The sequence below is a fragment of the Terrihabitans aquatilis genome (assembly GCF_052542005.1).
This window is the reverse complement of the sequence record NZ_JBOCUO010000003.1, coordinates 509,656-624,024: the sequence shown is the minus strand read 5'-3', so window position 1 is coordinate 624,024 and position 114,369 is coordinate 509,656. Positions and strand designations below refer to the sequence as shown.

Annotated in this window: 97 protein-coding genes, 1 tRNA gene, 1 pseudogene and 1 riboswitch (2 of these 100 cut by a window edge); of the genes and pseudogenes, 43 read left to right on the top strand and 56 right to left on the bottom strand. The window is 64.6% G+C overall.

From position 1 onward, the window contains the following. Positions 1-268, bottom strand: partial view of a DUF952 domain-containing protein gene (locus tag ACQ6S1_RS13900; RefSeq protein ID WP_445042030.1) — the 5' portion only. The gene continues 83 nt to the left of window position 1, outside the view; the window shows 268 of its 351 coding nt (coding positions 1-268); it begins with the start codon at positions 266-268; its stop codon lies off the left edge, out of view. A 119-nt stretch (positions 269-387) separates the two neighbouring features. Between ACQ6S1_RS13900 and ACQ6S1_RS13895 the strand changes: the two genes are divergently transcribed. Next, positions 388-1,014: a S24 family peptidase gene (locus ACQ6S1_RS13895; protein ID WP_445041802.1), complete on the top strand. Its 627-nt coding sequence runs from the start codon at positions 388-390 to the stop codon at positions 1,012-1,014. An 18-nt stretch (positions 1,015-1,032) separates the two neighbouring features. Here the strand turns inward: ACQ6S1_RS13895 and ACQ6S1_RS13890 are convergent, their stop codons facing one another. From ACQ6S1_RS13890 to ACQ6S1_RS13880, 3 genes are read right to left on the bottom strand one after another with little or no spacing between them, the layout of a single operon-like run. Next, positions 1,033-2,001 carry an alpha/beta hydrolase family protein gene (locus ACQ6S1_RS13890; RefSeq protein ID WP_445041801.1) on the bottom strand — a complete coding sequence of 323 codons (969 nt, stop codon included), beginning with the start codon at positions 1,999-2,001 and terminating at the stop codon, positions 1,033-1,035. Next, complete coding sequence (locus ACQ6S1_RS13885; RefSeq protein ID WP_445041800.1) at positions 1,998-3,674, bottom strand: lysine--tRNA ligase; 1,677 nt, start codon at positions 3,672-3,674, stop codon at positions 1,998-2,000. Before ACQ6S1_RS13885 ends, ACQ6S1_RS13890 begins: the two co-directional genes overlap by 4 nt. Positions 3,675-3,733: 59 nt before the next feature. After that, positions 3,734-4,570 (bottom strand): transporter substrate-binding domain-containing protein, encoded by an 837-nt coding sequence (locus ACQ6S1_RS13880; RefSeq protein ID WP_445041799.1) that lies wholly within the window; start codon positions 4,568-4,570, stop codon positions 3,734-3,736. Positions 4,571-4,667: 97 nt separating this feature from the next. Between ACQ6S1_RS13880 and ACQ6S1_RS13875 the strand changes: the two are divergent. Continuing rightward, positions 4,668-6,239 (top strand): annotated as a pseudogene (locus tag ACQ6S1_RS13875) (glycosyltransferase); the annotation flags it as partial. A 324-nt stretch (positions 6,240-6,563) separates the two neighbouring features. Here ACQ6S1_RS13875 and ACQ6S1_RS13870 read toward each other — a convergent pair. Together ACQ6S1_RS13870 and ACQ6S1_RS13865 are read right to left on the bottom strand one after the other, a co-directional pair. Beyond that, positions 6,564-7,160: an SCO family protein gene (locus tag ACQ6S1_RS13870; protein ID WP_445041798.1), complete on the bottom strand. Its 597-nt coding sequence runs from the start codon at positions 7,158-7,160 to the stop codon at positions 6,564-6,566. 85 nt (positions 7,161-7,245) lie between these two features. Then, complete coding sequence (locus tag ACQ6S1_RS13865) at positions 7,246-8,508, bottom strand: D-amino acid dehydrogenase (protein ID WP_445041797.1); 1,263 nt, start codon at positions 8,506-8,508, stop codon at positions 7,246-7,248. Between the two features lie 31 nt (positions 8,509-8,539). Further along, positions 8,540-8,651, bottom strand: a riboswitch (glycine riboswitch). Positions 8,652-8,916: 265 nt separating this feature from the next. On the opposite strand from ACQ6S1_RS13865, the gene ACQ6S1_RS13860 reads away from it, so the two are divergent. Continuing rightward, positions 8,917-10,503: an OpgD/OpgG family glucan biosynthesis protein gene (locus ACQ6S1_RS13860; protein WP_445041796.1), complete on the top strand. Its 1,587-nt coding sequence runs from the start codon at positions 8,917-8,919 to the stop codon at positions 10,501-10,503. A 58-nt stretch (positions 10,504-10,561) separates the two neighbouring features. Here the strand turns inward: ACQ6S1_RS13860 and ACQ6S1_RS13855 are convergent, their stop codons facing one another. Both ACQ6S1_RS13855 and ACQ6S1_RS13850 read right to left on the bottom strand, forming a co-directional pair. Then, a complete protein-coding gene (locus ACQ6S1_RS13855; RefSeq protein ID WP_445041795.1) occupies positions 10,562-10,771 on the bottom strand; it encodes a hypothetical protein in 210 nt (69 codons plus the stop codon). Between the two features lie 37 nt (positions 10,772-10,808). Beyond that, complete coding sequence (locus ACQ6S1_RS13850) at positions 10,809-11,717, bottom strand: aldose 1-epimerase family protein (protein WP_445041794.1); 909 nt, start codon at positions 11,715-11,717, stop codon at positions 10,809-10,811. 137 nt (positions 11,718-11,854) lie between these two features. Here ACQ6S1_RS13850 and ACQ6S1_RS13845 point away from each other — a divergent pair, with 137 nt between their 5' ends. Beyond that, positions 11,855-13,135: a phage head spike fiber domain-containing protein gene (locus ACQ6S1_RS13845; RefSeq protein ID WP_445041793.1), complete on the top strand. Its 1,281-nt coding sequence runs from the start codon at positions 11,855-11,857 to the stop codon at positions 13,133-13,135. A gap of 70 nt (positions 13,136-13,205) precedes the next feature. Further along, entirely contained in the window at positions 13,206-14,219 is a 1,014-nt protein-coding gene (locus ACQ6S1_RS13840; RefSeq protein ID WP_445041792.1) for an NAD-dependent epimerase/dehydratase family protein, read from the top strand. A 13-nt stretch (positions 14,220-14,232) separates the two neighbouring features. Here the strand turns inward: ACQ6S1_RS13840 and ACQ6S1_RS13835 are convergent, their stop codons facing one another. Continuing rightward, the gene (locus ACQ6S1_RS13835) at positions 14,233-15,642 is read right to left on the bottom strand and encodes an exopolysaccharide biosynthesis polyprenyl glycosylphosphotransferase (protein ID WP_445041791.1); all 1,410 of its coding nucleotides are present in this window, start codon (positions 15,640-15,642) and stop codon (positions 14,233-14,235) included. A 277-nt stretch (positions 15,643-15,919) separates the two neighbouring features. On the opposite strand from ACQ6S1_RS13835, the gene ACQ6S1_RS13830 reads away from it, so the two are divergent. Then, positions 15,920-17,239, top strand: coding sequence for a UDP-glucose dehydrogenase family protein (locus ACQ6S1_RS13830; protein ID WP_445041790.1), 1,320 nt, complete (start codon positions 15,920-15,922; stop codon positions 17,237-17,239). Positions 17,240-17,420: 181 nt separating this feature from the next. Next, positions 17,421-18,584 (top strand): polysaccharide pyruvyl transferase family protein, encoded by a 1,164-nt coding sequence (locus tag ACQ6S1_RS13825; RefSeq protein WP_445041789.1) that lies wholly within the window; start codon positions 17,421-17,423, stop codon positions 18,582-18,584. 68 nt (positions 18,585-18,652) lie between these two features. On the opposite strand, the gene ACQ6S1_RS13820 is transcribed toward ACQ6S1_RS13825, so the two are convergent. From ACQ6S1_RS13820 to ACQ6S1_RS13805, 4 genes are all read right to left on the bottom strand, one after another. After that, entirely contained in the window at positions 18,653-19,714 is a 1,062-nt protein-coding gene (locus tag ACQ6S1_RS13820) for a hypothetical protein (protein ID WP_445041788.1), read from the bottom strand. After that, positions 19,692-21,104 carry a glycosyltransferase gene (locus ACQ6S1_RS13815; protein ID WP_445041787.1) on the bottom strand — a complete coding sequence of 471 codons (1,413 nt, stop codon included), beginning with the start codon at positions 21,102-21,104 and terminating at the stop codon, positions 19,692-19,694. Before ACQ6S1_RS13815 ends, ACQ6S1_RS13820 begins: the two co-directional genes overlap by 23 nt. A gap of 56 nt (positions 21,105-21,160) precedes the next feature. Then, positions 21,161-23,806 (bottom strand): glycosyltransferase, encoded by a 2,646-nt coding sequence (locus ACQ6S1_RS13810; RefSeq protein WP_445041786.1) that lies wholly within the window; start codon positions 23,804-23,806, stop codon positions 21,161-21,163. Between the two features lie 191 nt (positions 23,807-23,997). After that, the gene (locus tag ACQ6S1_RS13805) at positions 23,998-25,926 is read right to left on the bottom strand and encodes a glycosyltransferase family 2 protein (protein WP_445041785.1); all 1,929 of its coding nucleotides are present in this window, start codon (positions 25,924-25,926) and stop codon (positions 23,998-24,000) included. Between the two features lie 298 nt (positions 25,927-26,224). On the opposite strand from ACQ6S1_RS13805, the gene ACQ6S1_RS13800 reads away from it, so the two are divergent. Beyond that, positions 26,225-27,859, top strand: coding sequence for a hypothetical protein (locus tag ACQ6S1_RS13800; RefSeq protein WP_445041784.1), 1,635 nt, complete (start codon positions 26,225-26,227; stop codon positions 27,857-27,859). 109 nt (positions 27,860-27,968) lie between these two features. Here ACQ6S1_RS13800 and ACQ6S1_RS13795 read toward each other — a convergent pair whose 3' ends face one another. Together ACQ6S1_RS13795 and ACQ6S1_RS13790 are read right to left on the bottom strand one after the other, a co-directional pair. Next, complete coding sequence (locus tag ACQ6S1_RS13795; RefSeq protein ID WP_445041783.1) at positions 27,969-29,129, bottom strand: hypothetical protein; 1,161 nt, start codon at positions 29,127-29,129, stop codon at positions 27,969-27,971. Between the two features lie 116 nt (positions 29,130-29,245). After that, positions 29,246-29,890 (bottom strand): class I SAM-dependent methyltransferase, encoded by a 645-nt coding sequence (locus ACQ6S1_RS13790; protein WP_445041782.1) that lies wholly within the window; start codon positions 29,888-29,890, stop codon positions 29,246-29,248. 161 nt (positions 29,891-30,051) lie between these two features. Between ACQ6S1_RS13790 and ACQ6S1_RS13785 the strand changes: the two genes are divergently transcribed. Further along, on the top strand, positions 30,052-31,137 hold the full coding sequence (locus ACQ6S1_RS13785; protein ID WP_445041781.1) for a DUF6212 domain-containing protein: 1,086 nt from the start codon (positions 30,052-30,054) through the stop codon (positions 31,135-31,137). Then, complete coding sequence (locus tag ACQ6S1_RS13780; protein ID WP_445041780.1) at positions 31,134-33,725, top strand: glycosyltransferase; 2,592 nt, start codon at positions 31,134-31,136, stop codon at positions 33,723-33,725. Before ACQ6S1_RS13785 ends, ACQ6S1_RS13780 begins: the two co-directional genes overlap by 4 nt. Here the strand turns inward: ACQ6S1_RS13780 and ACQ6S1_RS13775 are convergent, their stop codons facing one another. The 6 genes from ACQ6S1_RS13775 to ACQ6S1_RS13750 are packed head-to-tail and all read right to left on the bottom strand — an operon-like array spanning position 33,726 to position 42,381. After that, a complete protein-coding gene (locus ACQ6S1_RS13775; RefSeq protein ID WP_445041779.1) occupies positions 33,726-37,880 on the bottom strand; it encodes a glycoside hydrolase family 99-like domain-containing protein in 4,155 nt (1,384 codons plus the stop codon). Between the two features lie 21 nt (positions 37,881-37,901). Beyond that, the gene (rfbA, locus tag ACQ6S1_RS13770) at positions 37,902-38,771 is read right to left on the bottom strand and encodes a glucose-1-phosphate thymidylyltransferase RfbA (RefSeq protein ID WP_445041778.1); all 870 of its coding nucleotides are present in this window, start codon (positions 38,769-38,771) and stop codon (positions 37,902-37,904) included. Positions 38,772-38,804: 33 nt separating this feature from the next. Beyond that, positions 38,805-39,680: a dTDP-4-dehydrorhamnose reductase gene (gene rfbD, locus ACQ6S1_RS13765; RefSeq protein WP_445041777.1), complete on the bottom strand. Its 876-nt coding sequence runs from the start codon at positions 39,678-39,680 to the stop codon at positions 38,805-38,807. After that, complete coding sequence (gene rfbB / locus ACQ6S1_RS13760) at positions 39,680-40,738, bottom strand: dTDP-glucose 4,6-dehydratase (protein ID WP_445041776.1); 1,059 nt, start codon at positions 40,736-40,738, stop codon at positions 39,680-39,682. The genes rfbD and rfbB overlap by 1 nt, the downstream gene beginning before the upstream one ends. Positions 40,739-40,768: 30 nt before the next feature. Next, entirely contained in the window at positions 40,769-41,338 is a 570-nt protein-coding gene (gene rfbC, locus ACQ6S1_RS13755; RefSeq protein WP_445041775.1) for a dTDP-4-dehydrorhamnose 3,5-epimerase, read from the bottom strand. 47 nt (positions 41,339-41,385) lie between these two features. After that, positions 41,386-42,381, bottom strand: coding sequence for a hypothetical protein (locus tag ACQ6S1_RS13750; protein WP_445041774.1), 996 nt, complete (start codon positions 42,379-42,381; stop codon positions 41,386-41,388). Positions 42,382-42,545: 164 nt separating this feature from the next. Here ACQ6S1_RS13750 and ACQ6S1_RS13745 point away from each other — a divergent pair, with 164 nt between their 5' ends. The 5 genes from ACQ6S1_RS13745 to ACQ6S1_RS13725 all read left to right on the top strand — a co-directional run bounded on the left by ACQ6S1_RS13745 (position 42,546) and on the right by ACQ6S1_RS13725 (position 50,329). Next, positions 42,546-43,256, top strand: coding sequence for a class I SAM-dependent methyltransferase (locus ACQ6S1_RS13745; protein ID WP_445041773.1), 711 nt, complete (start codon positions 42,546-42,548; stop codon positions 43,254-43,256). A 7-nt stretch (positions 43,257-43,263) separates the two neighbouring features. Next, on the top strand, positions 43,264-45,453 hold the full coding sequence (locus ACQ6S1_RS13740; protein WP_445041772.1) for a glycosyltransferase family 2 protein: 2,190 nt from the start codon (positions 43,264-43,266) through the stop codon (positions 45,451-45,453). A 225-nt stretch (positions 45,454-45,678) separates the two neighbouring features. Continuing rightward, the gene (locus tag ACQ6S1_RS13735) at positions 45,679-46,506 is read left to right on the top strand and encodes a hypothetical protein (protein WP_445041771.1); all 828 of its coding nucleotides are present in this window, start codon (positions 45,679-45,681) and stop codon (positions 46,504-46,506) included. A gap of 9 nt (positions 46,507-46,515) precedes the next feature. Beyond that, positions 46,516-48,981 carry a glycosyltransferase family 2 protein gene (locus ACQ6S1_RS13730; RefSeq protein ID WP_445042029.1) on the top strand — a complete coding sequence of 822 codons (2,466 nt, stop codon included), beginning with the start codon at positions 46,516-46,518 and terminating at the stop codon, positions 48,979-48,981. Position 48,982: 1 nt separating this feature from the next. Beyond that, positions 48,983-50,329 (top strand): oligosaccharide repeat unit polymerase, encoded by a 1,347-nt coding sequence (locus ACQ6S1_RS13725; protein WP_445041770.1) that lies wholly within the window; start codon positions 48,983-48,985, stop codon positions 50,327-50,329. A 133-nt stretch (positions 50,330-50,462) separates the two neighbouring features. Here ACQ6S1_RS13725 and ACQ6S1_RS13720 read toward each other — a convergent pair whose 3' ends face one another. Next, the gene (locus ACQ6S1_RS13720; RefSeq protein WP_445041769.1) at positions 50,463-52,064 is read right to left on the bottom strand and encodes a calcium-binding protein; all 1,602 of its coding nucleotides are present in this window, start codon (positions 52,062-52,064) and stop codon (positions 50,463-50,465) included. 585 nt (positions 52,065-52,649) lie between these two features. Here ACQ6S1_RS13720 and ACQ6S1_RS13715 point away from each other — a divergent pair. The 4 genes from ACQ6S1_RS13715 to ACQ6S1_RS13700 are packed head-to-tail and all read left to right on the top strand — an operon-like array spanning position 52,650 to position 56,733. Next, the gene (locus tag ACQ6S1_RS13715; RefSeq protein ID WP_445041768.1) at positions 52,650-54,398 is read left to right on the top strand and encodes a type I secretion system permease/ATPase; all 1,749 of its coding nucleotides are present in this window, start codon (positions 52,650-52,652) and stop codon (positions 54,396-54,398) included. 4 nt (positions 54,399-54,402) lie between these two features. Continuing rightward, a complete protein-coding gene (locus tag ACQ6S1_RS13710; protein ID WP_445041767.1) occupies positions 54,403-55,728 on the top strand; it encodes an HlyD family type I secretion periplasmic adaptor subunit in 1,326 nt (441 codons plus the stop codon). 47 nt (positions 55,729-55,775) lie between these two features. Then, positions 55,776-56,552, top strand: coding sequence for an oxygen-dependent tRNA uridine(34) hydroxylase TrhO (gene trhO / locus ACQ6S1_RS13705; RefSeq protein WP_445041766.1), 777 nt, complete (start codon positions 55,776-55,778; stop codon positions 56,550-56,552). After that, positions 56,524-56,733: a SlyX family protein gene (locus ACQ6S1_RS13700; RefSeq protein ID WP_445041765.1), complete on the top strand. Its 210-nt coding sequence runs from the start codon at positions 56,524-56,526 to the stop codon at positions 56,731-56,733. The genes trhO and ACQ6S1_RS13700 overlap by 29 nt, the downstream gene beginning before the upstream one ends. Here ACQ6S1_RS13700 and ACQ6S1_RS13695 read toward each other — a convergent pair. The 6 genes from ACQ6S1_RS13695 to ACQ6S1_RS13670 all read right to left on the bottom strand — a co-directional run bounded on the left by ACQ6S1_RS13695 (position 56,727) and on the right by ACQ6S1_RS13670 (position 60,624). Next, positions 56,727-57,017, bottom strand: a complete 291-nt coding sequence (locus ACQ6S1_RS13695; RefSeq protein ID WP_445041764.1) for a SemiSWEET family sugar transporter — start codon at positions 57,015-57,017, stop codon at positions 56,727-56,729. The two genes, ACQ6S1_RS13700 and ACQ6S1_RS13695, sit on opposite strands and share 7 nt — an antisense overlap. A gap of 3 nt (positions 57,018-57,020) precedes the next feature. Next, complete coding sequence (locus tag ACQ6S1_RS13690) at positions 57,021-57,803, bottom strand: SDR family NAD(P)-dependent oxidoreductase (RefSeq protein WP_445041763.1); 783 nt, start codon at positions 57,801-57,803, stop codon at positions 57,021-57,023. Positions 57,804-57,864: 61 nt separating this feature from the next. Further along, complete coding sequence (locus ACQ6S1_RS13685) at positions 57,865-58,377, bottom strand: ferritin-like domain-containing protein (RefSeq protein WP_445041762.1); 513 nt, start codon at positions 58,375-58,377, stop codon at positions 57,865-57,867. Positions 58,378-58,501: 124 nt separating this feature from the next. Beyond that, positions 58,502-59,185, bottom strand: a complete 684-nt coding sequence (locus ACQ6S1_RS13680; RefSeq protein ID WP_445041761.1) for an exopolysaccharide biosynthesis protein — start codon at positions 59,183-59,185, stop codon at positions 58,502-58,504. 179 nt (positions 59,186-59,364) lie between these two features. Beyond that, positions 59,365-60,021, bottom strand: coding sequence for a DUF2076 domain-containing protein (locus ACQ6S1_RS13675; protein ID WP_445041760.1), 657 nt, complete (start codon positions 60,019-60,021; stop codon positions 59,365-59,367). Positions 60,022-60,135: 114 nt separating this feature from the next. After that, positions 60,136-60,624 carry a YciE/YciF ferroxidase family protein gene (locus tag ACQ6S1_RS13670; RefSeq protein WP_445041759.1) on the bottom strand — a complete coding sequence of 163 codons (489 nt, stop codon included), beginning with the start codon at positions 60,622-60,624 and terminating at the stop codon, positions 60,136-60,138. Positions 60,625-60,780: 156 nt separating this feature from the next. Between ACQ6S1_RS13670 and ACQ6S1_RS13665 the strand changes: the two genes are divergently transcribed. Then, complete coding sequence (locus tag ACQ6S1_RS13665) at positions 60,781-61,020, top strand: DUF2171 domain-containing protein (protein WP_445041758.1); 240 nt, start codon at positions 60,781-60,783, stop codon at positions 61,018-61,020. 13 nt (positions 61,021-61,033) lie between these two features. Here ACQ6S1_RS13665 and ACQ6S1_RS13660 read toward each other — a convergent pair whose 3' ends face one another. After that, entirely contained in the window at positions 61,034-61,921 is an 888-nt protein-coding gene (locus tag ACQ6S1_RS13660) for a LysR family transcriptional regulator (protein WP_445041757.1), read from the bottom strand. A 141-nt stretch (positions 61,922-62,062) separates the two neighbouring features. Here ACQ6S1_RS13660 and ACQ6S1_RS13655 point away from each other — a divergent pair, with 141 nt between their 5' ends. The 8 genes from ACQ6S1_RS13655 to modC all read left to right on the top strand — a co-directional run bounded on the left by ACQ6S1_RS13655 (position 62,063) and on the right by modC (position 69,258). Beyond that, positions 62,063-63,043 carry a Bug family tripartite tricarboxylate transporter substrate binding protein gene (locus ACQ6S1_RS13655; RefSeq protein ID WP_445041756.1) on the top strand — a complete coding sequence of 327 codons (981 nt, stop codon included), beginning with the start codon at positions 62,063-62,065 and terminating at the stop codon, positions 63,041-63,043. 2 nt (positions 63,044-63,045) lie between these two features. Further along, positions 63,046-63,492 (top strand): tripartite tricarboxylate transporter TctB family protein, encoded by a 447-nt coding sequence (locus ACQ6S1_RS13650; protein WP_445041755.1) that lies wholly within the window; start codon positions 63,046-63,048, stop codon positions 63,490-63,492. A 13-nt stretch (positions 63,493-63,505) separates the two neighbouring features. Next, positions 63,506-65,005, top strand: coding sequence for a tripartite tricarboxylate transporter permease (locus ACQ6S1_RS13645; protein ID WP_445041754.1), 1,500 nt, complete (start codon positions 63,506-63,508; stop codon positions 65,003-65,005). Between the two features lie 27 nt (positions 65,006-65,032). Further along, a complete protein-coding gene (locus ACQ6S1_RS13640; RefSeq protein ID WP_445041753.1) occupies positions 65,033-65,800 on the top strand; it encodes an aldolase/citrate lyase family protein in 768 nt (255 codons plus the stop codon). A 124-nt stretch (positions 65,801-65,924) separates the two neighbouring features. Then, complete coding sequence (locus ACQ6S1_RS13635) at positions 65,925-66,716, top strand: TOBE domain-containing protein (RefSeq protein WP_445041752.1); 792 nt, start codon at positions 65,925-65,927, stop codon at positions 66,714-66,716. 17 nt (positions 66,717-66,733) lie between these two features. Then, positions 66,734-67,480, top strand: coding sequence for a molybdate ABC transporter substrate-binding protein (modA, locus tag ACQ6S1_RS13630; protein WP_445041751.1), 747 nt, complete (start codon positions 66,734-66,736; stop codon positions 67,478-67,480). Positions 67,481-67,489: 9 nt separating this feature from the next. Then, positions 67,490-68,176, top strand: a complete 687-nt coding sequence (gene modB, locus ACQ6S1_RS13625; protein ID WP_445041750.1) for a molybdate ABC transporter permease subunit — start codon at positions 67,490-67,492, stop codon at positions 68,174-68,176. Beyond that, entirely contained in the window at positions 68,173-69,258 is a 1,086-nt protein-coding gene (gene modC / locus ACQ6S1_RS13620) for a molybdenum ABC transporter ATP-binding protein (protein WP_445041749.1), read from the top strand. The genes modB and modC overlap by 4 nt, the downstream gene beginning before the upstream one ends. Before the next feature lie 8 nt (positions 69,259-69,266). Here modC and treS read toward each other — a convergent pair whose 3' ends face one another. After that, positions 69,267-71,336 (bottom strand): maltose alpha-D-glucosyltransferase, encoded by a 2,070-nt coding sequence (gene treS / locus ACQ6S1_RS13615; protein ID WP_445041748.1) that lies wholly within the window; start codon positions 71,334-71,336, stop codon positions 69,267-69,269. Positions 71,337-71,521: 185 nt separating this feature from the next. Continuing rightward, positions 71,522-72,823 (bottom strand): oxalate/formate MFS antiporter, encoded by a 1,302-nt coding sequence (gene oxlT / locus ACQ6S1_RS13610; protein ID WP_445041747.1) that lies wholly within the window; start codon positions 72,821-72,823, stop codon positions 71,522-71,524. Positions 72,824-73,207: 384 nt separating this feature from the next. On the opposite strand from oxlT, the gene ACQ6S1_RS13605 reads away from it, so the two are divergent. Beyond that, positions 73,208-75,049, top strand: a complete 1,842-nt coding sequence (locus ACQ6S1_RS13605) for a hypothetical protein (RefSeq protein WP_445041746.1) — start codon at positions 73,208-73,210, stop codon at positions 75,047-75,049. Between the two features lie 31 nt (positions 75,050-75,080). Here the strand turns inward: ACQ6S1_RS13605 and ACQ6S1_RS13600 are convergent, their stop codons facing one another. The 4 genes from ACQ6S1_RS13600 to ACQ6S1_RS13585 form a co-directional block, all read right to left on the bottom strand. Continuing rightward, complete coding sequence (locus ACQ6S1_RS13600) at positions 75,081-76,307, bottom strand: GTP-binding protein (RefSeq protein ID WP_445041745.1); 1,227 nt, start codon at positions 76,305-76,307, stop codon at positions 75,081-75,083. A 96-nt stretch (positions 76,308-76,403) separates the two neighbouring features. After that, the gene (locus ACQ6S1_RS13595) at positions 76,404-77,813 is read right to left on the bottom strand and encodes a phosphomannomutase (protein ID WP_445041744.1); all 1,410 of its coding nucleotides are present in this window, start codon (positions 77,811-77,813) and stop codon (positions 76,404-76,406) included. A gap of 49 nt (positions 77,814-77,862) precedes the next feature. After that, complete coding sequence (locus ACQ6S1_RS13590) at positions 77,863-78,297, bottom strand: hypothetical protein (protein WP_445041743.1); 435 nt, start codon at positions 78,295-78,297, stop codon at positions 77,863-77,865. A gap of 116 nt (positions 78,298-78,413) precedes the next feature. Then, the gene (locus ACQ6S1_RS13585) at positions 78,414-78,638 is read right to left on the bottom strand and encodes a hypothetical protein (RefSeq protein WP_445041742.1); all 225 of its coding nucleotides are present in this window, start codon (positions 78,636-78,638) and stop codon (positions 78,414-78,416) included. Positions 78,639-78,824: 186 nt separating this feature from the next. Between ACQ6S1_RS13585 and ACQ6S1_RS13580 the strand changes: the two genes are divergently transcribed. Continuing rightward, complete coding sequence (locus tag ACQ6S1_RS13580) at positions 78,825-80,132, top strand: polysaccharide biosynthesis/export family protein (RefSeq protein ID WP_445041741.1); 1,308 nt, start codon at positions 78,825-78,827, stop codon at positions 80,130-80,132. On the opposite strand, the gene ACQ6S1_RS13575 is transcribed toward ACQ6S1_RS13580, so the two are convergent. The 3 genes from ACQ6S1_RS13575 to ACQ6S1_RS13565 all read right to left on the bottom strand — a co-directional run bounded on the left by ACQ6S1_RS13575 (position 80,102) and on the right by ACQ6S1_RS13565 (position 83,659). Beyond that, positions 80,102-81,274: a glycosyltransferase gene (locus ACQ6S1_RS13575; RefSeq protein WP_445041740.1), complete on the bottom strand. Its 1,173-nt coding sequence runs from the start codon at positions 81,272-81,274 to the stop codon at positions 80,102-80,104. The genes ACQ6S1_RS13580 and ACQ6S1_RS13575 overlap by 31 nt on opposite strands. 58 nt (positions 81,275-81,332) lie before the next feature. Next, positions 81,333-82,886, bottom strand: a complete 1,554-nt coding sequence (locus ACQ6S1_RS13570; protein WP_445041739.1) for an AAA family ATPase — start codon at positions 82,884-82,886, stop codon at positions 81,333-81,335. Between the two features lie 92 nt (positions 82,887-82,978). Beyond that, a complete protein-coding gene (locus tag ACQ6S1_RS13565) occupies positions 82,979-83,659 on the bottom strand; it encodes a sugar transferase (RefSeq protein ID WP_508162246.1) in 681 nt (226 codons plus the stop codon). Positions 83,660-83,913: 254 nt separating this feature from the next. Between ACQ6S1_RS13565 and ACQ6S1_RS13560 the strand changes: the two genes are divergently transcribed. From ACQ6S1_RS13560 to ACQ6S1_RS13540, 5 genes are all read left to right on the top strand, one after another. Beyond that, complete coding sequence (locus tag ACQ6S1_RS13560) at positions 83,914-85,020, top strand: glycosyltransferase family 4 protein (RefSeq protein ID WP_445041737.1); 1,107 nt, start codon at positions 83,914-83,916, stop codon at positions 85,018-85,020. A gap of 176 nt (positions 85,021-85,196) precedes the next feature. Next, entirely contained in the window at positions 85,197-86,267 is a 1,071-nt protein-coding gene (locus ACQ6S1_RS13555) for a glycosyltransferase (protein ID WP_445041736.1), read from the top strand. Further along, positions 86,264-87,241: a hypothetical protein gene (locus ACQ6S1_RS13550; protein WP_445041735.1), complete on the top strand. Its 978-nt coding sequence runs from the start codon at positions 86,264-86,266 to the stop codon at positions 87,239-87,241. The genes ACQ6S1_RS13555 and ACQ6S1_RS13550 overlap by 4 nt, the downstream gene beginning before the upstream one ends. Positions 87,242-87,249: 8 nt before the next feature. Beyond that, positions 87,250-88,500, top strand: a complete 1,251-nt coding sequence (locus ACQ6S1_RS13545; protein WP_445041734.1) for an oligosaccharide flippase family protein — start codon at positions 87,250-87,252, stop codon at positions 88,498-88,500. A gap of 19 nt (positions 88,501-88,519) precedes the next feature. Further along, positions 88,520-89,944 carry a hypothetical protein gene (locus ACQ6S1_RS13540; protein ID WP_445041733.1) on the top strand — a complete coding sequence of 475 codons (1,425 nt, stop codon included), beginning with the start codon at positions 88,520-88,522 and terminating at the stop codon, positions 89,942-89,944. On the opposite strand, the gene ACQ6S1_RS13535 is transcribed toward ACQ6S1_RS13540, so the two are convergent. The 4 genes from ACQ6S1_RS13535 to ACQ6S1_RS13520 form a co-directional block, all read right to left on the bottom strand. Then, the gene (locus ACQ6S1_RS13535) at positions 89,941-90,684 is read right to left on the bottom strand and encodes a glycosyltransferase family 32 protein (protein ID WP_445041732.1); all 744 of its coding nucleotides are present in this window, start codon (positions 90,682-90,684) and stop codon (positions 89,941-89,943) included. The two genes, ACQ6S1_RS13540 and ACQ6S1_RS13535, sit on opposite strands and share 4 nt — an antisense overlap. Before the next feature lie 102 nt (positions 90,685-90,786). Continuing rightward, complete coding sequence (locus ACQ6S1_RS13530; RefSeq protein WP_445041731.1) at positions 90,787-91,596, bottom strand: glycoside hydrolase family 16 protein; 810 nt, start codon at positions 91,594-91,596, stop codon at positions 90,787-90,789. Positions 91,597-91,628: 32 nt separating this feature from the next. After that, on the bottom strand, positions 91,629-92,525 hold the full coding sequence (locus tag ACQ6S1_RS13525; RefSeq protein ID WP_445041730.1) for a glycosyltransferase family 2 protein: 897 nt from the start codon (positions 92,523-92,525) through the stop codon (positions 91,629-91,631). Positions 92,526-92,676: 151 nt separating this feature from the next. Continuing rightward, positions 92,677-94,293: a GMC oxidoreductase gene (locus ACQ6S1_RS13520; RefSeq protein WP_445041729.1), complete on the bottom strand. Its 1,617-nt coding sequence runs from the start codon at positions 94,291-94,293 to the stop codon at positions 92,677-92,679. Between the two features lie 184 nt (positions 94,294-94,477). Between ACQ6S1_RS13520 and ACQ6S1_RS13515 the strand changes: the two genes are divergently transcribed. Next, on the top strand, positions 94,478-95,893 hold the full coding sequence (locus tag ACQ6S1_RS13515) for a mannose-1-phosphate guanylyltransferase/mannose-6-phosphate isomerase (RefSeq protein WP_445041728.1): 1,416 nt from the start codon (positions 94,478-94,480) through the stop codon (positions 95,891-95,893). Positions 95,894-95,911: 18 nt separating this feature from the next. Here the strand turns inward: ACQ6S1_RS13515 and ACQ6S1_RS13510 are convergent, their stop codons facing one another. Then, on the bottom strand, positions 95,912-96,136 hold the full coding sequence (locus ACQ6S1_RS13510) for a hypothetical protein (protein ID WP_445041727.1): 225 nt from the start codon (positions 96,134-96,136) through the stop codon (positions 95,912-95,914). A 380-nt stretch (positions 96,137-96,516) separates the two neighbouring features. Here ACQ6S1_RS13510 and glf point away from each other — a divergent pair, with 380 nt between their 5' ends. Then, a complete protein-coding gene (gene glf, locus ACQ6S1_RS13505) occupies positions 96,517-97,662 on the top strand; it encodes a UDP-galactopyranose mutase (protein WP_445041726.1) in 1,146 nt (381 codons plus the stop codon). A 26-nt stretch (positions 97,663-97,688) separates the two neighbouring features. On the opposite strand, the gene ACQ6S1_RS13500 is transcribed toward glf, so the two are convergent. Next, positions 97,689-97,765, bottom strand: a tRNA-Arg gene (locus ACQ6S1_RS13500). Between the two features lie 187 nt (positions 97,766-97,952). On the opposite strand from ACQ6S1_RS13500, the gene ACQ6S1_RS13495 reads away from it, so the two are divergent. Further along, positions 97,953-98,618: a thermonuclease family protein gene (locus tag ACQ6S1_RS13495; RefSeq protein WP_445041725.1), complete on the top strand. Its 666-nt coding sequence runs from the start codon at positions 97,953-97,955 to the stop codon at positions 98,616-98,618. Between the two features lie 8 nt (positions 98,619-98,626). After that, on the top strand, positions 98,627-100,084 hold the full coding sequence (locus ACQ6S1_RS13490; protein ID WP_445041724.1) for a M48 family metalloprotease: 1,458 nt from the start codon (positions 98,627-98,629) through the stop codon (positions 100,082-100,084). On the opposite strand, the gene ACQ6S1_RS13485 is transcribed toward ACQ6S1_RS13490, so the two are convergent. From ACQ6S1_RS13485 to ACQ6S1_RS13460, 6 genes are all read right to left on the bottom strand, one after another. Then, a complete protein-coding gene (locus ACQ6S1_RS13485) occupies positions 100,085-100,942 on the bottom strand; it encodes an RNA polymerase factor sigma-32 (RefSeq protein WP_445041723.1) in 858 nt (285 codons plus the stop codon). A gap of 163 nt (positions 100,943-101,105) precedes the next feature. Then, positions 101,106-101,690, bottom strand: coding sequence for a CarD family transcriptional regulator (locus ACQ6S1_RS13480; RefSeq protein WP_445041722.1), 585 nt, complete (start codon positions 101,688-101,690; stop codon positions 101,106-101,108). Between the two features lie 313 nt (positions 101,691-102,003). Next, positions 102,004-102,339 (bottom strand): ferredoxin FdxA, encoded by a 336-nt coding sequence (fdxA, locus tag ACQ6S1_RS13475; protein ID WP_445042028.1) that lies wholly within the window; start codon positions 102,337-102,339, stop codon positions 102,004-102,006. 69 nt (positions 102,340-102,408) lie between these two features. Next, positions 102,409-102,795 (bottom strand): RNA-binding S4 domain-containing protein, encoded by a 387-nt coding sequence (locus ACQ6S1_RS13470; protein WP_445041721.1) that lies wholly within the window; start codon positions 102,793-102,795, stop codon positions 102,409-102,411. Position 102,796: 1 nt separating this feature from the next. Next, on the bottom strand, positions 102,797-106,099 hold the full coding sequence (locus tag ACQ6S1_RS13465) for a helicase-related protein (protein WP_445041720.1): 3,303 nt from the start codon (positions 106,097-106,099) through the stop codon (positions 102,797-102,799). Between the two features lie 285 nt (positions 106,100-106,384). Further along, the gene (locus ACQ6S1_RS13460; RefSeq protein ID WP_445041719.1) at positions 106,385-107,269 is read right to left on the bottom strand and encodes a DUF3108 domain-containing protein; all 885 of its coding nucleotides are present in this window, start codon (positions 107,267-107,269) and stop codon (positions 106,385-106,387) included. Positions 107,270-107,541: 272 nt separating this feature from the next. Here ACQ6S1_RS13460 and rpmB point away from each other — a divergent pair, with 272 nt between their 5' ends. Both rpmB and ACQ6S1_RS13450 read left to right on the top strand, forming a co-directional pair. Further along, a complete protein-coding gene (gene rpmB / locus ACQ6S1_RS13455) occupies positions 107,542-107,847 on the top strand; it encodes a 50S ribosomal protein L28 (protein WP_445041718.1) in 306 nt (101 codons plus the stop codon). Positions 107,848-107,864: 17 nt separating this feature from the next. Beyond that, positions 107,865-108,479: a queuosine precursor transporter gene (locus ACQ6S1_RS13450; RefSeq protein ID WP_445041717.1), complete on the top strand. Its 615-nt coding sequence runs from the start codon at positions 107,865-107,867 to the stop codon at positions 108,477-108,479. Between the two features lie 2 nt (positions 108,480-108,481). Here ACQ6S1_RS13450 and ACQ6S1_RS13445 read toward each other — a convergent pair whose 3' ends face one another. The 4 genes from ACQ6S1_RS13445 to ACQ6S1_RS13430 all read right to left on the bottom strand — a co-directional run bounded on the left by ACQ6S1_RS13445 (position 108,482) and on the right by ACQ6S1_RS13430 (position 113,163). Then, positions 108,482-109,507: an esterase-like activity of phytase family protein gene (locus tag ACQ6S1_RS13445; protein WP_445041716.1), complete on the bottom strand. Its 1,026-nt coding sequence runs from the start codon at positions 109,505-109,507 to the stop codon at positions 108,482-108,484. Then, positions 109,504-111,435 (bottom strand): cobaltochelatase subunit CobT, encoded by a 1,932-nt coding sequence (gene cobT, locus ACQ6S1_RS13440; RefSeq protein ID WP_445041715.1) that lies wholly within the window; start codon positions 111,433-111,435, stop codon positions 109,504-109,506. Before cobT ends, ACQ6S1_RS13445 begins: the two co-directional genes overlap by 4 nt. Before the next feature lies 1 nt (position 111,436). Further along, entirely contained in the window at positions 111,437-112,420 is a 984-nt protein-coding gene (cobS, locus tag ACQ6S1_RS13435) for a cobaltochelatase subunit CobS (RefSeq protein WP_445042027.1), read from the bottom strand. A 101-nt stretch (positions 112,421-112,521) separates the two neighbouring features. Further along, positions 112,522-113,163: a J domain-containing protein gene (locus tag ACQ6S1_RS13430; RefSeq protein WP_445041714.1), complete on the bottom strand. Its 642-nt coding sequence runs from the start codon at positions 113,161-113,163 to the stop codon at positions 112,522-112,524. Positions 113,164-113,287: 124 nt separating this feature from the next. Here ACQ6S1_RS13430 and ACQ6S1_RS13425 point away from each other — a divergent pair, with 124 nt between their 5' ends. Next, positions 113,288-113,557 (top strand): BolA family protein, encoded by a 270-nt coding sequence (locus ACQ6S1_RS13425; RefSeq protein WP_445041713.1) that lies wholly within the window; start codon positions 113,288-113,290, stop codon positions 113,555-113,557. On the opposite strand, the gene ACQ6S1_RS13420 is transcribed toward ACQ6S1_RS13425, so the two are convergent. Then, positions 113,544-113,750 (bottom strand): KTSC domain-containing protein, encoded by a 207-nt coding sequence (locus ACQ6S1_RS13420; RefSeq protein WP_445041712.1) that lies wholly within the window; start codon positions 113,748-113,750, stop codon positions 113,544-113,546. The two genes, ACQ6S1_RS13425 and ACQ6S1_RS13420, sit on opposite strands and share 14 nt — an antisense overlap. 109 nt (positions 113,751-113,859) lie before the next feature. On the opposite strand from ACQ6S1_RS13420, the gene ACQ6S1_RS13415 reads away from it, so the two are divergent. Further along, positions 113,860-114,144, top strand: a complete 285-nt coding sequence (locus ACQ6S1_RS13415) for a hypothetical protein (protein WP_445041711.1) — start codon at positions 113,860-113,862, stop codon at positions 114,142-114,144. Between the two features lie 4 nt (positions 114,145-114,148). Here ACQ6S1_RS13415 and ACQ6S1_RS13410 read toward each other — a convergent pair whose 3' ends face one another. Next, positions 114,149-114,369, bottom strand: partial view of a hypothetical protein gene (locus tag ACQ6S1_RS13410; protein ID WP_445041710.1) — the 3' portion only. It continues 52 nt past the right edge of the window; only the last 221 of its 273 coding nucleotides appear in the window; its start codon lies beyond the right edge, outside the window; its stop codon occupies positions 114,149-114,151.

Below are 114,369 nucleotides of genomic sequence, written 5' to 3'. Positions count from 1 at the left end.
CGGCATACAGATGGGGAAACAGGGCGCCGCCGCGCGACGGCTCCCATTTCAAAGCGGGGCCGAGCGAAGCGCCCTCCACCGCCAGCAGCAACAAGTCGTCCTGGCCGGCGAAGTGCTTGGCCGCAGTCTCCGCGGCCTGCTGTGCCGTCGAGAAGTGGATATAGCCGTCCGCAAGATCGACGGGCGCACCGCGAAACGCCCCCGTCGCCTGCGCCTCGCGCCACAGGCTCGCGGGAAGTATTTTGTAGACGAGGCGCGGGGATGTCATGGCCATGGTGTTAAGCGGCCCCCGGCGCGCGATCAAGCCGAGGCCTGGGCTGCCCACTGGACAGAATCCATAAAAGGAGCTAATTCCTAAGTCTTCCTTCAGGATGTCGAGGGCCGCTTATGCTGACCCACAGCCGCATCTGGTCGGCGATCGACCGGCTTGCCGAGACGAACGGCCTTTCGGCCTCCGCGCTTGCCAAACGTGCGGGGCTCGATCCCACCACGTTCAACCGTTCGAAGCGCATCGCCGCCGATGGCCGTCCGCGCTGGCCCTCCACCGAATCGATCGCCAAGATCCTGCAGGCCACGGGCGCATCGCTGGAAAGCTTTCTCGACCTGCTCATTGTCACGCCCCGGCCGAACCGCGCCGTTCCGCTGATCGGCCTCGCGCAGGCGGGAACGGGCGGCTTCTTCACCGATGCCGGCTTCCCGGTGGGCACGGGCTGGGAAGAGGTGAGCCTGCCCGCCGTTGACGACGAGCACGCCTATGCGCTGGAAATCTCGGGCGATTCCATGCTGCCGCTCTACCGCAACGGCGACGTGATCGTGGTCTCGCCCTCGGCCGAGGTGCGCCGCGGCGACCGCGTGGTGCTGAAGACAACCGACGGTGAGGTGCTGGCCAAGGAACTGACGCGCCGCACCACCAAGCTGGTCGAACTGCGCTCCTTCAACCCGGAGCATGCCGACCGCACCATCCCGCTCGACCAGGTGGCGTGGATCGCCCGCATTCTCTGGTCCAGCCAATAGAGCGGCCTCGAGTTCCGGCTAGTTGGTTTTGCGCGGCGCAGGATCTGGAATCGCCCGGAGCGTGGTCTCGATGACGGCTGCGTCCTCGCCCTTTGCGCACATGCCGACGGCCACTTCCGCGAAATCCACCAGATCGTGATGCCGCGCGTCGTTCGCGCGCTCCAGCGGGATAAGCCAGGCGGCGTGGCCACGTTCGGCAAGACCCTCCCGGTAAGACGCCTGTGTCTTGAACGGGACGTTGGTTTCGCGGGGATCGCCGATCACGAAGATCCGGCGGGTCGACGAGGCCGGCACCTTGTCCAGTGATGTCGAGGGATCGAAGCGCGACAATGTCTCGCCCGGCTTGGCCAGCCCCCGCGCCTCCAGATAGGCACGGTATGACGATGCCCCGGAGGAGATGACCGCGCACCGAATGTCCGTACGCCGAGCCAGCATCTCGGCAACGAGGGTGCCGCCGCCGCTGTGGCCGCCCAGCGCCCAGTCCGCGATCCGGTAGCGCGCCTTCAGTGCATCAAGCGTTGCGGCCACGATGTCAGCTTCGACCGGACGGCCACGCATCGTGTAGTGCCGGCCAGCGCTGCCATAGGTGCCGGGGCGGCCGATGAAGATGAACGGAACGCCATAGCGATCCGAAAGCCCCTTTTCCTGATCGAGCAGAAGAGAGGGCCCGAAGCCGCTCTGCCGCTTGGTCGCGTCGTTGCCTTTCGGGCCAAGAACGTCGCCGTTCATCCACGCTACGGCGATGCTGTTCGCCCCCGATGCGAGACCGGCTGCGTAATACCGCATGCATCCCCGGAATCCGGGAATATCCAGCCAGACCCCTGTGTCCTGCTGTTCGAGCGGCGCGCATTCCGAACGGCTGATCTCGATACCATCCACGACCTTCTGCGGATCGAACAGGCCTGCCTCGACGCGGGATTGCGCAGCCGCTGGCAGAGCGTTCAGCATCAACGCCGAAAGCAGCACCAGCGGCCGCGGCCCGTTCATGCGGCCGCGAGTTCATTTTTCAGCGCGCGGGTGATGAGGGCGCGAGTGTCCGCGATGCCGAACACCGCCACGAAGGAGCCGAAGCGCGGCCCCTTTTCCTGCCCGATCAGAGTCTTGTAGAGCGTGCCGAACCAGGCGTGAGAGACGCCCGGTCGCCCGTCCGGCGATTTCGCCTTGCCGGAGAGGTCGGGATAGAAGGTGCGGCCGATCTCGTAGACCTCGGCCTGGATGGCGTCGGACGTCGCGTCTTCCGGCAGCCTTGAAAGCGCGGCGTCGAGCGCCTCCAGCGCTTGCCGTGCCGTCGCGTCGGGCGCGGTGAACACCTTCTTGGGCTTCACGAAGTCATGGTAGTAGCGCACCGCATAGCCGACGAGCGCGCCGAGGCGCGGATGGGTCTGCGGGCCGACGCCCGGCGCATATTGCCGGATGAAGCCCCAGAGCTGATCCTCGGTCTCCGCGTTCGATACGGAGGCGATGTTGAGCAGCATCGAGAACGACAGCTGCACCTCCTCCGAGCCGATCCGCTCCACCGCCGGCGGCTGGCCGGAATGGATGTGCCAGACGGGGTTCAGAAGCTGGTCCTTCGGCGCCTGCGGGGGGAACTTCTCGAGGAAATTCAGGTAATCGTCGACGTTCCTCGGGATCACGTCGAAGTGCAGCCGCTTCGCCGAACGCGGGCTCTGATACATGTAAAGCGACAGGCTCTCCGGCGAGGCATAGGCCAGCCAGTCCTCGATGGTGAGGCCGTTGCCCTTGGACTTCGAAATCTTCTGCCCGTTCTCGTCGAGGAACAACTCGTAGTTGAAGCCTTCCGGCGGCTCAGCACCAAGAACGCGGGCGATCTGGCTGGAGAGCTTCACGGAATCGATCAGATCCTTGCCGGCCATCTCGTAATCGACGCCGAGCGCCACCCAGCGCATGGCCCAATCGGCCTTCCACTGGCACTTGACGCGGCCGCCGGTGACGGGGGTCTCCATCCGCTCGCCGGTTTCGGGATCGACATAGGTGATGGTGCCACGGGCAATGTCGCGGTCGACCATCGGCACCTGAAGCACCACGCCCGTGCGCGGGCAGATCGGCAGGAAGGGCGAATAGGTGGCGCGCCGGTCGGGGCCGAGAGTCGGGAGGATGATCTCCATCACCTCGTCGTACTTCGCCAGCATGCGCAGGAGCGTCTCGTCCATGCGGCCGGAGGTGTATTCCGCGGTGGCGCTGAGAAATTCGTAGTCGAAGCCGAAGCGGTCGAGAAAGGCGCGCAGGCGCGCATTGTTGGCCGCGCCGAACGAGCCTTCCGGGCTGCCGAACGGGTCCGGCACCTGGGTCAGCGGACGGCCGAGATAGGCTGCGACCGCCTCGCGGTTCGGCACGTTGTCCGGCACCTTGCGCAGGCCGTCCATGTCGTCGGAGAAGCAGACGAGGCGCGTGGCGATGCGGTCGTCGGTCAGCACGCGGAAGGCGTGCCGCACCATGCTGGTGCGCGCCACCTCGCCGAACGTGCCGATGTGCGGCAGGCCCGAGGGGCCGTAGCCGGTCTCGAACAGCACCGGTTTGTCGGTCGTGCCCCGCCGCTGAAGACGCTCCACGATCTTGCGGGCTTCCTCGAAGGGCCACGCGGTCGAAACATGGGCAAGTTCGGCCAGGCTTGGGGTGCCGGCGTCGGCGGCGGTCATCATGCGCTCTCCAGAAATCGGGCGGAAACTAGGTTCCGCGGACGGAGGCGTCAAATCGCAGGCTAGAAGATGCCGATCGGGAACCAGCGCAGGTAGAGATCGGTCATCCGCCCCTTGGCCTCGATGTCGTCGAGCGCGCGGTCCAGCATCTGGCGCAGGCGCACGTCACCCTTGCGGGTGGCGGCGACCATGCCTTCGCCGAAGAAATGACTTTCGAGATAGGCGCCGGGCACGAACACGCAGCAATCCAATGAGCCGGTTCCGCCGAGCCAGAGCGAGAGCGACGCGCCGTCGTCGAACAGCAGGTCAGCACGGCTTTCGCGCAAGGCGGCGCGGGCGGCCTCCTCGTCGGGCGACGCGATGAGGTTCGCCGCCGGGAAAAACGCCTTGAGAAACGCCTCGTGCGCACTGCCCTGCACCACAGCCACGGATTTGCCGGCAAGAGCGGACGGCGTGCTCTCGGCGGGCGTGCCCTCGCGGCGAGCCACGAAGCGGGCGGGCAGGCGAAAATAGGGCCGCGTCAGCTCGGCCTTGCCACGCAGTTCCGCACTCGGCTTCAGGCCCGCGATCAGGGCGTCCGCGCGGCCGCTCTCGAGCGCGGGCAGCAGATCGTCCCAGGGAAGGGCCTGGATCGTGCAGGGAAAATCGAGGCTCGCGCAGATGGCACGCGCCAGATCGACGTTGAGGCCGACCGGATTGCCGTCCGCGCCGACGAACTGAAACGGCGGGAAATCCGAACCGGTCAGGAAGCGGATGACGCGCCGTTGCTCGCGGCTGGGCGCGACATTGTCGATCATCGGCGCGCGCAGCTTCGGCAGCGCCGTGGCGGCATCCTGAGCCTGGGCCGGGTGCAGCGCGGCGAGCACCGAAATCACGCCGAACGCGCAAAAAGCCAGCAAAGTTCGCATCTTAGGGAGATTACCAGCTTCGTTTGCGTGGGATTCGATTATAATTGCCCGCGGGGAAGGAGAAAGCCAGCCGGCTTTCCATCGGGGCATGACAATCTTCGTCAACGAGCGCGACGTGTTCGCGGGAACGGCCACGCCGTTTACCGCCGCGCGTCCGGCTGCGCCGACGCCGGAGGACCGCGCCTCTCCTGTCAGCGAACGCGTGCTCGTCGGCGCCCTCCTCTCCGGACTTGCCCCGGTCCCGGACATCGAAAAAGCAGTCGAGCAGGCCGGAGGCCTGCGTCCGGAAGCGCTCGACGCCCTGCTCTGCCTAGACGGTGTGGACCGCGAGGCCATCGTGGCTCGCCTCGGCGGCAAGCTCGGAATGCCCGCGTTCGACCGGGAAATGGTGCCGGCGGACTGGCTGAAGGCGGATGCGGTTCGCCTCGCCACGAAGTCCGGAACGCTGCGTCTGCCGTGCGGCAGGCTCCTCATCGCCGTTCGCGGAAAAGCCGTCGTGCCGCTGGCGCGCGCATTGCTCGACGCACCTTCGGTCAGCAAACGGGTGCGGCTGGCCACGCCGCAGGCCTTTGCCGATGCCTTGCTGCGGGCCGCGGGCACAAGCCTTGCGGAGCAGGCCCGTATCGGCCCGGCATTGGTCGATCCCCGCATGTCGGCACGGGCGCCCGGCCTCGCTCCGGCCGCGTTCGTCGCCTTGTCGCTCGCCGCCGGCGCGGCGCTGTGGGCCACGATCGATCATTCGCTCGCCGCAACGCTGCCCATCGCCGCAATGTTCATTGCGCTGACGGCGCTTCGCCTGCTGGCCCTGCAGGAGCAGGAAGAACCGCAGCCCAGGGCCCGCGAGCTCGACGACGATCTGCCGCTCTACACCGTGCTCGTGCCGCTGTTCCGCGAGAACCGCTGCCTGCCGCACCTGCTGGCGACGCTGGCCGCGCTGGATTATCCGGCGGCGAAACTGGACATCAAACTCCTTGTCGAGACGGCGGACGGGGAAACCCGCGTTGCGCTCGCCGGGCTCGACGTGCCCACCCATGTCGAAATCGTCGTGGTGCCGGAAGGCCAGCCCCGCACGAAGCCGCGCGCCCTGAATGTTGGACTTGCCATGGCGCGAGGCGAGTTCCTCGCTGTCTATGATGCGGAAGACCGGCCGGACCCGGACCAATTGCGCAAGGCCGTGCACGCGTTCCGAACCGGCGGGCCGGACCTGGGCTGCGTGCAGGCGCGGCTCACCATAGACAACATCGGCGACCATTGGCTCACACGCATGTTCGCCATCGAATATGCCGGGCTGTTCGACGCGCTGCTGCCGGGCCTCGCACGCCACAATTTGCTTCTGCCGCTTGGCGGCACATCCAATCATTTCCCCGTTGCGGTGCTGGACGCGCTTCACGGATGGGATGCCTGGAACGTGACGGAAGACGCCGATCTCGGCGTGCGCCTCGCCCGTGGCGGGCGCACCACGGCGATGATCGCATCGAGCACGCACGAGGAAGCGCCGAACCAGACCCATGCCTGGCTGAAGCAGCGCACGCGCTGGCTCAAGGGCTATGTGATGACCTGGGCCGTGCACATGCAAAACCCCGTCCGATTGCTGCGCGATCTCGGCCCTCGGAATTTCCTCGTCTTCCAGGCCTTCATCGGCTGCGTGCCGCTGTGCGCGATGACCCTGCCGATCTTTCTTCTCGGCGTGATCGGGCATATCGGGGCCGGGCTGTGGCTTTCGGCGGAGGACGGCTGGCTGTCATTCGCGGCCGGCGGCCTGCACGTGCTGAACCTGATCCTCGGCTTCGGCACCGCCATCGCACTGGGATGGATCGGGGCCGACAGACGGGGACTGCGCCACCTCGCCCGCTGGCTGCCGAGCGTGCCACTCTATTGGCTGCTCAGCTCCGTGTCAATGTGGCGCGCGACGCTGCAATTGCTGCACGCGCCCCATGTCTGGGAAAAGACCGAGCACGGCCTCACCCGCACCCCGCGAGTGGGATCAGAGCACCGCCCGGATCTCGTTGGCGATCTCGAGCGGCGTCCGCTGCATGTTGACGGGCCGAACGAAGGCCCCGTTCTTGTCCATCAGGTACACAACGGCGGTGTGGTCCATCGTGTAGGAGCCGTCGTCCAGCGGCGCCTTCTTGGCGTAGGCACGATAGGCCTTCACGATGGAATCGACCGCCGCCTGGTCGCCCGTCAGGCCACGGATGCGCTCGTTGAAGCTGGATAGATAGCGGTTCAGAACCTCCGGCGTGTCGCGCTCGGGATCGACGGTCACGAACAAGGCCGATGCCTTCTGCGCATCCTCGCCCAGCGCGTTGAACACTTCCGACATCTCGAACAAAGTCGTCGGGCAGATGTCCGGACAATGGGTGAAACCGAAAAAGACGAGGAAGGGCTGGCCCTTCAGATCGGCGTCCGTGATGGCCGCTCCGTCCTCATCGACCATGCGGAACGGGCCGCCCACCAGAGCCGGGCCGGACACGATGCCCGAGGGCGCACGGCCGGGCAGCATCCACATCGCAACGCCGCCGAGGACGACGAGCCCGACGGCGAACAGGATCAGCCCCAAAGCGGGTCCGCGAAGTTTCATGCCGGCCACCCTTCCCTTTGCCAATGGCGGCCAGTGGTAAAGGCCGGACGGCGACGGCGTCAAACGCACCGTCGCCGCACTGCATTTATGCGGTGCCGTGGGTGAAGGCGAAATTCACCTCGGGCGTGCGGCCGGAAATGATGTCGGCGATGGCCCGCCCTGAGCCGCAGGAATGCGTCCACCCCAACGTGCCGTGGCCGGTGTCGAGGAACAGGTTGCGGATGCGCGTCTTGCCGATATAGGGCACGTTCGAGGGCGTGCAGGGGCGCAACCCCGTCCAGAAACTGGCCTGCGACGTGTCGCCACCACCCGGAAAAAGATGCTCCACCCGGCGCACGATGGCCTCGCAGCGCACCTTGTTGAGATCGAGATCGTAACCGTTCAGCTCGGCGGTGCCGGCGATGCGCAAGCGGTCGCCCAGGCGCGAGAAGACAAGCTTGTACTCGTCGTCCGTCAGGCTGACATTGTAGGCGCGCTCGGGATCGGCCACCGGCATGGTCACCGAATAGCCCTTGGCCGGATAGATGTTCAGATCGATCCCATGGGGCGCGAGGAGCATGGGGCTGTAGCTGCCCATACAGACCAGATAGGCGTCTGCCTTGAGAGTGGCGTAGGAGCCGTCCTCCTGCCGCACGCGCACGCCGGCGATCTCGTCGCCCTCCCGGTCAAGGCCGAGGATCGTGGTGTTGGTGCGGAACTCGACATTGTTCACGGCGCACAGCCGGGCCAGTTCGCGGGTGAACATGCCGGCATCGCCCGATTCATCGGCCATGGTCATGCTGCCGCCGACGATCTCATCGCGCACCGCATGCAGCGATGGCTCGATCGCGACCACCTCCTCCGGCGTGATCATATCGAGCTTTTCGCCATGCTCGGACATGACCTTGGCAGGCAATTGGGCGGCCTTCCATTCCAGCTCGCTGGTGTAGAAATGCAGGATGCCGCGTTCGAGATGGTCGTAGCGGATCTGGGTGTCCCGCCGCAGCTCCTGCAGGGCCGCGCGCGAATACATGCCCAGATTGACGATCTGCTCGATGTTGTGGCGCGTATTGCCCGGCGTGCATTGGGCAAGGAAGCTGAGGCCCCATTTCCACTGCCGCCAGTCCGCGCGCAGCCGGAACAGCAGCGGCGCATCCTCCTGTCCCAGCCAGCGCAGCACCTTCAGAGGCGCCGACGGGTTGGCCCATGGCTCGGCATGGGAGACCGAGATTTGCCCGCCATTGGCGAACGAGGTTTCGCGGCCCGCGCCTCCCTGGCGTTCGAGAACCGTGACCTCATGGCCGGATTTGTGCAGATACCAGGCGGCGGTCGTGCCGATGACGCCGGCGCCGAGAACAAGAACGTGCATGTGCCTCTCCGCAAAGGATATTTCGGGTCTGTTTCCCCGATCTGTCCTTTTGCCTGAGAGATTCACGCACCCCCTTGCGAGGGTTCGCTTGCCCCTTCGGCGGCCCGACCGAACTTCGCCGGGCGCTCTCCAGATCTCATTCGCGAACATCCAGTAACGTGACCTGAGCGTTACTCGGGATTGCGCCTTCGGTAGCCGGAAAGCCGGCTTCTCCTGAATGTCCGGGGTCCGATCCTTGCGAGAACCGTACCTTGCGCGAGCATGCCCGAACTTTGGCCGCATTAGAAGGCCAAGCATGCGACCTTCCTCCAAGGGGAAGATGCGGATTGATCCCAACTTCTTCTTTCCATTAAAGAAGATGGCTCGGTTCCCGCAGGGACGGGCAGAACGAAAAGCGCGGAGAACACGGTGACACCTGATCGGCGGCAATTCGTGTGCGGGCTGCTGGGCTCGCTGGCCTCAACCTCCCTGGCCGACAGCTCCTGGGCGGCGAACGAACATCCGATGGGCCCCGCCCGTCCCTTCTCCTACGACGAGCTGACGGAGCGGGCGAAAACACTTGCCGGCCAGCCTTTCAAGGAGCCCTACCGGCCCGCGCCGGATATCGTCTCCAACATCGATTATGCGACGCACGGCAAGATCGTGTTCAAGCCGGAGCAGGCGCTGAACGTCAACGGCCCAGGCGTCTATCCGGTCGAGTTCTTCCACCTCGGCAAATATTTCCCGAAGAAGGTCAGCATCAATCTGATCTCCGAGGGCATGAGCCAGGAAGTTCTGTTCTCGCCGGAATATTTCGACATTCCGAAGGACAGCATCGCCCACGGCCTGCCGCAGGATGCGGGCTTCGCCGGCTTCCGCTTCCATGAATCACGCCGGCGGAAGGACTGGAAGCACCAGGACTGGATGGTGTTCCTGGGCGCCTCCTATTTCCGTTCCATCGGCTCACTGAACCAGTACGGCCTTTCGGCGCGCGGCATCGCGGTCGACGTGGCCGTTCCCGAGAAGCCCGAGGAATTCCCCGATTTCGTGGAGTTCTACATCGATTCCGCGAAGAAGGAGGGTGACCCCAATCTCGTCTACGCCCTGCTCGACGGACCCAGCGTTTCCGGCGCGTTCAAGTTCGCCATCACCCGCACCGACGGCGCAGTGATGGACGTCGAGGCACGGCTGTTCGCACGCAAGAAGATCACCCAGCTCGGCATCGCGCCCCTCACCTCCATGTTCTGGTACGGCGAATACAATCGCCTCCGCCTCGTCGACTGGCGTCCCGAGGTGCACGATTCGGACGGGATCGCGCTGTGGACCGGCAAGGGAGAGCGCATCTGGCGGCCGCTGAACAATCCGAAGCACGTCGTCACGTCGAGCTTCCAGGACAGCAACCCGCAGGGCTTTGGCCTGCTGCAGCGCGACCGCAACATCGAGAATTATCTCGACGGCGTGAATTACGACCGTCGCCCCTCGCTCTGGGTGCAGCCGTTGCACGACTGGGGCAAGGGCGCGGTGCAATTGATCGAGATTCCGACCGCCGACGAGACGCACGACAACATCGTCGCCTTCTGGATGCCGGAAAAGCCGATCGAGCCCGGAACGGCGTTCGATTTCCGCTACCGGCTTTTCTGGCGCGAGAGCGAGCCTTTCCCGAACGACCAGCTGGCCAGCGTCTTCGCCACCCGCATCGGACGCGGCGGGGAGCCCGGCCAGGAACACACCAGCCATCCCAGTTCGGTGAAATTCGTCGTCGAATTCGAGGGCGGGGCGCTGAAGGGCCTCACCACCGAGGCGCCGCCGCAGGGCACGGCCTCCTGCTCACGCGGCAAGCTGACCGAGGTGGTGGTGGAGCCCATCCCCCGCACCGAGCGCTGGCGCGCCCGCTTCGATCTCGTCGCGGAGGGCAATGAGCCCATCGAGCTCAGGCTGTTCCTGCACCTCGGCGAACAGGCCTTCAGCGAAACCTGGGCCTTCCAGTTCTGGCCGGACCAGGCGACGGCCGGATGATAGGACAAGGGCTGAGCCGCCGGCTCAGCCCTTTTTCATTCCCGCTCTGGGCTGCGCCTCAGTGCGCCTTCTCGATCTGGCGTTGCAGCGCACGGGCCACCTCGTCGGTGACGCGGCGGCGATACTTGCGGTGAACCAGCTGGCCGTTGTGATAGATGTCCTGCTCGACGTAGAGCTCGTTTCCATCCCAGCGCAGGATCGAGTCCGTTTCGGTCGTTTCCACGACACCGAGCTCCTCGATCAGATGGCCTTCCTGCCGTTGTCCCATAGCGGTCCTCCCTGAATTCTTGTCGTTGCCGGCAAGCCTATTGCGCGCCGTCCGATGGGTCGAGCACGGCGATGCTCATCGAAAAACGCGCCGTGTCCCCCGCGCTCACCGACACAATGCCCGGTTTGTCGCGCAATTCACCCTCGAAGTTTTCCGGACTGGCGTGACCGTGCCAAGGCTCCAGACACACAAATTCCGAGTCGGATTTCGACCAGATGCCCAGATGCGGCATTTCCGGAAACGACACCCGGATGCGCGGCCCCTGCCCTGCGCCATAGACGAGGCTCCGACTGCGCGGCCGGTCGAACACCAGGGCGTCGTTGCAAAACAGATCGTCGGTCAGATCGAGCCGGCCGTCGCGCACCGGAGACGGCACGAGCTCGTCCGTCAGGAGCCCGTCGCGCAGGCGGCGAATGCCGTCGGGCTCATCCCGTTCGAACAGCACATGATGGTCTTCGCGCGCCACCCCCGGAACGAGCGGCCAGCGAAACGCAGGGTGGAAGCCGAACGATACCGGCATCGTCTCCTGCCCCGCATTCGTGACCTGCGCCTCGATCGTCAGTTCGTTTCCCGAAAGCCGGCAGACGACATCCAGCGCGAAATCGAAGGGGTACGAACGCCGCGTCTCCGGCCCCGCGACGAGGCGAAAGCGACATTCGGCGGGCGCGACGTCGATCAGCGTGAACATGGCATGGCGTGCCAGCCCGTGCTGCTTCATCGGATAGCTTTCGCCATCCACCCGGATCCGATCGCCCGCGACGCGCCCGACGATGGGGAACAGGAGCGGCGCGTGCCAGCCCCAGACGTCCGGATCGCCCTCCCAGAGGAGGTCGCGTCCCTCGGCATCGCGCAGCCTGACGAGCTGGGCGCCCCTGGCGGAAAAATCGGCCGTGAGAACAGCGCTGCGAAGCTGCGCGGCGGACAATTCGGTCGGATCGTCGGTCATCGCGCGATCTTGCAGGACCGCTTTCGCACCGGCAAGGCGGTGCGTCGGAAAACACCGTCATCACATTGCGGCGTTAGGGGAATCGGGCGCCAAATGGTACGCACTCAAGTCCTGGCGGGGCGCGGGAGCGACGCGGAATGGATCCTGGATTGAAGCGGGCAGCGTCTTCCGATCGGGCGGCGGCTTCCGGCGTGCCGATCTGGGTGCCGCACGATCCCGCCACACGACGCCCAGCCGCAGTTTTTGCCTCTCTCTCCCTGAACCGCTTCTGGCATCATCGCGTGCTTCCGGATTTCGCGGCCTGGTGCGACAGCACGGGCATCGAGCTCGGCGGCGCGGCGGGCACCCGCTGGGATCTGGACTCACAGGGACGGGTGACGGCGCATCCGGCCGGCGTTCCGCGCTTCGCGTATGACGCCGCCGGCGCGCGGCGGGGGCTGCGCTGCTGGTCGCCGGGTGAAAACCGCCTGCCCCATTCCGACGACTTCGCGTCGGGATGGATCATGCGCGGCATCGTCGTCGAACCAAGCCCGTTCAAGGCAAGCGACGGCGTGGCTGCAGCGCGGCTCACCATCAGCGCGGCCGGGGCCGGTCCGCTGATCTACAAGACGGGCATTCCCGCCGCGCCGGGCGAGACCCTGACCTTTTCCTTCCTGGCCCGTGGCGAGACGGCGCTGAACCCGCGCATCGCCATGTACAACGAGACCGCCGGGCGCTTCATCTTCAGCGACGAGGTTTACACGCCCGGGCGCGGGGCTTTCGCACGCATCTCCCGCACGTTCACCGTGCCACGCGGGTGCACCGCCATACGGCCCTATCTGCTGCGCGGCTGCGACGAGGAACCGGTCTCCACCACCGGCAGCCTCGTCCTCGCCTGCGCCCAGATCAGCGCCGGACCGCCGTCTTCCCCATTCGTGGCATCGGCGGGCGCGCCTTCCATTGCACCTGCCGATCATCTTTCCTTCGCGGCGCTGCCCGAAGCCGACAACATTCGCGAAAATGGTGGCACCTTCGCCATCCGCTACATGACGGAGCGCTCCGCACGCTCCGTCGCGCCGGGCTATCCGTTTCTCTTGGGAGCGGGTAAGGACGCACCCGACCTGCTGATCCGCAGATCCGGCCCGTCGGGGTCTCCCTTCGCCATCGTCGGCGACGGTGCGGAGCGCAGGACGCTGACGCCGCCGACATCGATCGCACCCGGCAGCTTCGGCCTCGCGGCCCTGGCCTGGCATCCCGATGCCCGCCACGGCACCGCTCTCTCCGTCAATGGCTCGGCCGCGGTTTCCCTGGCCTGCGCCTGCGTGGCCGATCCGGAACAGCCGGGCTTCATCGGCTACGACCTCGACGGCGTGGTCGACGAGATCCTGATCGACGACCGGCGGTGGTCGAACGCCCATCTGCAAGGCCTCGCAATATGAGCGTTCCGCGCTGGGCAGGCGTCGCCGCGCTCACTACAAATTCAGGCATGAGCTGCCCCGCGAGGATGTGTTGAGCCAGCCCCCTCTTCTACTCACCGGCGTTGCCGGTTTCATCGGACGCGCGCTGGCCGATCGCCTCCTCGAGGCAGGCCATGAAATCGTCGGCGTGGATTCGCTGGAAGCGCCGGTCGACCCACGCCTGAAAGAAACGCGGCTCGCCACATTGGAGGGGCGCCCCGGTTTCCGTTTCGCGCAGATCGACCTTGCCGAGCGCGAGGCCACGGAACGCCTGTTCGGCGATCTGCGCCCGAAGCACGTCATCCATCTGGCGGCCCGCGCTGGCGTGCGCGCCTCCATGGAGGAGCCGCACGCCTATACTCGCTCCAACGTCGAGGCGTTTCTCAATGTCCTCGAAGGCTGCCGCCACACGGGCTGCGGCCATCTGGTCTACGCCTCGTCGAGCTCGGTCTATGGCGCGCGATCGGAGGCGCCGTTTTCCGAGCGCGATCCGGTGGATCATCCCGTTTCGCTCTACGCCGCCACCAAGCGGGCCAACGAATTGATGGCGCATTCCTACGCCCATCTCTACGGCGTGCCGACGACCGGGCTCCGGTTCTTCACGGTCTACGGACCATATGGCCGGCCGGACATGGCGGTGTACGGCTTCACCAAGGCGGTGATGGAGGGTCGGCCCATCATTCTGTACGAGGACGGCACGCTGCTGCGCGACTTCACCTATGTCGACGACATCGTGGAGGGCATTGCCCGGCTGATCGACCATCCACCCTCCGGAGATGCGGACGGGGGAAGCCGTCCGGACCGCGCCGCCGCGCCCTATCGCGTGCTGAACATCGGCAACCGTAACGCCGTGCCGGTTCGTGAGATGCTGGCCATGATCGAGGAGGCCGTGGGGCGCGAGGCCATCATCCGCTCGCAGCCCATGCCGCTGGCGGACGTGCCGATGACCTGCGCCGCCACGTCCGAGCTCGAAGCCATCACCGGCTTCCAGCCGCAGACGCCGCTGCGCGAGGGCATCAGGCGTTTCGTGGCCTGGTACCGCGCCTTCGAGGAGGCGGGCGTCTAAAGGTCCGACGCCATCAATAGGCGTTTTTGTGGACGATCACCGCCAGCGTGCGGAACAGGATCTTGATGTCGAGCCACAGCGACCAGCCGTTAATGTATTCGAGATCGGCCGCCACACGCCGCTCGATATCGGTACGGGTGTGGGTGGCGCCGCGCAGGCCCCGCACCTGGGCCAGCCCCGTCAAACCCGGCCGAATGGCGTGGCGGGTCCAGTAATCGGGAAGAACCTCCCAGAAGAACGCCCCTTCCGCGCGTGAACCCAGCGCGTGCGGACGCGGGCCGACGAGGCTCATATCGCCGCGCAGTACGTTCACGAGCTGGGGCAGCTCGTCGAGGCTCATCTTGCGGAGGAAGCGGCCCGTCCGGGTCGTGCGCTCGTCCGATGGCGAGGCCGATTGCAGGCCCGTTTCGTCCGCCATGTCATGGCGCATCGTGCGCAGCTTGTAGCAGCGGTAATGCCGGTTGTTCAGGCCGACGCGCATCTGCACGAACAAGGCCGGCCCGGGGGATTCGAGCTTCACCAGAAGCGCGGCCAACCCGATGACAAGCGCGGCCGGCGGCAGGAGCAGAAGCGACAGGGCGACATCGAATGCGCGCTTGACGATGCGTTCGGAGAGGCCGAGCGGCCCGCGCGAGACGACAAGCGTCGATTGCCCGCCCCATTCGGAGATGCCGATGGGCTTCAGTGCCCCCAGATCGGCCACGACCTCGGCATCGATCCCGCACAGGCGCATCGCGTTGGCCCACAGCAGGCGGTCCTGCGGATCGTGGATCATCAGCACAACGCGGTCGGCCCCGCACGCCAGGGCGCCGACATCATGAAAGAACGCCGGGTCATTGCCACCGGCCATCGCTGCGCCGGGCCGCACGGCGACGATCCTGGCGCGTGGGAACAAGGACGCAGTCGGGCCATCCGCCCCATCGGAAATGATGGTCACGCGCTCTTCCCGCGACAGCTCGAAGACGGGACGCAGGATCTTTTGGCCAATCCCCCGCAGGACGAGCAGGAGCAGCAGTGCCACCATGATGGAATAGGCGGTTTCGAGACGTGAGAGCTGCGAGCCAACCTGCAAGGCGAACGCCGCGCAAAAGCCGATACCCAGCGAGATCGCCAGCGCCAGCACGCTGCGGGGGAACGACGAGCTGAACCGGCTCAGCACGGCCCCGCTGTAGCCGCCCAGAAACGCGCATGCGATCAGGTAGGCCGGCAGGACGACGCCGATGAACTGAACCCAGTTTCCGTCTTCCAGCGTACCCTGACGAAGAAACGCTCCGGCAATCGCTCCGGATGCAATCGAAAGTATATCTATTAATAGAAATACAACCGAAGCGAGAAACTTGGCCGTGTGTCGGTGAAATATAAAAGATGTGGAGTCGTTCTGATGATCCGCTGCGGCAGTTAGTCCAGCCGTACGAGATATCATCGTGGCACGCTCTCCCCGCACAGGGCCGCCTTCTTATCCGAAGATCGCGAATACTAGTTCGTGGAACCTCATTCCACAACGACGAAAAAATTGCCTGCTGGTCGGAGTCGTTATCGCCGGATGGTGGCGGACCGTCATCACCTGCCGACCCGGGAGAAATCTCACAGGAAATGTCCGGAAACAGGTGCGGCCGATCAGATCCCCGCATATAAGATTCAATCCTGCCGTACTGTTCGCGTCGGCTATGATCGTCAAAGCCAGAAACGGGATCAGCATCATGCATATAGCGATGATCGGCACCGGCTATGTCGGCCTCGTCTCGGGCGCCTGCTTCGCCGATTTCGGGCATTCGGTGGTGTGTGTCGACAAGGACGAGCAGAAGATCCGGTCGCTGCGCGATGGCGTCATGCCCATCTACGAGCCCGGCCTCGACGATCTCGTGGAACGCAATGTCCGTCAGGGCCGGCTGTCGTTCAGCACCGAGCTCGCCCCCGCGGTGGAGAAGGCGGACGCCGTGTTCATCGCCGTCGGCACGCCCTCGCGGCGCGGCGACGGCCACGCCGATCTGTCCTACGTCTACGCCGCCACGCGCGAAATCGCCGCCGCGATCAGGGGCTTCACCGTCATCGTCAACAAATCCACCGTGCCGGTGGGAACGGGCGACCAGGTCGAGCATGTCGCCCACGAGGTCGCGCCCGACGCGGAATTCGCGGTGGTGTCCAACCCGGAATTCCTTCGCGAGGGCGCGGCCATCGAGGACTTCAAGCGGCCGGACCGCATCGTGGTGGGCACCGACGACGAACGCGCCCGGGCGGTGATGACGGAGATCTATCGCCCGCTGTTCATCAACGCGTCGCCCTTGCTGTTCACGAGCCGCCGCACCTCCGAACTCATCAAATACGCGGCCAACGCCTTCCTCGCCACGAAGATCACCTTCATCAACGAGATGGCGGATCTGTGCGAGCAGGTCGGCGCGAACGTTCAGGACGTCGCTCGGGGCATCGGCCTCGACAACAGGATCGGCTCCAAATTCCTGCATGCCGGCCCCGGCTATGGCGGCTCGTGTTTTCCGAAAGACACTTTGGCCCTGACCCGCACCGCGCAGGAAGCCGGCGCGCCGCTGCGCATCGTCGAAACCGTGGTGGGCGTCAACGATGCGCGCAAATCCACGATGGCGCGCAAGGTCGTGAACGCGCTGGGCGGCAGCGTCCAGGGCGCGACGATCGCCCTGCTCGGCCTCACCTTCAAGCCGAACACCGACGACATGCGCGACGCGCCGTCCATCGCCATCGTCAATTCGCTGATCGACAAAGGCGCCCGCATCCGCGCCTACGATCCGGAGGGCATGCACGAGGCCCGCAAATTCCTGCCGGACGGCGTCGTCTACACGCAGGACGCCTATGAATGCGCCGAGGGCGCCGACGCGCTCGTCATCGTCACCGAATGGGATGCCTTCCGCGCGCTGGATTTCCTGCGCCTGAAAACGCTCCTCAAGCAGCCGGCCATCATCGATCTGCGCAACGTCTACCGCGCGCAGGACATGGAAGCCTTGGGCTTCGCCTATGAGAGCGTGGGGCGGCCGACCATCACACGCTGATTCGTCGGATCATCCGTGCTCCGCCGGGAATCGGCGTCCGTTCTGCCCGCGCAATGTGATGTTTCGGGTCGACTTCGTCGCGTCGCTTCGGTCATATACCTCTTGGGGTACTAGCGCGTTGACACAGGGCACGTCCTGAGGCCCCATCGCGCCAGTTCGAAGCCGCCGATGGAGAGGCCCGATGCGGACGATCATTTTAAGCTTGAGCCCCTTTCTGGGAGAGACCTGGACGCTCAACGCCCAGGAGATCTTCGACAGGACTGGCGGCAATACCGGGAACCTGGCCTTCCAATACGCGGTGTCGCAGCACGTCACCAATTCGCAGATCCAGCATATGGGCTCCTCTCCCGAGCAATTGCGGGCGGCAGGCGACATCATCGTCATTCCGCTGGCCAATCAGCTCGGCCCGCACACCGATCTCGGATCGGTGGCCGATCTGCTCGAAAAGACGCAATTGCCGGTCATCGGCATCGGTCTTGGCGCGCAGGCGGCGGACCAGTCGAAGGACATCAAGCTGACGGAGGGCACCGAACGCTGGCTGCGTGTGCTGGCCTCGCTGTCGCCCACCAAGGGCCCGAACATCGGCGTCCGCGGCGAATACACGAAAACACAGATCGAAAAGCTCGGCATCAAGGACGCGGCCGTCGTCACGGGTTGCCCATCCAACTTCATCAGCAGCGAACCGGGTTTCGAGAAGCGCATCTCGGCGAAGATGGCCTGCACTCCATCGCGCATCGCGGTCACCGCCGGCATCCCCTACATCCCCAATCTGTCATCGGTCGAACGCGATCTGGTCGATCTCGTCACGCTGACGGGCGGCGAATACATCGTGCAGCATGGCCTCGATATGATCCGGCTGGCCTGCGACGAATGGGATGTCTGGAGCCCGGAATCGCTCGAGACCTATCGCAAATACATCGCGCCCCACCTCTCGACCGACGAGTTCAAGCGGTGGTGCCATCATTACGCGACGGCCTACACCGACATCCGCGAATGGATCGCCAAGCTGCGCCATTACGATTTCGTGGTGGGCACGCGCTTCCACGGCGCGATGTGCGCCATTCAGGCCGGCACGCCGGGAGCCGTCATCGCGCATGACAGCCGCACGCTCGAAATGTGCAACACGATGGCGATCCCCGTCATCCGGGACATCGACATTCCGGGTGGCCTCACCCGTCGCAACCTCACGGAGATTTTCACCTTCGACGAGGATCTCTACCTTCGGACCCGCCACAGGCTCGGCGCGACCTATCTCAACCTGCTCGAAAGCGCCGGCATCAAGCCCACCGAGCGCCTGAGAAAGGCTGCAGCCGCGGTCGTCAGTCCGGAACTCGTCCCGGCCTGATCGGCAGGCGATCGGAAATGAAAAAGGCCCCGCCGCATTCGATGCGGCGGGGCTTTCAGTTTCAGCCCTCAGGCGACTTCCGCGACCTGCTCCGCAGGAACGCTCACAAGCGCACCCGTCTCGTGCAGCGCCGTGACTTCCGCAGATTGCGACGCACGCAGCGGGGAATGGCGCGCCGCAGTCGCCAAGCACACGAGCGCGAGGCCGTTGCTGCCGACGCGCAGGCGATAGAGCGTACCCGGCGCCACCACCATCAGATCGTCCGCGCCGAGATCGATCGTGCGGATCGACGCGCCGGAGGCGATCGCCAGATCGATGGCGGAGATATCGTTCTCCAGCCAGCGTGATTTGCCCTGCACCGTGAATTCCGGCAGAGCCTGGCTGTCCTGGATGATGTCGACGAGAATGGTGCCCGAACCGCCGGCCGAGATCAGCGCCACCACCTCGTTGGGGGCGGCCAGATCGGCTGTCGCGCTGGGCTGACCGAACGGCGACACCTTCGTCACATCGTCCACGGCGAAGATCGCCGGGAGATCGTCGAACAGGCCCTTCAGCAAGGTGAGCTGCGGCTCTCCGAAGAAGCGGTCCGCCAGTGCTTCCGCGCTCGGGCGGCTACGCGCGTCCTCTGCGAGCGGCGCGGCGCCGTCGAGCACCACATATCCGTCATCGATGTAGTCGCGCAGCACATTGACGGCTTCCGCCGGAAGGCTGCCCGTGGCCAGCCGGCCGGCGAGGATGCGGCGGGCGTCCGAACGGTCGGTCCACAGGCCGCCATACACGCTGCGGGTCCAGCCCGCGCCCGGATAGAGCGCACGCAATTCATTGGCCTGCGCGATGTAGGGCGAGGTGTTCGCCAGCGGCAGGTTGACGTCGCCGCCCAGCGGCTTGACGCAGATGAAGGGCACCAGATCGTCCGGCACCGGCTGATGATAATAGAGCTCGAACCCGCAACGCCCGTCGCCGAGACCGGCGGCCGCCAGATCGGGCCGCGGCCCTTCCGCCACGGTCTCGCCGATGACCCGTCCGAACAGGTGCGCCCGCACCGTCAACGGCTCGCCGGCGTCCTTCGAATAAATCCATCCGACGGAATGTGTTCCTGAAAGAAGATCAATTGCGCCAAGTATGCTCATCGTCCCCGCCTCCTGTGAACGGCTTGGTCCTGGTCATGACATCGCGATAAAGGGCGTAGACCTCCCCGGTGGTCTCCGCGATCGATGGCGGCATGGCGATTGTCTGCTGCACGTTGGCAAGCCGCTCTGGATGCTCCGCCAGATCCTTCAGAAGGTTCGCGAGCGACCATCCGCTTCCCACCTGGAAGTGGAAACCGTCGAGCCCGTCGCGCACTTTCTCCGCCATTCCTCCGATGTCCGAACAGATCACGGCTCGCCGGTTGGCGAGCGATTCCTGAATCACGAGCGGCGAGTTCTCCCACCAGATGGAGGGCACCAGCACCGCGTGTACCGATTGCATCAGGCTGTTGACGCGTGAATTGTCGTAGGGCCCGCGAAACAGGAAGTTCGGCGGCGCCTTCTCCAGCCGTTCGCGGAAATCCTTCTGGAAGTCCTCGGGCTGCGAGGAATAATCGCCGAACACCTCGATGCGCACCGGCACTTCGCTCTCGTGCAGGATCTCGGCCGCCTCGAGCACGACATTGATGCCCTTCAGCTTCGAGATCTGCCCGAAGAAGCCCACGGTGAGGCCATTCTCCAGCGTCGGATAAGCGACTTCCTCGCGCCGCGCGATGGCCGGGTTGCCGTTCTCGATCACCGCGATCTGCGAGCGATCGAGGCCCCAATCGGCATAGCGATCCGCCAGGAAATGGCTGGGCGAGATGAAATGATCGACGATGCGGAAGAAGCGTTTGATGAACATCTCGCGCAGGAAGAAATCCTGCGGGGTGCGTTCGGGAAAGCAGGTGTGGCAGGCGCGTGGGCCGGATTTCTGGCAAAGATTGAAGCTCGGCCGCTTCACCATCTGGCCGAAATGGTTGCAGATCGCCAGGAACTCATGGAGCGTCATGATGATCTTGGCGTCGGGCGCGGCCGCCTGCATGGCCAGCAGCATTTCCATGCCAAAATTCGTGTAATGGTGGAAATGGATCACGTGCGGCTGGATCTTCGAGACCAGCTTGATCAGCTCGGACCGCATCTCCGGGTCGGGGTTCGAATGGATGAAGTGGTCGAACCCGTTGCCGATATAGATGTAATCGTTCGGCCCGAAAGGCTGCGAGAACTTCACGCCGTCGCGCCTCTCGATCTTGCCGGGCGCCGATGAGATGAACCAGCCGGTTACTTCCGGCCTCCGCGTCAATTCCTGATACAGCTGGAAGGCGGCGATCTCCGCCCCGCCCTTCGACAGGCGCGGGTCCATGTGAGACAGCATCAGCACGCGCAATTCGTCCACCGGCGCGGCGATCTCCGGAAGTGCCGGCGGCGCGACGATCGTCGCCGCCTCGCGGCGCACGCGCCTTGCCGCCTTGCCGGGTTTGCCCGGCCGTGTCTTCGCGTCTTCCAGGGTCACGCGCGTACCTCCAAGATCCGGTCGTCCACCCACGCCGCTGCCTGGCTCATCGCCCCTCACACAAGCTGAAGGGGTGCGGAGGGATCGGCGGCCGAGGCGCGCTCACTGTCCCAGCGCTCGGTGAAGGTGCAGGCGTTCACGAGCGTCAGGTTCATGCGCGAGCGATTGGCCGAGGCCCCCTGCGACTGACGTTCCAAATGGTAGAGGATGGCGCCATCGTGCACCGCGCAGTCGAGCCCCTCGGCGCGCACCTTCATGCAGAGATCGGCATCCTCGAAATCGCCGATGATGTATTCGGTGTCGAAGCCGCCGAGCTGCACCGCGAGATCGCGCCGCATCACCATGCAGGCGCCGGTGACGGCCGGCACGCGCCGCACGCCATCGGTCGCCGCCATGCAGCGGCCCTTGCCCGGGTGGAAGGGGAACAGCCAATTGCCGAATTGCGGCATGCGCTCGAAATCCATGCCGGCATGCTGGATGGTGCCGTCCTCGAACAGCAATTGCCCGCCGATCAGGCCGATCTTGGGGTCTTCCTCGATGGCATCCGTCAGAAGATCGAGCCAGCGTGGCTCGCGCGGCATCACATCGGAATTGAGGAAGCAGACATAGCGTCCGCGTGCGGCGTCCATTCCGGCATCGCTGGCACCGGCAAAGCCGAGATTGCTCGGCGGCAGGATGAGACGCATCGGAATGCCGAAGCGCAGATAGGTCGACCGCGCCAGATCGAGGAATTCCTCCTTCTTCGGCGGCTGATCGAGGACGTAGATCATCTCGTCCTGCTCCATGCCCTGCTCGGACATGAGCGCCATCTGGTACATCATGAAATCGAGCCGCCCGTAGAGCGGGACCACGATGGAACAGCGCGGATTCTGCGGCGGCGTGCCGGCCAGTGCCTCGAAGGGCCGTTCGGATTTCGCCAGCCGCTCGCGGTTGATGGCGCGCGCCGGGGGCCCAAGCACCTCGCGGCAGGCGCGCACGAAGATGTCCGGCGTCAGCGCCGCATCGGCGAGAATGCGCATGATGCCGGCCACGCCAGAGCGCGTCGCCGCCGGCAGGGGCTTGAAGGCCAGGGCGCCGTCGCCCAGATTGATCTCCAGATAGATCGGCTCGCCTTCGGTCAGTTCGATCTCGGCGAAACTGGTGAAGCCCCAGCGGGCATGATCGAGACCCAGCTGGACGCCGTAGGCCTCCTTGATGTCGGGCCGGTCGGAGCCCAGCCAGCGGGCGTAGAGATCGTTCGAGCAATGCGCCCCGCAGCGCACGCGCATCGCCTTCACCGAACGGGTCGGATCGAGGAACCAGCCGATCAGAACGAGACCGGCCCCCGGCGCACGCACCATTTCGTCGATGCCGATGAACACCGGCACGTCGAGCTGGCTGACCGTGTCCGCGCCATCGAAGACCGGGCGGCTGATGATATCCCAGAACGCACCCTCGGGCTCGCCCTCCGCATGGCGCAGGATCTGCTTCGCGGTGCGCAGCAGATCGGCCTCGCTCAGCGAAACCGCCTCGTCGGACGCCTTCATCACGCCCGTGCGCACCGATTGCACGATCAGGCGCTGCAGGCTGCCCGGTGCCTTCTCCCCGGCGAAGAACACCAGAATGCCCACGCCGAAATCCACCACGTCGGGCCGCTGGTAGGTGTGGAGGACGATCGGGCCGGAATGATTGACGCCGCTGAAGATCGCGATGCCGTGGTTGAAATCGCCATCGCTGGCGAGCCCACTGCGGATCCAGCCGCCGAAGATCCAGCCGCCGAGACCAGGCGAATAGCCGAAGAAATCGATGTAGCCGCTGTCCTGCTCGGGCGGTTGCGCACCGGTGACGGCGCGCTCGCTTTTTGCCGGCTCGGCGGGCTTCGCGGCAATCTGCGGCGTTTCCTTGACCGCGGCCGGCGGCGGGGCGACACGCTGGGGCGTCACCGGCGTGGGCGAGGCCATGGCGGGTGCCGCCTCGACCCTTGGCGCTTCGGGCACGGCATGCGGCCGGCCCACCACGTCCAGAACGAGCGCGCTGCGGGCAATCGACTGATTGCCGAGCATCAGCTCGACCTCTTGGCGACCGCCGTCGAAAACGGTGTCGACCGCCTCGGGATGTTCCGCTTCCAGCAGATCGCGCAGCCGCACGGTAAACCCGAGCGCACGCCCGGTCTTCGCCGAGGAGAACGGCAGATCGTGCCGGCGCACGTCGAGCTGCACCGGCAGGCGCAAATCGCCGATGGTCAGGGCAAGACGCGGCGCCGCCCCCTCCTCGTGCCACAGCCCCGGGCAGAAGGCCCACCCGGCGATGGAATTGGCATGCAGCGTGTCGAACGCGCCGATCGGCTGGAACGGATAGGTCTCGATGTCGTCGAAGGTTTCCTCGGTGACCCTGGCCTGGCCGACCCACAGGGCCAGCTCCGAACTTGCGTTCAGCGGCGCTTTCTTAGGCAGGTCGATGCGGAAGCTGCACGCGGCCGAGGAGATGCCCACGGCGCTGAGATCGCCGCGCGGAAACAATCCGTGCACCTCGTGACGCGCGCCGTCGATCGTCAGGCTGATCGGTTCATCGGGCGCCGCGCCATCGGGCAGCACCGCCCAGCCGCTGACCACCACGAAATGGCGATCGAGCTCAATGGATTCGATTCGTGCCCGGTAGCGGCTCTGCGCGCCCGGCGAGACGTCGCCGAGCACGGCCGCGTCCAGATCGTCTGGTCCGTCCATATTTCGCAGGCCTTCCCGCCCAAGGCTGCCTATATCCAAACCGGAGCCGCACCCTCGACGCGGCCCGCAAAGGAAGCATCTCACCTCTTTTCGGTTTCAGCTACCTCTAATGCGGTATACCATAGAAGAAGGTTGAAAATCGCCCTGATGCCAGCGCCCTGCTCAGGCAGCCGCCCGCCTCTCCCGGCGACCTAATCCTTGTCGAGCCACAGGCGGTCACTGTCCGCCACGCCAAGTTGCTTCAGCCGTTCTGCGATGCCGTCGAGCCGGACGGTATCCTCACGCTCGAAGCGGCGCATATAGGCATCCTTGCCCTCCAGAACGAATGCGGCCAGCCGGTTGCTGTCCGCGGCGTCCTCAAGCTGATCGACATCGTCCACATCCAGATACGGCCGAAGCTTGTTTTTCGAATGCTCCGCCAATGTGTCGTACGGCTTGTGATGGAAATGCAGGTAAACGAGATTTACCGGGTCCTTTTCCTTCCCCGCCAAGGTCTCGCCTTCATGATAGCCGTGATCCATCATGTTGAACGTGCCGGCGCGGAACAATGTCTTCTGGTGCGGCACGCGAACGAATTCATCCAGCCGGCCGAGAACATTGTTGTAGGCCGTACTGATACCAAGCGGCGCCTCGACACTTCTATACGATGACAGATGGCGCGCGATGTCGTGACGCTCGATGCTGACCTCGCCCGGCCTCAGCTCCAACGCGAGGAATTCGTCGCAATCGACCGGAATGAAGAAGTCATAATTGTCGAGCTTCTCGAGCTCCTTGATCTTCTTGCCGAGGAGAACGCCCTTGCGTCGGAAGTCCACTCCCGATTGGGCGGAATAATCAACGTTCAGGCCCCGCTTTTCATGAGCATGCAGAGTGGAGAGAACACCCGGATCCGCCGATCCGTTGTCCCAGACGAAAATGTTTTCGAGCCCGAATTGGGCCTCGTAATATTGGAGCCAGGGTGTCAGCAACGAGGTCTCGTCGCGCTGCATCATCAGAATGGCGACGCGGGGGTCGCGCCCCTTCGACTTGCGCTTGCGAAGGCTGATCAGATTTTGCCGGGCCAGCGCGCCCTGCTCCATGATGGCGGAGCGAACGGACGAGAACTGGACCAAGACCTCGTTCTCCCGTTCGGTCCCGCCAGCGATCTCGCGAAGGAGCCGGCTCGGATGCCCGGACATTGCGAGCGAGAGCGCGGCCAGCAGGCCGTATTGTCCGTGCGGGTCGTCGAGGCTTCGGCCCTCCACATTGGCCTGAAAGGTCGGAAGGAAGTGGCTGCCGGCCGTGTCGTGATCGCCTTCGAGGGATTCCGCCAGCCGGCGGTCCCAGAGGGTGTCCGAACGCACGAGCTTTGTCGGCGCGCCGGCATAGACCGAATGATCCAGCAGTCGACCGTGAACGACGGACCCCTGCCCGATCACACTGTTCGTGCCGATCTCCGTATCCTTGTTGATGGTGACGGCACGCGACACCCACACATGCGGGTGGAGGATGACGGGGCGGCCCGGATTGATCCGCTCGCGCGTGCCACGGTCGTAGATCCCGTGGGAATCGCTGGTGCGCATGAACACCTGGTTCGACAGCATGGAATCGCTGCCGACAACGACGAAACTGTTCTCCTGGACGCAGAGATTGCATCCGTTCTGCATGGTGACGCCGGGCGCCAGGACAACGAAGCCGTGGAGGGCGTAAATGTGGGCAAAAACCCCTTCGAGGCGGGTGTTGAAGCCGGCTGCGAACACGCTTTTCCCGGCATAGCAGACGATCTCGCTGCCAATGACGAGCGAGTCGCGGCCGAAGAAGATGTAGGCCTCGTTCGAGCCCCTGATCGTGCAGCGCTGGAATTTGCAGTTCCGGCCGACGAAGACGCGGGCTTTGGGATTGCTGATCGTAAGACCGGGGACATCGGTCCCCGTCACCTCTTCGAACATCTGAAACGGTTCGAGCGGCACACCGGCGGGCCCGCTTTCGGTGTAGGCGGAGAGAAGCTGGCTGACGAGATAGGCGGCGATCGCCGTCTCGTCGCGGCCTTGAAGTGCCGTCCACACGGCAGGGAATTGCCGCTCCACCTTCTCGAGGAGATTTGTGTCCCCGGAGGAAACCGACTTGCCGGCCGGAACCATGATCTTACTCCTGCCCGGCGATCCTGAGACGGAAACTGACCAGGTTCCGCTTGGAATGATCCCGGTTACAGGAATCGAAATTGAACCGCGCCATCAGCAGTTCGGGTGTAGACGAAGCATCTTATCTTTTTTTCAATTTAAGGTACCCCGTATTGGGTATACTATAGTATGAGATCTCAGCCGCTCGGCCTCCAGAAAAGGAATGATCCCATCCGCTCTCTTCGCGGCCTCTACATCCGGGGAACCCTCCCGCACCAGCAACAGCGCCGGCTGAAACCCGAATAAGGACGAAGTCACCATGATCGTAGCCAGCAACACTCCTGATTCTTTCTATCCCAAGAATGGGTATGTTTTCCTATCTCTGGGAGAGCGGATTGATGCCGTCGATGTCGTAGTACTCATGCTGGAAAAGAATTGGGGGAGCTTTCACATCGATCGAATTAAAGCTGTTACACATTGGATTTCGAAATATCCAAAGCATATCCCCTGCTACATCGCCGGCTGCGAGTCGACTATCCCCAGCATGGAATTAGAACGTTATCGACATAAAGAACGGGACGAGGCTGTACGCGCCTTATGCGACGAAGTCCTCAAACGATCCAAGTCTATAGGCGTTCGTGGAAATATTACCTTCCATTACTTGACATCCGCACTTGGATATAGCGAGGATAAAGTCGACGTAATGTACCATCCTGGAATTAATAAAAACAATGACAATCTCTTGTTATTCTTGGAGAAAAATGGCTGCCCATCCAGACTTGAAAAGGACATACTCTCGTTTCAACGAAAACCACACGTTTTCTATGAGAAACCGATAAATTACGACAAGAATATAACTATATCTCTGCCTTACGTCACGGCAACAGATGACAAAGTAAGTTTGAACGCCGACGTCAAGATCGATGGAGAATCAAAAACTCTTTGGTGTGAGACCAGCGCCGCTTATCGACAATTTCTGCTGTTCGAACGGTCTGATGCCTTCCTATGCGCTCTCCTGCCTCTTGCTATGCGCACAGGAAAGGACATCGTTTGCGATGCCCCCGTGACTGAAGAATTTCTTCACAACATCAATGAAATTCTTATTCCGCAACTTTGCGCCCATGACTCGAGGCTGCACAGAACTTTTATTAAGGCCGCGAGCGCCCACACGAAGCTTTTCTGTGGGAATGCGGTCTCAACCGGGATGTCATGTGGCGTCGACAGCTTTTACACCACCATGCTTTACAGCTCGTCCTCCTACGTATCAATGGGTTTAACTCATCTATATTGCGGGAATTATCTGTACGGGAATGATGGCCCAATATACGAACGGGCCCAGGCTGTGGCTGATGAGCTCGAATTACCGCTCATCAAGACATCGACCAATGCGAACGAAATACTCTGCCTTCCCCATGTTTTTACACATTTTTTCAAGACCATGTTTGGCGTGCTGTCTCTCAGAAAGCTATTTCGCGTATACTATTATTCGACGACTGAAGATTTTAGCCATTTTAATTTAAAGGACAACAGCATAAGAGATACTGCCATAATAGAGCTTCTGCTCCTCTATGTTTTTTGCTGCTCCGATTTCCAGCTTGTGTCCGGGGGAGTAAAGGCCGAACGCCTGGAGAAAACACGCGCAATTTCCGCCTTTCCCCCGGCACAGAAACTTCTCAATGTTTGCCTCTATCCGGAACGAGAGAAAAACTGCGGAAAATGCGGAAAATGCATGAGAACTTTACTGATGCTGGATATGCTCGGATCGCTTCAATTATTTGATGATGTTTTTGATATTAAAGAATACATCAAAAACCGCTTGGAAAGCTTCACATATCTAATCGGCGAAAAACGCTCAATTATGCTCTCAGAGGTCTATAGACACTTTCTTCAGGCGGAGCCGAAGCTTATAGCCGAAGCAGAAAAATTATTCGCCTCTCCGACCAAAAGCAAATAAGGCGCTCTTTTTAGAGCGAGCTCTTCTACCCGTGCCGAGCGTTGAGCCCCGCGATATTAATCGCGGGGTTTCACCAACCGGGTGACGCGTTCCGACAATCAGTAATGCTCTAGTCTCCTGTGATCTTAAGAGGGAAGCTTACCAAATTTCTCTTCGAATGATTTCTGCGACACGATTCGAAATTGAACCTGGCCAACAAAAGCTCGGGTGTATCCGCGACAGTATCCAATATTGGTGACGAGCTTTTTTTGTCGATCACCGACGGATAAGCGTAGAAATTGCTGCACCCCTTGTTGCGATAGGGAGATTCAGCTTTGAAAATAAACCTCTTCTCGCTCCAGGAGAAAAGGTCGTCGGAGACGCTGTAATAGATCCCCTCCTCTTCACCTTTCCGCCCCTGGTGGAGGATAGCGATCCACTGGCCAGTCCCTTCCCTGCGCACCACGGCGCTGAATGGAGAGCTGATACCTCGCCCATGTACAACGTGGCACGTCTTGTTATCTGCTGTGCTGAGATCGACAGTGAAGTCCTTACCATCGAACGCGCGCCATTGGCGAAGATCGTCCTTTCGCGACCTTAGCAGGCAATTGCCGGATTTGATGCCCGCAGTGTTCTCAGCATAGAGAAACATGTAGGCATACTCGTCCTTGAAGATGATGTTGCTCGACGTGAAAAAGCCCGTTCGGGCCTTCCCTTCGGGGTCATAAGGCTGCTGAGGCACAGCAATGAGCCGTTCCGGCATCGGAAGAAGCTTGAACGGCTGTTCCGGACTGTCCGCAATCGCCAGGAGGATGGAGCTGTACCAGCACCCTCCTGGCCGGTCGCTGCGGCAGGTGCCTTCATGGCGACGCCCGTTGTAATCGTGTGAGGCAATTCCGACGATGCTGCCATTGTCACCCGGCGCGATGGCCTGCACCCAGAATAAATCGTCGAAGGCGTACGGGTCAGCACTTTTCAGACCGCCGCCGGCAGTCTCGCATTGTAGAACCGCTGACGCGAAGGTGTCGCCGATGGCAGGCACATTGTTGTGGTGGCTAGCAAGCAGATAGAGCCGCCCATCCGGCAATCTCATAGCGCGCGCGGGTGAATCCGGGACGGCCATGATCCCGCAAGGATCTTCGGCGATCAGGACTTTTTCGTCGGTGTCGATGGAGATCAAGGGCTGCGTCGATGTGGCATCCGGAGCGGGTTGATTGGCGTTGGCGCCTGGGGCGCAGGTAATTGCCAGTGCTAGCATCTGCAAGGCGCAGATGATGGAGGAGTGTCGCATGGTTCAGTCCTCAGGTTGGTTGGACCTGCTGACGATCGGCCGCCGTCACAGCGAGCATCTATTATACCACGAACAGGGTATGCGGCCACCCGGCACACATACGTCCGGGCATTTGCTCAGGCCTCTTCCAGCTCGAGGCCTCCCGCCGCGAGCATGGGCAGGATGCGGTCGCGCGCCGCGGCGCTCTTGAGGCCCACCGCCCAGATATCGATGTATTCGCCGCGCCGCACGAAAGCGGTCTCGAAGCCGGCCTGGATCAATTGATCGCCCGCCCGCTCGGCCGTGAAGCCGGAATTGTGCGCCATATAGGGTTTGCCGCGCGCGATGGAGGCCGAATGGCCGTAGATGATGTCGAGCAGCGAAATCGGCCCCGCCGGCGAGCGGTAGGCGACGTGATCGAGCCCATGCTCGAGCACGAGTTCGGCCACGGTTTCGAGATCGGGCGAGTTCATCAGCAGGAAGCCGTCCGGCTTCAATATGCGCAGGATCTCCTGGAGCGCTCCCGGCAATTCATGGGTGTGCAGATGTTCCAGCACATGCGAGCACCACACGGCGTCGAAGCTTCCGGCCTCGACCAGGTCCTGGCTGTTGGTGATGTCGCCGATCAGATCGGGGCTGGCGCCGGGGTCGACGTCCATCCGGATTTCCTGCCATCCGGCCCGCGCGAAGGCCGGGTGCAGCTTCTTCGGCGAATACGGCCCGCTGCCGACATTCAGCACGCGCGGCGCCACGTTCTCGTCATCCCGGTTCCTTGCGGCCATGCTGACATCCTTCATCGTGGCGTGGGGCTGAGTCGCACCCGGCGCGGGCGGACGATAGAGAAAACCCGATTGTGTTCAAGGCACGACCAATGTCCTTGCCGCTGGACTTACCAGCCCGCGATGATAAGGAAATTCATGGTCTTGGCGGCGGGAACACGGGCATGACGCAGTCGAACGCCGGAGAGGACGACGCGGATCGCTCGCGCCTGTTCGTCGACCTCTCCCGCCAGCTGGCCGCGCTGCGCCGCGAGCACGGCGTGCTGCAGAACGCCATGGCCGACACCGAAACCCGGTTGCAGGCGCTCGGTCTTCTGCCGTTCCACCTGGCCTTCTCGAACCCTGTGGGCCGCCCGCTGGCGCTTGCGGACGGCACGGCGGACACCGTCATACGGCAGGAATTGCCGGTGTCGAGCCTGGGCTTCGCCGCCTTCGCCCTGCATTTCCCGCAGGCTGGCGGGGGCGTCGGCCATGTCGTCTTGCGCATGTTGGAAGACGATCAGGAAATCGCGGCCTGGCCTCTTCCGCCGGACGCCAGCGGCTGGACTCCGTTCGCCCTGCGCCGGGCAATTGCGGGCACCGCGCGCAGCCTGATCCTCGAAGTCCGGATCGCGGACGCGAAAAACGCACCCCTCCTCAGCCTCTCAACGCCACATCCGATTCCGGCCTATTGCGCCGGGGCCGATGGTGGAACGGCGCTTCCGCTGGATGCGCCGCTTGCCATGCGCATCTGGACCGGGAGCCCCGGCTTTGCCGTTGCGCCGCTCGCTCGCGGGCGGGCCGACGTCATGGCTGTCCGCCGCGAGATCACCGCGAGCGATCTGTCCTCGCTGGTCCAGCTGCGCCCTGCCGGCAGCCGCGCGGAAAAGCTCGTCAGATACGACAATGCGTCGGGGGGCATCCTCTGCCTGCCGCAAGCGGGCCAGAGGATCATCGGAGCTTTGCCCGCCATTCTGCCGGCCGACACGATCGGCGTCTCCGCGGATATCGTTTCGCAGGGCTCCGGCGATGCACGGTTTGCGCTGGCGGTCGGCCCCAGCGTGGAGGAAGCCATCGCCGCCCTGTCACGACCGCAGGACGGAGCCTGCATGTCCGGCTGGCTCTCGCCCGCGCCGGACGGCACCGGCCGCCTTGCGCTGTCGATCCCGGCGGGCTCGGCGGCTCGCACGCTGGTTCTCGCCGCCGAGTTGGTGGAAGGCGGCACTCCACCCCGCGCGGCGTTCTTCCACGGCTTCCGGATCGAGCTGTGAGCACGCCCGATCAGACGGGCCCTCGCATCGCGGTCGTCGTGCCGACCTACCGGCAGCCGGGCCTGCTCGCGGAGGCGCTGTCCAGCGTCTGTGCGCAGGATTGCCCGTTCGAGATCGCCGTCCTGGTCATCGACGACGGCTGCCCCGATCCGGACACCGCGCTCGTGTCGGCCATGTTCGCCGAGGCCGATGCGCGCATCCGCGTGATCCGGCAGGACAATCGTGGTCTCAGCGGCGCCCGCAATCGGGGCATCGCAGCTGCGCTTGCATGGCCGAGTGTGGAGGCCCTGTTCTTTCTCGATTCCGACAATGCCCTCACGCCATCGGCGCTGCGCACCGCAATGGCGGAGCTCGACGCCCACCCCGAGGCAGACTGGATCTATTCTCCGATCGACCGCTTCGGCATGGCGGGCTCGGGCCATTACGACGTCCCCTACAGCAGCCTCACCCATCGGATTTCGGTGAATGTCTGCGAGATCGGCAGCCTCGTGCGCCGGCGCGTGTTCGACGCCGGCGTGCTGTTCGACGAGACGATGCGGCAAGGCTATGAGGATTGGGATTTCTGGCTGCAGGCCATCGCGCAGGGCTTTCGCGGCCGGCCCTGCCGGTTCGGATTTGATTATCGCCGGCGCGCGGAGAGCATGCTCAGCGGCGCGGCGCGCAGCCACGACGCCCTGACCTCCCACCTCAAGACCCGGCACGCCGCGCTCTACGATCCGCGCGGCCTGATGCGGCAGGAGCACGGCGAGGTTCCGCGCTTTGCCATCACCGCCGATGGTGGAACGTTCCTCCTCGCCACCGATCCCGATCTGCCGGCCCGGACGATCGACCGTGCCGAATTTGTCCGCCTCTTCCATGCCGGCCGCATCGAACCGGAGCGCGAGGACGTCCCGCCCTTCCTGCTCATCCTTCCGCCGCGCGCCCTCGACGATTTGCGGCAGGCGCGTCTCCTTCACTCCACCCTCGCATTGCTGGAACGCGCGGCGCTGGACGAGCCCTTCGCGGTTCCCGTAGTGCTCTCAGGATCGCCGAATCCCGGACTTCGGCTCGGGGCCGCCGCAGAGGGCGAGAGCGTCGCCGCCGACGGCTGGTTCATCGCCACAGAGCGCCTGATCTCCCTGCTCGGCATGGTGGGTCCGGCGCGTTTCGAGGCGCTGTTTCCTGCGGCGCCTCTTCCGGCCGGCCGCCGGCATGTGCGGATCGCCATTCCCTCACGGCCGCAACCCACCGCGCCGTCAAAAGCCCTCGGCGCACTCTGGTCGAGCATCAGCCATTCGCCGTCCGCATCCGCCGGATCGCGCTGGGCGTGGCGCGAGCGCGAACTTCCCCGAAAGCGCGATCTCCACGGCCATATGCGCCGCGTCTGCCGGGCCGAGGTGCTTCTGCCGCGCATCGGCCCGGCAAACGGACCTCCGCAAGTCGGGTTTGTTCTGCCCTTCGCATCCTTCGGCGGGGTGGAACGGGCCACGTTTTGCGTAGCGAAGGCCCTCACCGCGCGCGGCGTGGATTGCCATCTCTACCTCCTGCATTCGGATCATGCGCCGGCGGAGATGGTGGTGGATGGCCCGTTCCGCAGCGTCACCTTCCTGGCTGATCCAAACCTTCCCATCTGGGGCGGACCGCACCGCATCGACGGGCATGACGTCGCGCTCGAATACGACGATGTCGCCCTGTCCGAACGCCTGCGGGGCCTCCTGCTCGGCCTCGACGCCGTGATCAATTGCCATGCCTTCGCCGCGAACCGGGTGATCGGCAGCCTGCGCCAGGCGGGCGTTCTCACCGCCTGCTACCTCCATGTCGTCGACCGCACGCCTTCGGGCCGGCCGGTCGGGCATCCTTATGTCGGCGCCGCCTTCGAGCAGGCCTACGATCTCGTTCTGGGATGCTCCGAACAGGTGCTCGATCTCGTCTCCGCGCTCGGCGTGCCGCGCAGCAAGTGCCTGCACATCCCAAACGCGCCTGTGATCCGCCCGGAGGAAAGCGGGATCGAAGGCTTGCGAAGGCACCGCTCCGACACCGCCGCACCGTCATCTTTCGGCGTGCTGTTTCTCGGCCGGCTCGACCGCCAGAAAGGCATCGACCGCCTGCTCGCCATCGTCCGCGAGACGCGCGAACGTGTGCCGGACATCCGATGGCGCGTGATCGGTGCCCCGGTGCTGGACGGAGGGGGCGAGGACTGGCCCGCGCAATTCGCGCAGCTCGGCGTCGAGATCGAGCCGCCGACATCCGATCCCGAACGCCTCGCCGCGCTTTATCGGGGCAGCCACGTCCTGGTGCAGCCTTCGCGCTGGGAGGGCGTGCCGCTCGCTGTGCTCGAAGCGCAGGCGTTCGGCTGCGTGCCGGTGGCGAGCGATGTCGGCGCGTTGCGGGAGGCAGTGATCCCGGGCACCGACGGCCTGCTTATCGAGGAAGGGCCGGAGGCGGCGATGGTCGAGGGTTTCGCCCGGGCGATCTGCGATCTTGCCGACAGCCCGGCACGCTGGAGAGCCCTCTCCTTGGCCGCGCTCGAACGCGGCCGCCAGCGCTCGTGGGATGCGTCTGCCGCCGCGCTCGCCGATCGTCTTCACGCCCGCAGCAAAGGGGCCTGATCACACCGTCTCGGCGTCCTCACGCGGGCGTACGCCCCAATGCTCGGCGAGTTCTTCGTCGTGGCGGCGGATCGCCTCCGCCAGCGCCGCATCGTCCGGCAAATTGGCCAGAACCAGATCGTGGATGCGCTCGATCTCGGCAAAATGGCGCGATCGGTCGAGCGAGTGGGTCACGCTGTCGTCGTGGCGGCGGTGGACGTTGAGCGCCTCGGCGCAATAGGCCACGTCCGCGCCACGGCGGCAGCTTTCCAGATAGATGCGCCAATCGCCGGCGCAGGAGAACGAGAACGCTTCCTCGCCCAGCGTGTCGAAAATCTCGCGCAGATGGTCCGCCCGCCACAGAACGGCGCTGGCGTTCAGCACCAGATTGCGCTCGCCCAGGAAGCGACGCAGGAATTCCGCGCTCTCGAACACGCCGTCGCGGTCGAGCCCCCGGTCGCCACGCTCGGCGTAATAGCCCTTGTAGCTGTCATAGAGCGCCCCGCCCTCGGCATCGATCGCGCGTGAATCGCAGAAGGCGAAGCCGGCATCGGGCGCTGCGGAAAGATGCGCCACCATCCGCCCGAGAAAGTCCGGGTCGGCTAGATCATCCGCCTCGGCGATCCAGACATATTCGCCGGTCGCACGGTCGAGCCCCGTCTTCCACTGACGGAACACATTGCCGGAATTCGTGCGGTTCACATGCAGGTGCAGCGTGCGCCGGTGCTTCGGCCCGATGGATTCGACCACGCTCAGGCTGTCGTCGGTCGATGCATCGTCCAGCACGATGATCTCGAAGACGGGATAGGCCTGGTCGAGGATCGAGCCGAGCCGCGCTTCGAGATAGCGGGCGTAATTGTAGTTCGGAACGATGACCGACACGGTCCTGTAGGCGGACGACAGGTTCGCCAGCAGATCGGCCGCGTAATCCTCGAAGCCGAACCGGGCCTCCACGAATTCCTTGCGATAGGCCATTCGACGGGGCGCGGCCTGGGCGGGATCGTAGGCGCGCGCGGCGATCATCCGGGCGCTGGCTTCCACGTCCATGAACGGCATCAGCACGCCCAGCGCCGGGTCGTCGAGCATCTCGACATGGCCACCGCCATAATCGAACGCCGCCACCGGCAGGCCACAGGCCAGGGCCTCCAGAATGACGGACGGGAACGGGTCCTCTCGCGAGGACAGGAAGAACAGATCGGCTGCGCCGAGATAACGCCCCACCTCGCGCGTGAACGGCACGAAATGGACGTTGGTCAGCCGCCGTGCCTCGATCTCGCGCTGCAGCCACAGGCCCATTGCGGGGTCACGGTCGCCCACCCACACGAAATGGATGTTGGGGTGGGTGCCCGCCAGCCGCGCCGCGACCTGGATGAACACGTCGATGCCCTTGCGGAAATCGCCGTATCCGACATTCATCACGATGCGGCTGAAGGCCGGCAGGCCGAGTTCCTCGCGGACCTTCTGCCGGGCGTCCGGCGGCACCGCCACCTTCTTGTACTTGCCCTGCGCGCGCACCAGCTGGCGGCCCCGCGGCGCGCCGAACGCGGCGGACACTTCGCCCTGCACGAAGCGGTTGGGGAATACGGTCAGGCCCGCGCGGTCGCGGATGCGCTCATATTCCGCCACGCCGTGCCGCTCGCGCACGATGGTGGGCAATTCGTGGATGAGCGAGCACACCTCGAAGCCGAGATCGGCCAGCACGCCCGCCGCCGCGCCGGAAAACACCGTATTGGTGATGACGGCCTCGTAGCCCTGCGCCTTGAGCTTTGCGAGATGGCGGCCGAGCGCCTTCCATTTGGCGGGCGTGTCGCGCACCACATGGGTGGGGCCGATGGCGCTGTATTCACCCAGCAGAGCGCCCTCGCCCATCAGCACGAACTGCACCTCGATGCCGAAGCGGCGCTTCAGCACGCGGCCGAGATTGAGCAGCAATTGCTGCGCGCCCGACGGGAAGGCATCGTGCCCGACAAGCACGATCCTCGACACGTTCACGGCGGGCCGCGTCAAGGCCACGGCACGCGCCAGCGCGTTCACATAGGCATGGCCGAAATGGCAGTCGGGCTCGAGATAAGCCCCCTCGCACCATTCGTTCCAGGCATTGATGCACACCAGCGGCTCGCCGAAGAATGGCTGGCGCTGGGCGATCTCCGTTAGCCCGGCCACCCAGCGGCGGAACTCCTCCGGCGTCGATCCGTGGAAGCACATGCCCGTGCCCTGCCTGCGGGCATCGTTGTCCCACATCGGAAAGGCGGTCTTGATCAGCGGGTATTCGCCCGGCAGGTCGGCCAGCGACAGGTCCACGGCCTGCGGATAGGACCGCACATTGCCGGTGAAGCCGGGATCGTGGAATTCGAGCTCGGAATTGATCCACGGCAGATGCGTGCCGAGCTTGTGCGGGGGGAATTCGATCGCGCCGTCGAACCCGTCCGGACGCGGGTCCGTCACGCCGAAAGTCTGGGCCATGGCGATGATGGGATCGAGGCCGTGCTCGTTTCGGAACAGGTCGCGCCAATGCGCCAATGTCGCCGCGCAATCGGGGATGATGTCGGCGCGGTAGATGAAGAAGACCGGCCGGTCGCCGATCCGGATGTAGTTCGGCCGCTCCATGTAGCGGGCGATGTCGGCGATCAAAGCCGCGCTTTCCTCGGGTGCATAATCCTGCCGGATCAGCACCTCGTCCTCCATGCCGTCCCAGCGCCGGGTCCAGTTCTCGTTCGCCCACATCAGGCAGAACGGGAATTCGATGTCGGGGTCCTCGACGAAGGCGTCGAGCGGCGTCTCCAGCAGGCGGTGGCCGTTGAAGTTGTAATAATAGAAGCAGAAGCCGTGCACGCCCATCGCGGCGGCCAGTTCCACCTGCTTCTGCAAGGTCACGCCGTCGGTCAGGTCATAGAACCCGAAATCGCGCGGGATGCGGGGCTGGTAATGGCCACGAAAGCGGGGCATGCCGCGCGCCAGATTGCGCCATTCGGTGAAGCCCTCGCCCCACCATTCGTCATTTTCCGGAATGGCGTGGAATTGCGGCAGGTGGAACGCCAGCACCTTGGCGCGCCATTCGGCCGCCTCGGGCGGCGAGAGCGTTTCGAACAAAGGCCCGGGCGCGCTGTTCTCGGCGATCTCGCGGTGCAACGACGGCGCGTCCCGCCCCATCACCGGGTTCCAACCGAGCTCGCGGCCAACATCCATGAAGGCATCGAGCGGATTGCGGCCCAAGCCCTGCCCCAGATAACGCCGCGTCACATAGGCCGGGTCGAACTCGGCCGATCCCTTACGGCCTTCCGGAATGCCCCAATCGTACCAATGCTCGAAGGCGTCCACGCCGGCTTTGCGCACATCCGCGTTCTCGCCCAGATAATAGGCCGGGTCGAAATAGCGGTTCGGCGAAACCTCGTTGCCCGCTCGATGGCGTAGATAATGCGCAAGAGCATTGGCCTCCGACAGGTCGAGCCCATAGGTCGCGGCGTACCATTCCGGCTCGAAGATGACCGAGGGCCTGAAGCCCGCCGCTTCTCCGGAGCGCAGATAATGGCGGAGCGCACCGCCTTCCGCCGCACCGCCGGCCTTCAGATAGAAGGTGGGGTCGAAGAAACGGTTCGGCCGCGCGCCTTCCGCTTCGCCTTCGGTCAGATAATGCCGCAGCAGATCGCCGTCCCGAACGGGAACGAGATCCCGGTCCTGCCGATAAAAGTCGGCATCGAACAGGCCCGATTCCGCGATCTCCGAATAATCGTGCAGGAGCGGAAATCGCTCGCGCAGACGGTCGAGATCGGCCTTCGCCAGATGCTTTCGCAGATCCGCCAGTCGCGGTGCGCGCGCCGCCGTCACCGTCAGTCCGGCCTCGGCGGAGGCCAGCACGAAATCGATGGGGGTGTTCGGCTCCACGTCATCGAGGGCGGCGAGCGCCCCCGCATCGACTTGCGTCCACAGGAAGATGAAGTCGGCGCGCTCCACCATCTGGCCGTCCGTCGGCCGCGCGGCGATCGCATAGGTCGATCCGAGCCGATGGCCGGCGCACATCAATTCGATGCGTTGGGGGGTTCCGGAGAACGGCCGCTCGACCAGCCAGCCGCCGATTCCGAAATCGCGGGACACGGTTTCCACCGCACCGGCCCAGCCGGAGGCGGTCGCATCGAGCGCGGTGGGAAGCGTCGAAAGAGGTGGCGTCGAGGTCATCATCGCTCTCCGGCCCGTTGGGCCCTAATCCTCGTTCGCGACCTCCATCAGGTAGCGGCCGTAGGCGGTCTTCGACAGCGCCTGGCCGCGCGCCAGCAATTGCTCGCGCCCGATAAAGCCGTTGTGGAAGGCGATTTCCTCCAGGCAGGCGATCTGCACGCCCTGCCGGTGCTGGATGACGCGCACGAATTCGGAGGCCTCCAGCAGGCTGTCATGGGTGCCGGTGTCGAGCCACGCATAGCCGCGCGACAATTCCTCCACGAACAATTCGCCCTTCTCCATGTACAGGCGATTGATGTCGGTGATCTCAAGCTCTCCGCGGGCCGAAGGCTTCAGGCTGGCCGCCATGTCGAGCACGCGGTTGTCGTAGAAATAGAGCCCGGTCACGGCGTAGTTCGACTTCGGCTCTTTCGGCTTTTCCTCCAGGCTGATCGCCCGGCGGTCCGCGTCGAGCTGCACCACGCCGTAGCGCTCCGGGTCATCGACGCGGTAGGCGAAGACCGTCGCCCCGGTCGGCCGCTCGACGGCGCGCTGCAAGGTCTGCCGCATGCCGGCGCCGAAGAAGATGTTGTCGCCCAGCACGAGCGCCGCCTGGTCGTCGCCCACGAAGTCGCGTCCCAGCACGAAGGCCTGCGCCAGTCCTTCCGGCCGTTCCTGGACGGCGTAGGACAGGTTTATGCCGAACATCTCGCCATTGCCGAACAGGCGCTTGTAATTGTCGATGTATTCCGGCGACGAGATCAGCAGGATGTCACGGATGTGCGCCAGCATCAGCACCGACAAGGGATAATAGATCATCGGCTTGTCGTAGATCGGCAGCAATTGCTTGTTGATGGCAAGCGTCGCCGGATACAGCCTGGTGCCGGAGCCGCCGGCCAGAACGATGCCCTTCATGATGCCCCCTTGCCGCGAATTCGTTCGCGGTGATCAATCCATCAGTTCGGCGATGATGTCCGCCAGCGCGGCCTGCCAATGCCGCGGCACGATGCCGAAATCCCGTTCGATCGCCGCCGTCGACAGGCGCGAATTGGCCGGCCTGCGGGCCGGCGTGGGATAATCCGCAGTGGTGATCGCCTGCACCTCGGGTTGCGGACCGTTCCTCTCCCGCGCCTGCGCGAAGATTTCCTCGGCGAAGCCGTGCCAGCTGGTCTCGCCGGCATTGACGAAATGATAGGTGCCCACGGGCGCGTCGGAATCATCCGCCAGCCGCAGAGCGATCCGCGCCAACGCCGCCGCCAGATCCGCCGCGCTCGTCGGGCAGCCGCGCTGGTCGCCGACCACGCGCAGCACCGGCCGCTCCGCGCCAACGCGCAGCATTGTCTTGACGAAATTTGCGCGGTGCGCGCTCACCACCCACGCGGTGCGCACGATGGCGTGGCGCGGATTGGCGGTGCGCACGGCCTGTTCGCCACCCTCCTTCGACGCGCCGTAGACGCCGACGGGGCCGACCGGGTCGTTCTCCAGATAAATGCCGTCCTTGGCGCCATCGAACACATAATCGGTCGAGACCTGCACGATGGGGGTTTCGACCCGCGCCGCAGCATGAGCCAGAACCGCCGGCGCCAGCGCATTGATCGCCCACGCCGTAGCCACCTCCGACTCCGCCTTGTCGACGGCGGTGTAGGCGGCGCTGTTGATGATCGCTCCCCAGCGCCGCGAGGCGACATAGGCTTCTATGCTGTCGGGCCGCGCCAGATCCAGCTCATCCCGCCCGGGCGCCACCACGTTGATGCCCTGCGGCCACGCAAAACGCTGAAGCTCCAGCCCGACCTGTCCCGCGCCGCCGGTGACGAGGATGTCCATCAGGCGCTCTTCAGGCCGAGGCGTTCGCCGCCATAGCTGCGCGCCTGGATCTCGCGCCACCAGCCTTCATTGGCGAGGTACCAATCCACCGTGCGGGCGATGCCCGTCTCGAACGTTTCGCGCGGAGACCAGCCCAATTTGTCACGGATCTTCGAGGCATCGATCGCGTAGCGCTGGTCGTGGCCCGGCCGGTCGGCCACGAAGCCGATCTGCTCGCGATAGGATTTGCCGTCCGCCCGGGGCCGACGCTCGTCGAGCGCCGAGCAGATCGTCTCAACCACGTGCAGGTTCGTGCGCTCGGAATTGCCGCCGATGTTGTAGGTCTCGCCGGGGACGCCCTTTTCGAACACTGCCTGCAGCGCCGCCACATGGTCCTCGACGAACAGCCAGTCACGGATGTTGTCGCCCTTGCCATAGACAGGCAGCGTCTCGCCCGCGAGGCATTTGATGATCATCAGCGGGATGAGCTTTTCCGGAAAATGGAACGGCCCATAATTGTTCGAGCAATTCGTGACTAGTACCGGCAGGCCGTAGGTGTGGCCCCAGGCGCGGACCAGATGGTCCGAGCCCGCCTTCGACGCCGAATAGGGCGAGCGGGGATCGTAGGACGTCTCCTCCGTGAAGAAGCCGTCCGGCCCGAGCGATCCGAACACCTCGTCGGTGGAGATGTGGTGGAAGCGGAAGCGCGCCGCCTCGGCCTCCGGCAGGCCCCGCCAATAGGCCAGCGCCCGCTCCAGCATGGTGTAGGTGCCGACGACATTCGTGGTGATGAAGGCGCCGGGGCTGTCGATCGAGCGATCGACGTGCGATTCCGCCGCCAGATGCGCCACCACGTCCGGCCGGTAGTCCGCCAGCGTGCGCCCCACCACCTCGGCATCGCAGATATCGGCTTGCACGAAGCGGTAGCGCGGATTTGAATCCACCGAATGGAGCGAGGTCAGGCTGCCGGCATAGGTCAGCTTGTCGAAGTTCAGGACCTCGTAATCGGGCTGCGCCAGGAGATGGCGCACCAGAGCCGAACCGATGAAGCCGGCGCCGCCGGTGACGAGAACGCGCATGATATCATTCCTGCTCGTGTTCGGTTCGTATCAGGAGTCGATCGGCTCCAGCGGATTTCCATCATAGGCGAACGGGCTGTCGAAATCCGCCAGCAGCGGCAGGATCTCGTCCTTGGGCGACAGGATCGGTGGCCCCGGCACCGGCCAGGGCAGGCCGATGTCGGGATCGTTCCAGCGGATACCACCATCGCATTCCGGCGCGTAGAAATCGGACACCTTGTAGGTGACCTCGGTATCGGGATCGAGCGTGACAAAGCCGTGGGCGAAACCGATCGGCACGAACAATTGGTGGCCGTTCTCGGCCGAAAGCTCGGCCCCAACCCAATCCCCGAAAGTCGGTGATCCCTTCCGCACATCGACCGCCACGTCCCAGATGCGGCCGCGCACGCAGCGCACCAGCTTGTCCTGGCCGTGGGACGGCGTCTGGAAATGAAGGCCCCGCAGCACACCTGCCGGGCGCGACAGGGAATGATTGTCCTGAACGAAGCGAACCTCGATGCCCGCCTGAGCAAAGGCCCGTTCGCTGTAGACTTCCGTGAACCAGCCCCGCTCGTCACCGAAACGCCTGGGCTTGATCAGTTGAACCGGATTCATGGCCATGCCCCCATGGTGCCACGCCCGCTTCGTGGCCGTCCGATGTAGCTTTATTAGGGACGAAGATTCAACGATCGCCAACAGGTTTGTGCGTCATCGACGAAGCGGTTGAACTGATTTCGTCCATCCTGATCGAAGAATTGCAACTCCTGGGCGTGGTTCAGCGTCAAGCAACCCCGCGGCGTCGATGACGGAGGCTGCGGCGCATGGGCCAACATGCCGCGCAGGCCCGCGATCTCATCGAGGTAGAGCTTGGTATTGCCCTCGATTCCGGGCTCTCCGCGCCTTTCCAGAAGCGGCCATATCTCATCCGGACCCGCGATCACCTTCCGGGCGATGAGCTTGCGGATGTTGGTGCCGATGCGCTGATCGAGATCGAGCCGCGTCATGTGCGCGATCACGATGCCGCCGCCGATCCCGGCGTCCGGATTGCCCTCCAGCGCCTGCACATTGTGGTTCAACTCGCCCCGCAATGGGCGCCGCGAGGCCAGCATCGGCTTGCCCCAGACCAGGCCGTCGCGCAGCCGGTCCGGATAATCGTTGATGAAGAAATGCCGGTCTGACAGCAGGTAATTGTGCAGCCACAGGCCGGGAAACACATCGCCGCCGCGCTCCAGCAGGGCCGCCATGGCCCGTATCGGGTCCACCGCCATGCGCACCTCATCGCCATCGCGCTCCGGCACGTAGAGCCGTTCGTCGGTGTCGAGAAAAAGATAGGCGTCACACGAGGCCCGCAGCGCCTCGTACAGATCCGGGAAGATCTCGTAGCGGTGAAGGTTGTTGTGGAAGCCCGTGTAGGAGAAGGCGAAGATCCGCGCCGCATTCTCCCGATAGATATCGTGCACTTCGGGCAACGTGGACCCGTTGTCCATCACCAGGATGGCCCCGTCGGGCATGAAGGCGAGGTGATGCGCCAGCCACAGGCGCAGGAAGGCCGGGTCGTCCTTCGTCTTCAGCACGATCTTGAACGGGCTGCGCCGGGCCGCGACCTGCGCGGCCAACTCGGCCGCGTTCTGCTGCCAGTTCGGAAGGGCCGCCTGCTCGCTCATATCCTCGCCATCATCTGCCAACGGATTGCGCCGGCGAGGGAATCACCCGCCGGGCGCACTATGGTTCGCAGCGGCGCGCGGGTCTATGGACGCCCGGTGGCCCCTCGCGTAGTTTTCATTGCGAGAGCGCTGATCTCGCCGTTTCAGCACCCCCGTGATCCTCCATGCCCGCTTCCCGCGCCGACGGCTCGATCTATCACGACGGCAGTTATCTGGCCCAAAACCCTGGCTGGCACGAGGAGGATTCCGATTGGAAAGCCGGCCATGTCCTGCGGCTTCTGTCGGCGGCCGGGATGCAGCCCTCCCGCATCGCCGAAGTCGGCTGCGGCGGCGGGCTCGTCTTGCACGCGCTGGCGCAGGCTTTGCCGGACAGCACGTTCACCGGCTACGAGGTATCGCCGCTGGCCTATGAGCGCTGCGCCGCGCGCGCCAATGACCGTGTCCGGTTCCGCTTCGAAGACCTCACCGAGGCCGGGGATCGTTACGACCTTCTTCTGACGCTCGATGTCGTCGAGCATGTGGAGGATTATCTGGGCTTCCTGCGGGCCCTGCGCCCGCGCGCGGAGCACCACATCATTCACCTCCCGCTCGATCTGTCCGTGCAGACCGTGCTGCGCGCCAGCGGCCCCCTGCTCCATGCACGCCGCAAGGTCGGCCACCTTCATTATTTCAGCAAGGAAACAGCGCTCGCGACATTGAACGACGCTGGTTACGAGGTGCTGGACTGGCGCTACACGCATGCCGCCGTCGACGCGCCCGGGCGCACGCGCCGAAGCCGCTTCGTGGGCTGGCTGCGCGCGTTTGCCCTTAAAATCCATCCGGACTGGGCGGTGCGCCTTCTCGGTGGCAGTTCGCTGCTCGTCCTGTGCCGTTGATGACGCGATGACCGACGCCCCGGACGGATTGCAGAGCAGGTTTCAGCGTGCCGACCGGCACCTCTTCTGCGGTTTCGCCTTCGACCCGATGAATCCCGATCGCCATTTCACGGTCGAGGTGCTGATCGACAATCTACCTCTGCGGCTGGTGCGGGCAGATCAGCCCGCGCCGGACCTGTCCTTGTCGCACGGCTTCAGCGTTCTCCTGCGCGATCACGAACTGGCGGATGCATCCTACGTCGAGGCACGCCTCGCCAATCTGGACATCGCCGTCGGCACGCCGATCACACTTGCCGACAAAGCCCGGCACCCCTCCGGCGATCCTCTCGGCAACGGCGACGTCCGCTGGCTCGGCGGCCTGCGCTTTCGCGGCACGATCGGCACCAACCGCCCCGCCCGCACCCATGTCGATGTGCTGGTGGAAGGGCTTACGGTGGCGCGGGCACGCCCGAGCGGCTGGACGCATACCTTCGTCGGCTCGCGCGATCCCCGGCCGCTGCGTGCCTTCGACGTGCATCTGCCCGAACACTACGCCGATGGCCGGATGCGGCGCGTCTCCTTCCTTGACGAGACGGGCCGCGAACTGCGCGGCAGCCCCATCACCTTCATCGCCTTCGCCGACGGATTGCGGTCCTGGCTTGCGAAGCACGACGATGCGCCGGAGGAAGACGCCCGCGCCGCTTTGTTCGACCGCCTGTTTCCGGCCTCGCTGCCCCTGCGCGATTATCCGCAATGGCGCAGCCGCTTTCCCCTGCCGCCTCCGCTGGCCGTGCCCCATCGCGTCGCGGTCCTCCCAGCCGGCGACGGACTGAGTTTCGACGCGGACGAACTCCGGCAGGTCATAGGGACCGATCCTGCCGGCCCCGGCATCGTTGTCCTGTGCCCGGAGGGGGCACGGCTCGAACCCGGCAGCGCCGACCGCATGGCCGGCGTTCTTGAGGCGCATCCCGAGACAAAGCTCGTCTATGGCGACCTTGACATTCTCCAGCCGAACGGGGGCGTCACTCCCCTGTTCTTTCCGGCATTCGACTACGAGCGCCATCTGGAGCAGGGCTATGCCGCGCGCCTGTTCGCCGCACGCCGGGATGATGTTCTGGCCGCGTTGGACGACGGAGCCGACACTCCGTTCGCGCTCTTTCTCGCCATTCTCGGCACGGATCGCCCGGCCGAAGCCGTGGCGCATCTGCCGGTTCCGGTCGCTGCCATCCCGTCCCACGCTTTGCTGGCGGGCACCGACACCCTTCTGAGAGCCAGTGCCCAGCACCTCACGGACAGCGGCGTTCGCGCTGAAATCGAGCCCATGTCCGGCACGTCGGTTCTGCCGGCAATCCGTATCCGCCGCCATCGCCCGGCAGGAGACGTCACACTTCTCCTCGCAGGCCGCAACAGTTCCGCACGGCTGGAACGGGCATTGGCGGCGATCATGCCCGCAGCGGAAGCCCGTGCCGCACCGATCCTCATCGTCGACAATTCATCAACCGACCCAGCCACACACGCCCTTCTCGGCAATCTTCCGCCACTCGCGACGGTGCTGAATGCGCCCGGCTCCTTCAGCCTCGCCCGCCTGTTCGATCTGGGCCTGCGGACCGCGAAAACCCCTCTCGTCTGCCTGCTGGATGACGGCATTGAGGCGGCCAGCGAGGGCTGGCTCGACGAACTCGCGTCACGCATCGGACATGGCTGCACAGCTGCGGCTCCCGTCATCGCCGACGCCGGGGGCGCGATCCTTCAAGCCGGCCTCATACTTGGCCCGGCTTTTTCGATTGCCTCGCCTTTCATCGATTCACGTGCCGGCCAGAACGGACCGGGCGACGTCCTGCGGGTCGCTCATCAGCGCAGCGCCGCCGGCGCGGCCTGCCTGATGCTCGACCGTGCCGGCGCCCTCGCCGCCGGCGGCTTCGACGCTCAGGTCTTCCCGCGCGATCTGTTCTCCGTTGATCTGGCCCTGCGCATGCGAGAGCGGGGCGAGCGCCTCATCGTCACGCCTCACGCAGTGATGACGTCGGATCACATCCCGGCTCCGGGGTCCGCCGAGATCGAGCGCCTGCGCGAAAGGTGGGGCCAGGCCCTGATGTCGGACCCTTACCATCATCCTGCCCTCGCTCTTGGTGATCTCGCGACAACGGCTCTCGCGTGGCCGCCCCGGGATCGCGGCGCGCGATGGCCTTCTGGCTCCGTCCAGCCACCACAACCATAAGATGATCCGCCTGCATCAGACCCCAATACTTCTGATTGTCATCAAAAGGTCTCGAGAGACTTCCGCCTCTTCGTCTTGGAACACTGGCCAATCGATAGTATGAATAGATGAAGCGGCATGGGGTGCTCGGTTTTGTCACGGCAACAGATCATCGACCTCAGGCGAGGCCTTTTTCTCATCCGATACGCAAGCGCGGATGATCGGACCAACGCGCCGAGCGTGCGGGTGACCCCGGCATCGGGCAGCGAGCGCCAGATCCAGTCCATCCTCCATCCGGATTCGCGGGACGCTGCACTGTGGCGGCCCGGCGCGTGCGTCGTCGTGCGCGTGGATGCGCCGGCCCAGCTTGCCGTGAGCGTTTCGCCCTCGGTTCCGAATGGTTCGGTTGCCGCTTCGGTTGAAATCGAAGCGTTGACGCAAGGCACGCCGCCCGCGCCGCAACGAGTCGCGCCGCCCGTGGCGCAGGCCATCAATTTTGCGGATGACGCCGGCCCTCGCGGCAATGCGCGCATCGCATCCGGCATCAGCCTTCTCGCCCATGTGGCGGGCCGGGGCGATGTCATCGTCGGTTCGGACGAATGGGCCGGCGGCCCCTCTGCCCCCTCGCGCATCGAGGGCATTGCCATCGACTGGCCCAACCGGCCGCCCGGGCTCGATTTGCGCTATGCGGCGCATTACGGCCAGCGCAATGTGACGAATTCCGGCCTTCAGGGTCTCGGCTCCTTTGTCGGCAGCCGTGGCCGCGCCATGCCGATCGTCGGCCTCACGCTTGAGCTTGTCGGGGCATCCTCCGGGCAGAAGCTCGTGGCGGAGGCCCTCTTTCTCGGTTCGCCGACGCAGCGTTCGGCGGGCTCGCGCATTCAGCTGGCCGGCCCGTCCCGGCACGAGCCTCTGGTGGGCCTTCGCCTCAGCATCGAGGCCGCCGCGGAGCAGCCTGCGCAAGCCCCCGCCTATCGCACGCCCACCCCGGTCTCGCTGCCGAAGCCCACACGCGGTGCTGCCTCTCCCAAGGTCCGGGTCTTTCGTGGCAAAGCGAACGCCAATTCGGCGTAAGTGACGGCGATGCGCCCGGACGATCCGGGCTTCTTCCAGGTCGACACCCACATCGTGGCGCTGGAACACGGCGTCGTGCGCGCGCTCAGCTCGTCAAATCACGACATCGCGTTCCGGCTGGCGGACCGCCTCTGCCGCCTTCTGCGGCGCGCCGAGCCCCCTCATCTCAACCTGCTGGCGGAGGCTCTGCGCGGGCTTGGCCATCGCGAAGCGGCATTGGCGACGCTCGAACGCGCGATCGAGATCGCGCCCGACGACCTCGCCACCAATCGCCGCCTTCTTGCGTGGGCCGATCCGGACCGGGCGCGTATCGCGGCGCAGGTGCTGATCCCCATCGAGCACGATCCGGCGATCCTCGCCCGCGCCGCCATCCTCCTGCGAGGGGATGGCATGGTTGCGATCGGCACGCTTACCGTCATCGGCCAGAGCATCGAAGGCTGGGCCGCCTGGCAGGACAAGGCCCCGCTCGACATTCACATCGAAACCGATTCCGGCGTGCTGCGACATGCCCGCGCCGCCGATCCGCGTCACCCGCTGGGGCAAGTCTTTCCATCCGCCGCCGGCTTCCACCTTTCCCTGCCGCCCGACAGCCGGATCCTCAGCGTCTCTCTTTCGCAGAACGGCGACGTTTTCCATTCGAGCCGGTTCGGCGCGTCTGCCTTTGCGCGTCCCAATGAAGATCCACGCCACACGGCCTCGCTCACAATCATCGTGCCGGTCTATGCCGACGTGCCGGCGACCACGGCCTGCCTCGACAGCGTCGTGCCGCAACTCGCCTCCCACCCCGATTGGCGGCTTGTGATCGTGGACGACGCGGCCCCCGAGCCCGCGATGGGCGATCTGCTCTCCCGCATTGCGCTTACACCGAACGTCGTCCTTGTGCGCAACAGCCAAAACCTCGGTTTCGTCGAGACCGTCAATCGCGGCCTCGCCTGCGCCATCGGCGGCGACGTGCTCCTCCTCAACGCCGACACCATCGTTCCGCCGGGCGCGATCCAGAGGTTGGCCGCCGCCGCGCATTCCGCGCCGGACATCGGCACCGTCACCCCCTTATCCAACAATGGCGAGTTCACGAGCCTGCCGGTGCCCTTCACGAGCAATCCCCTGCCAGCAAGCGAGGCGGTGGCGGAGATCGACCGGTCGGCGGCTTCTGCGAACGTGGACAACATCATCGATCTTCCAAACGGCATCGGCTTCTGCCTTTACGTGACGCGCACTTTCCTCGATGCGGTCGGGCCGCTCTCGGCCGATTATCATCGCGGCTATCTCGAAGACGTCGATTGGTGCCTGCGCGGCCGGCGGGTTGGTCTGCGCAGCGTCTGCGCGGGAAACGTCTATGTGGGGCATGAAGGCTCGCGCTCGTTCCGGCGAGAGAAGCGCTCGCTCGTGGTGCGCAATCTCGCGGTTCTGGAACGCCGCTTTCCGGATTACCGCGCGGAATGCGCGTCTTTTCTGGCGCTCGATCCCCTGGCTCCGGCGCGGTCGGCGCTGCAACGGCATCTGCTGCCCGCTTTGTCGCCGCCCGATTGCCTGCTTTTCACCGGCCCCGGCACCTACCGGCTGATCGCCGAAGAACGCGCCCGTCGCCTCGCTGAGCAGAACGAATCGGCGATGATCGTGGAGGTCGACGGCGACGAGCTGAAACTCACGGGGCCAGACGGTGGGCTGCCTCACGCGGCCTGTGTCGACTTCGGTCACACAGAGCAACGCGCCTGTTTCAGAGCTCTGCTCCGCAACTGGCCCCACACACGTATCGAAATCACGCAGCCATCCGCCATCGGGCCGGATCTCATGGCGGAGCTCGCAGGGCTTGGTCGCGGCTTCGACGTCCTGATCGCCGACGCGGAGGTGGCCACTATTCCGCAGGCTCGTCGCCTTTTCGCACCGGACTCTTCCGCCGCCGCATTCGCCCGCGATGTTTTCCCAGCGGCACGGATCCACGAAGTCGCGGCAGCCGCGCGCCCTCGCGTCGCCTCAGCTCCCGACGGCCCTCGCCGCCTCGGTATCGTGCCTCTTCGAGGCTCGGCGGCCAGTTTTCGTGCGCTCGACGTCCTGATCCGGGAGCTCTCCGCTCGTTTGCCCGAGCTGGGCCTGGTCGTGATCGGGCGCACGCTCGACGATCTCGCCCTGATGCAGGTGCCGAACACCTTCGTCACCGGCCCCGTTCTGCCGGGCGACATCGCGGAAGCCACGCGCCAGCACGGCATCACTCACGCCCTGATCCTGCCCGACAAGCCCTTGTTCGGACACCCGATTGAAACGGCCTGCGTGCAGCTTGCGCTGCCGCTTGCCCGATTCTCATGGTCCGGGCCGGCCGGCATCGCCGTCGGCGATCTCCATCTCACGCCGGATCGGCTGAACGATCCCGGCAGCCTTGCCGCGCACCTCGCCGCATGGATCGGCGGCGCACACGAACCGGCCGGGCCACACCGGCAAAGCCCCGAGCGGGCGCACGCGACGCGGACTATGATGTGAGATGATCGGATTCGCGCTCGCCGCCCACACCTTCTTCTTTCTGCTGCTGTGCAGCGTCCTGTTCTACCGGGGCTATGCCAACGTCTATTCGGGCCTGTTCATTTATCTGGCCTTCCATTTCATGGTGTTCGTGCAGCGTCCGCTGGCGGTGCATCTGTTCGGGCTGGATTCCGAATTCCTGTTCATGGGTTTCCACCCGGACGAAGGGGTTTTCCTGAAAACCCTGTTCGTGGCCGATCTCGGGCTTCTGGCCTTTACGCTGGCCTACATCGCGGCGCTCGGCTTCCGCCCGCACTTTCCGACGCTTGCGACGCCCCCGATCACGCAGCGCCATGTGACGAGCGTCGCGGCGGCGGCGCTCATCCTGTCGCCTCTCATTCTCTATTCCTTCTTCCTCGCCTTCACGATGCGGCAGGCCTACGACACGGACGTGCTGTTCGAGCTCAGCCGGCTCAACATCTCGATCGATCCGACGACGGGCGCGCGCCTCCTCACCGACACCACGGCCTATGTGCTGTTTGCGCGCTACATGGCGTTTCCGTTCAGCCTGTTCTTCGCGGTGGCGACGGGCAATCGCTGGTGGTCGTACGGTCCGCTCACGTTCTGCCTGCTGGTGGCGTTGCAGCTCGGCGAACGCTGGCCGCTGGTCATCGGCGTGCTGGTGACGCTCCTGGCGGTTCTCTACGCACGGCGGCAGATGACCTTCCGCGTGCGCCATTACCTCATCATCGTCGTGGCTTTGCTGGGGTTTGTCGTCGTCGGGCAGAATCGCAACGCCATCCTGGCGGGTGATTTCGATCTCGACGTCAGCCTCAGCGATTCGTCGTTCGGCAATCATCCGGACTTCGCGAATTTCGAGTTTCTGACCTATGTCGTCGGCAAGGTGCCCGAGGTCAGCGGCACCTTCTCGTATTTCACGCAATATCTCGGCGTTCTCACCCAGCCCATCCCACGCGCGATCTGGGCGGACAAGCCGGTGGGCTCGCCGGTCAACCTCGTCAATCTGCAGGCCTATGGACGGTTCGCCTCGCGCACGCCCTCGCTCGTCGGGGACGGCTGGATGAGCCTCGGCTATGCCGGGATCGTCGTCACTCTGGGGCTGGTGGGCGCGTTCTACGGACGCATGTTCCGCCGTTTCTGCCGGCCGGACGTCTCGATCTATTTTTTCTGCGCCTATTTCTGGATGATCGCGCTGCTTCTGCAATGGGCGCGCGACGGCAGCTACAAGATCCTCGACTTTTTCCTGTTCTGCGTGGGTCCGATCGGCCTTGCTGCGTTGATCGACCGTTTCATGCCGCAGCGCTCACGCAACATTGCGGGCCGAAGCCCCACGATCGCCCGGCGATAGATCCATACGCCCTTTCGGGGACCGGGATCCGTCCGGCATCTATCTGAGCAAAGCCTGATCCCGACGCACAAAAAGAAAGGCAGGCGCCGGAGCGCCTGCCTTGAATTTTTGCGAACTGTGCCCGTGGGGGCGATCAGCTGAGGTTCGTCTCGCCGTCTGTGAAGCGGAGCGTCTCGATGCCCGACACGTCGATCGACTGGCCGTCGCCAAACGTGATGCGGGTAACGCCGTTGCCCAACTGGTCGATGCTGGCTGCTTCGAATTCCGCGGTGGTACGGGTCTGGTAGCCGTCGCCAGCGACCGAGAAGTCCACCACGTCGTTGCCTTCGCCACCGTAGATGGTGTCGTTGGTTCCGCCCACGATGTAGAACGTGTCGTCGCCCGCGTCGCCATGCATTTCGGCCGCATCCGCACCGCTGATGAAGCTGTCGTTGCCGTCGCCACCATACAGGGTGTCGGAGCCGCTGCCCGCGAGCAGCCAGTCGTCGCCTTCACCGCCGTTGAGCAGATCGTCGCCGCCACCACCGAACAGCGTATCGTTGCCTTCGCCACCGTAGATGGTGTCGTTGCCAGCGCCGCCTTCGACGAGGTCGTTGCCATCCTGACCGTAGATCTGGGTGCCGACATCGCCACCATAAATGGTGTCTGCGCCGTCGCCGCCGAGGATCAGACCGCCTCCGGCCGAGCCGTAGATTAGGTCGTCGCCGACGCCACCGGCGATCGTATCAACGCCATCGCCGCCCACGAGGGTATCATTACCTTCGCCGCCATTGATCGCGTTGTTGCCGCTGTTGCCGTAGATGACGTCATCGCCCGAACCGCCGAACAGCGTGTCGTTGCCTTCGCCACCGTGGATTTCGTCATTGCCGGCGCCGCCGCTGACGAGGGTGCCGCCGTCTTCGGACGTGCCCGCCCACAACGTGTCGTTACCTGCGCCACCGTCGATGCTGTAGCCGTCATTGCCCCATACGAGGTCGTCGCCCTCGCCGCCGGACAGGCTGCCCGTGCCGGTGCCGGCAAACAGGGTGTCGTTGCCCGAGCCGCCTTCCAGCGTATCGTTGCCCGAACCCGCCAGCAGGATGTCGTCGTCGGCGCCGCCCTGAAGCAGGTTGTTGCCGTCGATCGCCTGAAGGTAATCGTCGCCCGTGCCACCGATCAGGGTGTCGCCACCGCCGCCGCCGGCATAGATCGTGTCATTGCCCGCGCCACCATCGAGGATGCTGCCGTCGGAACCGTCCTCGAAGAGGATGTCGTCGCCGTCTTCGCCGTAAAGCGTCGAATTGCCGGAACCAGCGACCAGGAAGTCGTCGCCCGAGCCTGCGAACACCGTATCGGCGCCGCCGCCGGCCTTGATCGTGTCATTGCCCGCACCGGCATACACTTCGGTGTCGCCCGTCGCGGTCAGTTCGATGTAGTCGTCGCCGCCTGCGGTCGCGACCAGGAGATCCTGGTTAGAACCGGCAACGACGTGGGCGTCGCTGGAGGTGTTGACGATGTAGGCGTCCGGCGCGTCATCCGCCGTGAACGTCACGTTTGGCTGATACGCCTGATCCACCAGCACGACTTCCGCGTCGTCTGTCGGAGAAACGTATCCGTCGACCTCGGTCGTGGCCGTATCGTCGTCGAAGACGCCACGATCATTCAGATAGTCGATAATATTGGTTCGTGTAGCGTCGTCGAAGTTTGACGAGAGCCGCTCGTCGAGCTGTGCTCCGCTAAGATCATAAGTGGCCATCGAACACCCCCTTTCTGCCGCCGATTATTTGAACTCACACGCGTGCAACAACTATTCATGAGCCGAAACCCTCAAAGGCTCACGAATACTTTCATTCGGCACATCCGCTCGCGCACTGCACGTTTCGGATTGAAATTGTTGTATATTTCCGCACTCGGTCTTTTACGTACCACAAGTTGGGTAGCCCGGTAAACCTCACATGTCGATGTTCAAATCGTTGCAAGTTTAGTCGTGTTCACACTATAGTCATTATTGTTCGAACTGACCCTTCGCTAGGGTGCACGGCGCGGCCGGGAATGCCCTGATATTCTACACGTTCGGGGTACCCGCCTCGACACCGGCATTCAGCCCCTCAGAAATTACACCCGCCCTTCACGTCTTGGCGCACCCCTGCAATGCAGAATTTGCATTTGACATTCACGATTTTATCGAGACGTCAAAGACTAGAATATTTTTAGATTATCCTTCTCTTCGCGGATCGCAGTTTCATGTAAACTCTATCAACGCGATCGGCCTCAGTTCTGCCTCTTCGATGGGTTCTGACTGGAACGGCGCGTGCTGATTGCACCGCAAGGGCGAGCTGGAATGAAGACAGCAGCAAACACGGAAAAGACGTCACCACTTAAGCGGGAGCTGAGGATACTTGCGCCCGCTTATGGTGTATTGATCTTTTTCAGCTTTCTGATGGCGGTTCTTGCTTTGACGTCGCCATTGTTCGCCGAGCAGGTTCTCGACCGGGTCGTGCTCAGCCGCAGCGGATCCACGCTCCTTAGCCTGGCCTTTATCGCGTTCTTCCTCATCTTCATCTATTGCACGCTGGAAATGCTGCGGAAGAAGGCGCTCGCCCGCCTCGGCATCGATCTGGACCGGCGCCTCAGCCGCCGGGTGTTCGATGCCGTGAGCCGCTCCCAGATGCGCGGCCGCGCCGCCGCCTTCAGCGCCGTGCAGGATTTCAACACCACGCGCGATTTCCTGTCGGGCAGCCCCGTCACCACGTTGATGGATGCGATGTGGGCGCCCTTCTTCATCCTCATCATGGCGCTCGTCCATTGGGTGTTCGTCGTCCTCGCCATCGTGGTCTGGATGGTGTCGGCCCTGCTGTCGGTGAGCAATGAACGGCTCAGCCGGGAGCATTCCAAGGAGCAGCAGAAATCGTCGCAGGCGGCGAACGAGTTCAGCATGTCCGTGGCGCAGAACTCCGAATCGGTTCGGGCGCTCGGCATGCTGCCCGTGTTGCGGGAACGCTGGTATTCGTATCACAACGCCATGCTGGGCTGGCGCGACGTCAGCCAGGGCCGGACCCATTACATTGCCGGCGCCCTGCTGTTCATTCGCAACTCCCAGATGGTGCTTCTGTTCAGCGTCGGCGGCTTTCTCTATGTGCAGAACGAGATGGCGCTCAACGGCCTCATCGTTCTCACCATCGCCATGATGCGCGGCATCAATCCCATCGTCGGCATCGTCACCAATTGGCAGATGTACACCGGATTCGCGGCGGCCTTCCGCCGGCTCGACGACCTTCTGTCGGATGCCGAGCAGCAGGGCACGGAATTCGCCGTTCCCGCGCTTGACGGCACGCTGGCCGTGCAGCGCGTGTTCGCCTCCGCCCCGGGCGAGGATCGGATCATCCTGAACGACATCTCGTTTGCGTTGCCGCAGGGTCGCGTGCTCGGCGTGGTCGGGCCGAACGGGGCCGGCAAATCATGCCTGGCGCGCATTCTCGTCGGCATCTGGCGGCCGCGCCGTGGGCAGGTATCCATCGGCGACCACGACATCAACCACATCAACCAGGATTTTCTCGGCGCTCATCTGGGCTATCTGGCCCAGGAGGTCGAGCTGCTGCCCGGCACGATCGCGGAGAACATCGCCCGTTTCGATCCGTCCTGCAGCCAGAACATGCACAAGGTGATCGCCGCGGCCGAGCTTGCGGGTATCCAGGACCTGATCCGCAGCCTGCCGAAGGGTTACGGCACCCGCGTCGGCCCCGGCGGGCACGTGCTGTCGGGCGGCCAGCGCCACCGGATCGCGCTTGCCCGCGCCGTCTATGACGAGCCCAAGCTCGTCGTGCTGGACGAGCCGAACGCCAATCTCGACGCGCAGGGCGAACAGGCGCTCGCGCTCATGCTGCAGAAGCTGCAGGCCATGGACATCACGGTCGTCGTCATCACCCACAAGCTCAATCTCCTGAGCTATTGCGACGACGTGCTGATCCTCAACAGTGGCACGGTGCAGGCCTTCGGCTCGCGCGAGCTCATCGCCAGCCGCATGCCGCGCCTGAAGGCGGCGCCGTCGCTGTCCGTCATCCAGGGCACGGCCGAGGCGCAGAGGAATTGATGCCATGACGATGCTGCCGCCGAGCGAAGCCATCAATCCGGAACCATCCGCCGAATGGCGCTCCACCATCCGCGTGGGCCTGTTCCTCGTGGTCTTCACCTTCGTCGTCATGGGCGGATGGTCGGCGCTGGCGCAGCTGCATTCCGGCGTCGTGGCCGGCGGCGCGCTCGAGCCCTCCGGCAATCGCAGAACGGTGCAACATCTCGAGGGCGGCATCGTGCGCGAGATTCTCGTGCGCAACGGCATGTCGGTGAAGGAAGGCGATGTCCTGATCCGCCTCGATCCTACCCGCAATGCCGCGACCGATCAGAGCACCCGCGAGCAATTGGCCATCGCGCTGGCCATGGAGGCGCGCCTCATCGCGCAGCGCGACATGCTGGAGGAGGTCACCTTCCCCGAAGAGGTTCTGGCGCTGCAGGGCAACCCCCTGATCGCGACCTCGATCAACGACAGTCGCCGACAGTTCGAAGCGCGCCAGAAGAGCCTGATGACCGGCATCGAGGTCATGGAGACCCAGCGCCAGCAGATGGAAAAGGAGATCCAGCAGGCCGTCATCGCCCGCAAGACCGCCGAGAACCAGATCAAGTCGATCAACACGGAATTGCCGGTGCTGCGCGATCTGATGAAGCGCGGCCTCGTTCCGGTGCCGCGCGTCACCGCGCTCGAACGGCAGCTCATCCAGACGCAGGGCCAGCTCGATGCGGCTCTGGTCTCCCACGAGGAGGCCCAGAACAAGGTGTCGGAGGTCGCCGCCCGCATCGACCAGCTGAAGCAGGAATACCGCCAGGAAGGCGCCAGCGCGTTCACCGAAGTGCGCTCCACGCTGGGCGAACTGCGCCAGAAGGTGGTGATCAGCGGGGATGCGCTGAAGCGCGGCGAGATCCACGCTCCCGTCTCCGGCACGATCCAGGGCCTGAAGGTGTTCACCGTGGGCGGCGTTGTCCAGCCCGGCGAGCCCCTGCTCGACATCGCGCCGCAATCCGACCAATTGGTCGCACGGGCCAGGATCATGCCGCTCGACATCGACCGCGTGCAGATGGGCGCGGATGTTGAGATCCGGCTGCCGCAATTCATGAAATTCCAGAGCCAGACGATCTACGGCCAGGTGTCTGCGATCTCGCGCGACAGCCTGACCGATTCCGCGACCGGCTCCACTTATTACGCCGTCGAGGCTTCGATCAATCCGGAGACCGTGCCGGAGGACATCAAGGAAAAACTGCTGGCCGGCATGACGGCGTCGATCATCATCCGCACCGGGGAGCGCACCGTTCTGGCCTTCCTCGTGGCCCCGATCGCCAACCGCCTCGCCACCGCCATGCGGGAACGCTAATTCGACCGGATGTGGCGCAGACGAGCACGCGCTGCTAGATCGGCGGCATGACGTTCAAGGTTGCCGCGCTCTATCAATTTGTCGCCTTGCCGGATCTCCACGATCTGCGGACGTCGCTGCACGATCTGTGCGAGGGCCTCGGCATCAAGGGCACGCTGCTCCTGGCGCCCGAGGGCATCAATGGCACGATTGCGGGCACCGAGGCCTCGATCGACCGGCTTATCGTGGAATTGCGCGAGGGCGCCATCTTCGCCGGCCGGCTCGACAATCTGGAACTGAAATTCTCCTCGGCCTCCGAGATGCCGTTCGGACGCATGAAGGTGCGATTGAAGCGCGAAATCGTCACGCTCAAGCAACCGGGCATCGATCCCACAAGGCGCGTCGGCACCTATGTCGAGCCCGCGGACTGGAACGCGCTGATCGCCGATCCGGATGTGGTGGTCATCGACACCCGCAACGCCTTCGAGGTCGAGATGGGCACGATGGAGGGCGCGCTCGATCCCGGGACCGCCCGCTTCAGCGATTTTCCGGCGTTCGTTTCCGCCAACCTCGATCCGCAGAATCATCCGCGCGTGGCCATGTTCTGCACGGGCGGCATCCGTTGCGAGAAGGCCAGCGCCTACATGTTGTCGCGGGGCTTCCGGGAGGTCTATCACCTCAAGGGCGGCATCCTGCGCTATCTCGAAGACGTGCCGGCCGAGGACAGCCTGTGGCGGGGCGAGTGCTTCGTGTTCGACGAACGCGTCGCGCTGGGTCACGGCCTCGCCGAGCGCTCCGGCCACAAGGAGGACGATCATGAGCGAGACATCCGAAAGCCGGCTTGAAGCGCTGGAGATCCGTGTCGCCTATCAGGACCAGACGATCGAGGATCTCAACGAGACGATCACCGCGCAATGGAAGGAGATCGAACGCCTCTCGGCCGACTTCCGCCGGCTGTCCGATCGCCTGCAGCAGACCGAGCAGAGCCTGCCGCTCGAAGACGAGCCCCCGCCACCGCATTATTGAGCGGGCTGGGACTTCGTCTCGCTCGACGGCGGCCGGAAGATTCGCTTGAAGACCAGAAGTGTCCCGAACAATCCGGCGCCGATAAGGTTCGAGACGATGATGATCGGGTCGCCTTTCATCACCCCGTAGAGGGCCCACAGAATCAGCCCGGCGGTCTGCACCAGCAGCATGCGCACGCTGAGATCGCCGGCGGCCCGCGTCTTCCAGCATTTCAGCACCTGAGGCACGCTGGCCGACGTTGTCACGACCGCTGCCGCCAGCCCGACGAAGGAAACGACATCCATGGCTCAGTCGGCGGAGCCCGGTTCGGCCATCTTGCGGTGCTGCGAGGCGAGCATCCCCGCCGGTGTGATGTTGGCCATCACCGTGGTCAGCTTGTTCTTCCAGCCCGCAACCACATCGCCCTCACCGTCCATCATGGCCTTGAAGCCGATGCGCGCCACCATTGCGGGATCGTCCTTCTTGGCCTGCCCGACATTCGTGTCCAGCATGTCAGCGCGCTCGAAGAAATCCGTGTCGGTCGCGCCCGGCATCAGGCACGTCACGGTGATGTCGGTGTCCTTCAATTCGTCGCGCAGGGCGAACGAGAAGCTGTCGATGAACGCCTTGGTTGCGTTGTAGACCGCCTGGAAGCTGCCGGGCGTGAAACCGGCGATCGATCCGGTGATGAGGATCCGCCCCTCATTACGGTTGCGCATGTCGCGCCCGACCTTGTGGATCAGATAGATCGTACCGACGATGTTGGTGTCGACCACGCGCCGGGCGGCGTCGAAATCCTGATCGAGAAAGGCGTGGCCGAGCCCTTCGCCGGCATTCGCCAGCAGATAATCCACGTCGCGGCCATTCGCGGCGGCATAGAGCCGGTCGACGCCCTCGATGGTCGAGAGATCGACCTTGAGCGCCGTCACGTCGACGCCGAGACCGCGAAACGATTGCGCCGCATCCTCGATCTCGGGCAGATCGGCGGCGATCAGCAGATCGAATCCCTCCTCTGCACAGCGCTTGGCGAGCTCATAGCCGATGCCCGACGAGGCGCCGGTGACGAGAGCGAGGGGGCGGGTGCCGTTCATCTGGACGTTCCTTGTGCGTTGAAGCCATCCTCACGGCGGCTTGGAAATGTGGCGCGCGCGTTCACGCTTTGCCGTTTTCGCTCGCGCTTTCGAGCTCCAGGAAACGCTGCGTGATGGCCTGGACATTGTCATCCAGCCATTCCGCCATGGCCTTCTCTTCCCAAAGCGTGGTCGTCAACGGATTGAAATGCGCGCGGAATCCGGCGGCATCGGCCAAGGTGATGAGGGATTTGTAGCTAGCGATCTCAAGGTTCTCGAACGCGTTGCTGGCGAAGGAATTCTTCAGCACTTCGTCGGATGCGGGAACATGGCTCAGCGCCGCCATGTTCCCCATGAACCACATCGCGGTCTCCTTCAGCGTCGAGGTGCTTTCGTCGAGTGCGGAGAAGATCGCGTCGAGCCGCTGGATCTGCCCCTTGGTTTCCTCGAGATGGTCGACGAGGCGCGCCTTGAGGTCCGGATAATTGTCCGCCCGCTCGATCTGGCGTGTCAGGAGCGCCAACGCCTCGTGCTCCAGCGCCCGCGCATTGCGAAGTCCGACGACGAAGAGGCGATGGGCGGTGTCTTCGGACATTGGCGGGACCTCACGGCGGTATGGTGCTTCAACCAGCCACACACCCTGCGGTTCCACGAGGTGCGCCTGCGCACGCTCTTCCTTGCCCGTCGGCATCGCCCAAAGCGTCGGCACCGGCCCGGCGTCAGAGGTTGAGATAGCCGGCGATCAGGAACCATCCGCTCTTGATCATGGCGTAGAGCACGCCCCAGACCACGCCCACCGAGATGATGGCCGTGAACAGCCCCGCGACGATCCACACTCCGTCTCGCTCCAGCGTGCCCAGGGCGAACATGCACACCGCAAGGGCCGGCAGCATGTTGCCTAGCGGGATCGGCAAGAGAAGGATGATGGTCAGAAGCACGCAGATGCCGCCCACCACATATTCGAAGGGTGGGCCCGTAACGGCTCCCGCGCGCGGATGCAGCAGCTTTTCGGCGCGGGCAATCCAGGGCGCAGCCTTCTCCGTCAGCTTGGCGAAATCACTTCGCGGTAGCGAACGGTCGGCGATGAATCTCGGCAGCCAGGGTGCCAGTCCGAGCATCATCTGCACGGCCAGGAAGATGAGCGGCGCACCGAGCACGGTCGAGGTTCCCGGCGGCGTCGGCAGGACGTTCGGGAAGGCGAAGATGAACATCAGCGCACCGATGGCGCGATGACGCATCGCCAACAGAAGATCGCCGATGGAGATGCGGTCCTGCGTCTCGTCGGCGGCCAACTCCTTCAGCACTTCGGACATCTTGGTGGCGGTGATGCGCGGCCGGCGCGGTCGGCGCAGGCGCAGAAAGCGTCTCTTCGCCTGAACTCCATGGTCCTCCGACGTCACCATTCCGGCTCCACTGAATGCCCACGCGATGGTTCGCGCATAACGCGAAACCATGCATCACGCCCGTTCCATCTTGATGACATGTCAACGCTCGAAACCAATATGGTGTGCCCGCTGTTCGCGACGAAGAGGCGAAATAAAAAAGGGCGCCCGAAGCGCCCTTTCCCGTTGGATCCAAGCGGTCAGGCGTCGTCGAAGCCGCCATCGTCATAGCCGCCGCCATCCTCCTCGCCGCCGCCGAACAGCTGGCCGAACAGGCCGCCACCGCCCTCTTCGTCACCGCCGGTGTCCGTCTCATCGCTGGCATTCGTTGCATTTGCCGCTTGATTGGCGCCCTCGGCGGCCTGTGCCTCGCCGCCGCCGAACATGCCGCCGATGGCATTGCCCAGCAGAACGCCGCCGGCCACGCCCATCGCGGTCTGTGCCGCACCCGCGAGGAAGCCGCCGCCGCCACTCGCAACGCCCGGCCGGTTATAGGGGCTCATCGTGTTGCCGAGCCCGCCGTCACGGCCGTAATTCGGCACCGAGCCACGCCGCGCCGGCGCACCCATGGGCTGCTCCGAACGGCCGCCGCCGAACATCGACGAGAAGAAGCCGCCGCCCTGACGCTGTTCCGGAGCGTTCTGCGGCTGCTGCTCGATCTGACGCTGCGCGGCTTCCAGAGCCTGTTCCTGCACCACCACGGTCTGCGCCAGATAATAGGCGGCGCCGGGCTGGCGGGCGAGAAGGTCTGCGATGAAGCGATCCGCCTCCGGATCGCGGGGCGGGCCCTGACGCTCGACCTGGGCCATCTTCTCGAACAGGCCTTCGATCGCGGCGCGATCCTGATTGGTCATCATGATCCTCTCCTGTGCTCCATCTCTGGCCGCGAAACATGCGGCTGGACGAGACGTGGCGACGCCCTCTCCCCCGCACAATCGGTAATTCTACCGCTGCGGAATGCCCTTTCCGCGTCAGGCCGCTTCCGGGTTGACGGCCTCTTCGGCCAGCTCGGAGAGCAATTCGTCGGTGTTCTCCTCCTCGATCAGGGTCTCGCGCAGGAGATCCTCGATCTCGGACAGGCCCATCTGCCGCGCCCAGGCCAGCATCGTGCCGTAGCGGGTGATCTCGTAATGCTCGACCGCCTGCGCGGACGCGATGAGCCCGGCATCCAGCGCCTCGCCGCCGGAGAAGTTCTCTACCACCTCCTCGCCCTCGGCGATGATGCCGTCGATGGCCGGGCACTTCTCGCCCTCGGCCTTCTGGCCCAGCAGGTCGAACACCTTCCGAAGGCGCTCGACGTGCACCTTGGTCTCCTCGAGGTGAACGCCGAACGCGCCCTTCAGCTCATCGGATTTCGCGGCCTCGGCCATTTTCGGCAGGGCCTTGATGATGGCGTTCTCGGCATAGAACGTGTCCTTCAGCTGATGCAGCAGAAGGGCCTTCAGATCCTTGTCGCCCATGATCGGCACTCCGTGTCTCGCGATGATCGGTTTGTGTCCGGACAATCGCCGCCACGGGCGCGGGGTTCCACAATGCTCGCGGTCGCGATCGTGCATCCAATTCGGGCCGTGAGGCGTTTCGGAAACGTCCCCTCACAAACAGCGAAGGAGCTGTCCATGTCGCTCGACAAGATCAAGGAACATATGGAAGTCATCGGCGCCGACGGCGTCCATGTCGGCACCGTCGACGGCATCGAAGGCGACCGCATCAAGCTCACGAAGAAGGACAGTGGCGAAGGCTCGCACAAGGGCCACCATCATTACGTGCCGGGCGCGCTTGTGGCCGAGGTCGAGGGCGACAAGGTGCGCCTGTCGGCGAATGCCGACGTCGCCGTTTCCTTCGAAGAAGAAGCCTGACGGGCGAAACTTCTCAGGCGGCCTGCCCCAGAACGAGTTCGGTCAGCGTCGTGATGGCCGGATTGGTGTTGGCAGGCCGCCAGACGAGATGCAGTTCGGCGATGTGCGTCTCGTTGTTCTCGAAATCCCGCAGCACAACGCCGTCGAAGCCCAGATTTGTCGCCGCCTGCGGAACGAGCGCAAAGCCGAGCCCGGCCTTCACCAGCCCCAGAACCGAATGGATCTGGCTGACATATTGCACGTAGACCGGCGAAATCTCGGCGGCGGCGAAGATTGCGCCGACCAGATTGTAGAAATAACGGGCTTCATAGGGCGAATAGGCGATGAAGTTCTGCTGGTCGAGATCCGCCAGCCTGACCCGCTCCGCTTTCGCCAGAGGATGCTGGGCCGGTAGTGCCAGCAGCAACGGTTCGCGCACGACGCACATCGAGCGGAATTCGCGGCGGTTGAAGGGCGAGCGGATCAATCCGGCATCGATGCGCCCCGAGACGAGCCCTTCGATCTGTTCGGCCGAGACCATTTCCCTCAACACGAGATCGATGTCCGGCGCCTGCCTGCGCACGCTGGTGATGAGCCGGGGCAGGAATTCGTAGCCGGACGCAGCCGTGAAGCCCAGGTTGAGCGTGCCGGCCTCGCCGCGCGCGGTCCGTTTGGCCGCCAGGGCCGCGCTCTCCGCGAAACGCAGCAGCCGGCGCGCCTCCGGCAGGAAGCTTTGCCCGGCCCGGGTCAGCATGACCGAGCGGCTGGTGCGATCGAACAATCGCACTTCCAGAACGTGCTCCAGCAGCTGGATCTGCCGGCTGAGGGGGGGCTGGGTGATGTTCAGACGCGCGGCAGCCCGGCCGAAATGCAGCTCTTCGGCCACGGCAACGAAGCATCTCAGCTGACCTAACTCGAACATCGATCCAAAACCGGCATTGATCGATGCCGAAACTAATACGCTCAGCTATCGCATGTCCATTAGCATGGCTGCCATGTCGCGTGCGCATTGCAACGACGAGAAGCGGCCAAGCCGCGCATTTCGTTCTGGGAGGAACACATAATGATCCGTGGTGCCCTTCGCGCAGCTTTGGCCGCTGCCATGATCACCTTGCCGGTCTTCGCCGGCACGGCCTCGGCTCAGGATTTCAGCCGCACCGTCCGTCTCGTCGTGCCTTACGCCCCGGGCGGTACGTCCGACATTCTCGCCCGCCTCATTGCGCCCAAGCTGTCGGAAGCCATCGGCCAGGCCGTCGTGGTCGAGAACAAACCCGGCGCGGCTGGCAATATCGGCGCGGACGCCGTCGCCAAGGCCCGCCCGGACGGGCACACCCTCCTCCTCGCGGACGTGGGCACCCTGTCCACCGCCCCCACTTTGTTCCCCGATCTCGGCTTCGACGTGAAGACGGATCTCGCGCCTGTCGGCATGGTCATGTTCGGCCCCTACGTGCTGGCCGTGAACCCGTCGCTGCCCGTCAAGTCGGTTCAGGAACTCATCGATTATTCCAAGGCCAATCCCGGCAAGGTCGCGATCGCCAATTCGGGCATCGGCGGCATGAACCACATCACGGCCGTGCAGATCGCCAAGGGTCTCGGCCTCGACTGGAAGATGGTTCCCTACAAGGGCGGATCGGCGGCGTCGCGCGCCGTGGTCTCGGGCGAGAGCCAGATCATCATCAACGGCGCTCCGGCCACGCTGCCCTTCGTCACCAACAAGCAGCTCGTCGGCCTCGCGCTCACCGGCGACGAGCGCAACAGCGTCGTGCCCGATCTGCCGACGTTCAAGGAATCGAACCTTCCCGCTCCGAATTCCGGCACCTTCCAGGGCATCGTGACCACGGGCAAGACGCCGCCGGAGATGGTGGAACGCCTGAATGCCGAACTGCAGAAGATCCTCGCAATGCCGGACATCCAGGCCAAGATCGCCGAACAGGGCGGCACGGCACGTCCCGGCACGGCAGCCGAGTTCAAGACCTGGCTGGATGAGAGCATCGAAGCCTACGGCAAGGTGATCCGCGAAGCCGGCATCAAGGTCGAAGGCTGATCATGCAGCGCAAGGGCGATCTGCCGGACATCCTGTTCGGCGGCTTCCTCATCCTCGTGGCGGCGGGCACCATGTTCGCCACGAGGAACCTCACGGTCGGCCGCGCCGGCGACATGGGCCCTGGCTACATGCCGCTGGCCATCTCGCTCATCCTGCTCGGCTTCGGTCTCGTCTTCGCCGGTCGGGGTTTCTTCCGGCTGAACCGTGGGATCGAGCCCGTCCAGCCGCGCCCGGTACTGGGCATCATGCTCGCGGTCGGGATGTTCGCCCTGCTGGCGGAAAGCGCCGGCCTCGTCCTTGCCTCGCTGGCCACCATCATCGTCGCGGGCTTCGCCGGCCGCGAAAACCGCCTTATCGAAAGCCTGATCTTCTCGGTCGTGCTGACGGCGGCGGCCGTTCTCCTGTTCGTCAAGGGTCTGGCTCTGCCGGTCCCCGTCTGGCCCTGGTGAGGGCGGAAGCCGCATGGATATCTTCAGCAATCTCATTCTCGGCTTCGGCACCGCGCTCGAACCGGGAAACCTTCTCTACTGCCTGATAGGCGTCCTCATCGGCACGGCCATCGGCGTGCTGCCGGGCATCGGACCCATTCCGACGGTCGCGCTGCTCCTGCCCTTCACCTTCGGGCTCGATCCGGCCTCGTCCATGATCCTGCTCGCCGGCATCTTCTACGGCGCGCAATATGGCGGCTCGACCACGGCCATCCTGGTCAATGTGCCCGGCGAAACGTCGTCGGTGGTCACCTGTATCGACGGCCATGAAATGGCCAAAAGGGGGCGTGCCGGGCCAGCGCTCGCCATCGCCGCCATATCCTCGTTCTTCGCCGGCACAATTGCCACCGTCGTCATCGTCGTCCTCAGCATTCCGCTGTCGGCGCTGGCGATGAAGTTCACGGCGGTCGAATATTTCAGCCTGCTGGTGCTCGGCCTCTTCGCCGCGGTCATCCTGGCCCACGGGTCGGTCGCGAAATCGCTGGCCATGGTCGTGCTCGGCCTTCTCATCGGCCTCATCGGCATCGATGTCAGCTCCGGCGCCGCGCGCATGACGTTCGGCATCCCGGAACTAGCGGACGGGCTCGATTTCGTGCCGGTCGCGATGGGCCTGTTCGGCCTCGGCGAGATCATGGCCAATCTCGAACGCCCCGCCGTGCGGCAGGTGGTGAACCAGAAGCTGCGCGATCTCATCCCCAGCCGGGCGGATCTCAAGGCCGCCTTCCCGGCCATGATGCGTGGCACGGCGCTCGGCTCGATGCTTGGCGTTCTGCCCGGTGGCGGCGCGGCCTTGCCGCCCTTCACCTCCTATGCGCTGGAGAAGAAGCTCGCCAAGGACCCGTCGCGCTTCGGCAAGGGCGCGATCGAGGGCGTGGCCGGTCCGGAAGCCGCCAACAATGCCGGCGCGCAGACCAGCTTCATCCCGCTGCTGACCCTCGGCATCCCCGCCAACGCGCTGATGGCGCTGATGATCGGCGCCCTGATGATGCAGGGCATTCAGCCCGGCCCGCAGGTCATGACCGAACAGCCGGCGCTGGTGTGGGGCCTCATCGCCTCGATGTGGACCGGCAATCTGATGCTGCTCATCATCAATCTGCCGCTGGTCGGCATCTGGGTGTCGATGCTGCGCATCCCCTACCGGCTGCTTTTCCCCGCCATCGTGCTGTTCTGCTGCATCGGCACCTACGGCATCTCCAACAGCATCTTCAATGTGTGGGTCATGCTGGCCTGCGCGGGCATCGGCTATTTCTTCATCAAGGTCGGCGTCGAGCCGGCACCGCTGCTGCTGGGCCTCGTCCTCGGCCCGCAGCTCGAGGAGAATTTCCGCCGCGCCATGCTGCTGTCGGACGGCGATTTCACCGTCTTCCTGACCCATCCCATCAGCGCCGTTCTCCTCGGCATCGTCGCGGTCCTGCTGCTGGCGCTGCTCTCTCCCACCCTGCTCCGCAAGCGCAAGGAAGCTCTCGCGGAATAGTACCCCTCTCCTGAAAGGACGTTTCCCGTGGACCTGCCCGTCAATCATTTCAAGCGCGCCATCCATGAGGGCCGGCAGCAGATCGGCCTGTGGAGCAGCCTGGCCAGCAACATCACGACCGAGGTGCTGGCCGGCGCGGGGTTCGACTGGATCCTCATCGACGCCGAGCATGCGCCCAACGACGTGCGCACGGTGCTCGGCCAGCTGCAGGCGATGATGGAATATCCCGCCTCCCAGCCGATCGTGCGCATCCCCTTCAACGACCGCATCGAGATCAAGCGCTATCTCGACATCGGCGTGCAGAGCTTCCTCGTCCCGATGGTCGAGACCGCCGAGGAAGCGCGCGAGGCTGTGGCCAGCACCCGCTTCACCCCCGATGGCGGCCGCGGCTTCGCGGGCGTCTCGCGCGCCTCCCGCTTCGGCCGCATCCCGAACTATCATCGCCGGGCGCACGAGGAGATCTGCATCCTCGTCCAGGTCGAGAGCCAGCTCGGCCTCGACAACATCGAGGCCATCGCGGCGGTGCCGGGCATCGACGGCGTCTTCATCGGACCCGGTGATCTGTCGGCAGAGCTCGGTCAGCTCGGCAATCAGGGCCACCCCGATATCGTCGCGCTCATCGAAACCGCGATCGGCCGCATCGTCGCCGCCGGCAATCGACCCGGCATCCTCACGACCGACGAGACGCTTGCGCGGCGCTACATCGCAGCCGGATGCCTGTTCACGGCTGTCGGCCTCGATACCGCCATCCTTGCCCGCGGCGCGGAAGCCCTGGCCCGCAAGTTCCGCGACTGACGATCCTCACCACCGATTACGCAAAACGCCCGCCGGTCCCGCCGGCGGGTGTTTTCGTTTTCGCTTTCCCGCCGTCATATCTACCGATATATAGCGACACACCATAACGCTTGCCGGCGGTCGGATGTCTATCGAGGCCCTTATTACCTTGCGCGGAGAAACGGCTCCCAATGTGGGCCGTGACCGCATCCGCCTGCTGGAAGCGGTGGCGCGCGAGGGCAGCATCTCGGCCGGCGCGCGCTCCATCGGCATCACCTACAAGGCGGCGTGGGATGCGCTGGACGCCATGGCCAATCTGTTCGGCCAGCCGCTCCTCATCGCGCGCACCGGCGGCAAGGCGGGCGGCGGCGCAACGCTGACGCCCACCGGCCTGCGCGTCATCCGCGCCTTTCACCGGCTGGAGGCGGAGATGGCGCGAATGGTGCGCGCGCTCGAACCGGAATTATCCGGCACCGGGGTCACACCTCTCGATCTCATGTCAGGCTTCCTCATGCGCACCAGCGCCCGAAACGCCCTGCGCGGCATCATCAGATCCATCAATTCCGACGCCATCACCGCGGAGGTGGCGGTCGCGGTGTCGGCCGATACGCTGATCTACGCGCTCGTCACCAGAGGCAGCGTCGAGGATCTCGGCCTCGTCGCGGGACGCGATGTCACGATCCTCATCAAGGCGCCGTTCGTCATCATCGCGCCGGGCGACGCACCGCCGGCCGTCTCCGTCCGAAACAGCATCCCCGGCATTGTCCGACGCTGCGAAATCTCGGCGGTGAACGCGGAAATCGTCCTCGACATCGGCGACGGCAAGACGCTCGCCGCCACCATTTCCGCCCGCAGCGCCGAGGCCCTCGGTCTCGGCGAAGGCGCGAAAGCCTGCGCCTTGTTCGACGCAGCGCACGTCATCCTTGCCATTGATTGATCGAAAAGGATTTTGGGATGAAGTTTTTCCGCACGCTCACGGCCGCCATCGGCCTTGCTGCCGCCCTCGCCGCCCCGGCCTTCGCCGCCGAGACCAATGTCGCCGTGGCCGCCAATTTCACCGAGGCCGCGAAGGATATCGCCGCCGCCTTCAAGGACAAGACCGGCCACACCGTCGTGCTCAGCTTCGGCGCCACCGGCCAGTTCTACAACCAGATCAAGCAGGACGCGCCGTTTCAGGTGTTCCTCGCCGCCGATGACGAGCGGCCCACTCAGGTGGTCAAGGATGGCCTCGGCGTCGACGGCAGCGTCTTCACCTATGCCATCGGCAAGCTCGTTCTGTGGAGCAAGGATGCCGACGCCGTGAAGGGCGAGGAGACGCTGAAGGCCGGCAAGTTCCAGAAGCTGTCCATCGCCAACCCGACCGCCGCCCCCTATGGCGCCGCCGCCGTCGAGACCCTGAAGGCGCTGAAGCTCTACGAGACGGTCGAACCCAAGATCGTGCAGGGCAACAGCATCGCCCAGGCGTTCCAGTTCATCGACACCGGCAATGCCGAGATCGGCTTCATCGCGCTCTCGCAGACCATCGGCAAGGGCGGTTCCAGCTGGAACGTGCCGCAGGACCTCTATTCGCCGATCCGGCAGGATGCGGTGCTGCTGAAGAAGGGCGCCGACAACGAGGCGGCCACGGCCTTCATCGACTTCCTGAAGTCACCGGAAGCGCGCGCCATCATCGAGAAGTACGGCTACGCCTTCGGAAACTGATCGCACATCATGCTGGGCCTTCCTCCGGACATCTGGCAGCCGGTTCGACTGACGGTCGAACTGGCGGCCCTGACGACGCTTGTGCTTCTCATCGTCGGGACGCCGCTCGCCTGGTGGCTGGCCCGTTCTCGGGCGTGGTGGAAGGAAGGGGTGGCCGCCGTCGTAGCGCTGCCTCTCGTCCTGCCGCCCACCGTGCTCGGCTTCTATCTTCTCGTCGCGCTCGGGCCCAGCGGCCCGGGCGGTGTCATCGGCAGTCTCTGGGGCGCACGCACCCTCGCCTTCACCTTCGAGGGCCTCGTCATCGGCTCCGTGTTCTATTCGATGCCCTTCGTCGTCCAGCCCATCCGCAACGCTTTTGAGGCCATGGGCGAGCGGCCGATGGAGGTTGCATCCACCCTGCGCGCATCCCCGCGCCGCGCGTTCTGGACCATCGCCGTGCCGCTTGCGCTGCCCGGTTTTCTCACGGCGACGGTGCTCGGCTTCGCCCATACGGTCGGCGAATTCGGCGTCGTGCTGATGATCGGCGGCAACATCCCCGGCCAGACCAAGGTTCTGTCGGTCGCCATCTTCGATTACGTCGAGACCGCGCAATGGCGCGAGGCCAACATCCTGGCCGGCGGCATGGTGATCTTCGCCCTCGTCGTCATCCTGACCATGACCTGGATCGGCAAGCGCATGGCGCGGGTGGGCGCATGAGCCATCATATCCATGTAGCGTTCCGGGGCCTGCTCGGACGCTTTCCGCTCGACGCCAGTTTCACAGTGCCCGCCAGCGGCATCACCGCTCTGTTCGGCCCGTCCGGCTGTGGCAAGACAAGCGTCCTGCGTTGCGTGGCGGGGCTCCAGCACGTTGCGGAAGGCCATTGCGACATCGCCGGTGAGATCTGGCAGGACGCCCATCGCTTCACGCCGGTCCACAAGCGGCCTATCGGCTATGTGTTCCAGGAAGCAAGCCTGTTTCCCCACATGTCGGTGCAGAAAAACCTGCTCTATGGCGCGCCGGCCGGCACCGCGCAGAGCCCCGAATTCGGCGAGGTCACCGCGCTGCTCGGCATCGGCCATCTCCTCGACCGCGCACCGCGCAATCTCTCGGGGGGTGAGCGGCAGCGCGTCGCCATTGGGCGGGCCCTTCTGTCGAAACCGCGCCTGCTCCTGATGGACGAACCCCTGTCGGCGCTCGACCGAGGCACCAAGGACGAGATCCTGCCGTTCCTGGAGCGCTTGCACGAGACGCTTTCCTTGCCCGTCCTCTATGTCAGCCACGATATGGCCGAGGTGGAGCGGCTGGCCGACCATCTCGTGCTGATGCGCGATGGACGCGTCATCGCCGCCGGCCCGCTCGGCGAGTTGCAGAGCGATCCGTCGCTGCCGCTGGCCGCGAACCGCGAGGCGGCGGTGAGCCTCGACGCGCAGACCAAGGCCTATGACGCCGCCGATGGCCTTCTCACGCTGGCGGTGCGCGGCGGCCAGTTCATCATCCCCTCGCCGCCTTCGGAGATCGGCACCATGCGTCGCCTGCGCATTGCTGCGGGAGATGTCAGCCTCGCGCGCGAGCGTCCCGGTCCCAGCACCATCCTCAACGTGCTGCCCGCACGCATCCTCTCCGTCACCGAACCCGCGCCGCACGAAAGGCTGGCCGTGCTCGGCCTCGGCGCGGACGGCGCGGGCGCGCGCCTCCTGGCGCGCATCACCGCACGATCGTGGCAGCAGCTCGGTCTCGGCGAAGGCGTCGAGGTCTATGCCCAGGTCAAGGGCGTGTCGCTCGCCCCGCGCCACTAGCGCACCGGTCAGAGACGCGGCTGGAGCGTCCCCACCACGCGCAACGACAGGCCCTCATAGGGGTCGAGGCGGATGACGAACTCGCCATTCTCCTCGAGGTCGCCTTCCACCGTCTCGTTGATCATGTCCACCACCGGTCCGGGCGGGATGCCCGGCAGGTTGATGGTCTCCTCGATGAACTCCCCGCTGAAGTTCAGCGCCGTCACCTGCGTGCCGCGCTCGTTCGGCAGTTCGTGCACCATCACCAGCAGTCCCGGAGAGGTCACGTCGGGGATCAGCACCTGCCGGGCCTGCGCGATGTCATAGGCCTGCCGCACCGAAAGAAGCCGCTTCAGCTGCGACGCAAACGAATCCGGCCGCTGCAATTGCTCGTCCAGCGGGCCGTAGAGCATCTGCGCGCGCGGCAGGCCGGTGTCCGAATGCGTGGCGTCCGGATTGACGCCGGCGAGGTCGTAGGCCCCGCGATTGATCCAGCGCGTGTCGCCCTCGGCCACGAGGTCGGCCACCTCCTCCGCCGCCAGGGGCAGCGCGCCCACCAGATCCCAGCCCGACAGCGCGAACACACCCGGCTGAAATGCGTTGAACATCGCCAGCAGGATGTGCACCCGCTGGATAAGCTCCACATCGTCCTCGTCCAGCTCCGCAAGATCGGTCACGCCGAGCGCGGCGGCGATGATGCTGGCCGTGGTGCAGGCCACGCCATTCGTCGTGAAGCGGAGATTGTAGGGTGCCTTCTCGCCCGAAATGGCGTCGTACATCGCATTGCGGATGTGGTCGCGCAGCACGATGCCGGGAGTGTCCTCCCCCCTGAACATGTAGCGATCATTGGCATGCGTGGTCCAGAAATGGACGAGCTCCAACGTCAGCTCGTCATGGTTCTGCAGCGCATGGATCAACGAGGCCGGATCGATGCCGAACTGGTGCACCTTGCGCAGCATCATGCGCAGGAATTCGGTGTCACCCGTCACGAGCGCGTGGTGATAGGCCGGCCGCGTGATGAAATCATAGGACAGATCCGCTCCGCCCACCGACATGCGGGCGATGTCGTCGACGGTCAGGTTCAGCTCCTGGAAGGTGAAGCCGCCCACCTTGCGCACCATGCCGGAAATAAGCTGGTTGCCCACCACCGAGAGCGGGTGCCCTTCCGACCAGGCCGGTCCGTTCGCCCGTCGCTCCGCACCGAGAAAGCCGTTGGCATCCAGCCGGATGCCGCGCGCCCCCAGAAGATCGATCGAGTTCAGCGCGTCACCGACCACCATGGTCTGGGCGGCGAAGGTCGGGTCGAGCCAGTTGAGCGCCGGCTGGCCTTCCTTGAAATAATGCAGATAGACCCAGCGCCGATCGACCCCGTCGGTGCCGGTCACGACATCGGTCGCGCTCCAGTCCGTTTCCTTGACGCCCGGCTCGAAGAAGATCACGCGCTGGAGCTGGCCGATGATGTAGCCCTTCTCGCGCAGCTGATCGACGACGTCCGGCAAGAGGTTCACCGAATCCCGGCCCTGCTGCACGGGCGGCAGGAGCTCCCAATCCTCGGGGCGGATCTCCACCATGTGGTAGAGGCCTGGATAATCGCCGTGCGCCCGCTCGGCCAGCCGCCAGTCGAAGCCCTTGCCCGTGTGTGCGGGGATCACGTCGTCGATGACGATGGAATTGTGCGCCGCCGCCATGCGGCTCATCGCCTTGAACTCGTCCTGCGTGCCGAAGGCCGGCTCGATGTCGAAGCTGATGCGGTCGAAATTGCCGTCCACGGTCGGGGTGAAGTCGCGGCCATCGATTCCGCCCGAGCGTTTGGTCGGACCGGTGTGGATGCCCTGGATGCCGATGGCCGCCAGCGATTGCCACAGCGCCTGATCGCCGAGCGTCTTCAGCACGCTCTCGCCTTCGCGGGTGATGATGGCGGCCGGATAGGCCGTGAACCAAACCGATGCCATGGCGGAGGCCGCGCGCGGCCGCGTCTCGGCATAAGGCCGCTGCCATTGCCGCGCGTGGCCGGAATAGCGCGTCGCGCACATCTTGGCGTGGCCCAGCATCGATTGGCCGAGCAGCCAATCCACATATTCGGCATCAGGACGGGACATGGAAAATCCGCACGCGAGAGCTTCAGCAAGGCCGGCATCAAGGCCCGATTCGCGCGCGGTCTCATAGGGCATTCTGGCCCGAAACCGCGCGATGTGCGGGATGTAACGCGCAGATCGCCGAAGCCCACCGGGGCGGGAAAATTCGCCGTTCGGGCCGCCGTATAACAGCGGCCCGATGTGCCCGGTCAGGCGAAGCCGGGCGAGAGCGCGCCGGGGGCGGCGGCGGAACCGGCCGCATGGCGTCGCCGCATCGGTTTCAGCACCGCGATGGCGAGGAGCGCCGTCAGCACGTCCATCGCGATGACGACGGTGAACACGAGCCCCCAACCGCCCGTCGCGGCATACATCAACGCCGCCACAGGCCCGCCCAGTACCGAGCCGACGCCCTGCGCCATATAGAGGAAGCCGTAATTCGTCGTGGCGTGCTTCGTGCCGAACGTGTCGGTGAGCGTCGAGGGGAACAGCGAGAAGATCTCGCCCCAGCCGAAGAACACCACGCCGGACAGCACCACGAACCAGAACGGGTCATGTGCCAGCGCGTACCACACCGCTATGGCCGCCCCCTCCAGCCCGAACGCCAGAAACATCGTGTTCTCGCGGCCGATCCGGTCCGAGACCCAACCGAAGAACGGCCGCGTCAGCCCGTTGGTGATGCGATCGACGGTCAACGCCAGCGGCAACGCTGCCAGTCCAAACACCAGCGCATCGGCCACCCCGAAATCGCGCGCGATGGCGCCCATCTGCGAGATCACCATCAGGCCTGTGGTGGACATCATCGTCATCATCACGAAGAGCAGCCAGAACACGGGGCTCTTCAGCATTTCACGCGGCGTGTAGCTGCGGGCCGTGCCGAGCGCGTCCACCGCCGGCACCGACACCTTTGCCGCGGCAAGAGCCGCCGCATCCGGCCGCCGCATGCCGAGCGCAGCCACGATGCCCACAAGCCCGAGAATGATGCCGAACACGACGAGCGTGTTGGAGAAGCCGTTTGCCGCCAGGGATTGCGAGATCGGGAACGTCGTCACCACCGCGCCGAAGCCATAGCCCGCCGCCACCACGCCGGCCGCGAAGCCGCGCCGGTCGGGGAACCATTGCACCATCATGCCGACCACGCCGACATAGATGATGCCCGTGCCCACGCCGCCCATCAGACCGTAGGTCAGATAAAGCCCCCAGATCGAGGTGACGTTCGCCGCCGCCACCCAGCTGAGGCCGGTCAGCGCCGCCCCGACCGAGAGCAGGAGACGCGGTCCGAAACGATCGATGAAATAGCCCTGCAGCGGCGAGAGGAAGGTTTGCAGCACGATGAGAATGGAGAAGGTCACCTGAACCTCGGCCAGGCTCACGCCCAGGCTTTCGGTCAGCGGCTTGGTGAAAAGCGCCCAGACATATTGCGGGCTGGAGATCGCCATCATCGCGATCAATCCAAGAAGAAGCTGCATCCAGCGCGAGCGCCGGCCACTTGCATTCACATCGTGCAAAGCCATGAGGTGTTTCCTCGATAAGATCCCCCGCCCTCTGCCTGTCGCCGCCCCAAGACTGTCATGTGCCCTGACATGTGGACCGAGGCTTCTCCCCTCGACGATCATCGGAAGCATGGAACGTGCCAACCGCCCGACGTGCTGAGCGCTCTCGACGCCCACGATCGAAGAGGTGTTGCGTCCGCGCCCTACAAAAGCCATTCCGGGGCCTGAGGTAGATCCTCCGGTTGACGATCGCGGCCCATCCCTTCAGGGTGATCCCCGCATCGCCTGCCGGACGGACGACCGATCCGGCGCAAGGCTCCGAAGGCATCGAGGCCGCGGACCGGATCGGGAGCGATGTACGATATCTGGATGCGCGGGTCGGTGGCCGACCGGAGGAATATTCGCATGAAAGCTGGCGCCCGTTCGACGTTCGCCTCCCTTGCCCTGCTCGCCCTCGTTCCCGGTTCGGCCTTCGCTGAAGAGGAGGCGCCGCGCCACAGCCCTCTCAACGTCGAGAAGGTCTACAACGTCAACCGCACCAAGATCCTCGAGAGCAACACGCCGTCGCTCCGGCCCGGGTCGGTCTACGATGTGGTGACCTATTTCGAGGCGCTGCTGCGCGCGCCCCGTCCCGGTTACAATTACGAATTCATCGATTCCGGCCTTGGCGCCGCGGAGCCGCTGTATCCGATGATGCAGAAGGGCCATCAGGCCAGCTACGGCCAGCTCATTCCGGCCTTCTTCTTCGATTCGCGCCACATCGACCATCAGGCTTCGCTGGAGACGCCCGAGGGCTGCAAGGTCGACAGTGCCTATCTTTTGCGCAACATCACCGAATATCCGGACCATATGTTCCAGAAGGAGCGCGCCGAGGGTTACACCCGCGTCGTCGTGCGCCTCGAGCATTACACCAAGCTGCGGGCCGACGCCGAATGCGGCCGTCACGTCGCCCATGATCCCGACCCGAACTTCGATCCCATGAAGTTCATGTGGGACCATCGTGACGCGATGACCCTCGAAGATTACCCGCAGGATCAATTGCATCGCTTCGAGGCCAAGCTGTCGGTCAATTATCCGATGACGGAGGAGCGCGGCTACGACAAACGGCCCCGCTTCGACCTCAACGATCTCAAGAAGAACTCGCTCTGGTATTATCCGGACGGCCACACCTTCGATTACGGCATCGACACGCCGCGCCCGCAGAAGGCGCTCGACACCCTCTCCCTACCGCGCCAGCTGGTGGTCCAGGGCACGCCGGAGCTTCAGGCACAATATCCGCTGCGCTCGGTGCTGAAGGAGGCCGAGTTCGCGCGTCTGGTCGATTACATGGACGGCAAGCCGTTCCCGGATTTCGACCCCGCCGACGAGCCCGGCAACGACGTTCTGCGCTTTTCCGACGTGACGCCCACCAACGTCTACACGTCCGGCCTGTCGATGACGCCGATCAAGAACGTGCGGGACGACGTCTCGAACATCGAGAATTTCCGCCTCGTGGGCATGACCTTCAAGCCGCAGGAGCCGCAGCTCGACGCCGACTGGACCGGCGAGCGCATCATCCCGCAGCTGCGCTTCGTCTACCAGATGGTCAATCCGAACGACCCGAAGCATGTCGCGGAACAGGTGTTCCTGCACCTGAAATTCGACACGACCGACCGCACGTCGGACGAGGCCACACGAGCCGAGCAGCATTCCTATTTCATGAGCCGGCTCGACGCCCTCACCAAGGCTCGCGAGGCCGGTGGCGGCGAGGAGGAACTGCGCCGGTTCGTGCAGGAATTCACGCAGGCACGGCCGGTCCATTCGCTGTCGTTCAGCTCTACGCTGACGGGCGTCTGGATCTTCGGCAACATGGAGCGCGACAACACCACGCGCGAATTGCTGCCGCTGCGCACCGTTCGCCACGGCATCGATTACGGCTTCTATTCATCGGTCTACGACAACGACCAGCTGCGTGCCGAGATCGAGCGCACCGAGGGTGCCCGCAAGGCCGAGCTTCAGGAGGCGCTGGCTTCTCTGACGGTCAACACCTTCCGCGATCCGAAGCGGCAGGACGTGCATGCGCTGCGCTTCAACACCGTGTCCTGCGCGCAATGCCACCAGATGTCGGGCCGCGATGGCGTTCACATGTCGCTCAACGACGGCATCAACAGCAAGATCACCACGCCCACCATCGTCTCGGAATATTTCTTCCACGATGCCGATGCCCAGCTCAGGGGCGACATGCAGAAATGGCTCGCCGCGAACTGAGGCGAGCCATCACATCAGGCGTGTACGGGTGTCAGGCGGCCCAGCTGTCCCAGCTCGGAAACGGGTCAGGTAGTTTGCGCCATGCATCGGGTGTGAAGGCGTTCGGCTTCCCCACCAGCGCGCCGTCGAGTTCCGCCCGGATCGCCGCTTCGTCCATCTGGTCGGCAAGGCCGATGAATACGATCTCCTGCCGGCGGTCACCCCAGACGCGGTCCAGATAGGGCTTCATGGTCTCGTGCCAGCCCTCGTTGTCGGGCCATCGGGCGCGCGGCACGGATGCCCACCACACGCCGCGCTTCGAGGTCCGCACCAGCGCCCCCGCCTGTGCGATCTCACCGACATGGTTCGGCCGCGTCGCCAGCCAGAAGAAGCCCTTGGCCCGGATCACGCCCGGCCAGGATTTGCCGATGAAGGCGTTGAATTCGGCTGGAGCGAACGGTCGCCGGGCCCGGTAGACGAAAGAGCGGATGCCGTATTCCTCGGTTTCCGGCACATGGTCCCGGAAGCCATTCAGCTCCTTGAACCAGAGTGGGTGCGCCTGCGCGCGTTCGAAATCGAACAGCCCAGTGTTCAGCACGGCATCGAGAGGCACCCGGCCATAATCGGCCTCGACGATGCGCGCCTCCGCATTCAGTGCGACGATGATCTTGCGGGCCAGGTCGCGATGTTCAGGCGATGCGGAGCCGGCCTTGTTGAGCACGATCACGTCCGCGAATTCGATCTGCTCCACCAACAGGTCGACCAGTGTGCGCTCGTCCTCCTCCCCGGCCACTTCGCCGCGATCGCGCAGGAAATCCTTGCTGGAATAATTGCTCAGCAGGTTTGCGGCATCGACCACGGTCACCATGGTGTCGAGCCGCGCCACGTCGGAGAGTGACTTTCCTTCCTCATCGCGGAAATCGAAGGTGGTCGCGACCGGCAACGGCTCGCCGATCCCCGTGGACTCGATGACGAGATAGTCGAAGCGCCCCTCGTCCGCGAGGTGGCGCACCTCCTGCAGCAGGTCGTCGCGCAGCGTGCAGCAGATGCAGCCGTTCGACATCTCCACCAGCTTCTCGTCGGTTCGCGAGAGGCCACCATTCTGCTTCACGAGTTCGGCGTCGATGTTCACCTCGCTCATGTCGTTGACGATGACGGCCACCTTCAGACCCTCGCGATTGTTGAGGATGTGGTTCAGCAGGCTCGTTTTCCCCGCACCCAGAAAGCCGGAGAGAACGGTGACGGGAAGGCGGGGATCGTTGGTGATCCGATCGGTCATGACGCACCTATGTAATAAAGTAACATTCTTTCTGTTACACTATTACAATCCCAAGGCGTCAAGAGCCGGTCCGCCGGACCTCTGAATTATTCGGCGTCAAACGGTATGGCGGCGCGCAGTGGAGAGCCCCCAGTCCAGCAGGTCCTGAGCCTTCTCGGCATTCGCGGCTTCCACATAAACCCGCAATTCGGGCGCGTTGCCCGAGGCGCGGAAATGCACCACGTCGCCGCCCGCCAGCGTCAGGCGCAAACCATCGCGGCCATCCAGTGTGGCCACGCCACCGCGCTCCGCAAACACCCCTTCCCGAAAAGCACCCTCCGCCTCGATCTCCCGGAGAAAGGCGGCGCTTTTCGAAGACGCCACGTCCTGCACCCGGTTGGCCGCCGCCGCCTTGAAGGTGAAGGATTGCGCAATCGCGCTGAGGGGCGTTTTTCGCACGGCGATCTCGGCCAGTGCGCAGAGAATCGGCAGCAAGGCGTCGCGCGTGGGAAGGGCAGCGAGCACGTGCCCGGCGCGCCGAACATCCGAGCCCAGCAGCACGCCGCCATTGGCCTCGAAGCCCAGCACCAATCCTGCCTCCGCAGCCATCGCCTCGATCACGAAGGGCGAGCCCACGCGGGTGCGCACCACCTTGCCGAACAGGCCGGACGCCTCCAGCGCCGAGTTCGACGTCACCGGCGTCACGATCACATCCGCTCCGAGATGCTGTGCCGTGATCGCCCCGACGAGGTCGCCGCGCAAAAAGCCTCCCGTCTCGTCCGCGATCAAGGGCCGGTCGGCATCGCCGTCGGTGGAGACGATGGCATCGAGCCGGCGCTCGGACGCCCAGCCGCGCGCGAGCGCCTCATCCTCGGGCCGCAGAGCTTCGGTATCCACCGGGATGAAGGTGTCGGCGCGCCCCAGCGGCACGGTCATCGCCCCCAGTTCCTCCAGCACCTCCACCAGGAGGTCGCGCGCCACGCCGGAATGCTGATAAACCCCCACCTCCAGCCCGGCGAGCGCACTCCTCCCGAAGAAGTCCACGTAGCGCACGCGGTAAGGTCCCAGCGCATCCTCGCCGACCACCTCGCCTTCCTCATCGTCGAGATCGGGTATCTCGGCATCTGAATGCAGCGCGGTGATCCGCACCTCGTCAGATTTCGTGATCTCGCCCCCCGGTCGGTAGAATTTCAGCCCGTTTCGATCCTCCGGGATGTGGCTGCCCGTCACCATGATCGCGGGCAGGCCCTCGCGCTGGGCGTGAAAGGCGAGCGCCGGCGTCGGCAGCGGCCCGCAATCCACCGGCGAGAAGCCGCTATCGCTCAGCGCGCGTGCGCACAATCGGGAGATGCGCGGGCTGCTTGCGCGCAAATCGCGCCCGATGAGCAGACGGCTCCCGGCTTCCGCGCCATCCTCGGCCATCATCCGGGCGAAGGCGCGCACATAGGCATAGGCCGGCGGCCCATCCAGTTCGACCACGAGTCCGCGAAGCCCGCTCGTGCCGAATTTCAGCGATGATCCCGACATGGAAGCCCCCCGGCCTTTTCTCAGCACCCATTTGCCGACGATAACGCCGTCATTCCAGCAGAAGCGCAATCCGTTCCAGCACCAGCCTCTGCCTGTCGAGCTGCCGCAAGCGGCCGGCTGCGATCTTCATGTGCCGCTCCGCCTCGCAGAGGTCCTGCTCCTCCTCGGCCTCCCGCTCGAAGTTGGAGCCATCCTCGTTCCCCATGAGAGCCGCGGCCCGCATGGTCGCCTCGTCCAGACGGCGCTTGAGGTGGGCGTGCTCGGTCTCAATTTCGGACGCGACGCGCCGGATTTCCGCGCGGAGAACACCCATCCGCGCGGCGTCCGTCGCACCGTCCCGATTCTTCGACCGCGTGCGAAAGTTCGCGGGATCGGCGGACGGTTTTCGTGCGAAGCGTGTCCGAAGTGCCTGAAGGCCGTTCTGATACCAGCCGGGCTGTTCCGCGCCCAATTCGTCGTCCTGATCAGACTGGTGAGCGTTCATGCGTGCTGCCTCCGACCCGGCCCGTCAGGAAGACGGTCGCGGTCGGAATGCACGCAACGATCATGCCACCTAATCGCGTATTATTCAGAAATCGCCCGCAAGGCGTGCAACGGCAATCAACGTATCCTGAGGCGGCTCAGCGCGCTGCGGACATCGTTGATCGCGTCCCCTTTCCGGCCGGAGATGATGGCCCGGCAATTCGCCAGAAGCGCCACCGCTAGCACGATCCCGCTTGCCACGAAGGGGCCGGCGAGGAGCGCGAGGATCGGAGAAAAAGGCCAGAGCAGCACGATGGCGCCAAGGCCGCTGGTCAAGGCAATCGCCAGGAGAGCGATGATCATGGACGGTCCCACGCGCCGCACAATGTTTCGGCCGGTCCATGTTGTCGGAAGGTTTCCGGGGAATCAACGTCCCGTCAGATCTTTCGCGAAATAATGCGGGGATGGTAGCTGAGTAATTAACGTGCATTTTATCGATCTGGCCGGATTCTTGCACAGCCTGTTCGTTGATTTCGAACGGGAAATGCGATGCCTGATCTTTCTCCCGCCGCCCGCCGCCACACCCACCTTTTTCCCTGTCTCGCATTGATCCTGGGCATTGCATCCGCTCCCACGGGGCCGGCCCTCGCCCAAGGCCATGATTACAAGCTCGGCCCGCAGGACAAGATTCGCGTACGCGTCACCGAATGGCGCACCGCTTCGGGTCCCGTCGAATGGACCGCGGTGAACGGCGAGTACGTGGTCGGAGCCAGCGGGCTGCTGTCCATCCCGCTGGTCGGCACCGTCAACGCCCAAAGCGCCGCACTCGACGAACTCTCCTCCATCATTTCCGAGCGGCTGAAAAACGTCGCCGGCCTCGTCGTCGCTCCCAGCGCGGCGGTGGAAATTGTCGATTACCGGCCATTCTACGTCACAGGCGCCGTGCAGAACCCGGGCGGCTATCCCTACCGCCCGGGGCTGACGGCCCTGCAGGCGGTGACGTTGGCAGGAGGCCTCTACCGGCCTGATTCCTCGGCGCGCAGCACGCGCGAGCAGCTCTCGTCGGAGGGTGAGATCGAGGTCAACGAGGCGCTGCGCTGGTCGCTCATCCTGCGACAGGACCGGCTGCGCTCGGAATCCGAGGACCGCTCCAATATCGCCTTCTCGGCCGAAGTGCTGGATCGCGCGAAGAATCCCGCGATCGCACAGGGCATGGCGCAGGAGAACATGATCTTCACGTCGCGGCTCACGAGCCTTCAATCGCAGACGCGCCTGCTCGAGCAGACCAAGGCCATGCTGGACGAGCAGTTGAAGACGCTCGCCGCCAAGGAGGGCAACCACACCCAGCAGAACGAGCTAATCCGCAAGGAACTCGGCACCATCAAGGGGCTTGCGGCAAAGGGGCTGGCCACCAGCCCGCGCGAACTCGCGCTGGAGCAAAATCTCGCTCAGCTGCAGGGGCAACAGCTCGATCTCGATCTGGCCGTCGCCCGCACTCGGCAGGACATCAACCAGGCGGAACGCGACCTCGCGGAACTCAGGAACCAGCGCGCCAACGAGGTGCACAACGAGCTTCGGGAAACGCATGTCAGCCTGCGCCAGATCGAGGAAAAGATCCGCTCACAGCGGGCCCTCATCCTGGAATCGCAGATCCACGGTCTGGATCACGCCACGCTGCAGCAGGAAGGCCTCAGCATCGCCCTGAAGCTCGTCCGCAAGGACAACTCGGAGAGCCGCGAATGGATCGTCGCGGACACCGACGCGATCGAACCCGGCGATCTCGTGAAGGTGGAGATTCAGACCCGCGGAAGCACCGCGTCCCTGGCTCAGGGCAACACGGCCGATCTCGCGCCCTGAGGCGGCGCCAGATCCGACACCAGACTCAGCGAAGGCTGCGCCGCCTTGCGGCTGCGCTGCGCCAGTAGCTCGTTCACATGCGCCGTCATCCGCTGCGCGAATACCTTTTCCGAGAAGGTGCGCGCATGCGCGGCGATGATTTCGGGGCGCACCTCCATGCGGTTCAGGCGCTGCACCGCATCGATGATCGCGTCCACATTCTGCTCTTCGAAGAACACGCCGGTCACGCCGTCCACCACCGTCTCGGTGGCCCCGCCGCGACGGAACGCGATGACGGGGCGGCCGCTGGCCATGGCCTCGACGGGCACGATGCCGAAATCCTCTTCGCCTGGAAAGATCAGCGCCCGGCAGCGGGCATAATGGTATTTCAACACGCTGAACGGCTGCGGCCCCAGCACGGTCACGTTGGGCGCGGCAAGCTTGCGCACCCGCGCCAGCATCTCTCCACCGCCGATGATCACGAGTTTGTGGCCGGTGCGGTTGAACGCCTCGACCGCAAGTTCGGGATGCTTGTAGCCGACCAGCTCACCGACCATCAGATGGTAATCGCCGACCTCCTCGTCGGGCACAGGCTCGAAGGCGTCGACGTCCACCGGCGGATAGATCACCTGCGATTGCCGCCGGTAATAACGGCTCAGGCGAGAGGCCACGGTCGATGAGTTGGCGATGTAATGATCGACGCGGTTGGACGACACCGCATCCCAATTGCGGATGTAATGCGCCAGCATGGGCATCATGAGGCGCGTGAGAAATCCGGAGCGGCCACGATATTCGTGGAACATGTTCCAGATGTAGCGCATCGGCGAATGGCAATAGCAGATGTGCATGGACCCCGGCGGCGGGATGATGCCCTTGGCCGGGCCGGATTCGCTGCTGATGATCAGGTCGTAGCCCTGCAGATCGAGCTGTTCGAGGGCCAGGGGCATCAGCGGCAGATAGCGCTGGTAGAGCCGGTTTGCCCTGGGCAGTCGGTTGATGAATGTGGTCGTGATGCGGTGCCGCTTGATCGTGTCCGATATGGCGTCGGGATCGAGCACATGGGTGAAGATGTCGGCGTCCGGATACAGCCGGCACAGAGCCTCAATGACCTTTTCGCCGCCCCGCATGCCCACAAGCCAGTAATGAACGATGGCAATCTTCATGGCCCACCTCGCGGCTGGTCTCCGGAGCCTGCCCGACGGGCGCTCCTCGCTCACTCACTCATTCATTGATGATGACCCCGGCGATCTTCGCACCGGTGCGGGTGAGCGCCTGCACCATCGCAGACGTCTCGGCCAGCCGTGTCCGTCCCGCCTTCACCACCAGCACATAGGCGTCCAGATGCTGGGCGACGGCCCACGCGTCCGGCAGCACGGAGAACGGCGACAGGTCGATCACCACACGCTCGTAGCGCTCGCGTAATTTTCCGAAGAGCTCGTCGGATTCCGGCGCCTCGAAGGCGTCGCTGAGCTCGGCATGGCCGCCATCCGCGCCCAACGGCATGAAATGCAGATTGCCCATCGGCCGCTGCACGATCATGCCCTTGAGGTCGGGTGCTCCCGCCATCATGCGCACAAGGCTGATCACCTGATGCGGCCAGGATTGATCGATCAGGCGGCCGGACAGCTCGGCATCGTGGGCGCTGGCATCGACCAGAAGGGTCTTGCGGCCGGACGCTGCGAAGGCCAGAGCGAGGTTCAGCGCGGTCGTGCTCTTGCCCTCGCGCGGGTTGAGAGACGTCACCCCGATGCACTGGCGCTCGGCGCTCCGCGTCGTCCGCTCGAACGATGTGCGGATGGTGCGGATGTCCGGGCTGGGCACGGAAGGGATCTCCGGCCCTTCCGCCGGCAGACGGAAATTCCCGAGAAAGTTCAGGCCGAGCCGATCCTCGATGTGAGAACGGTGCCGGATCGTCCGGGTCAGGCGATGGCGCAGCAGTGCCGAAGCCCCGCCGGCCATCAGACCCAGCGACAGCGCGAAGCCGAGAATGACGCCCTTGCGCGGCGCCGAGGGCCCGGTCGGCACCAGGGCCGCCGAGATCACGCGGCCGTCACTCGAGGGGAAAGCGGCGATGTCGATCACGCCGGTGCGGATCGCATTGCGGGCTTTCGAATTGGCGTCGCTGAGATCGCGGATCGTGCGCTCGAACTGGCTGCGCCGCTGCGCCTCGTCCACATGGGCGTCGAGCTGGCGGCTGATGTAGGCGGCGGTCACCGCATTGGCGAGGCGCGTGGCCTTTTCGGGGTCGATCGAATGGAACCGCACCTCGATCACATAGGATTGGCCAACACGGCGCACGTCCAGCTTGCCCGCGAATTCGCCCGCGATCGCACCATAGGTAGGAACCGACGAGCCGGAGCTGCTCAGCAGGCCCCGTATCCGGGCAACGAGCGAGGGTGGCGGATTGGCGAATTCGGGATCGACGCCCAGATCGTGGGCTTCGATCACGGCGCGGGCGATCTGCTCGGATTCCAGGATCTGAATCTGGCTTTCGATCTGCGAAGCATCGAGCGTTGCACGAAGAAAGGCCCGTTGCGGCGCGCCTTGCTCGTCATTGGCCGTTCCGGGGTCGAACAATATCTTCGTCGCCGCCACATAGGTCGGCTGCGTGGTGGCGATGATGGCAAGCGCCACCAGCACGGCCGCCACGCAGAAGCCCAGCAGGATCGGCCAGTAGAGACGGATCGCGGTCAGCAATTCGAGATCGTCCGGCAGAGGGGTGCCGCCGGCAGGTACGGTCTGCGCGATGTCGATCTGACGTGAGACCTGGAGCATGTTCAGCCGCGCACCTTCTGGCGCAATGCTGCGCCTTTGCCCTCACATCACCTCTGCTTTGCTTGGCCCCGCCCCGCTTGCGGATGGCCCCTCTATCGGCTGCCGCGCTGGTTGAGCACCGCCGGAATGGTGCGCAGCAGGATCGCGACATCGCTCTGCAGGCACCATTCGTCCACATAGCGCGTGTCCAGCGCGATCCGCGTGCCGTAACTGCAATCGCTGCGCCCACTGACCTGCCAGAGGCCGGTCACGCCCGGCGCCACGGAAAAGCAATGGGAGAAATGCTCGCCGTAGCGATGAATCTCATCGGGAACGATGGGGCGCGGGCCTACGAGGCTCATCTCGCCACGCGCCACGTTGATCAGCTGCGGAAGCTCGTCGAGACTTGTCCGGCGCAGGAAATGACCAAGCGGCGTGATCCTTGGATCGCAGGTCAATTTCTGCGTCTTCTTCCATTCCTCGGCAAGTTCCGGGTTCTCCGCAAGATGACGCGCCAGCGATTGCTCGGCGTTCATCTTCATGGTGCGGAATTTCAGGCATTTGAACGGGCGTCCGTCCCGCCCGATCCGCGTCTGCCGGAACAGGGCCGGGCCGCTGTCCTGCCCCCTCACCCAGAGCGCTATGCCGATCAGCAACGGCGCAAGCAGAAACAACGCGATCAGCGAAATGGCGAAATCGGCCATCTGCTTGACGACGTATCGTGCCGTCCGCGAAAAAGGGATAGATTCCTCAATTGAGAGTTGTATCGGGAAGGAGAGATCATGAGCCTTCATAGGGAGATTGCTCTCACAACCGGAACGGGAAGTTAACAAATGGTTGATGAAGCGCCCCATCGACGCAAGCCGATTCTTTGAGCAGCCAACCGCTCTCTGAAATACCCTAAAGTTGCATAAAATTTAATCATAAGTTGCACAAAAATTATACAACTTTATTTTGTACCTTATCGCACATTCGTGGTTTTGCAATATAAATTCGCCTTATGAGGGAATTTCCGCCGCTGCTTTTCGCGAATTGAAGGTTTGGCGCCATGAATGACCGCCCTTGGTCCATTAATGGACGCTTCCTTACGCAGAGCATTACCGGCGTTCAGCGTTATGCGCGTCAGATCTTGCACGAGATCGACACCTTGCTTGCCGAGGGCCATGATCTGACCCGGGACCTGGAAGTAGAAATATTTCTTCCGCGCTCATCAGCGCCGGCTCCCGCGATGAAGGCCGTCACGATGCGGGAGGTCGGACCGGGCTCGGGCCATGTCTGGGAACAGATCTCCCTGCCCCGCCATCGCCGGGGGCATATCCTCAACCTTTGCAACACGGCGCCGTTATTGCCGCGTGGCAACATCGTCTGCATCCACGACCTGAACGTGCAGGACTTTCCGCAAAGCTATTCGCCGCGATTTCGGGCCGTCTACAACACCCTCATCCCCCTCGTCGCCCGGCGCGCACGCCAGGTCGTCACGGTGTCGGATTATTCGGCCCGCCGGATCGCATCCCTCGGCGTTCCCCGAGAGCGCATCGAAGTCCTGCCCAATGGGCACGAGCATGTTTCCAGCTGGACGGCCGAGCGATCACCCGCCGTCGTGGCCGCCTCGGGCCCTGACGTGGTCGTCGTCCTGGGCAGCCGCGCGCCGCACAAGAATGTCGGCATGCTGGTCGCGCTCGCCGATCGCCTCGCACAGGCGGGGCTGCGCCTGACCCTCGTGGGAGACGCCAATGCGGACGTGTTCCAGGAGGCCGGCGCCGCCGCCCGCGACAATGTCCACGTGGCCGGCCGCCTCTCGGACAATGAGCTCGCCGCATTGCTGTCGGACTGCCTGTGCCTGGCATTTCCATCCTACGTGGAAGGCTTCGGCCTCCCGCCACTGGAGGCGATGGCGCTGGGATGCCCGGTGATCGCGTCCGACCGCACCAGCATCCCCGAAGTGTGTGGCGATGCGGCGCTCTATGCCGATCCCGACGATCCTGAAGCCTGGCTGCACGCGCTCTCCACCCTCAAGGCCCAGCCGGAGCGCCGCCGCGCCCTCGCCGCGGCCGGCAAGGAACGATCCCGAGCGTTCTCCTGGCGCAAATCTGCGCTGGGTTACCTGGCCCTGATGGCGCGCATCGACGGCCGCCTCGGACCTGACGCGCATTGAGGTCCTGTGCGCGGAAGCGTGCGGATCGGGTGGCACAGCTTTTGCGATACGCGCTCTGCGTGTGACCACGCCGGGAAGCCTGGCACAGACCAGGATGAGGCCCCGGAAATTACGTGGATGGCGTTTGAGGATGGCGGCAATGACGGACAGCAGACGGAAATCCTGGAGCCTCCCCAATGTCGAACGTCTCGGTGGTGCTTGCGACCTACAACGGCGAGCGTCATCTCGGTGCTCAGCTTCAGAGCATTGCGTGGCAAACGAAACAACCTCATGAGGTCATCGTCTGCGACGATGGCTCATCCGATCGCACGCTCGAAATCGTTCGCGAGTTTGCCGGCACGGCGCCGTTTCCCGTCATCGTGCGGGAAAATCCCTCGCGTCTCGGCTATGGCGAGAACTTCCTGCAGGCCGCACGCCTCGCATCCGGCACCTTCATCGCCTTCTGCGATCAGGACGATGTCTGGCACAAGGAGAAGCTGGAACGGTGCACCGACGCATTGTGCGCCACTCAGGCGCTGATGTGCGCCCACACCGCGACCCTGATCGACGGCCAGTCGAACTATATCGGCTTCTTTTCGCAGGGCATCACACGCGGTCAGGTCTGCCCCCCGCTGACCCTGCCGCCCTGGAAGGTTTTCTTCGGCTTCTCGCAGGTGTTCCGGCGTGAGCTGATAGAGGTGCTCGATCCGGAGCAGCGCGGCGCGGACAATCACGATTTCTCGCAGAAGCTCGCCCATGACCGCTGGATCTATTTCCTTGCCGGCAGCCTGGGCTCTACGGTCACGCTGGCGCATCCTCTCGTCGCCTATCGCCAGCACGGCAAGAACGTGTTCGGCGGGATGGAGCAGAGCATATCCGTGCGCATGCGCCGCAAGCTCACCGGGTCTGCCATTTCGCTGCGCCAGCACATGGCGCTCGCCTTTCACCGCTCGCAATTGATGCAGGATCTCGCCCGCCGCCCGGCATCGCCCTGGTCGTCGGAGGCGAAGGCTGCGGCGGAATATTGGCAGGCGCTCGGCCATTCCTTCGCCGCGCGTGCGGAACTCTACGAGACGGCAGGCATCGCCAACCGCCTGTCGCTGTTCCGCACGCTGGTGAAGCAGGGCCTGTACGATCAGCGCGACGGTATCGGCCGGCCCCTTCTTCTCAAGGATTTCGTGCTCGGCTCGCTTCAGATGACGCTCGTTCCGCCTCCTTCCGAGCGAAGCGGCGTGGAGAAATCCGCGCGCGTGGAGGAGCGGCTATGACCCCGCCCCAGCCGCGCTACAGCAGGGTCGTGGTCCTTGCGCCCTCGGCCACCTCCACGGGTGGACCGGAGCTCCTCCACCAACTCGTCCACGAAATCCGCCTTCAGGGCGGCGAGGCCCTCATCCATTATCTGCCGGACCCCGCAGCCGAGGTGCCGGAGCGCTATCGCTGCTACGACACGCCGGTTCTCAACGAGCTGGGGCTCGATGCGGGCGATTGCGTCGTCGTGCCGGAAACCATGGTGCCTGCGCTTCCCCTGCGCTCGAAGGCCCGTCACATCGTCTGGTGGCTGAGCTTCGATTTCTTCGAGAGCCGGCGCGAGCCTCCATTCTTGCGCGCACTGGCCAATGCCTACCGGCGCAGCCTTCTGAAGGTCCAGACCCTGCTTGGCGCCCTCCATCTGTTCCAATCCCATTATGCCCGCAGCCGCCTGAAGGAATGGGGCATGGATGGGGCCATGCTGTCCGATTACCTGTCGCTGTCGCCGCCCGCGCCGGATGCCGCGCCGCGCCGGGACGTGATCCTCTACAATCCCAAGAAGGGGATCGAGATCACGAACCGCCTGCGCGAAAGCTGCCCGCACCTCACATTCCAGCCGATCCAGAACATGACGAAGGCCGAGGTCGAACAGGCCTTCGCCCAGGCCAAGCTTTACATCGATTTCGGCGAGCATCCGGGCAAGGACCGGCTACCGCGCGAGGCGGCCATGATGGGCACGGTCGTCGTCGTGGGCATTCGTGGTTCGGCCGCCTTCGACGAGGATGTCGGGCTCGCCCCCCTCTACAAGCTCCCGATCGACGCCGATCTTCCCGAAGCGTTCGCACATCTCGTCGATGACATCTTCGGTGATTTCGCGCGGCATCAGCAGGCACAGGCACCTTACCGCAACGTCATCGCGAAGGAGCGGCAAGTCTTTGCCGAAGAGGTGCGGGCCGTCTTTTTCCAGCCGGCAGGCGCCGGGGCCAGTTCATGAGATTTCTCATGAACATCGCGGCGCTGGTGGTGTGGCAGGGCAGCGTCTACCTCATTCCGCTCATCACCACGCCCTATCTGGCCCGCGTGCTCGGACTCGAGCCGTTCGGCTACCTGGCGATCGCGGGCGCGGTCGTCAGCTACATCTCCCTGGTGTCCGAATGGGGCTTCAGCCTCAGCGCCACGCAGAAGGCCGCGCAGAACGCATCCTCCCCCGAGGTGCTGCGCCAATTGTTCTGGGATGTGTCGCTCGCGCGCGCACTGCTCGCCACCGCGGCGATCGTCGTGGCCGCCATCGTCGTCCTGCTGGTGCCCGGCCTGCGCGCCATGGCACCCGTCCTCCTCGCCTATCTCCTGCAGGTGGTGTTCAGCATCCTCAATGCCGGCTGGCTGCTGCAGGGGGTGGAGCGGATGGTGGGCTTCGCCTCGGCCTCCCTCGCCGGACGCCTGCTCACCGTGCCGCTGATCTTCCTGTTCGTGCGCACGCCCGACGATGTGGTGATCGCGGCCGCCATCCAGGGCGGCACGTTCCTCATCTCGACCCTCGCCTCCCTCTACGCCGTCTCACGCACCGTGTCGCTCGGCCCCGTCCGGCCCAGCCTGTCCGGCGCCTGCCGCGAGATTCGCGAGGGCATGCATATCTTCATCTCGACGGGCGGCGTCAGCCTCTACAGCCAGGCCAACCTCCTCGTCCTCGCCGCCATTTCAGGAGCGGCCCAGGCCGGTCTCTACACCGGCGCGGACCGTATCAAGCGCGGCGTGCAGGGGGTGATCGGCCCGGTCAGCATGGGCGTCTTCCCACGCGTGAGCAATCTCCTCGTCCACGCACCCCATCGCGCGCGTCGCCTGATGACGATCGTCGCCGCCGTCCAGGCGGCGGTGACGCTGGCGCTCAGCGTGCTGATGTACGTCTCGGCCGATATGGTCACTCAGGTCTTCCTCGGATCGGACTTCGTCGGGGCTGCGGATATCGTGCGCATGCTCGCGCCCGTCCCGTTCATCGTCGGGCTCAGCAACATTCTCGGCATCAACATCATGCTGCCGCATGGCATGACGCGGACGTTCATGCAGATCACGCTCGGTGCGGGCGTGCTGAACCTGACCCTGCTCGTGCCGCTCTGCCTTCTCTATGGCGGCGTGGGCGCCGCAGCCGCCACCACCATCACCGAGGCCATGGTGACCTTGTGCATGGCCGGGGTGGTCTATGCGCGGCGCCACCGCCTGTTCCCCACTCCACAGGGCGTCGCAAGCCCGGCCTGAACCGTGAGGTGATCGCACATTGACGTGGCCCGTGCTCGTCTTCTGGGTTCTCCTCACCTGGGGCGTCTTCAGCCGCGGACCGGTGCTGCTCCATCTGTTCTTCGCCTCGGCCGCCTTCGGCACGCTGGCCGTGGTTCCCGTACAGGCGGTCGGCGGCATCAATCTTCTGCCGCAGGCCGTCTGCGCCGCCGCCCTCGTCGGCAAAAGCCTGCTGGATGGAGGCATGCGCCGCCGGGCCATCGCGCTCGCCTTCGACCTGCGCGGATTGGGCTGGCTGACATTGTTCTGGGCCATGGCACTGATAGTCACGGCGTTCGCGCCACGCATCTTCGCCGGCGCGGTGGACGTGGTCTCCATTTCCGGCGTGAAGGAAGGGCCCCAGCCTCTGCGCCCCGGCTCCTACAATTTCACCCAGATGGCCTATCTCACGCTCTCGGTCGCCACCACGCTCGTCTTCGCGGCCCTGCCTCGGGATGGGCAGATCGGGGGCCGCGTCCGGGAAAGCGTGCTCGTCGGCGGCGCCGTTCTCGCACTTTCCGGCTTCGCGGTCATGGCGCTGGACGCGGCGGGCCTTTCAACCGTTCTCGACGCATTCCGCACGGTGAATTACGCGCTTCTGACGGAGGTGGAGACGCTGGGCGTGCGTCGTCTCACGGGGCTGATGGCGGAGGCCTCATCCTTCGGCGCTCTGGCGGTGGTCTATGCCGCGCTCGTCGCGTTTCTGGTGCCCGGCTTTCGGGGCCGCTGGCGCACGTTCGCCGCCGGCCTTGCATTGGTGCTCTTTCTGCTGGCGGTCCTATCCACCTCATCGACCGCCTATGTCGGCATCATCCTCTGCCTCGGCCTGTTGGCAACGGACTGGTTGCGGCGCCTGACGACGCCCGTGATCGAGTACCGGAGCAGTTCCGCCACTGGTTATTTCGTGGCCACGGGGCTGGTCGCGACCGGTCTGGGAGTGCTTCTGTTCGCCCCTCACTGGATCGATTACGCCCACCGCATGGTCGACCTCATGCTGTTCGAGAAGGTGACGTCAGATTCCTATTTCGAGCGCATGAGCTGGAACGAGACGGCCTTCAACGGCTTTCTGGCCACCAGCGGCATCGGTGTTGGGATGGGGTCCGCGCGGGCGTCCAACTGGTTCGTGGCCGTGCTCTCCAACACCGGGCTGGTCGCCAGCCTGTTCATGGCGCTGTTCATCCTACAGACCTTCGGACGCCGAAGCCCTGCGCGCTCCCCCGGGCAATTAGAGATACTTGTCTCCCTGAAGGCGAGCCTGCTGGTGTGCCTCGCGCTTGCGGCGCTTGCCGGGACATCCGCGGATTTCGGCGTGGGCGTAGCCGCAATCTACGGGCTCATTACCCACTTCGGATGCGTTGTGACACATGGCATTCACCGGCAGCCTCTTGCTCAGCCGTCGTCTCCCGAGCCGGGCATCGCGGCCTAGCCGCCTTCCTTGACGGCGCGCAGGAAGGCTTCCCGAAACGGCGATTTCTTCAGCGAATTCCAGCAGACATATTTTCGGTACAGCCAGAGCGATCCGCTGCCGATGATCAGAGCCTTGATGCGCTTCTTCAGGCCGGAATTGGGTTTCCAACTCTGCTCGAAATGGTGGATCGTGTAGTTCAGCCTCTTGCCGAAGGAGGGCTGCTCGAAGGCATAGCGATCGGCCACATGAATGCCATCGACCGTTTGCTTCCGTCCGTTCAGGCGAAACCCTGGCACATGATCGAGGAAATATTGCGTGAGGGTGTCGTTATTCGGCGAGATCAACGTATCCGGATCATGATCGTGCATGGCCCTGATCTCGCTGACCACCTTGTGACCCGGCTCGCATCCGATCACCGCGGTGCCCAAAGTCGAATCCCACATAAAGCCGATGAACATCTGGTGGTTCAGCAGAGGATCGAAGGGTCGAACCACCTCAATGTCGGTGTCCAGATAGATACCGCCATATTCTTGAAGCACGTCGAGGCGAACGTAATTGGTGACGAGAGACCATTTTCGGCGATCGTAAGCCCGACTGATAGCCTCCGATTTTCGAAAATCATAATTTTGCTCGGTCCAGGTGCGGACCTCATAGCCTGTTTCACGCAGGCTCTCGATCGAGCTGACGCAGCTTTGGATCTTGCTGCTCATTGCGCCGCCGCCGAACCAGCAGAGATGAATGATCTTCGGAATCGTCATGCGTCACCTCGGCAGGCACACGAAGGCCCGGTTGATTTGTATAAATGCCATTCCTCAAAATAGAAAAAACTTTTCGAGGCCACCTCCGCAGCATTTCTAAGGCTATTTTGCGTAAATGCGGACGTAATCGACATACATATACGAAGGATTTGGAGTGTCCGTGATCGGCCAACCGCTTCCGAGCGCAAGATTCAATAATGGGAACAAGGGCTGCGCAAACTCAGGCGGCGATTCAATTTGCCAATATGATTCACCGTCGAGGTAGAACGTTGTCACGTCCGGCGCGACCAGCACCCCAAAGCGGTGGAATGTTTCGGTCAGATCGAAGTCAAATCGCGCCACATGAGGCACCTTGCGGGCCGGGTAGACCTTGTCCATCGACCAGATGTGATAAACGCTGTGGATCGACCTCGGGTCACGGCCATATAATTCGAGAACGTCGATTTCCACGGCATAACGCGTCCGTTCAATGCCCATCAGCCAGAAGGCCGGCCAAACGCCGGGACCGGGTGGCAGCTTGGCCCGCATTTCGAAATAACCGTATTGTTGGGCAAAGCCGCTGCCTTTCAGATTATGGCCCGCCAACAGCCCCGATTCCCACCGCCCCTTCTCGTTCTTGCGCGCCTCGATCCTGAGGATGCCGTCCGATACCGTGAATGGAAAACCGGGCCGGGGATCAACGAATTTCGCATCGCCGAAATCACCGTTCCAGGGCGTATGGGCTATCCAGCGGGTGCCCGGCCCCCAAGGAGAGACGTCGAGGTCGTCAAACTCATCCGCGAAAACCAACCGGTAGCCGTCGAGGTTCAGGCGTTCCGCCTTATTTGCCGCCTGCTGAGCCTCGACCGGCGTAAACGCAGCAATCGAAATCAGCAGAGCAAACGCAAACACTCGACAGTTAAGGTCCGTCATGCGTAGCTCCATGATCGTTTGTGGTGTTCCCGCTATTTGTACTTGAGGATGTTCTTCGGGTGCGCGCGTCCGCACAGCAAATCGACCACACCCAGAAGATTTCCAAGCAATCGGCCTCTCCGGTCCACGTAGGGCTCGGGACGCAGCGCACGCCGTATATTCGAACCCACATTTCGGGCGACCTGGATCAATGCACGATCCGCATCGATCGTGCGTTTGCGGAACAGGTACCAAGGGTTTGCGATCTGCGAATAGCCGAAACGCACTCCCGAAATGCGCCCGCGCTTCACCCCCAGGTGAATGCCCTGCATGCGGCTGTTGATCACCACCCGACCATAAGAGGCAATACGGCGGCTGAAGTCGACATCCTCAAGCCAACCGTAAAGCGGGAGATCCTCGTCGAACCGGAGACCATGCATCCTCAGCACAGACATCCGCACGGTCATGTTGCAGCCGTAGCCGTTGTACACGCTGCGAATGGCGGCTTCGTCGACCTGCCGATGGCCGGCCGCGATGATGGCCCGCGCCTCGTCCGTCGACAGACCCGGCCCCGGAGCCCCATCGGCCAGAACCAGGCCGGATGCCAACACCACATCCGGCTGCGCAGCGAGAAATCCTTCCACCTCCTGGAGATAATCGGCCATCGGAAAAAAATCGTCGTCGAAGAATGTCAGGAGCGCGTCGTCGTGCGCGCACAATCGGTCGATGATGGCGTTGCGCTGGTAACAGGACCCCCGAGGCGCTTCCACGAGACTGACCTTCAGTGGCAGTGACGCGACGAATGCCATATCCACATCGTCTGGCGTTGTGGGGCAGATCAGCACCTCGTCCGGCAGGCGCGTCTGTCTTGAAATCTCCAGCAGGGTTTCGTTGAGGACGACCCGTCGCCCGGATGTGGGGATCGCCACGAAAAGAGGTGCTGGCGCCATGAACAACACTCCACGATCTTCCGATCACGACAGGGGTGAGTCCGCTCGCGCCTTCCACCGGGCCGGCAGCGACGATCTTCGCCTTCCCGTAAGCAGAAAGCATGCCAACCAAAGCGGGAAGTCTGTACGCTTACGCGCCCAGATGGTGCCGTTACAGCTGCGAAATGTGATGGGCCAGCCGGATGCTGAGACACACGATGCTGAAGGTCGGGTTTGCCGCCGCCGAGGTCGGGAAAACACTGCTTGAGGCCACGAACAGATTGGCCAGTCCGTGCACGCGGCAATCCGGCGTCACCACGCCCGATCTCGGGCTCGCACCCATGCGCGTGGTCCCGATCTGGTGGTAACCGTCTCGGGCCTGGCTCAACACCGCGTCCATCCGGGCCCGGGGCTCCTGCCAGTACTCGAGCCGACCCTTGCCGGAAGCGCGCAAGGCCCCGTCGAAATGCTCGTGCGCCCGCAGGATGGAGCGGGCGTCGTCCTCGCAATAGCGGAAATCGATCGACAGGCGCGGCCCTGTTTCGCCGGAGGATGGCGCGCTCAGGAAGATCCGGCTCTGCCGGTTCGGCGCCTGCTCGGCGTGGTAGCGCAGCGAATAATGGCCGTGGGGATTGGGCAGAAGGATCGGCAGTTTGCCCCGACGCGCCATCCAGAGCAGCCGCGCCGTATCCGCGAGCGTCACATGAGGCCGCCTGAGGATGTTGCCGAGATGGCTGACCATGCCGCCCCACCGCCGGGCGGCGGTGCTGCGCAAGCCGCGTGAACGCGCGAGCCCCCGCAGCATCGCGGTGTGCGAGGCGATATAGGCGAGCGATAGCGCGCCGCTTCCATGCTCGCTGTTCATCAGCGGCGCGGCCCTCAGCGTGAAGGCGGTGTTGAGCATTCGCATCCGTGTTTGCACATCGTCGGCGACACGCAAGCGGCGCTGATGCGCCACCCCCGTGCGGTCGAGCTGGACCAGAAGATCGCCCGCCTCCTCCGGCCGTCCGATAATGATGGTCGCGATCTCGCCCGTCACATGGCCCATGTAGAAACGGCCGAGCGGGCTTTCGGGCGGAAACAGAAGCGGATGCTCTGCCTGAAGGTCGAGCAACAGGGCGGTGGTCTGGATGCCGCCGCCCGCCAGCACGTAGATGTCGGCCTTCGGCCCGGCCCGCATGCCGGATTGTCCGGATGCGCGCAGGCCCCGGATAATCTCCCTCTCGCTGTCGGCCTCCAGCGCCAGCACCCTCATCCCGGAATAGAGGTGGATCCTTTGCGAGCGTGAGATGTGGGGGCCATAGGAATGGGCCAGATTCCACGTCGCGGTGATCTGACCCAGACTGCCGGCATCCACGCCGCCCTGCATTTCCCAAAGCGGCAGGTCGGACGTGAATTCCCGATCTCCGAGGCCCAGAAAACGGCGGGCCGCCGACTCCCATTTCATCATTTCGGCATGGGCGATCGGCCAACCGGACTCCGGTACGTAATCGCGCACCGCGAAGTCGATCGCATCGAGCGGAACGCACAGCCCGCCCCAGGCGGTCGAGGTTCCTCCGAATTGATGGCGGGCGCCGACATGCAGCGGCACGTGCCGCTCCTCGTCCAGAATGTCCGCGGTGAAGATGGGACGGGCTTTTCGGCGTGGGCGGCCCGTGCCCGCCTCGACCAGCGCCACCGAGAGATTACGTGCCTCGCATTCCAGAGCGAGGGCCAGCCCGCCCGGTCCGGAGCCGATCACGCACACGTCGTAATGTGGGGAACGCCCATCGCCCTCGGCCACGATCATGCCCGGCCCCCGCGCCACAACATCGCCGCACGCTTCGGTTGTTGCAAAACGGCGACTGCAATTATCGCGCCAGCGACTGACTTCGTCCGAAACCGTGGAAAAGCCGAGAGAAAAACCCGCCTTGGCGTCCGGTTCAGACCGGTATAAGGGTTAACAAGATGCGGCTGGTCGGGGGCACATTCCTATGACGGGGACCAGAATCGTACCGGTAATTCTTTGCGGCGGCGCAGGCTCCAGGTTGTGGCCATCGTCTCGCGAAAGCCGGCCCAAACAGTTCATTCCTTTTATCGGCGACCGGTCGAGCTTCCAGGAAGCCCTGCTGAGGGTCTCGGACCCCGAGATCTTCGCGCCCCCCATCGTGGTGGCCAACCGGGACCATCGCTTTCAGGTGGCGGAGCAGCTCGCGGAGCTCGGCATCTCGGCCGATGTCCTGCTGGAACCGGGGCGGCGCGATTCAGGGCCGGCCATCGCGGTCGCAGCGCGCTTCTGCCACAACCGCGATCCGCACGCGGTGCTCCTCACCCTCGCCGCCGATCATCTGGTGGAACGTCCGGAGGCATTCTCACGGGCCTGCGTCGCGGCTCTGCCTGCGGCGGAAGCCGGGCGCATCGTCGTGTTCGGCATCACGCCCAGCGGGCCGGTCACGGGCTATGGCTATATCCAGGCTGCGCCCGAAATCGGCGAAGGCGGTCTTCATCCCGTCGCCGCCTTCGTCGAGAAGCCGGACGCCGCCACCGCCGAGCAATATGTCCAAGAAGGCTATCTCTGGAACTCGGGCAATTTCCTCTTCAGCGCCGAGGCCATGCTGGCGGATTACGCCCGGTTCGAGCCCGACAGCGCGGCCGGCGTCGACAAGGCCGTCGCCGGCATCGAGCAGGATCTCGGCTTCCACGTCCTGCCGGCCGATCGTTTCCTCGGCATCGCGGCCAAATCGATCGATTATTCCGTCATGGAGCGCACGGAACGCGCCTCCGTCATCCCGGTCGATTGCGGCTGGTCCGATATCGGCACGTGGTCCGCGATCTGGGATGCCAGTCCGAAGGACAAGAACGGCAACGTCACGCGCGGCCCTGCCCAGATGGTCGGCAGCGAGAACTGCATCGCCATCAGCGACAAGCCTGTCCTCGCGCTGTCGGGCATGAAGGATGTCGTTGTCGTGGTCGATGACGACGCGGTGATGGTCGCCAACCGTTCCGATGCCGAAGGCGTCAAGGCATTGGTGGGCCATCTGCGCGAGAAGAAGATCGCGCAGGCCACCGCGCATGCCCGTGGCTACCGGCCGTGGGGCTTCTACCAGTCCCTGGATTCCGGCTCGCGCTTCCAGGTGAAGCGCATCGTCGTGAAACCGGGCGGCACCCTGTCGCTGCAGAAGCATTTCCACCGGGCGGAGCATTGGGTCGTCGTGCGCGGCACGGCCGAGGTTACGATCGGCGAGACCACGAAAATCCTCTCGGAGAACGAATCCACCTACATCCCGCAAGGCGCGATGCACCGGCTTCGCAATCCCGGCCGCATCGATCTCGAACTGATCGAAGTGCAGACCGGCAGCTATCTCGGTGAGGACGACATCGAGCGCTTCGGAGATATCTACGGGCGCTAGCCGCCCCGGACGCCGCGGCTACGGCCGCGGCGCAGCATCCGGCAGGGCGATCGTCTCGGAGAAACGCGCCTGTTCGAGTCGCAATTGCTCGCGGGTTCGCCAGACGCGCTCCAAATCACGGTAATAGATGCATTCCGATTGCGACGCGGCATCTTCGGCCAATGCCGAGAGCCGGTCGGCCTCGACACGATAATGCGCCGCCTCAAAATCGGGGTTTCTTTGAGGTACTGGCTGAACGCTCATGATTACCTCCAATATTGGCCGGGCAGCGTAATCGGCCAAGCTTTACGATGTAAACGGGCCTTTCGCATCTGTCCGCTTTCAAGCTTTTGATTCAAATTTCCGAAAACGACCGGATGGACAGGCCTACCCCCTCTCCAAGGGACGCCGCTCCGCCTTCATAAGCGCACAAACCGCAACACCTTTTGGTTGCATATCAAATACTTAGCGGCATCTGATTATGATCAGGGCAATGCGAGTTCAATATTTATACAGAAACGCGATAACATCCTGATTGTATTTGCCTATTTTCATAAAAAATCAGATGCAATCCCGTGTGGCGTGTGCAAGTTTTCGTTTCGCTGTCCCGCGTCCTTTTGCTCCTCTCCTCAATGGGGGTCTTCGTGTTTGACTGGCTGATCGTTGGAGCCGGTTTTGCCGGCAGCGTCCTGGCCGAGCGACTGGCCAGCCAGCGCGGGGACCGGGTGCTCGTCATCGACCGGCGGCCGCATATCGGCGGCAATGCCTATGACCGCTATGATGATGCCGGCATCCTGATGCACCAATACGGGCCGCACATCTTCCACACCAATTCGGACGCGATAGTCGATCACCTGTCGAAGTTCACGCAATGGCGCCCCTACGAGCATCGTGTGCTGGCTGAGGTCGACCAGCTCCTCGTGCCGATCCCCATCAATCTCGACACGGTCAACACGCTCTACGGGCTCGATCTGACATCCGAGGAACTGGAGAGCTGGTTCGCCGCACGCGCCGAGCCGGTCGACGAGATCCGCACTTCGGAAGATGTCGTGGTCAGCAAAGTGGGCCGCGAACTCTACGAGAAATTCTTCCGGGGCTACACCCGCAAGCAATGGGGCGTCGATCCGTCCGAGCTCGACAAATCCGTCACGTCGCGCGTGCCGACCCGTACCAATCGCGACGATCGCTATTTCGGCGATACGTTCCAGGCCATGCCGCTGCACGGCTACACGCGCATGTTCGAGCGCATGCTCGATCATCCGAACATCAAGGTGATGCTGCAGACCGATTATGCCGAGATCCGCGAGGAGATCGTCTACAGCCGGCTCATCTTCACCGGCCCGATCGACGAATTCTTCGGCTTCCGCTACGGCAAGCTGCCCTATCGCTCGCTGCGCTTCGACCACCAGACGCGCGACGTCGAATGGCACCAGCCGGTCGCGGTGGTGAACTATCCGCAGACGAACGATTACACGCGCATCACCGAATACAAGCACCTCACGGGGCAGCAGAGCGCGCGCACGACGCTCACCTACGAATATCCAAGCGATGTGGGCGACCCGTATTACCCGGTGCCGCGGCCCGAGAACGCCGAGCTGTTCAAGAAGTACGAAGCCCTCGCGCGCGCTTTACCCGACGTCTGGTTCGTCGGTCGCCTTGCCACCTATCGCTATTACAACATGGACCAGGTCGTCGGGCAGGCGCTCGCCACCTTCCGGCGCATCGAGGAAACCCATCCCGTCCACCGGCGCAAACGTGGCGACGGCCAAACAGCCGAGCGGGCCGGCTGAGGACACGCGGTTCGATATCGAAGAGATGGTGATCCCGGGAGGGCTCGAACCTCCGACCTACGGTTTAGGAAACCGCCGCTCTGTCCAGCTGAGCTACGGGACCGCCGGGGCCTGTGCTAGCATAGGCGCGGGCGATTTGCAGCCCGTTGCGCACGCATTCGCGGGCAAGATCGAGCCTCATGTTTCGCCGTTGCGTCCTCTCCTTTTGCGCATCGCTCCTGATCGCGGCTTGCCTTGTCTTCACGGCCCGCGCCGCGCCCTGCCCGCCCCCGGCATCCGGAGGGGTTACCGTGGATCGCGCCCTGGACGGCGAGACCCTGAGGCTTGAAGACGGCCGCATCGTCCGCGTGGCCGGCATCATCGCGCCCTCCGCAGCAGCCCGCTCCCGCCTGGACGCGCTCACCGCCGGCAAGGCGATCACCTTGCGCCCCATGTCGCGGCCGCTCGATCGCTGGGCGCGGGTGCAGGCGCATATCGAGACGCCGGAGGGCGTCAATCCCGCCGAAACGCTCATCGCAGAAGGGCTCGGCCACGCCGCCTCGATCGGACGCGACACCTGCCTGACGCCTTATCTTGCTGCTGAAGCCCGCGCCCGTGCGGGCAAACTGGGCATCTGGCGCGATGGCGGCAGCCAGGTTCCGGTGCGGGATATCACCGCCCTCACCGCCCGTTTGGGCCAACATGTTGTCGCGGAAGGCACACTCGCGTCCGGACGTAGTTTCCGGGGTCGCGTCTATTTGAATTTTGCGCAATATTGGAAAAACGGGTTGAGCATCGTGATCGCACAACGGGACTGGGACGCACTCGGCAAGGGCGCATCGCCGGAGGATCTGGCCGGGCGCGCGGTCCGTGTGCGCGGCTGGCTCGAATGGCGAAACGGGCCTGCCATTGTGGCCAATCCGTCGGAACCCATCGAATCTCTCGATGGGCAGCCTCTTGCGGCGATGGAGCGGTGACGGCGTCGATGCGGTTCGGTTTGGCAAGACGCCATGGCGGCCTCGGTCTCGTCGCCTTCTGCGCACTCTTTCTCGCGGCCTGCTCGGCCACGCAGAAGGCAGATGCGCCCACGCTCGGCCTCGCGCCCAGCGTCGCGCCGCGTGTGGTCGGGGCCGATACGCCCAGCCGGCGCGAACACACCCGCATCCTCGCCGCCTATGGCGGAGCCTATGACGATCCGGCGCTCGATGCGCTGCTCACCCGCATCTCCGCCCGCATCAGCCGCGCGTCCGACCGGCCGGACATCGTCTATCGCGTCACCGTGCTGAACTCGCCTTCGGTCAACGCGTTCGCGCTGCCGACCGGCGATCTTTACGTCACGCGCGGGCTTCTTGCGCTCGCCTCCGACAGCGCTGAGATCGCCGGCGTCATCGCGCATGAAATGGGCCATGTCACCGCCCACCACGCCTTCGTGCGCGCCGACCGGGAGCGTCAGGCCGCCCTTGTCAGCCGTGTCGCAACCGAAGTTCTGAACGATCCGGAATCCGGCGCCGCCTCGCTTGCCCGCTCCCGCATGGCTTTGGCCAAGTTCTCGCGCGAACAGGAACTAGAGGCCGACGGCATCGGCGTCCGCACGCTCGCCAAGGCCGGCTACGATCCTTACGCGCAGGCCCGCTTCCTTAACGCCATGGGCCGCAATGCCGGCCTGCGCGCCACGGCCCAATCACAATCCTCGGCCGATCTCGTCTCCAGCCATCCTGCCACGCCTGAGCGCGTGCAGCTTGCCCTCGCCGCAGCTGAGAAAGTCGGCAAACCCGGTGATGGCGCGCGTGATCGCGACGCCTTCCTCACCGCCGTCCAGGGCATGGTCTATGGTGACGATCCGAGCCAGGGCTTCGTGCGGGGCAGCCGCTTCATCCATCCTGTGCTCGGCTTCGTGTTCGACGCGCCGCCCGGTTTCGCGTTGGAAAACGCTGCGGAATCCATCGTCGGCCTCGGCCCGAACGACACGGCCTTGCGCCTCGACAGCGTGAAAGTGCCGCCCAGCCGCGACATCGGCGAATATCTCGGCACGGACCTCATGGAAGGCGTCGAGGTCGGCCCGGTCGAAAAGCTGACGATCAACGGCTTCCCGGCCGCGACCGCACAGGCCCAGGGACGCGACTGGCAATTCCGCCTCGTCGGCGTCCGCTTCGGGTTCAACGTCTATCGGTTGGTCTATGCCACCCGCAATCTGACGCCAGAGACGGACGTCGCCTTCCGCAATTCGCTGATGAGCTTCCGCCGCCTCACCGGGTCGGAAGCCGTCGACGTGCGTCCGCAGCGTGTTGCGGCGGTCGAGGTCAAGCGCGGCGATACGGCCGCCAGCCTTGCCGCGCGCATGACCATTCAGGATCGCGCGCTTGAGCGCTTCCTCATCATCAACGGCTTCACTTCCGCAGAGGAAGTGAAGGCCGGGGAACGGGTCAAGCTCATCGTCGAGTGATCAGACGAAGGCGGCCATTCCACCTTCCAACGCGCGCTTCAGCTTCTGCAGCGCGCGATGCTCGATCTGACGGACGCGCTCCTTGGAGATGCCGAGAACAGCGCCGAGAGCCTCAAGCGTCTGCGATTCCTCGGCCAGCTGCCGCGCGCGAATGATCTTCAGCTCGCGCTCGTCCAGCACTTTGAGCGCATCTCGTAGCCAGTCGTTGCGGCGTCCCTCGTCCACGCGCTCGGCCACGATCTCTTCGGGCAAAGGCCCGTCGTCTACCAGAAAGTCCATGCGTTCCGAACTGTCGGATTCACCGTCCGTCAGCGGTGCATTCAGCGACATGTCCGGCCCGGAAAGCCGGGAATCCATCGTCGCCACGTCCGCTTCGGACACGCCAACAGCCTGTGCGATCTCACGATAGATCTCGGTGTTGCTCAGCCCTTCGGACTGGCGCGCCAGCCGCCAGCGCAGACGGCGCAGGCTGAAGAACAGAGCCTTCTGGGTCGAACTCGTACCTCCGCGAACGATCGACCAATTGCGCAGCACGTAATCCTGGATCGCGGCGCGGATCCACCACGTGGCATAGGTGGAAAACCTGACCTCGCGGTCGGGGTCGAAACGCGCGGCCGCTTCCAACAGGCCGACATGGCCTTCCTGAATAAGGTCGGACATCGACAAGCCGTAATGGCGGAATTTGCCGGCCACCGAGATCACCAGCCGCATATGCGAGGCGGCCAGACGGTGAAGGGCGGCTTCCTCGCGGCCCTCTTTCCAGCGAACGGCGAGCACGTGCTCCTCGTCCCGCTGAAGGAATGGCGCGTTCATCGCTCTGCGAACGAAACCCGGACCTACACCTTCGGCACTTGCCATGATCAACGCTCCTTCCACCGTCCCGCAGCGCCGCAGCGCAACGGGGATCATAAGAAGAAACGGCACAGCGCTTGATTGGTTCGATTGCTGCCCTAAAAAGCATGCCCCCAACGAAAAAGGCCCGGCTTGAAGCCGGGCCTTGATGCACAAATCTCTCGGAAGATCAGGCGGCTTCCGCCTCGTCCCCTTCGCTCTCCTCGGTCTCTTCGGCGGCCCGCGGGGCGCGCTTGGGGCTCTTGGAGAGAATGTCCTCGATCTTCTTCACCGACTCGGTTTCGGTGAGGTTCTCGACAGCGCCCAGTTCGCGCGCCATGCGGTCGAGCGCAGCCTCATAGAGCTGGCGCTCGCTGTAGGACTGCTCGGGCTGCGTGTCGGCGCGGTGCAGGTCGCGCACCACTTCGGCGATGGCGATCAGATCACCGGAATTGATCTTGGCTTCGTATTCCTGCGCGCGGCGGCTCCACATCGTACGCTTCACGCGGGCGCGGCCGGCCAGCGTCGTCATGGCCTTCGACATCAGATCCGTTTCGGCCAGCTTGCGCATGCCGACATTGGCGATCTTCGACACGGGCACGCGCAGGGTCATCTTGTCCTTCGTGAAGGTGATGACGAACAGCTCCAGCTTGTGCCCGGCGATTTCCTGTTCCTCGATGGCCACAATTTCGCCAACGCCATGCGCAGGGTAGACAATGTGTTCGCCGGTCTTGAAACCGTGACGGGCAGGTGTCTTCTTGGCGGCGGTGGTCATCGGCGTGCACTCCATGTCACTGACGGCGGCCTTTGGAGGGCCGCTCGCTTACGGGTCGGGGACCCGGTACCCGGTTCGGCGAACCCGCGGGGCGCGGATCCTGTGCTCCTGCCCACGGCGAAGTGCCTGCGGGGCTGCCTTGCTTCGAACCTTGAAGCCGGTCGAAAAAAATGCTCCGTGCAAACGGAGCATTGCCCTGTGACGGGCTTTCGAGCATTCAAGAACCTATCACAAAAAAGCCTTTTCCGCAAATCAGTGCTTGCATCGTTGCGAACACGTCACGGTGATGGCTTGTCCCGAACCGCTCTTCCGATCAATCGCCGTCACCGGGATTGGCCGAGAACAGCTCGAACTTGCCCGGCTTCCCATCCCATTCCTTGTGGTCGGCCGGCGGGTCTTTCTTCTCGGTGATGTTGGGCCAGGACTTGGAATATTCGGCGTTCAGCGAAAGCCAGGATTCCACGTTCGGCTCGGTATCGGGCTTGATCGCCTCGGCCGGGCATTCCGGCTCGCAAACGCCGCAATCGATACATTCATCCGGATGGATGACGAGCATGTTCTCGCCTTCGTAGAAGCAGTCCACCGGACACACTTCGACGCAATCCATGTACTTGCACTTGATGCAGTTTTCGGTAACCACGTAGGGCATCGTCACCCCTTCTTCAGAACAATTTCAAAGTGTGCCTAGTCGAGCCGGCCGGGCGGCGCAAGCCGCCTCCTAGTCGCGGCCGAGCAGGCGGTCGGTTTCGCGGCGCTCGCGTTTGGTCGGTCGTCCGGCGCCGTCCTCGCGCAACGGCCCTGTCGGGTCGGGCCCGGCATCGTCGGCGCGCTGCGGTGGCGGCGGGCTCAGATCCTCGTAAAGCGCCTGCGCCAGGGTCGCGCTGCCACGCCGCTCCGCGAAATTCTGCACTTTCAGAATCCGCACGCTTTGTTCCAGCGCAATCGTCAGTACGTCACCCGCCTTCACGGCCTGGCTTGCGGAATCCACACGCGCACCGTTCACGCGCACATGGCCGGATTTCGCCAGCTCCTGCGCCAGCGTGCGGGTCTTCACCACACGGGCGAACCACAGCCATTTGTCGATGCGCTGCCGTCCGCCCTCCATCTCACTTGCGCCTCTTGCCGCCGTCGAGCTGCGCCTTCAGCGCTGCCAGTGCCGCGAACGGCGAATCCGGATCGGCCGGACGCTCACGGCGCTCGGGGCGCGGCGGTTGAGCCGGGCGTGCCTGTCGCGGATCCCCATCCTTGCCGCCTTTCGGCCGGTTGGCTTTCCAGTTCTCGTTGCGCGGCGGCTTGCCGGAGCGGCCTTCGCGCCCGTTTTCGCCACGCCCTTCCGCCGGGGCCGCGCCGCGTTCCGGACGCGGTCCACGCCGTTCGCCGCGGTTGGGCTGCTCTCCGCGGCCCTCCTGACGACGGTTCTGATCGCGACGCTGATCCGGTCGACGATGCTCGGAACGGCCAGGCCGCCAGATCTCGATCATCGCAGGCTCGGTTGGCTCGGCTGCCGCAGGAACCTCCTCACCCGCAACCTCCTCGGCGCCCGTCACGGCCTCGATTGCCGCGACGTTCATGTCCTGCGCGAGAGGGTCGGCCGACGTGCCCGCGCCGCCTTCGACGGGAAGCACGGCCTCGGTCTCCACGGCTGCCGCTTGGCCTTCGCTCACGCTCGCGTCATCGGGCTCGGAATCCACCGCGACGGGTTCCGCTTCCGCTTCAACGGCAGGCTGCTCGCCGACCGGTGCCACGGCCTCGGGCTCGGTCTGCGCGGCATCGGCCGCGCCCTCCTCCGGGGTGACGGGTGCGTCGGCATCGGCGGCCGGGGCATCCTCGACCATTGCGCCCTCACCGCCCGCCTCTGCGATGTCCGCCGCCAGTTCCGTGCCCTCCGCCGAAGCCGTGGGCTCCGCGACCGCAATCTCAGCCGGAGCGACCGGTGCCGGCTTGCGCTCCATGCGATAGCCGAGGGAGCGCAGGATGTTGGCGAAATCGTCGCCGGAACAGCCGGTCAGCGACGTCATGGCCACGGTCACGGTGAAGCCGTTGCCCTCCGCCGCGCCGGCCGGGGCCTCGCCCGAGGTCAAGCCGGGGCGATAGGCGATGGCGGGGCGGATGAGATCGGCCAGCCGCTCCAGAATGTCGACGCGCACCGCGCGGTCGTGGCAGACGCGATAGCCAAGCACGCGGTAGAGATCCTTCGGCACGCGCGCATCGGCCTTGAAACTGGTGCGCCCGCTCGCCGCCAGTGCGGGGATCTCGTCGAGCCCTTCCGGAGGAACGGCCTGCCCCAGCGCCCAGAGCTGCGCGGCCAACTGGCGCGGCGCGGGCTTCAGAAGCGCGGGCAGATAAAGATGATAGGCGCCGAAGCGCACGCCCAGCGCACGCAGCGCGGCGCGGCCGTCCTGGTCGAGCGTCTTCACGTCGTCGGAGACGCGCGTGCGGTCGAGCACGCCCAGCGCTTCGACGATCTGGAAGCCGAGGCCCCGCGCCAGTCCGGTCAGGCTCTCCGAAGCCTCCATGATGCGCAGCGGGCCGAGCAGCTTCTGGATCTGGGAATCGATCCACAGCTGGAGGCGACCTTCCGCGCGCTCGTGATCCGGCGGCGCCAGGGTATCGTCGGCCAAAAGCCGCGCCCGCGGATGCAGCGCCCGATCACCGGGCACCAGCTTGCCCACCGGCTCGCCCAGCCAGCGCAGCACGCCGTCCGACGACATGACGATGTCGGCATCCGGCGCGGCGGCCAGCCGCTCCGCCCGCTTTGCGTATTCCGGTCCCAGCGCCTTCTGCGCGGCGGCACGCACGGCCTTGCCGTCCGGCCCCTCGGATGAGGTGTCCGCCGTGAAGCGGAACGCCGACAGGCGCCCGACATGCTGGCCCTCGACGAGCACGTCGCCGTTTGCGTCTACTTCTGCCTCGATCATGCCTTTGTCCCTGAGGCGCCGCATCAAGACACTTGAGCGACGGTCGACGAAACGCTGCGTCAGCCGTTCGTGCAGCGCGTCCGAAAGCTTGTCCTCTACAGTGCGCGTGAGCGCCTGCCAATGCGTAGGATCAAACAGCCAGTCCGCACGGTTGGCCACGAAGGTCCAGGTGCGGATGTGCGCGATGCGTGCCGACAGCGTATCGATATCGCCATCGGTGCGGTCGCATTGCGCAACCTGGCGGGCGAACCAATCCTGCGAGATTCGCCCTTGCCGCATCAGGAAACCATAGATCGTCATTGCGATCTCGGCGTGAGCGGCCGGCGACACCTTACGATAATCCGGGACCTGGCACACCTCCCACAGCCGCTCCACAGCGTCGCGGTCCGTGGCCAGCGCGCGCATTTCCGGATCGGCGATCGCGCGCTCCAGCACGATCACGTCCTCGCCGGTCGGCGCCTTGGTCAGCCCGGGCTCCTGGGGCAGCACGGAAAGGCTGGCCTGCAGGCGGGCCAGCGAGCGGAAATCCAGCTCGGAATTGCGCCATTGCAGCACGCGCACGGGGTCGAAGCTGTGGCTCTCGATGCGTTCCACGAGTTCCGCCTCGAAGCCGTCGCAGCGCCCCGTGGTGCCGAAGGTACCGTTGCGCATGTGGCGGCCCGCACGGCCTGCGATCTGCGCAAATTCGGAGGGGTTGAGGCGGCGGAACTGAAAGCCGTCGAACTTTCGGTCGCCGGCAAAGGCGATGTGGTCGACGTCGAGGTTCAGCCCCATGCCGATCGCATCCGTGGCGATCAGATATTCGACGTCACCCGATTGGTAGAGTTCGACCTGGGCGTTGCGGGTGCGCGGCGACAGCGCCCCCAGCACCACCGCCGCCCCGCCCCGCTGGCGGCGGATCAATTCGGCGATCGCGTACACTTCCGAAGCCGAGAACGCGACGATCGCGGTGCGGCGCGGCAGGCGGGTGATCTTCTTCTCGCCGGCAAAGGTCAGGGTGGAAAGGCGCGGCCGGCCCAGAATGCTCGCACCGGGCAGAAGATGCTCGATCAGGGGCCGCATGGTCGCCGCGCCCAGCAGCAGCGTCTCCTGCCGCCCGCGCATGTTCAGAATGCGGTCGGTGAACACGTGCCCGCGGTCGAGGTCGGCGGCCAGCTGGATCTCGTCGATCGCCACGAAGTCGACGTCGATGTCTTTTGGCATCGCCTCGATGGTCGAGACCCAGAACCGCGTGTTCCTCGGCTTGATCTTCTCTTCGCCGGTGATGAGTGCCACCTTGTCGGCGCCCACCTTCTCCACCACGCGCTGATAGACCTCGCGCGCCAGAAGCCTCAGCGGCAGGCCGATCACGCCGCTCGGCTGCGCCACCATGCGTTCGATGGCCAGATGCGTCTTGCCGGTATTGGTCGGCCCGAGCACGGCGGTGACGCCCCGGCCCCGGACGGCGGGTGGATTGGCGTTGGTCGGCATCGGGCGGGTTTTGACATCCATCAGGAAGGGAGCGCCGAAAGATCAGGCCGGCGGGTCAATGCGCATCCCCAATCTGGGAACGTTGACCGAACAAATCCAGCCCGAATCGCTTACCTCGCGGGAATCACGTTTCGTTCGCCGCGCGCGTCTTAAGGATTTGGCCGTAGCGTGAACGGAGCCGGTCCGAATCGGAGACCACATGATGTTCCGGTTCCGGTCCCGCATCATGCGGCCCTTCTGCCCGAGGAACATACAAGATCTGGCGGCGCGGGAAACAGCCGCCTGTGCATAACCGGACGAAAAAGGTTAACGCGTCGTCCGCAATTGGAACGTCGCGTCGAGCGGCGCAGCCTCTGCGCGCTTGGTGCCGCCGCTGGCGGTGAATTCCTCGGCCTCCAGGATCATGGTGCCGATCTTGGTGCCGAGCGAGACTTTCCAGGGTGCCAGGAGATTGGTGCCGTCTATGGGCACCAGCCAGGCCTCCATGCTCTGATTGTTCTCCATGTACTCGACGCCCGCCACCTTGCGATGGCCGGCGACGGCCTTGTAGTTCGCACGGCACACCAGGGCCTGCCCCTCATAGCCCTTCAGCGATTTCACCTGCTCGGTGCGCAGATAGGACAGCCGGATGTCGAAACGCTCGGTGCCCTCGAAGATGCGCAGCACGCGGTTGCAGTTCGCGGCGTCCAACGGCGCGCCGTCCACCGATACCGGCATCATCAGGGCGCTGATGGGATCGATCACATTGTTGCGGTGCGCCTGCGTGATCGGCACGCGATCGGCGCGGTAAGGCACAGGCGGCGTCACCAGTTCGCGCCGCACCTTGCCGCGCGACAGGGCGATGCGGATCGAGCGTTTTTCGGAGCTGTCCTTGGTGTCGATCGCGGCGCTGACAGGCGACAAACCGCCGGGGATCACCGTTCCCACCGCCTTGCCGCTCATCGCGAAGCCGATGCCGTCGGCGCCGAAATCCACGCTGTAGCGGCCTTCCTGCGGCAGCGAGGCGGTCAGCGTACCGGTCGCGAACACGATGGGCAGATAGGACAGGCGGGCATTGTATTTGGCGGTCAGCTTGGTTTCGGCCTGCGCCTGCATCGGCACGGACAAGGCGGCAGATGCCGCCAGTGCCGCCACGGCAAGCCGTCGGCGGATCGCCCGCCTGTCGTTGTCCCTGCTGCCTGTATGGGTCATGATACCGTGTGCCGCGCCGCGCAAATCAGCCTTAACAATGCGGCAGGACGCGGCCCGCGTCGAGAGTCCGGCGCCGTTTCCGGGGCAGGCGTTGCCGCGCGGACTCACTTCGGCCGCGCGAAAAGCCGTCCTTACCTTGACCTTGCGCCCCGCCTGCGCCTATACAGCCGCACCTTCGAGCGCCCCGGCTCTCGGGGTCGGTCTTCTTTTATCCAAGGAGGATCGGCTTCCAGCCCGCTCGGTCCGAAATCTCTCTTGTATGGAGCACTGCGATGACGCGGCGCTGCGAACTGACTGGTAAATCCGTGCTGGTGGGCAACCTCGTCAGCCATTCCAACCGCAAGACGAAGCGCCGCTTCCTGCCGAATCTCGTGCAGGTATCGCTGCTCTCCGATGTTCTGAAGCAGTCGGTGCGCCTGCGCGTCACGACCCATGCCCTGCGCTCGGTCGAGCATCGCGGCGGTCTCGACGCGTTCCTCCTGAAGGCCTCCGACGACGAGCTGTCGCAGAAGGCTCGCGAGATCAAGAAGAAGATCCGCAAGGCCGGCGAAGACACCGCGGAAGCTGCGGCGGCCTGAGGCCGTCCGTCTCGCCGATGACGGACAGAAGCGCCCCTAGCGCGCTCTTCCTGCCGATCCTGGCCATGGCCGGGGTCGTGCTGCTGTCCAATTTCGCGGTCCAATACCCGATCGAATATTTCGGTCTGCGCGATTTCCTTACCTGGGGCGCGCTGACCTATCCGCTCGCCTTTCTCGTCAACGATCTGACGAACCGGCGGTTCGGGCCCCGCCTCACACGGCGGGTGATCTATGTCGGCTTCGCGCTGGCCGTTGTGCTGTCGTTCTGGCTAGCCACGCCACGCATCGCTTTGGCCTCCGGCACGGCCTTCCTGTTCGGCCAATTGCTCGACGTCTCGGTTTTCAACCGTCTGCGCCGCCTGCAATGGTGGCGCGCGCCCCTGGCCGGCGGGCTGCTCGGCTCGGCGCTCGACACGGCCATTTTCTTCTCCATGGCGTTTGCCGGTGTCGCCGACATGTCCGAACCGGTCACCTATGGCTTGGCCGGCATGGGCGTCACGGTCCCGTTGTGGGTCGGCCTCGCCTTCTTCGATTTCGTGGTCAAGGTCAGCATGGCGCTGATCCTTCTGCTGCCCTACGGCGCGCTGATGAGCCGTGTCCGTCCCATAGAAGCGGTGCGCGTCGGCCGCTGACGTTATTGCGCTGACGTCGCCTCAGCCGACATCCCGAATTGCAGCATCACCGTGCGCTGAAACAGGCTCATATTGTCATCCGACATCAGCGTTAGCACAATCGTGCCGTCCGGCGCACGATGTGCCGAGATCGCCTCCATGTTGTCGATCTCGTGCGCAAGCGAGGCTTCCATCAGCACCTCGCCGTCCAGCACAGCCCCCGCCTTTACGTCCGCTCCCGCGATACGCCGCACGCGCATGTGCAGCGACAGAGGTTTGCGGTAACGCCGTTCCAGAAGAACGAGGTCGCCGTCCGGATCGAATATCGCATCGGTCACCGCATAGCCGTCGCGCGCCGCAACCGAAAGCCGTTTCGCCGCCGACTCGCCTTCTGGATCGACCAGCCAGCCGGCATGATGCCCGTCCTTGCCGAACGCCTCTTCGGAGATCACCAGCAATCGTCCGGCCTCCGGCGCACCGACGGGCACGCGGGCGATCGATTCGAGCCCGGTGTTTCCCGGCAGGCCTGAGACCTCCTTCGGCATCGGCAAGGGCGTTCCGCGTGCCTCTGCCGCGTCCTTCGAGAGATCGAACCGCAGGATATTGTCCGAGCCCTCGGTGCAGATGAAGGCCGTGGTGCCGTCGATCTCAAGCCCCTCAGTGTCGTCGTCGCGCGTGCCGTCGAGCGGCTTCGCGGTTCGGCCCAGCACAGGCGAAAGGTCGGTGTCGTCGATACCCGTGGGCCGCGCACCCTCATAGACGATGCGCCCGCTCAGCCAGTGCGCCCGATCCGAGACGGCATGAAACCGCGCGCCATCGGCATCGAGGCGCAGACCCGAATACCCGCCGAAACCGCGCGCGCCTGACGACAGAACGAGACCGCCACGAAATTCGAGCGTCCCGAACAGGGTCCTCTCGGGCTCGGCACGTGAAAACACCGGAATTGGCGTCGCGGCAATCTGAATGGCCTCGGCCGAAGCACCTGCCCCATACCCACACGTCAGCGCCAGCCCGAGCAGCCACGCCGGCGGGAAAAGGCGAAGCCTCACCCGCGCGTTCCGGCCCGCCGCCGTGAAGCGCTGCGCGCATTCGCCGGGCCGCCATCCTCGAACAATTCGGCCAGCTTCTCGGTCATCGCACCGCCCAGTTCCTCGGCGTCGACGATGGTCACGGCACGGCGATAATAGCGCGTCACGTCATGGCCGATGCCGATGGCGATGAGTTCGACCGGCGAGCGCGTCTCGATCTCCTCGATCACGCCGCGCAGATGCTTCTCCAGATAGGAGCCGTGGTTCACCGAGAGCGTCGAATCATCGACCGGCGCGCCATCCGAGATCATCATCAGGATCTTGCGCTGCTCGGGCCGGTGCAACAGGCGCTGGTGCGCCCACAGCAGAGCCTCGCCGTCGATGTTCTCCTTCAGCAGGCCCTCGCGCATCATCAGGCCGAGATTGCGCCGCGCCCGCCGCCACGGTGCATCCGCCGATTTGTAGACGATGTGCCGAAGATCGTTCAGGCGGCCGGGGTTGACCGGCTTGCCGGCCTGCAGCCACGCCTCGCGCGACTGGCCGCCCTTCCAGGCCTTAGTCGTGAAGCCAAGGATCTCCACCTTCACGCCGCAGCGCTCCAGCGTCCGCGCCAGGATGTCGGCGCAGGTGGCCGCGACGGTGATGGGGCGCCCTCGCATGGAGCCCGAATTGTCGAGCAGCAGCGTCACCACCGTATCGCGAAAATCGGTGTCACGCTCGCGCATGAACGACAGGGGCTGCATGGGATCGGTCACGACGCGCGACAGGCGCGCGGGGTTGAGCACCCCCTCCTCGATGTCGAATTCCCAGGCGCGATTCTGCTGCGCCAGAAGCCGCCGCTGCAGCCGGTTCGCCAAGCGCGCCACCACGCCCTGCAGGCTGGTCAATTGTTTGTCGAGATAGGTGCGAAGCCGCGTCAACTCCTCGGGGTCGCACAGCTCCTCGGCCTTCATCGTCTCGTCGAACGCGGTCGTGTAGGCGCGATATTGCAGGGTGAGTTCGCCCTCGCTGTTCGACATCGGACGGCGCGGCGGCTCGCTGGTCTCGGTCGCCTCGTCCGGATCGCCGTCGTCGGCCATGTCGGACGCCGGGGCATCGGCCTTTTCCAGCTCGCCGAAATCGGGCTCGTCGTCGCTCGCCTCGGCCTCGGTGGTCTGCATGCCGTCGGAGGTTTCGTCGCCCCGTTCGCCGCCTTCTTCCTGGCCCGGCTCGTTCTCGGAATCGGGCTCGCCCTCCGGCTCCTCCAGCTCGTCGAAATCACCGGCGGTCTCATCGCCGATCTCCAGCGCCGACAGCAGATCGCGCATGGAACGGGCAAAGGCGTTCTGGTCGTTCAGGACATCGCCGAGCTGCTCGAAATTCGTGCCCGCGCGTTCCTCGATCCAGCCGCGCCAGGCCTCGACGATGGGCTTGGCCGAATCCGGCGGCTCCAGCCCCGTCAGATGCTGACGCACCATCAGAGCCAGCGCGTCCTGGATCGGCGCGTCGTCGCGGCCCACGACATCGCGATAGGCCGCGCGGCTGTAGCGATCGTCCAGCATGGCGGACAGGTTCGCGGCCACGCCGGTCATGCGCCGCGTGCCGACGGCTTCGCAACGCGCCTGCTCTACGGCGTCGAACACCGCGCGCGCCTCGCTGCCCTTCGGGCCCAGCCGGTTGTGCATGGCCGGATCGTGGCAGGCGAGCTTCAGGGCCATGGAATCGGCCTGCCCGCGCAGGACGCCGGCGTCCTTCTGCGTCATCCGCCGGGGCGGTTCCGACAGGCGCACGGAATTGCCGGACGCACCGCCGCGATCCTGCGAGAACGTCACCTCGAGGTCGCGCTTGCCCGAGATCGCGCGCACGGTGGCGGCGACCGAGCGCTTCAGCGGCTCGGCCGGCGGTTCGCGCGGCGTCCTCGGGGCGTTGCTGTTCGAGGAGGAACCAGCCATTTCGCGGCGATCCGCCATGTCAGCTCAGCGCGACGTTCAGCGCCGATTCCGGCAGTTCCTTGCCGAAGCAGCGCTGATAGAGCTCGGCCACCAGCGTACGCTCCAGTTCGTCGCATTTGTTGAGGAAGGTCAACCGGAAGGCGAAGCCGATATCGCCGAAGATCTCGGCATTCTCCGACCAAGTGATGACAGTACGCGGGCTCATCACGGTGGAGAGATCGCCCTGGATGAACGCGTTGCGGGTCAGATCCGCCAGCCGCACCATGCGCGCCACCGTCTCGCGGCCATCGGGCCGGTCGCGGTAATGCGGCGATTTCGCCAGCACGATGTCGACTTCCTTGTCGTGAGGCAGATAGTTCAGCGTGGTCACGATCGACCAGCGGTCCATCTGGCCCTGATTGATCTGCTGGGTGCCGTGATACAGGCCCGACGTGTCGCCCAGTCCCACCGTGTTGGCGGTGGCGAACAGGCGGAAGGCCGGATGCGGCTGGATCACGCGGCGCTGGTCGAGCAGCGTCAGACGGCCCGAAACCTCCAGCACGCGCTGGATCACGAACATCACGTCGGCGCGGCCGGCGTCGTATTCGTCGAAGATCAGCGCCACGTTGTTCTGCAGCGCCCAGGGCAGGATGCCGTCCTTGAACTCGGTCACCTGCGCGCCGTCCTTCAGCACGATGGCGTCCTTGCCCACGAGATCGATGCGCGAGACATGGCTGTCGAGGTTGATGCGCACGCACGGCCAGTTCAGCCGCGCCGCCACCTGCTCGATGTGCGTGGATTTTCCGGTGCCGTGATAGCCCGTCACCATCACGCGGCGATTCTTGGCGAAGCCGGCCAGAATGGCGAGCGTCGTCGTGCGGTCGAACAGATAGTCCGGATCGATGTCCGGCACATGGGTATCTTTTTTCGAGAAGGCCGGCACCTGGAGATCGCTGTCGATCCCGAACGTCTCGCGCACCGAAACCGTCACGTCGGGCAGACCCGCACCTGCCTCGCTTGCCATCGTCATGAAACCTCCTCGACCGCGTGCGCGAACCGCGCGCGGACACGTCCCGAACGGGCGTGGTTATGCAGCAGAAATCCGGTTCCCGCCATCCTGCGGCCTCAGCAGAAGCCAGCCTGCTTCAGGTAATTATAGGCTTGGATCACCGCACGCAATTTATCCTCGGTGCCGCGGTCGCCGCCATTGGCGTCCGGATGCAGCCGTTTCACCAGGGTCTTGAACCGGGCCTTGATCTCCTCGGGCCCGGCATTCTCCTCGAGGCCGAGCTCGGTCAGGGAGCTGCGCTCCACCTTGCGCAGCGTGCGCTGAGGCCGCTCCGGCTCGGGCCGTTTCTGTTCCTGTCCGCCGCCGAACAGGTTGAACGGATCGGCGAAATCCCAATCGCCGAATCTCGGATGGGCGCCGGAAGGCTTGGCGCGCGCACCGCCACCGCCGGCCTTGTTCACACCCATCGTCCAGGTCGGCCGATGGCCCGTCAGGCTGTCCTTCTGCCAGGCCGCGACCGCGTCGTCCGGCATGTCACGGAAATAATTGAACGCCTGATTGTACTCGCGGACGTGGGTGTAGCAAAAATTCCAGTACTGGCCTTCACGGTCGCGCCCTTTCGGCGCGCGGAATCCGGACTTGTTCGGGCAGCCGGGAAATTCGCAGCACCCATCCGCCACGTCCACTTTCGCCTTTTCCGCCGCGGCTCCTTTCGGCGCGGTGCGGATGCGATCAAACCATTGGGAGTCGAGTTTCATGTGGCGATTATGGTCGGATGGCGTGTTCGGGACAAGCGAACGCGGCCTCTGGCCTCACGTCGCATGTTCCGGGTTGACGGGGTTTGCGCGCTTCGTCCCATTAGCGGAAACAGGGAGACACGGCATGACATTGCCCGATATGCGCAGCCGGATCGAAGACAAGCTGATCGCCGCCTTTGCTCCGACGAGCCTCGACGTCATCGACGAAAGCCATCATCACGAAGGGCATTCCGGCTCGCGCCCCGGCGGCGAAACGCATTTTCGTGTCCGCATCGCCTCCCCTGCCTTCGCGGGCAAGAGCCGTATCGAGATGCATCGCGCCGTGAACGCGGCTCTCGACGCCGAATTGCGCGAGCGCGTCCATGCCCTGGCCATCGAGGCTAAAGCCGGCTGACGCGCCGGTGTTCGTAATGATCGCGGATGCGGGCATTGAAGAAGCGGCCCTTCGAGCGGGCGCGCAGAAATTCGTCGTGGATGTCGGGCTCCACACCCAGATAGGTGTAGGTGCGCCCGCTGCCAAGGAAAGTCACGTCGAGTTCGCGGTCCGCCGGCAGATAGCGGATGTTCGAGATCGCGGTCGAAGGCATGTCGTCCTCCGTGTCCCAGCCCGGCTTCACGTTTGTGAACGCGCGAGCGTGCATCCGGGTTCGCCCCAGCCTTGGCAGCGCCACACTCCTCGCCGATATTGAGGCCGTGATGAACGACAGATTCTCCTTCGGGACATTTCGTGCCCGCACCCTGAAGCTGCCGACATGGCAGATCGCACTCATCGGCGCGGTGGCTGCCGCACTGGTGATCGCGCTCGCCATCCTGGCGACCGGCGTCTTTCTCGTCGCCTTCCCGGTGATTTTCCTGATCGATCAGGTTTATCGCTGGCGCGCGCGCCGCAGCCGGGCCTCCGCCAGCATGGCGCGGCCCGGTCAGCCCATCGTCATCGAGGCGGATTATCAGGTCCTGCCGCCGGAGCGGCAGGACCGCTAAAGCCTTACTGACCCGTCTGGTTCGCAGAGGGAGGCGCGTCGAGGCGCGACGGCTCGGCATTGCCAGGCGTGGTGTCGGAGCTCGGCCCCACCGGCTGCTCGGCAACAGGGTTCGGCGGCGGATTTTCCACGCCCGTGCTGACGAAATAGAGCAGCGCCAGGATCGCCAGCGCCAATCCTCCGATCAGCACCCACAGAACGGGCAGCCCCCGGGCGCCCTGGCGTG

Bases quoted from the DNA above. Each gene is read 5' to 3' on its own strand.
- ACQ6S1_RS13555 (WP_445041736.1), top strand. From the start codon at position 85,197: ATGTCGAACGTCTCGGTGGTGCTTGCGACCTACAACGGCGAGCGTCAT.
- ACQ6S1_RS13570 (WP_445041739.1), bottom strand. From the start codon at position 82,886: ATGCTCCAGGTCTCACGTCAGATCGACATCGCGCAGACCGTACCTGCC.
- ACQ6S1_RS13535 (WP_445041732.1), bottom strand. From the start codon at position 90,684: ATGACGATTCCGAAGATCATTCATCTCTGCTGGTTCGGCGGCGGCGCA.
- ACQ6S1_RS13580 (WP_445041741.1), top strand. From the start codon at position 78,825: ATGCCTGATCTTTCTCCCGCCGCCCGCCGCCACACCCACCTTTTTCCC.
- ACQ6S1_RS13850 (WP_445041794.1), bottom strand. From the start codon at position 11,717: ATGACCGACGATCCGACCGAATTGTCCGCCGCGCAGCTTCGCAGCGCT.
- ACQ6S1_RS13725 (WP_445041770.1), top strand. From the start codon at position 48,983: ATGATCGGATTCGCGCTCGCCGCCCACACCTTCTTCTTTCTGCTGCTG.
- ACQ6S1_RS13825 (WP_445041789.1), top strand. From the start codon at position 17,421: ATGCGGACGATCATTTTAAGCTTGAGCCCCTTTCTGGGAGAGACCTGG.
- cobT (WP_445041715.1), bottom strand. From the start codon at position 111,435: ATGGCGGATCGCCGCGAAATGGCTGGTTCCTCCTCGAACAGCAACGCC.
- ACQ6S1_RS13465 (WP_445041720.1), bottom strand. From the start codon at position 106,099: ATGGATGTCAAAACCCGCCCGATGCCGACCAACGCCAATCCACCCGCC.
- ACQ6S1_RS13645 (WP_445041754.1), top strand. From the start codon at position 63,506: ATGGATATCTTCAGCAATCTCATTCTCGGCTTCGGCACCGCGCTCGAA.
- ACQ6S1_RS13655 (WP_445041756.1), top strand. From the start codon at position 62,063: ATGATCCGTGGTGCCCTTCGCGCAGCTTTGGCCGCTGCCATGATCACC.
- ACQ6S1_RS13800 (WP_445041784.1), top strand. From the start codon at position 26,225: ATGATCGTAGCCAGCAACACTCCTGATTCTTTCTATCCCAAGAATGGG.
- ACQ6S1_RS13450 (WP_445041717.1), top strand. From the start codon at position 107,865: ATGACGGACAGAAGCGCCCCTAGCGCGCTCTTCCTGCCGATCCTGGCC.
- ACQ6S1_RS13745 (WP_445041773.1), top strand. From the start codon at position 42,546: ATGCCCGCTTCCCGCGCCGACGGCTCGATCTATCACGACGGCAGTTAT.
- ACQ6S1_RS13810 (WP_445041786.1), bottom strand. From the start codon at position 23,806: ATGGACGGACCAGACGATCTGGACGCGGCCGTGCTCGGCGACGTCTCG.
- ACQ6S1_RS13870 (WP_445041798.1), bottom strand. From the start codon at position 7,160: ATGAAACTTCGCGGACCCGCTTTGGGGCTGATCCTGTTCGCCGTCGGG.
- ACQ6S1_RS13470 (WP_445041721.1), bottom strand. From the start codon at position 102,795: ATGGAGGGCGGACGGCAGCGCATCGACAAATGGCTGTGGTTCGCCCGT.
- ACQ6S1_RS13480 (WP_445041722.1), bottom strand. From the start codon at position 101,690: ATGACCACCGCCGCCAAGAAGACACCTGCCCGTCACGGTTTCAAGACC.
- ACQ6S1_RS13680 (WP_445041761.1), bottom strand. From the start codon at position 59,185: ATGGTGACGTCGGAGGACCATGGAGTTCAGGCGAAGAGACGCTTTCTG.
- ACQ6S1_RS13460 (WP_445041719.1), bottom strand. From the start codon at position 107,269: ATGACCCATACAGGCAGCAGGGACAACGACAGGCGGGCGATCCGCCGA.
- ACQ6S1_RS13895 (WP_445041802.1), top strand. From the start codon at position 388: ATGCTGACCCACAGCCGCATCTGGTCGGCGATCGACCGGCTTGCCGAG.
- ACQ6S1_RS13855 (WP_445041795.1), bottom strand. From the start codon at position 10,771: ATGGGACAACGGCAGGAAGGCCATCTGATCGAGGAGCTCGGTGTCGTG.
- ACQ6S1_RS13690 (WP_445041763.1), bottom strand. From the start codon at position 57,803: ATGAACGGCACCCGCCCCCTCGCTCTCGTCACCGGCGCCTCGTCGGGC.
- ACQ6S1_RS13490 (WP_445041724.1), top strand. From the start codon at position 98,627: ATGCGGTTCGGTTTGGCAAGACGCCATGGCGGCCTCGGTCTCGTCGCC.
- treS (WP_445041748.1), bottom strand. From the start codon at position 71,336: ATGTCCCGTCCTGATGCCGAATATGTGGATTGGCTGCTCGGCCAATCG.
- ACQ6S1_RS13700 (WP_445041765.1), top strand. From the start codon at position 56,524: ATGAGCGAGACATCCGAAAGCCGGCTTGAAGCGCTGGAGATCCGTGTC.
- ACQ6S1_RS13750 (WP_445041774.1), bottom strand. From the start codon at position 42,381: ATGAGCGAGCAGGCGGCCCTTCCGAACTGGCAGCAGAACGCGGCCGAG.
- ACQ6S1_RS13785 (WP_445041781.1), top strand. From the start codon at position 30,052: ATGACGCAGTCGAACGCCGGAGAGGACGACGCGGATCGCTCGCGCCTG.
- rfbC (WP_445041775.1), bottom strand. From the start codon at position 41,338: ATGGCCATGAATCCGGTTCAACTGATCAAGCCCAGGCGTTTCGGTGAC.
- modA (WP_445041751.1), top strand. From the start codon at position 66,734: ATGAAGTTTTTCCGCACGCTCACGGCCGCCATCGGCCTTGCTGCCGCC.
- fdxA (WP_445042028.1), bottom strand. From the start codon at position 102,339: ATGCCCTACGTGGTTACCGAAAACTGCATCAAGTGCAAGTACATGGAT.
- ACQ6S1_RS13525 (WP_445041730.1), bottom strand. From the start codon at position 92,525: ATGGCGCCAGCACCTCTTTTCGTGGCGATCCCCACATCCGGGCGACGG.
- ACQ6S1_RS13545 (WP_445041734.1), top strand. From the start codon at position 87,250: ATGAACATCGCGGCGCTGGTGGTGTGGCAGGGCAGCGTCTACCTCATT.
- ACQ6S1_RS13595 (WP_445041744.1), bottom strand. From the start codon at position 77,813: ATGTCGGGATCATCGCTGAAATTCGGCACGAGCGGGCTTCGCGGACTC.
- rfbA (WP_445041778.1), bottom strand. From the start codon at position 38,771: ATGAAGGGCATCGTTCTGGCCGGCGGCTCCGGCACCAGGCTGTATCCG.
- ACQ6S1_RS13565 (WP_508162246.1), bottom strand. From the start codon at position 83,659: ATGAAGGCTCATGATCTCTCCTTCCCGATACAACTCTCAATTGAGGAA.
- cobS (WP_445042027.1), bottom strand. From the start codon at position 112,420: ATGGCAAGCGAGGCAGGTGCGGGTCTGCCCGACGTGACGGTTTCGGTG.
- ACQ6S1_RS13430 (WP_445041714.1), bottom strand. From the start codon at position 113,163: ATGAAACTCGACTCCCAATGGTTTGATCGCATCCGCACCGCGCCGAAA.
- ACQ6S1_RS13550 (WP_445041735.1), top strand. From the start codon at position 86,264: ATGACCCCGCCCCAGCCGCGCTACAGCAGGGTCGTGGTCCTTGCGCCC.
- ACQ6S1_RS13560 (WP_445041737.1), top strand. From the start codon at position 83,914: ATGAATGACCGCCCTTGGTCCATTAATGGACGCTTCCTTACGCAGAGC.
- ACQ6S1_RS13845 (WP_445041793.1), top strand. From the start codon at position 11,855: ATGGATCCTGGATTGAAGCGGGCAGCGTCTTCCGATCGGGCGGCGGCT.
- ACQ6S1_RS13600 (WP_445041745.1), bottom strand. From the start codon at position 76,307: ATGACCGATCGGATCACCAACGATCCCCGCCTTCCCGTCACCGTTCTC.
- ACQ6S1_RS13715 (WP_445041768.1), top strand. From the start codon at position 52,650: ATGAAGACAGCAGCAAACACGGAAAAGACGTCACCACTTAAGCGGGAG.
- ACQ6S1_RS13720 (WP_445041769.1), bottom strand. From the start codon at position 52,064: ATGGCCACTTATGATCTTAGCGGAGCACAGCTCGACGAGCGGCTCTCG.
- ACQ6S1_RS13695 (WP_445041764.1), bottom strand. From the start codon at position 57,017: ATGGATGTCGTTTCCTTCGTCGGGCTGGCGGCAGCGGTCGTGACAACG.
- ACQ6S1_RS13675 (WP_445041760.1), bottom strand. From the start codon at position 60,021: ATGATGACCAATCAGGATCGCGCCGCGATCGAAGGCCTGTTCGAGAAG.
- ACQ6S1_RS13710 (WP_445041767.1), top strand. From the start codon at position 54,403: ATGACGATGCTGCCGCCGAGCGAAGCCATCAATCCGGAACCATCCGCC.
- ACQ6S1_RS13590 (WP_445041743.1), bottom strand. From the start codon at position 78,297: ATGAACGCTCACCAGTCTGATCAGGACGACGAATTGGGCGCGGAACAG.
- ACQ6S1_RS13775 (WP_445041779.1), bottom strand. From the start codon at position 37,880: ATGATGACCTCGACGCCACCTCTTTCGACGCTTCCCACCGCGCTCGAT.
- ACQ6S1_RS13830 (WP_445041790.1), top strand. From the start codon at position 15,920: ATGCATATAGCGATGATCGGCACCGGCTATGTCGGCCTCGTCTCGGGC.
- ACQ6S1_RS13585 (WP_445041742.1), bottom strand. From the start codon at position 78,638: ATGATCATCGCTCTCCTGGCGATTGCCTTGACCAGCGGCCTTGGCGCC.
- ACQ6S1_RS13670 (WP_445041759.1), bottom strand. From the start codon at position 60,624: ATGGGCGACAAGGATCTGAAGGCCCTTCTGCTGCATCAGCTGAAGGAC.
- oxlT (WP_445041747.1), bottom strand. From the start codon at position 72,823: ATGGCTTTGCACGATGTGAATGCAAGTGGCCGGCGCTCGCGCTGGATG.
- ACQ6S1_RS13485 (WP_445041723.1), bottom strand. From the start codon at position 100,942: ATGGCAAGTGCCGAAGGTGTAGGTCCGGGTTTCGTTCGCAGAGCGATG.
- ACQ6S1_RS13795 (WP_445041783.1), bottom strand. From the start codon at position 29,129: ATGCGACACTCCTCCATCATCTGCGCCTTGCAGATGCTAGCACTGGCA.
- ACQ6S1_RS13885 (WP_445041800.1), bottom strand. From the start codon at position 3,674: ATGATGACCGCCGCCGACGCCGGCACCCCAAGCCTGGCCGAACTTGCC.
- ACQ6S1_RS13730 (WP_445042029.1), top strand. From the start codon at position 46,516: ATGCGCCCGGACGATCCGGGCTTCTTCCAGGTCGACACCCACATCGTG.
- ACQ6S1_RS13420 (WP_445041712.1), bottom strand. From the start codon at position 113,750: ATGCCTTCGACCGCGATCTCGAACATCCGCTATCTGCCGGCGGACCGC.
- ACQ6S1_RS13605 (WP_445041746.1), top strand. From the start codon at position 73,208: ATGAAAGCTGGCGCCCGTTCGACGTTCGCCTCCCTTGCCCTGCTCGCC.
- ACQ6S1_RS13575 (WP_445041740.1), bottom strand. From the start codon at position 81,274: ATGAAGATTGCCATCGTTCATTACTGGCTTGTGGGCATGCGGGGCGGC.
- modC (WP_445041749.1), top strand. From the start codon at position 68,173: ATGAGCCATCATATCCATGTAGCGTTCCGGGGCCTGCTCGGACGCTTT.
- modB (WP_445041750.1), top strand. From the start codon at position 67,490: ATGCTGGGCCTTCCTCCGGACATCTGGCAGCCGGTTCGACTGACGGTC.
- ACQ6S1_RS13865 (WP_445041797.1), bottom strand. From the start codon at position 8,508: ATGCACGTTCTTGTTCTCGGCGCCGGCGTCATCGGCACGACCGCCGCC.
- rpmB (WP_445041718.1), top strand. From the start codon at position 107,542: ATGACGCGGCGCTGCGAACTGACTGGTAAATCCGTGCTGGTGGGCAAC.
- trhO (WP_445041766.1), top strand. From the start codon at position 55,776: ATGACGTTCAAGGTTGCCGCGCTCTATCAATTTGTCGCCTTGCCGGAT.
- ACQ6S1_RS13805 (WP_445041785.1), bottom strand. From the start codon at position 25,926: ATGGTTCCGGCCGGCAAGTCGGTTTCCTCCGGGGACACAAATCTCCTC.
- ACQ6S1_RS13415 (WP_445041711.1), top strand. From the start codon at position 113,860: ATGAACGACAGATTCTCCTTCGGGACATTTCGTGCCCGCACCCTGAAG.
- ACQ6S1_RS13520 (WP_445041729.1), bottom strand. From the start codon at position 94,293: ATGATCGTGGCCGAGGGCGATGGGCGTTCCCCACATTACGACGTGTGC.
- ACQ6S1_RS13635 (WP_445041752.1), top strand. From the start codon at position 65,925: ATGTCTATCGAGGCCCTTATTACCTTGCGCGGAGAAACGGCTCCCAAT.
- rfbD (WP_445041777.1), bottom strand. From the start codon at position 39,680: ATGGACATCCTCGTCACCGGCGGCGCGGGACAGGTCGGGCTGGAGCTT.
- ACQ6S1_RS13425 (WP_445041713.1), top strand. From the start codon at position 113,288: ATGACATTGCCCGATATGCGCAGCCGGATCGAAGACAAGCTGATCGCC.
- ACQ6S1_RS13835 (WP_445041791.1), bottom strand. From the start codon at position 15,642: ATGATATCTCGTACGGCTGGACTAACTGCCGCAGCGGATCATCAGAAC.
- ACQ6S1_RS13740 (WP_445041772.1), top strand. From the start codon at position 43,264: ATGACCGACGCCCCGGACGGATTGCAGAGCAGGTTTCAGCGTGCCGAC.
- ACQ6S1_RS13510 (WP_445041727.1), bottom strand. From the start codon at position 96,136: ATGAGCGTTCAGCCAGTACCTCAAAGAAACCCCGATTTTGAGGCGGCG.
- ACQ6S1_RS13790 (WP_445041782.1), bottom strand. From the start codon at position 29,890: ATGGCCGCAAGGAACCGGGATGACGAGAACGTGGCGCCGCGCGTGCTG.
- ACQ6S1_RS13650 (WP_445041755.1), top strand. From the start codon at position 63,046: ATGCAGCGCAAGGGCGATCTGCCGGACATCCTGTTCGGCGGCTTCCTC.
- ACQ6S1_RS13685 (WP_445041762.1), bottom strand. From the start codon at position 58,377: ATGTCCGAAGACACCGCCCATCGCCTCTTCGTCGTCGGACTTCGCAAT.
- ACQ6S1_RS13890 (WP_445041801.1), bottom strand. From the start codon at position 2,001: ATGAACGGGCCGCGGCCGCTGGTGCTGCTTTCGGCGTTGATGCTGAAC.
- rfbB (WP_445041776.1), bottom strand. From the start codon at position 40,738: ATGCGCGTTCTCGTCACCGGCGGCGCCGGCTTCATCGGTTCGGCTCTG.
- ACQ6S1_RS13530 (WP_445041731.1), bottom strand. From the start codon at position 91,596: ATGACGGACCTTAACTGTCGAGTGTTTGCGTTTGCTCTGCTGATTTCG.
- ACQ6S1_RS13665 (WP_445041758.1), top strand. From the start codon at position 60,781: ATGTCGCTCGACAAGATCAAGGAACATATGGAAGTCATCGGCGCCGAC.
- ACQ6S1_RS13660 (WP_445041757.1), bottom strand. From the start codon at position 61,921: ATGTTCGAGTTAGGTCAGCTGAGATGCTTCGTTGCCGTGGCCGAAGAG.
- ACQ6S1_RS13515 (WP_445041728.1), top strand. From the start codon at position 94,478: ATGACGGGGACCAGAATCGTACCGGTAATTCTTTGCGGCGGCGCAGGC.
- ACQ6S1_RS13820 (WP_445041788.1), bottom strand. From the start codon at position 19,714: ATGAGCATACTTGGCGCAATTGATCTTCTTTCAGGAACACATTCCGTC.